The sequence below is a fragment of the Enterobacter sp. GER_MD16_1505_Eko_090 genome (assembly GCF_003331015.1).
Lineage (GTDB): Bacteria > Pseudomonadota > Gammaproteobacteria > Enterobacterales > Enterobacteriaceae > Enterobacter > Enterobacter roggenkampii.
Genome location: NZ_PUQF01000010.1, coordinates 113,516 through 198,881, shown reverse-complemented (window position 1 = coordinate 198,881; position 85,366 = coordinate 113,516). Strand labels below are relative to the sequence as shown.

Annotated in this window: 76 protein-coding genes (1 of these 76 only partly in view); 38 read left to right on the top strand and 38 right to left on the bottom strand. The window is 58.2% G+C overall.

From position 1 onward, the window contains the following. Positions 1–170: 170 nt before the first annotated feature. Entirely contained in the window at positions 171–677 is a 507-nt protein-coding gene (locus C6A40_RS13525; RefSeq protein WP_045333829.1) for a YbjP/YqhG family protein, read from the top strand. A 189-nt stretch (positions 678–866) separates the two neighbouring features. Next, positions 867–2,042, top strand: coding sequence for an MFS transporter AraJ (gene araJ / locus C6A40_RS13520; protein ID WP_023344205.1), 1,176 nt, complete (start codon positions 867–869; stop codon positions 2,040–2,042). Between the two features lie 6 nt (positions 2,043–2,048). Here the strand turns inward: araJ and C6A40_RS13515 are convergent, their stop codons facing one another. The 12 genes from C6A40_RS13515 to C6A40_RS13460 form a co-directional block, all read right to left on the bottom strand. Continuing rightward, positions 2,049–3,140 (bottom strand): alkylhydroperoxidase domain protein, encoded by a 1,092-nt coding sequence (locus C6A40_RS13515; protein WP_023327543.1) that lies wholly within the window; start codon positions 3,138–3,140, stop codon positions 2,049–2,051. A 10-nt stretch (positions 3,141–3,150) separates the two neighbouring features. Next, entirely contained in the window at positions 3,151–4,140 is a 990-nt protein-coding gene (locus tag C6A40_RS13510) for a putative FMN-dependent luciferase-like monooxygenase (protein ID WP_008501724.1), read from the bottom strand. Next, positions 4,137–5,744 carry a dipeptide ABC transporter ATP-binding protein gene (locus C6A40_RS13505; protein WP_045333828.1) on the bottom strand — a complete coding sequence of 536 codons (1,608 nt, stop codon included), beginning with the start codon at positions 5,742–5,744 and terminating at the stop codon, positions 4,137–4,139. Before C6A40_RS13505 ends, C6A40_RS13510 begins: the two co-directional genes overlap by 4 nt. Next, positions 5,741–6,592, bottom strand: a complete 852-nt coding sequence (locus tag C6A40_RS13500) for an ABC transporter permease (RefSeq protein WP_023344202.1) — start codon at positions 6,590–6,592, stop codon at positions 5,741–5,743. The genes C6A40_RS13505 and C6A40_RS13500 overlap by 4 nt, the downstream gene beginning before the upstream one ends. Further along, positions 6,589–7,533 carry an ABC transporter permease gene (locus C6A40_RS13495; RefSeq protein WP_045333825.1) on the bottom strand — a complete coding sequence of 315 codons (945 nt, stop codon included), beginning with the start codon at positions 7,531–7,533 and terminating at the stop codon, positions 6,589–6,591. The genes C6A40_RS13500 and C6A40_RS13495 overlap by 4 nt, the downstream gene beginning before the upstream one ends. A 10-nt stretch (positions 7,534–7,543) precedes the next feature. Continuing rightward, positions 7,544–9,163 carry a TIGR04028 family ABC transporter substrate-binding protein gene (locus C6A40_RS13490; protein ID WP_045333823.1) on the bottom strand — a complete coding sequence of 540 codons (1,620 nt, stop codon included), beginning with the start codon at positions 9,161–9,163 and terminating at the stop codon, positions 7,544–7,546. Positions 9,164–9,312: 149 nt separating this feature from the next. After that, positions 9,313–10,323: an alcohol dehydrogenase AdhP gene (gene adhP, locus C6A40_RS13485; RefSeq protein WP_008501719.1), complete on the bottom strand. Its 1,011-nt coding sequence runs from the start codon at positions 10,321–10,323 to the stop codon at positions 9,313–9,315. Positions 10,324–10,520: 197 nt separating this feature from the next. After that, complete coding sequence (locus C6A40_RS13480) at positions 10,521–12,230, bottom strand: ABC-F family ATP-binding cassette domain-containing protein (protein WP_045333821.1); 1,710 nt, start codon at positions 12,228–12,230, stop codon at positions 10,521–10,523. 769 nt (positions 12,231–12,999) lie between these two features. Next, complete coding sequence (locus C6A40_RS13475) at positions 13,000–14,697, bottom strand: NAD-dependent malic enzyme (RefSeq protein WP_008501715.1); 1,698 nt, start codon at positions 14,695–14,697, stop codon at positions 13,000–13,002. A 176-nt stretch (positions 14,698–14,873) separates the two neighbouring features. After that, the gene (sra, locus tag C6A40_RS13470) at positions 14,874–15,011 is read right to left on the bottom strand and encodes a stationary-phase-induced ribosome-associated protein (protein WP_008501714.1); all 138 of its coding nucleotides are present in this window, start codon (positions 15,009–15,011) and stop codon (positions 14,874–14,876) included. 95 nt (positions 15,012–15,106) lie between these two features. After that, positions 15,107–15,322, bottom strand: a complete 216-nt coding sequence (bdm, locus tag C6A40_RS13465; RefSeq protein ID WP_013096534.1) for a biofilm-dependent modulation protein — start codon at positions 15,320–15,322, stop codon at positions 15,107–15,109. Between the two features lie 232 nt (positions 15,323–15,554). Then, complete coding sequence (locus C6A40_RS13460) at positions 15,555–16,406, bottom strand: Vmh family MBL fold metallo-hydrolase (RefSeq protein ID WP_025911005.1); 852 nt, start codon at positions 16,404–16,406, stop codon at positions 15,555–15,557. A 110-nt stretch (positions 16,407–16,516) separates the two neighbouring features. Here C6A40_RS13460 and C6A40_RS13455 point away from each other — a divergent pair, with 110 nt between their 5' ends. Next, complete coding sequence (locus tag C6A40_RS13455; RefSeq protein ID WP_045333815.1) at positions 16,517–17,392, top strand: LysR family transcriptional regulator; 876 nt, start codon at positions 16,517–16,519, stop codon at positions 17,390–17,392. Between the two features lie 19 nt (positions 17,393–17,411). Here C6A40_RS13455 and C6A40_RS13450 read toward each other — a convergent pair whose 3' ends face one another. Then, positions 17,412–18,371 (bottom strand): hypothetical protein, encoded by a 960-nt coding sequence (locus C6A40_RS13450; protein WP_045333812.1) that lies wholly within the window; start codon positions 18,369–18,371, stop codon positions 17,412–17,414. A gap of 115 nt (positions 18,372–18,486) precedes the next feature. Between C6A40_RS13450 and C6A40_RS13445 the strand changes: the two genes are divergently transcribed. Then, positions 18,487–18,915: an OsmC family protein gene (locus C6A40_RS13445; RefSeq protein ID WP_008501708.1), complete on the top strand. Its 429-nt coding sequence runs from the start codon at positions 18,487–18,489 to the stop codon at positions 18,913–18,915. Positions 18,916–18,938: 23 nt separating this feature from the next. Here the strand turns inward: C6A40_RS13445 and C6A40_RS13440 are convergent, their stop codons facing one another. Next, positions 18,939–19,844 carry a LysR family transcriptional regulator gene (locus tag C6A40_RS13440; protein WP_045333811.1) on the bottom strand — a complete coding sequence of 302 codons (906 nt, stop codon included), beginning with the start codon at positions 19,842–19,844 and terminating at the stop codon, positions 18,939–18,941. 116 nt (positions 19,845–19,960) lie between these two features. On the opposite strand from C6A40_RS13440, the gene C6A40_RS13435 reads away from it, so the two are divergent. Beyond that, positions 19,961–20,710 carry an SDR family NAD(P)-dependent oxidoreductase gene (locus C6A40_RS13435; protein WP_008501706.1) on the top strand — a complete coding sequence of 250 codons (750 nt, stop codon included), beginning with the start codon at positions 19,961–19,963 and terminating at the stop codon, positions 20,708–20,710. Here the strand turns inward: C6A40_RS13435 and C6A40_RS13430 are convergent. From C6A40_RS13430 to C6A40_RS13400, 7 genes are read right to left on the bottom strand one after another with little or no spacing between them, the layout of a single operon-like run. Next, a complete protein-coding gene (locus C6A40_RS13430; protein ID WP_008501705.1) occupies positions 20,707–21,636 on the bottom strand; it encodes an oligopeptide/dipeptide ABC transporter ATP-binding protein in 930 nt (309 codons plus the stop codon). The genes C6A40_RS13435 and C6A40_RS13430 overlap by 4 nt on opposite strands. Then, positions 21,629–22,615, bottom strand: a complete 987-nt coding sequence (locus C6A40_RS13425; RefSeq protein ID WP_045333809.1) for an ABC transporter ATP-binding protein — start codon at positions 22,613–22,615, stop codon at positions 21,629–21,631. The genes C6A40_RS13430 and C6A40_RS13425 overlap by 8 nt, the downstream gene beginning before the upstream one ends. Continuing rightward, on the bottom strand, positions 22,615–23,508 hold the full coding sequence (ddpC, locus tag C6A40_RS13420; RefSeq protein ID WP_025911018.1) for a D,D-dipeptide ABC transporter permease: 894 nt from the start codon (positions 23,506–23,508) through the stop codon (positions 22,615–22,617). The genes C6A40_RS13425 and ddpC overlap by 1 nt, the downstream gene beginning before the upstream one ends. Further along, on the bottom strand, positions 23,505–24,527 hold the full coding sequence (locus C6A40_RS13415) for an ABC transporter permease (protein ID WP_023327529.1): 1,023 nt from the start codon (positions 24,525–24,527) through the stop codon (positions 23,505–23,507). The genes ddpC and C6A40_RS13415 overlap by 4 nt, the downstream gene beginning before the upstream one ends. A 22-nt stretch (positions 24,528–24,549) precedes the next feature. After that, entirely contained in the window at positions 24,550–26,082 is a 1,533-nt protein-coding gene (locus C6A40_RS13410; RefSeq protein ID WP_045333803.1) for an ABC transporter substrate-binding protein, read from the bottom strand. Positions 26,083–26,097: 15 nt separating this feature from the next. Further along, the gene (ddpX, locus tag C6A40_RS13405; protein WP_045333800.1) at positions 26,098–26,673 is read right to left on the bottom strand and encodes a D-alanyl-D-alanine dipeptidase; all 576 of its coding nucleotides are present in this window, start codon (positions 26,671–26,673) and stop codon (positions 26,098–26,100) included. A gap of 12 nt (positions 26,674–26,685) precedes the next feature. Beyond that, positions 26,686–27,540, bottom strand: coding sequence for a MurR/RpiR family transcriptional regulator (locus C6A40_RS13400; RefSeq protein ID WP_008501698.1), 855 nt, complete (start codon positions 27,538–27,540; stop codon positions 26,686–26,688). A gap of 266 nt (positions 27,541–27,806) precedes the next feature. Between C6A40_RS13400 and C6A40_RS13395 the strand changes: the two genes are divergently transcribed. The 17 genes from C6A40_RS13395 to dsbG all read left to right on the top strand — a co-directional run bounded on the left by C6A40_RS13395 (position 27,807) and on the right by dsbG (position 47,178). Next, positions 27,807–29,288: an alpha/beta hydrolase gene (locus C6A40_RS13395; protein WP_045333793.1), complete on the top strand. Its 1,482-nt coding sequence runs from the start codon at positions 27,807–27,809 to the stop codon at positions 29,286–29,288. Between the two features lie 95 nt (positions 29,289–29,383). Further along, positions 29,384–30,595 (top strand): diguanylate phosphodiesterase, encoded by a 1,212-nt coding sequence (locus tag C6A40_RS13390; protein ID WP_039025256.1) that lies wholly within the window; start codon positions 29,384–29,386, stop codon positions 30,593–30,595. Positions 30,596–30,683: 88 nt separating this feature from the next. Beyond that, positions 30,684–31,574 carry an aminoimidazole riboside kinase gene (locus C6A40_RS13385; RefSeq protein ID WP_032674834.1) on the top strand — a complete coding sequence of 297 codons (891 nt, stop codon included), beginning with the start codon at positions 30,684–30,686 and terminating at the stop codon, positions 31,572–31,574. A 172-nt stretch (positions 31,575–31,746) separates the two neighbouring features. Further along, complete coding sequence (locus C6A40_RS13380) at positions 31,747–33,264, top strand: carbohydrate porin (RefSeq protein WP_021240175.1); 1,518 nt, start codon at positions 31,747–31,749, stop codon at positions 33,262–33,264. A gap of 66 nt (positions 33,265–33,330) precedes the next feature. Beyond that, positions 33,331–34,701 carry a sucrose-specific PTS transporter subunit IIBC gene (locus C6A40_RS13375; RefSeq protein ID WP_023619263.1) on the top strand — a complete coding sequence of 457 codons (1,371 nt, stop codon included), beginning with the start codon at positions 33,331–33,333 and terminating at the stop codon, positions 34,699–34,701. Further along, entirely contained in the window at positions 34,701–36,107 is a 1,407-nt protein-coding gene (locus tag C6A40_RS13370; protein WP_045333791.1) for a sucrose-6-phosphate hydrolase, read from the top strand. The genes C6A40_RS13375 and C6A40_RS13370 overlap by 1 nt, the downstream gene beginning before the upstream one ends. A gap of 28 nt (positions 36,108–36,135) precedes the next feature. Beyond that, positions 36,136–37,152, top strand: coding sequence for a LacI family DNA-binding transcriptional regulator (locus C6A40_RS13365; RefSeq protein ID WP_045333787.1), 1,017 nt, complete (start codon positions 36,136–36,138; stop codon positions 37,150–37,152). A gap of 89 nt (positions 37,153–37,241) precedes the next feature. Beyond that, positions 37,242–38,792 carry a methyl-accepting chemotaxis protein gene (locus C6A40_RS13360; protein WP_045333784.1) on the top strand — a complete coding sequence of 517 codons (1,551 nt, stop codon included), beginning with the start codon at positions 37,242–37,244 and terminating at the stop codon, positions 38,790–38,792. Positions 38,793–38,904: 112 nt separating this feature from the next. Continuing rightward, a complete protein-coding gene (locus C6A40_RS13355; protein WP_045333780.1) occupies positions 38,905–40,467 on the top strand; it encodes an AAA family ATPase in 1,563 nt (520 codons plus the stop codon). After that, the gene (locus tag C6A40_RS13350; protein ID WP_045333779.1) at positions 40,467–41,510 is read left to right on the top strand and encodes a DUF4435 domain-containing protein; all 1,044 of its coding nucleotides are present in this window, start codon (positions 40,467–40,469) and stop codon (positions 41,508–41,510) included. The genes C6A40_RS13355 and C6A40_RS13350 overlap by 1 nt, the downstream gene beginning before the upstream one ends. A 337-nt stretch (positions 41,511–41,847) precedes the next feature. Then, on the top strand, positions 41,848–42,087 hold the full coding sequence (locus C6A40_RS13340) for a hypothetical protein (RefSeq protein WP_008501688.1): 240 nt from the start codon (positions 41,848–41,850) through the stop codon (positions 42,085–42,087). Positions 42,088–42,244: 157 nt separating this feature from the next. Continuing rightward, positions 42,245–42,664, top strand: coding sequence for a hypothetical protein (locus C6A40_RS13335; RefSeq protein ID WP_021240169.1), 420 nt, complete (start codon positions 42,245–42,247; stop codon positions 42,662–42,664). A 5-nt stretch (positions 42,665–42,669) separates the two neighbouring features. Continuing rightward, on the top strand, positions 42,670–43,230 hold the full coding sequence (locus C6A40_RS13330) for an RNA polymerase sigma factor (protein WP_044596471.1): 561 nt from the start codon (positions 42,670–42,672) through the stop codon (positions 43,228–43,230). Between the two features lie 87 nt (positions 43,231–43,317). Further along, positions 43,318–43,686, top strand: coding sequence for a hypothetical protein (locus C6A40_RS13325; protein ID WP_045333777.1), 369 nt, complete (start codon positions 43,318–43,320; stop codon positions 43,684–43,686). A 48-nt stretch (positions 43,687–43,734) separates the two neighbouring features. Further along, positions 43,735–45,759: a protein-disulfide reductase DsbD family protein gene (locus tag C6A40_RS13320; protein WP_045333776.1), complete on the top strand. Its 2,025-nt coding sequence runs from the start codon at positions 43,735–43,737 to the stop codon at positions 45,757–45,759. Positions 45,760–45,766: 7 nt separating this feature from the next. After that, complete coding sequence (locus C6A40_RS13315) at positions 45,767–46,378, top strand: DsbA family protein (RefSeq protein ID WP_045333774.1); 612 nt, start codon at positions 45,767–45,769, stop codon at positions 46,376–46,378. A 41-nt stretch (positions 46,379–46,419) separates the two neighbouring features. Continuing rightward, positions 46,420–47,178: a thiol:disulfide interchange protein DsbG gene (dsbG, locus tag C6A40_RS13310; RefSeq protein WP_045333773.1), complete on the top strand. Its 759-nt coding sequence runs from the start codon at positions 46,420–46,422 to the stop codon at positions 47,176–47,178. A 40-nt stretch (positions 47,179–47,218) separates the two neighbouring features. Here dsbG and C6A40_RS13305 read toward each other — a convergent pair whose 3' ends face one another. From C6A40_RS13305 to C6A40_RS13265, 9 genes are all read right to left on the bottom strand, one after another. Further along, positions 47,219–48,511: a glycoside hydrolase family 10 protein gene (locus tag C6A40_RS13305; protein WP_045333772.1), complete on the bottom strand. Its 1,293-nt coding sequence runs from the start codon at positions 48,509–48,511 to the stop codon at positions 47,219–47,221. 7 nt (positions 48,512–48,518) lie between these two features. After that, positions 48,519–48,806: a VF530 family protein gene (locus tag C6A40_RS13300; RefSeq protein ID WP_023292372.1), complete on the bottom strand. Its 288-nt coding sequence runs from the start codon at positions 48,804–48,806 to the stop codon at positions 48,519–48,521. A gap of 94 nt (positions 48,807–48,900) precedes the next feature. Then, positions 48,901–51,072, bottom strand: a complete 2,172-nt coding sequence (locus tag C6A40_RS13295; protein WP_165473212.1) for a glycoside hydrolase family 2 protein — start codon at positions 51,070–51,072, stop codon at positions 48,901–48,903. Then, positions 51,072–53,738 (bottom strand): hybrid sensor histidine kinase/response regulator, encoded by a 2,667-nt coding sequence (locus C6A40_RS13290; protein WP_058657394.1) that lies wholly within the window; start codon positions 53,736–53,738, stop codon positions 51,072–51,074. The genes C6A40_RS13295 and C6A40_RS13290 overlap by 1 nt, the downstream gene beginning before the upstream one ends. 10 nt (positions 53,739–53,748) lie before the next feature. Further along, positions 53,749–54,174 (bottom strand): globin, encoded by a 426-nt coding sequence (locus tag C6A40_RS13285; RefSeq protein WP_008501676.1) that lies wholly within the window; start codon positions 54,172–54,174, stop codon positions 53,749–53,751. After that, on the bottom strand, positions 54,171–55,565 hold the full coding sequence (locus tag C6A40_RS13280; protein WP_058657393.1) for a DUF3131 domain-containing protein: 1,395 nt from the start codon (positions 55,563–55,565) through the stop codon (positions 54,171–54,173). Before C6A40_RS13280 ends, C6A40_RS13285 begins: the two co-directional genes overlap by 4 nt. After that, the gene (locus C6A40_RS13275) at positions 55,550–57,097 is read right to left on the bottom strand and encodes a DUF3131 domain-containing protein (protein WP_045333764.1); all 1,548 of its coding nucleotides are present in this window, start codon (positions 57,095–57,097) and stop codon (positions 55,550–55,552) included. The genes C6A40_RS13280 and C6A40_RS13275 overlap by 16 nt, the downstream gene beginning before the upstream one ends. After that, entirely contained in the window at positions 57,094–58,413 is a 1,320-nt protein-coding gene (locus tag C6A40_RS13270) for a DUF3131 domain-containing protein (protein WP_023292377.1), read from the bottom strand. Before C6A40_RS13270 ends, C6A40_RS13275 begins: the two co-directional genes overlap by 4 nt. Further along, positions 58,410–60,227, bottom strand: a complete 1,818-nt coding sequence (locus C6A40_RS13265; protein WP_021240158.1) for a glycosyltransferase family 2 protein — start codon at positions 60,225–60,227, stop codon at positions 58,410–58,412. Before C6A40_RS13265 ends, C6A40_RS13270 begins: the two co-directional genes overlap by 4 nt. Positions 60,228–60,508: 281 nt before the next feature. Here C6A40_RS13265 and opgC point away from each other — a divergent pair, with 281 nt between their 5' ends. The 5 genes from opgC to C6A40_RS13240 are packed head-to-tail and all read left to right on the top strand — an operon-like array spanning position 60,509 to position 64,615. Then, positions 60,509–61,726 (top strand): OpgC domain-containing protein, encoded by a 1,218-nt coding sequence (opgC, locus tag C6A40_RS13260; protein WP_023327506.1) that lies wholly within the window; start codon positions 60,509–60,511, stop codon positions 61,724–61,726. Positions 61,727–61,737: 11 nt separating this feature from the next. Further along, positions 61,738–62,637 (top strand): hypothetical protein, encoded by a 900-nt coding sequence (locus tag C6A40_RS13255; protein WP_008501670.1) that lies wholly within the window; start codon positions 61,738–61,740, stop codon positions 62,635–62,637. 9 nt (positions 62,638–62,646) lie between these two features. After that, complete coding sequence (locus C6A40_RS13250) at positions 62,647–63,861, top strand: PP2C family protein-serine/threonine phosphatase (protein ID WP_023327505.1); 1,215 nt, start codon at positions 62,647–62,649, stop codon at positions 63,859–63,861. Next, complete coding sequence (locus C6A40_RS13245) at positions 63,851–64,189, top strand: STAS domain-containing protein (protein ID WP_023292380.1); 339 nt, start codon at positions 63,851–63,853, stop codon at positions 64,187–64,189. Before C6A40_RS13250 ends, C6A40_RS13245 begins: the two co-directional genes overlap by 11 nt. After that, positions 64,190–64,615, top strand: coding sequence for an ATP-binding protein (locus tag C6A40_RS13240; RefSeq protein ID WP_021240154.1), 426 nt, complete (start codon positions 64,190–64,192; stop codon positions 64,613–64,615). A gap of 25 nt (positions 64,616–64,640) precedes the next feature. Here the strand turns inward: C6A40_RS13240 and C6A40_RS13235 are convergent, their stop codons facing one another. Beyond that, positions 64,641–66,131 (bottom strand): UbiD family decarboxylase, encoded by a 1,491-nt coding sequence (locus C6A40_RS13235; RefSeq protein WP_045333762.1) that lies wholly within the window; start codon positions 66,129–66,131, stop codon positions 64,641–64,643. A gap of 113 nt (positions 66,132–66,244) precedes the next feature. Between C6A40_RS13235 and C6A40_RS13230 the strand changes: the two genes are divergently transcribed. Beyond that, on the top strand, positions 66,245–67,129 hold the full coding sequence (locus tag C6A40_RS13230) for a LysR substrate-binding domain-containing protein (RefSeq protein ID WP_008501665.1): 885 nt from the start codon (positions 66,245–66,247) through the stop codon (positions 67,127–67,129). On the opposite strand, the gene C6A40_RS13225 is transcribed toward C6A40_RS13230, so the two are convergent. The 4 genes from C6A40_RS13225 to C6A40_RS13210 form a co-directional block, all read right to left on the bottom strand. Continuing rightward, the gene (locus tag C6A40_RS13225; RefSeq protein ID WP_045333761.1) at positions 67,120–68,031 is read right to left on the bottom strand and encodes a LysR family transcriptional regulator; all 912 of its coding nucleotides are present in this window, start codon (positions 68,029–68,031) and stop codon (positions 67,120–67,122) included. The two genes, C6A40_RS13230 and C6A40_RS13225, sit on opposite strands and share 10 nt — an antisense overlap. A gap of 1 nt (position 68,032) precedes the next feature. Continuing rightward, complete coding sequence (locus C6A40_RS13220) at positions 68,033–69,019, bottom strand: MBL fold metallo-hydrolase (protein ID WP_058657391.1); 987 nt, start codon at positions 69,017–69,019, stop codon at positions 68,033–68,035. Positions 69,020–69,161: 142 nt separating this feature from the next. Then, positions 69,162–69,911, bottom strand: coding sequence for a 5'-nucleotidase, lipoprotein e(P4) family (locus tag C6A40_RS13215; RefSeq protein WP_205735878.1), 750 nt, complete (start codon positions 69,909–69,911; stop codon positions 69,162–69,164). A 99-nt stretch (positions 69,912–70,010) separates the two neighbouring features. Next, a complete protein-coding gene (locus C6A40_RS13210; protein WP_045333757.1) occupies positions 70,011–70,538 on the bottom strand; it encodes a GNAT family N-acetyltransferase in 528 nt (175 codons plus the stop codon). 132 nt (positions 70,539–70,670) lie between these two features. Between C6A40_RS13210 and treZ the strand changes: the two genes are divergently transcribed. The 3 genes from treZ to glgX are packed head-to-tail and all read left to right on the top strand — an operon-like array spanning position 70,671 to position 77,014. Next, positions 70,671–72,458: a malto-oligosyltrehalose trehalohydrolase gene (gene treZ, locus C6A40_RS13205; RefSeq protein WP_045333755.1), complete on the top strand. Its 1,788-nt coding sequence runs from the start codon at positions 70,671–70,673 to the stop codon at positions 72,456–72,458. After that, positions 72,455–74,923, top strand: a complete 2,469-nt coding sequence (treY, locus tag C6A40_RS13200) for a malto-oligosyltrehalose synthase (protein ID WP_045333753.1) — start codon at positions 72,455–72,457, stop codon at positions 74,921–74,923. The genes treZ and treY overlap by 4 nt, the downstream gene beginning before the upstream one ends. 15 nt (positions 74,924–74,938) lie before the next feature. Beyond that, positions 74,939–77,014, top strand: a complete 2,076-nt coding sequence (glgX, locus tag C6A40_RS13195; RefSeq protein ID WP_045333752.1) for a glycogen debranching protein GlgX — start codon at positions 74,939–74,941, stop codon at positions 77,012–77,014. Here the strand turns inward: glgX and C6A40_RS13190 are convergent, their stop codons facing one another. Then, positions 77,015–77,560, bottom strand: a complete 546-nt coding sequence (locus C6A40_RS13190) for a winged helix DNA-binding protein (RefSeq protein ID WP_021240146.1) — start codon at positions 77,558–77,560, stop codon at positions 77,015–77,017. It abuts the gene before it with no gap. A 200-nt stretch (positions 77,561–77,760) separates the two neighbouring features. On the opposite strand from C6A40_RS13190, the gene C6A40_RS13185 reads away from it, so the two are divergent. The 6 genes from C6A40_RS13185 to C6A40_RS13160 all read left to right on the top strand — a co-directional run bounded on the left by C6A40_RS13185 (position 77,761) and on the right by C6A40_RS13160 (position 81,789). Beyond that, complete coding sequence (locus C6A40_RS13185; protein ID WP_021240145.1) at positions 77,761–78,483, top strand: DUF969 domain-containing protein; 723 nt, start codon at positions 77,761–77,763, stop codon at positions 78,481–78,483. Then, complete coding sequence (locus C6A40_RS13180) at positions 78,480–79,466, top strand: DUF979 domain-containing protein (protein ID WP_021240144.1); 987 nt, start codon at positions 78,480–78,482, stop codon at positions 79,464–79,466. Before C6A40_RS13185 ends, C6A40_RS13180 begins: the two co-directional genes overlap by 4 nt. Before the next feature lie 9 nt (positions 79,467–79,475). Further along, positions 79,476–80,471 carry a DUF2891 domain-containing protein gene (locus C6A40_RS13175; protein ID WP_045333751.1) on the top strand — a complete coding sequence of 332 codons (996 nt, stop codon included), beginning with the start codon at positions 79,476–79,478 and terminating at the stop codon, positions 80,469–80,471. A gap of 228 nt (positions 80,472–80,699) precedes the next feature. Continuing rightward, positions 80,700–81,092 (top strand): polymorphic toxin type 44 domain-containing protein, encoded by a 393-nt coding sequence (locus C6A40_RS13170; protein ID WP_032623152.1) that lies wholly within the window; start codon positions 80,700–80,702, stop codon positions 81,090–81,092. Further along, entirely contained in the window at positions 81,070–81,504 is a 435-nt protein-coding gene (locus C6A40_RS13165) for a hypothetical protein (RefSeq protein ID WP_032623151.1), read from the top strand. Before C6A40_RS13170 ends, C6A40_RS13165 begins: the two co-directional genes overlap by 23 nt. A 21-nt stretch (positions 81,505–81,525) precedes the next feature. After that, positions 81,526–81,789: a hypothetical protein gene (locus tag C6A40_RS13160; RefSeq protein ID WP_039025325.1), complete on the top strand. Its 264-nt coding sequence runs from the start codon at positions 81,526–81,528 to the stop codon at positions 81,787–81,789. Positions 81,790–81,827: 38 nt separating this feature from the next. On the opposite strand, the gene C6A40_RS13155 is transcribed toward C6A40_RS13160, so the two are convergent. Continuing rightward, complete coding sequence (locus C6A40_RS13155) at positions 81,828–83,231, bottom strand: MFS transporter (RefSeq protein ID WP_045333746.1); 1,404 nt, start codon at positions 83,229–83,231, stop codon at positions 81,828–81,830. A 117-nt stretch (positions 83,232–83,348) separates the two neighbouring features. Here C6A40_RS13155 and C6A40_RS13150 point away from each other — a divergent pair, with 117 nt between their 5' ends. Continuing rightward, positions 83,349–84,254 carry a LysR family transcriptional regulator gene (locus C6A40_RS13150; RefSeq protein ID WP_045333744.1) on the top strand — a complete coding sequence of 302 codons (906 nt, stop codon included), beginning with the start codon at positions 83,349–83,351 and terminating at the stop codon, positions 84,252–84,254. 3 nt (positions 84,255–84,257) lie between these two features. Here the strand turns inward: C6A40_RS13150 and C6A40_RS13145 are convergent, their stop codons facing one another. Further along, positions 84,258–85,366, bottom strand: the 3' portion of a protein-coding gene (locus C6A40_RS13145; RefSeq protein WP_045333742.1) for a Cu(+)/Ag(+) sensor histidine kinase. Its footprint extends 346 nt past the window's final position; only the last 1,109 of its 1,455 coding nucleotides appear in the window; its start codon lies beyond the right edge, outside the window; its stop codon occupies positions 84,258–84,260.

The window sequence follows — 85,366 nt, the reverse complement described above, 5'->3', positions numbered from 1 at the left end:
GGCTTTATTGTAGGTGGGCCAGTTGGTGATTTTGAACTTTTGCTTTGCCACGGAACGGTCTGCGTTGTCGGGAAGATGCGTGATCTGATCCTTCAACTCAGCAAAAGTTCGATTTATTCAACAAAGCCCCGCAAAATGCAACCATCCTTTAAAATTTACAGGATGCATTGATGAAAAGGATATTATTATCATTCGTTATGTTGCTGGTGGGATGTAGTTCGGCTGCCAATCAAGAACGTAGCGCACAAGACGCTACCGAATCATTTTATAAATCCTATCTTTCCGTATTCGGCAGCGATGAAGCCAGGCCTTATCCTGCCGACGAACTGAGTAAATATGTTTCTGCTGATACGATTGCTCGCATTAATACCATTCAGGAAATCTCTGAACAAGAGTTAATAGAGTCTGACTATTTTACGTATACACAAGATTACTCCCGTGAATGGATACCTGCGTTACGAGTGGAAAACGCCAGACCATTTTTAAACGGTGAAGTAGTCCACGTCATTGAAGGGGCGGGTAACGGGAGAAGCATCCATCTTGAGGTATTTCTTCGTCGTGAAGATGATGCATGGAAAATCTACCGCGTTCGTGACGTAACGAACAATCACGAGCACCCAATTTTCAATGCTGGCGCGATTACACGCGCTAAAGCGGCGGCAGAAAGCACACCGTAAAGGCCAGACCTTAAACCCTTTAAAGCCCTGACGCCTGCCGGGGCTTTTTGTTTGCCAATCCCACCGCGTAGCAGTTGGAGAAAACCCCTGAATCAATGGATTAACCTGTCAGCCATCTGATTTGAACTGGCTCACCATACAAGATTATTCAATAATGCCCGCTGCGAGTGATTAACCCGTGGTTGAGGTATGAAAAAGACAATATTTTCGTTGGCGCTTGGCACATTTGGCCTGGGCATGGCTGAATTTGGCATCATGGGCGTGTTAACCGAGCTGGCGCATGACACCGGTATTTCGATTCCCTCCGCCGGGAATATGATCTCGTTTTATGCCTTCGGCGTGGTGATTGGCGCCCCGATTGTGGCGCTGTTCTCAGGCAAGTTCTCGTTAAAAACCACGCTGCTGTTTCTGGTGGCGATGTGCGCTGTTGGCAACGCCCTGTTTACGTTTTCTACGTCTTATTTCTGGCTGGCGCTGGGGCGCCTGATTTCCGGTTTCCCGCACGGCGCCATTTTCGGCGTCGGGGCGATAATCCTCTCCAAAATTGCGCCGCCGGGAAAAGTGACGGTCGCGGTGGCCGGGATGATCGCCGGAATGACCGTCGCCAACCTGGTGGGTGTGCCGCTCGGCACCTGGCTGGGGCACCAGTTCAGCTGGCGTTATACCTTTTTCCTGATAGCCCTGTTCGATGCGCTGGTGATCCTCTCGGTGCTGATCTGGGTGCCGGACATTCATGACAAATCAGAAATTAAACTGACCGAGCAGTTCCAGTTCCTGAAGAAACCGGAGCCCTGGCTGATTTTTGCCGCCACCATGTTTGGTAACGCCGGTGTGTTCGCGTGGTTCAGCTTCGTCAAACCGTTTATGGTCAACGTTTCTGGCTTTTCCGAAGGGATGATGACGATCATCATGATGCTGATGGGCCTTGGCATGGTGTTGGGCAATCTGTTGAGCGGCAAGCTCTCGGGGCGCTTTAGCCCGCTGCGCATTGCGGCGACTACCGACATGGTGATTGTCGCCTCGCTGCTGCTGCTTTTCGCCCTGGGCGAACTGAAAACGGCCTCGCTGGTGATGGGCTTTATCTGCTGCGCCGGGCTGTTCGCGCTCTCTGCACCGCTGCAAATCCTGCTTCTGCAAAATGCGAAGGGCGGTGAGATGCTGGGGGCGGCCGGAGGGCAGATGGCGTTTAATCTCGGCAGTGCGATCGGGGCGTACTTTGGCGGGATGATGATTACCCTCGGCTTTAGCTGGCGCTACGTCACGCTGCCTGCGGCGTTACTCTCGTTCTCGGCCATGAGTGCATTACTGATCTACGGTTACCTGCGGGCCAGGCAGGCTCAGGCTAACGCGCGTGCGCTAGCCTGATTGAAGTCAGGCAAGCCAGGGCTCGCCCAGGGTCAGCATCAGGCGGTTGGCCCAGGCGAAGAACGCGGCGGACTGCACCAGATCAAGCTGGGCTAAGGTGTCCAGCCCCTCTTTTTCCAGCGCGGCAAGGTGCAGCGGCGTGGCGGCCGGCGGCGTAACCGACAGCGCTGCCGCAAAATTAATCTCCGCCTGCCAGCGCGCAGACTGCCCCTCGCTCAGGGACTGTCCCGGACGCACGGCCAGCAGGGCCTCTACCGCCGCGTCATCCTTAGACAGCTGGCTGGCTTTCCGCGCATGGACAGATGCGCAGTAAATGCAGCCGTTGATTTTACTGGCGACCGTTGCCGCCAGCTCGCGCTCGGCGCGCGGCAACCCCCCCGGCGTATAAAAAATCCCTTTATCCGTTAGCGTGCGCTGTTCAAGCACCGGCAGGTTGCGCCCCAGCAGGCGGAAATAGTCGGAATCGGTGTGGCCAAACTTCGCCAGGATCGCAACCTCGTCATCACGAAAATCCGCCAGCGGTTTGGCGGCGATCCACGGCTCCCAGCCCAGCTCCTGCTGGGTGAAGGCGACGGGAGCCGCCTTTCCGGTGGCCGTGGTGGCGGTCGTGTGCCAGACGCCCGCCGCCACAGGCGCATCGCTTGTGGCGACGGGCCTGTCGTTCAGCAGCCGCAGCCCGGCAATCAGTCGGCTCTGGAAGCTGACAAAGGCGATAAGCTGCGCCAGCGTCACGATGCCTTCCTTGCTCCAACCCGCCTGGGTCAGCGCCCTTAACGATGTCGGCGTGGCTTCGACGGGGGAGAAGGTCAGCAGGCGCGCGAAATTCAGCGCCGGGGTCAGACGGTCTGAGGTCGGGTCTGCCAGGCCAAATCCCGCATAGTGCGCGGCCAGCGCCTCCGCGTTGTGCCACCTCGCAACTTTTGCCGCGACGGCGAAGCGCTCGTCCAGCGCAAAATCGCTATCCTGCTGGGTAAATAAGATTTCGTAGCTGCCCTGGGCGTGGCGCGTGGCGGCGTCCCGCGTGGCGCGCGCCTCTGCCAGAGGGGAACCGGGTTTGATTTCCGCCAGCTCGGCGAGAATGTCGTGACTTAATGACATAGGTGTCTCCTCAAAGGATGTGGGGGGCAATATGTTCGGCGATCAGTTCGATGGAGCGCAGCGTGTCTCGATGGGTGGGCTCGACCGAATGGACCTGGAATGAGATGTCCGTGGCGCGCCGGAGAACGGAATCGGCCTGCAGCGAACGCAGCACCGTCTCGGGCGAACCGATGTGGGCGTCGAACTGGCGACGAAAATCGGTGACGGTGTCACCTTTAACCGCGTGTCCGGCAGCGCGATGCTGCTGGGCCTGTCTGGTGAGACCCGGCGTCGCAACCTTCAGCGCATAGTCATCGCTGTCGGCGACGAATGCCGTACGGGAGGCCAGAATACGCGGTGCGATACCGGCGGGCAGGGCCTCAAGGTAGGCATCCACAATCGGGTTCTGGATCGCGTCGAGCGTGAGATCCAACTGGTCTGCCGGACGCGGCTGCGTGCGGGAGAGCATCAAACCGTGTCCGGCCCGCGCGGCGCGAACGGCGCCGTCGACGGAAAAGGTGGCAATCCAGATCCTGTCAGCCAGCTGTGGCGCTGGCGGGTAGAGGTGGTTATCCGGATGGGTGAGCGAATCCCCGCGCCAGGCGCTCTGGATCACATGCAAATGGTCAGCAAAGGCCGCGCCGCGCTGTTCAAACGTCAGTCCGAACGGCAGGAAAGAGGTCGGCGTGCCGCCCGAACCAAAACCGACTTCGAGACGTCCATCGGCGAGTAAATCCAGCACCGCCGCATCTTCCGCCACGCGCAGCGGGTTTTCCATCGGAAGGGTGATGATGGCCGTGCCCAGCCGGATGGTTTCGGTATGCGCCGCAACGTGGGCCAGAAACAGCAGCGGCGACGGCAGGCCGCCTTCACTTTCGTGGAAGTGGTGCTGGGCAATCCAGGCGCTGTCAAAACCGTGGCGTTCGGCGTGGCGGATCTGTTCTGTAGCCAGTCGATAGCGCTCTTTCGGCGTGGCGTCGTCAAGCAGGCGGGTGAAAAATCCCAGGCGTTTTCGCGTCATGCGAACTCCTCCGTAGCGGGTGAAAAATGGGGAATGGCGGCAATCAGCTCGCGGGTATAGTCGTTCTGCGGTGACGTGAATAAGGTTTCGACGTCACCGTGTTCGACCACCTGACCGCTGCGCAGCACCGTGACGCTGTGGGCGATCCGGCGAACGGTGGAGAGATCGTGCGTGATGAACAGGTAGGTTAATCCCAGCTGCTGCTGCAGCTGCTGAAGCAGAGCCAGGATCTGCGCCTGGACGGTGACGTCCAGCGCGGAGGTGGCTTCGTCCAGCACCAGAATGGTCGGCTCCAGAATCAGCGCCCGGGAGATGGCCACGCGCTGGCGCTGCCCGCCTGAAAGCTCTCTGGCGGTGCGGGTCAGGAGTTCGACGGGCAGGGCAACCCGCTGCGCCACGGTCTCCACCCGGGCCTTTCGCTCCGCCTTGGCGAGGCGAGAAAAGTTCTTCAGGGGCTCTTCGATGATCTCGAACAGCGTCTGACGCGGGTCGAGAGAGGCGAACGGGTTCTGGTAAACAAACTGGATCTTCTGGCGCAGCTGACGGCGGGCCTCGCGGCTGAGGTCGGTGGCATCGATATCGTCAATAATGACCTGCCCGCTGTCAGCCTGTTCAAAGCCCAGCAAAATACGGGCGAGGGTGGTTTTCCCGGAGCCGGATTCACCGACCAGCGCATGCGTGCTGCCGCGTCTGACGTCAAACGTCACCCGATCCAGCGCCTGAAGCTGATGACCTTTACCCAGCGAGAACCGTTTGCTGATGGCGCGGGCGCGAATGGCCGGTGACGCGAGCGGGAGACCGGCTACCGGGGCGATGGTCAGGCGCTGGCCCTGAAGATCGCTCAGCAGCTGACGGGTGTAGGCGTGCTGCGGCGTGCGGACGATATCGGCGGTGTCGCCATGCTCCTGAACCTCACCGTTGCGAAACACCAGCAGCCTGTCCGCGCGCTGGGCGGCCAGGGCCAGATCGTGGGTGACAAACAGAACGGCGGTGCCCGATTCCCGGCGCAGGATATCCAGCAGGTCGAGAATGCGTTTTTGCACCGTCACGTCCAGCGCGCTGGTGGGCTCATCGGCAATGATGACGTCCGGGCTCAGGGCAATGGCGATGGCAATCAGCACGCGCTGTTTCATCCCGCCGGAGAGCTGATGCGGATACTGCGTCATGCGCTGTTCGGGGTGGCTCAGGCCGACCTTTTTCAGCAGGGCGAGCACCTGCTCGTCGCGTTGGGCGTGAGTCACCTTCTGGTGCAGCTGAATAATTTCCCCGACCTGCGCGCCGATCGTCTTCACCGGATTGAGTGAATTACCCGGATCCTGCGGAACCAGGCTGATTCGCGCCCCGCGAAGGGTATCGAGTCGCTTCGCTGACCACCGGCTAATCTCCTCGCCGTTGAGCACGATTTTCCCCGCATCCCGACGGGCGTTATCCGCCAGCAGGCCGATGATCGCCTGCGCCGTGGTCGTTTTGCCGGAACCGGATTCGCCGACAAAGGCCAGCATTTCCCCCCGCTGAAGGGCGAAGCTGACGTTATGCACCACCTCGCGCCACCGGCGCGCGGTACGGTAGCTGATGGTCAGGTTTTCTACCGAGAGTACGGTCATTTCAGGCCTCCGCTGAACTGCTGGCTGATACGGTTGGTGGCCAGCACGACGGCGATGACGACCACGCCGGGGAAGGTGGTTAACCACCAGGCGGTAGAGAGATAGTTACGCCCTTCGGCGATCAATAAGCCCCATTCCGGAACGGGCGGCGGGGTGCCGTAGCCGAGAAAGCTCAGCGTGGACAGGGCCAGAATGGCCTGACCAAACTGCAGCGTGGCAAAGGCAAGGACGGCGGTTAAGGCGTTGGGCAGGATGTGTCGCCACAGCACCGCCAGGAACGTCCCGCCGCTGCCGAACGCCGCCTCGACATAATCCGTATGGCGGATGCGCACCACTTCACCGCGCGCGAGGCGGGCGAAGCTGGCAATGGAGGCCACGCCGACGGCAATGGCGGCGTTAACGGTGCCAAACCCGAGCAGAATAATGACCGTCAGCGAGAGCAGCAGAGACGGAATGGACAACAGCACGTCGACAAAACGCATCAGGAAAGACTCGACGCGTCCTGCGAACGCCCCGGCGATCACCCCCAGACCGGTGCCCACCACCAGCCCCATCGTGACGGCAGCGAGCGCCGCGCTCAGGGAGTGGGACGCACCGTACACAATACGGGTGTAAACATCGCGGCCAAGCTGATCGGTGCCGAGCCAGTGGCCCGCCTGCGGCGCCAGACGTTGCGCTCCGGCGATGCCCTCAATCGGGCTGTAGTGGGTTAACAGGCCGGGCGCCACGGCGGCAAAAACCGCGAGAATAATCACCGCCCACGCCAGCCACAGTCCCGGCTGCCATGCGACGCCCTGCCAGCCGGGAACGCGTTTTCGCGCCGCGGCAGCGTAATCGACCAGGCTCATGATGCACCTCCGGTAACGGTTTGCAGGCGGGGATCCAGCAGCGGCATCAGCAGGTCCACCAGCAGATTGATCAGCACAAAGCCGAGGGCGGAAATCATCACCACCGCCTGAAGCACGGCGATGTCCTGGTTATTTACCGCCTGCTGGGTCAGCTGCCCGAGCCCGCTGCGGCCAAAAACGGTTTCGGTGATCAGCGCTCCGGCAATGAGCTCGCCCAGCAGCAGCCCGGCAATATTGAGTACCGGCAGCAGGGCGTTGCCGGTGACGTGACGCCACAGGACGGCGGCTTCACTCAGCCCTTTGGCGCGGGCCACGGCGACAAACGGCTGCGTCGCCACCTGGTCCAGGCTGCGCATCAGGATTTGCGCCAGCGGGGCGGAGATCGGGATCGCGACGGTCACGATCGGCAGGATCAGCCCCTGCAGCGGCGTCGGGTTAATCACCGGTATCAGCCGCAGCTGGAAAGAAAAGAGCTGGATGAGGGCAATCCCCAGCCAGAACGTCGGTAAAGAGATAAACAGGACCGGCAGCGACTGCAGGGTATTACTCAGCCAGCGCAGACCCGGCAGGCGCGACGCAAAGGCCAGCGCAAACGCCAGCAGGACTGCGAGTACAAACGCGGGCAGGGCGAGGCTCAGGGTATCCGGCAGATTGCTGGCAATCAGCTCGCTGACCGGCACCCCGGCCTGTAACGAATAGCCGAAATCCCCGCGCAGCATCGCCAGCAGCGTGTGGCCGTATTGCTGCCACAACGGGCTGTCCGCACCGTAGGCCACGCGCATCTCCTCGATTTGCGCCGGGCTTAGGCCCAGGTCCGGGTTCTGAAATTTAATCAGCACCGCGTCGCCCGGCAGCACCTGGAGCAACACGAACGAGAGGGTAAAGGCGGCCCACAGCACCAGCAGCCCGTGCCCAAAGCGTTGAAGAAGTGCGTGGCGCATCGTCAGCTCCTCAGTGTTTCTCAAGCCACGCGCCGTAGAACGACGGGCGGCCGACCGCTTCAAAATTCACGCCTTTCAGCCATGGCGCACCGGCAAAGACCTGCGGCTCCTCGAAAATCGGAATGACGTAGGCGTTATCCAGCAGGTAGCGCTGGGCATCGCCGGTCAGCTGCAGGCGCTTTTGCGGATCGACCTCTGAGGAGATATTTACCAGCAGCGCATTCAGCTTGTCGTCACGGAAGCTTTTGACCTTGTCGCTGGAGCCGCCTTTTTGCAGCAGCGCGTCTCGGTTAGCGGGGTAGAACATGCTTTTCACCACGTCAGGATCGGCGCGGCCTACTTCGGAGACGGTTAACGGGGTTTTCAGCGGGTCAAGGTTATCCAGCGTGCGGCTGCCTGCGTCACCGGCTTTCACGCTCAGCGCCACGCCCACCTGTCGCCACTGCTGGGCAACCAGCTGCAGCACCTCTTTGTTTTGCGGCTGCGGCAGGGATTCATACACCGTTAGCGCCAGCCGCTGGCCGTCTTTGGCGCGGATCCCGTCGCTGCCCGCTTTCCAGCCCGCCTCGTCCAGCAGCTGGTTAGCTTTAGCCGGGTCAAAGGTCAATTTGTCGCTGAGATCGACAAAGCCAGCGGCGGAATCGGCAATCACCGACTTCGCCTGCGGATAGTTAGCCGAGAAGAGGGTCTCAACCACCTGTTTTGCATTGGTGGCATGCAGCAGCGCCTGGCGCACGCGAATATCGGAGACCAGCGGGTTATCCGGGCGGAAGCTGATGCTGTCGTTCACCCCGCGCGTTGGGGCAGCGTAGATCTTATAGCCCTGGTCTGTCGCCTGCTTTTCGTCATACGCCTGCACCTGGCGAATAAAGTCGGCCTGTCCGGCCAGCAGGGCGCCGACGCGCACGCTGTCTTCCTGAGTCACGATAAACTTGATGCCGTCCAGATTGGCTGGCCCCTGTTGCGCCAGATTTTTGGGCCCCCACTGGTAGTCCTTACGCGCTTCCAGCGTCACTTCACGCCCCAGCTTCTCGTCCTTCACCACAAACGGGCCGGAGCCGATGATATGCCGGGCGTCACCCAGCTCTTCAAAGTTGCGCTTCAGCGTGCTGAGCGAGACCAGGCCCGAGCCAATCGTGGCGGTGCCCTGCAGGAATCCCGGCGACGGTTTTTTGAAGTAGAACTTCACGGTCAGCGGGTCGACCACTTCGCTGCGATCGTAGTTATTGATCACTTCTGACACCGGCAGGCGCTGCGCCTTGTTACCTAAGCCGTAGGTATCAAAGTTTTTTGCTACGGCGTTGGCGTCGAGCGGCGTGCCGTCGGAGAAAGTGATCCCCGGGCGAATTTTAAAGGTGTATTCGGTTTTATCGGCGTTGGTGGTCCAGCTTTCCGCCACCCACGGTTCGACCTGCAGCGTCTTTGGGTTCTGCCAGGTCAGCTTGTCGGTGATTTGGTTCAGAATGCCGCCGTTCGGGTAGAAGCCGCCGGCGGGCGGATAGAGGTTGGTGTGCGCCTGTTGTTCCAGATAAATCAGCGTGCCGCCTTTGACCGGCGCATCAGCGGACCAGGCTGCGGTGGTCGTCAGAATCAGCGCCGTCAGCAGCGGCAGACGAAATGGGGTTTGCATGGTGAATTCCTTTGTTATCTTCTTGTTAGCGTCGGATTCATCATCGGGCGCGGGGGAAAACAAGGGAACAAAGGAATTAAGATAAGGATTGCCGGAAAATGGCTATAAAAAAACCGCCCCGGAGAGGAGCGGCGATGTACGGTGGGTGATTACGAACGCAGGTCAATCACCATACGGCCACGGATCTGGCCCTGTTCCATCTCTTTAAAGATGGCGTTGATGTCCTCAATAGGACGCATCGTCACTTTCGGCACCACTTTGCCCTCGGCCGCAAACTGGAAGGCCTCCTGCAGATCCTGACGGGTACCGACCAGCGAACCCACCACCTGAATGCCGTCCAGCACCAGACGCGGAATATCGAGGCTCATCGCTTCCGGCGGCAGGCCAACCGCGACCACGCGGCCACCGGCACGCACGGCATCTACCGCCGAGTTGAAGGCCGCTTTTGCGACGGCAGTGACGACTGCGGCATGCGCGCCGCCGGTTTTTTCCTGCACAATCTTAGCGGCATCTTCGCTGCGGGAGTTGATGGTTAAATCCGCACCCATGCTGGCCGCCAGCTTCAGCTGTTCGTCGTTCACGTCAAGGGCGATGACTTTGGCGTTAAAGACGTTTTTGGCGTACTGCAGCGCGAGGTTGCCCAGCCCGCCCAGACCGTAAATCGCGATCCACTGGCCCGGTTTAATACCCGACACCTTCACCGCTTTGTAGGTGGTCACGCCAGCGCAGGTAATGCTGCTGGCCGCCGCCGAATCCAGACCGTCCGGCACTTTTACCGCGTAATCCGCGGTGACGATGCACTCTTCCGCCATGCCGCCGTCGACGGAGTAACCGGCGTTTTTCACGTCACGGCACAGGGTTTCATTGCCGGAATTACAGTATTCGCAGTGGCCGCAGCCTTCAAAGAACCAGGCCACGCTTGCGCGGTCGCCGACTTTCAGGGACTTCACGCCAGGGCCGACTTCTTTCACGATACCAATTCCTTCATGGCCCAGGATAACCCCGGTCTTGTCGCCAAAATCACCGTTCTTCACGTGAAGATCGGTATGGCATACGCCACAGCACTCCATCTTCAGCAGGGCTTCCCCATGCTTAAGCGGGCGTAAGGTTTTTTCGGTGACGTTGACCTGGTGGTCCTGAGTGACAACAGCAGCCTTCATGTGTATCTCCTTGTTCATGATAAGAATCTGCATAGCAGGTGTAATACCCCTTAAGGATTAATACATTAGCCTGGTAATGCAAGGCTGCGGCAACATAATGTCATCATTTGATTCGATTTCAGATTAAGAATACGGCGATCCTCTAATAATTAAGGGGGGAAAATGCTGGCCCGGCGAGGCTCTTGCCGGGCGCAGACTTACAGCTGGGCTTCTATCTCCTCTATCTCTTTACGCCATTGTGCCTGGAGCTGCGGCTTTTGATGCTTCGGCTTGCGCGCCAGATCGTCTTCCAGCAGCGTTTCCAGCGCGATCAGCCGCTCAAGCAGATCGTCATGCGGCGAGGGGTGAACCGTCGCGGCGACAGCGGGCGCAGTGGCTGTCACCAGCCCCGCGCGTTCACGCAGCCGCTCAAACACCGCTTCTGCATCGTGCCATTTGCTCAGCGTACCGTCCTCAATCAGCCAGAAACGGTTGCAGCTTTGGCTAATTAACTGACGGTCATGGCTGACCAGCAGCACGCCGCCTTCGAACTGCTGAAGGGTGTGCGCCAGCGCCTCTTTGCCTTCCATGTCCAGGTGGTTGGTGGGCTCATCCAGCATCAGCAGGCTGTAGCGGGCAAGCGTCAGGCCCACGAACAGCAGGCGCGAGCGTTCGCCGCCGCTGAGCGTGCTGACTTTCTGCCCATGGCGGGACCACGGGAACCCGGCGCTGATGAGCGCCATTTTGCGGTTCTGCGGATCCGGTGCAAAAGGCTCCAGCGCGTCGAGCAGCGTGGCGTCATCCGGCAGCTGATGCAGCGTCTGGTCGTAGTAGCCCGGCGAGACGCGCGGATGGATTTTCAGCCCACTGTCCGCCGGTTCATCGGAAAAATGTCGCCAGATAAGCTTCATCAACGACGATTTACCGCAGCCGTTACGACCGACAATCGCCACGCGATCGCCGCTTTTCAGCCGCGCCGTTTCGATGTTAAACAGCGGCGGTAGCCCAGGCGCGGGCGGGACGCCGAGGTTTTCCATCTCCAGCAGACGGTCAGCCCGCAGCGCGTCGCCGCGCAGGGTTAACGTCCACGGGCTGCCCGCCGTGAGCGCGGTCTGGCTCTCTTTGAGCCGTTCGACCTGTTTTTCCATCTGTTTGGCTTTGCGGGCCAGGTCTTCGTTGTCGTAAACCTTGCCCCAGGTCGCCAGACGTTTGGCGCTGGCGGTCACGCGGTCGATCTCCTTTTGCTCCGCCTTGTGGCGCTGCGCGTCGGTCTCATCTTTGGCTTCCAGCGCCTGACGTGCCGCCGTGCAGGGAAGGGCAAAGTAGTGCAGCGTTTTATCGCGCAGGATCCAGCTGCCGTTGGTGACGGCATCCAGCAGCTGTCTGTCATGCGAGACCAGCACAAAGCTGCCCGACCAGTTCTGCAGGAAGTGTTCCAGCCAGAGCATGGTCGGCAGGTCAAGGTGGTTGCTGGGTTCATCCAACAGGAGCAGGTCCGGCTCGTGAATCAGCGCCCGGGCCAGCAGCAGGCGGGTGTGCTGCCCGCCGCTCAGCGTGGCGGAGTACAGCATCATATCCTGCGGCGTAAAGCCCATGCCTGCCAGCAGCGTTTCGGCTTTCCAGCGCAGGCTGTCCCGTTCCGCTACGGGCAGCTGGGCCAGGACGGCATCCAGCATGGTGAGCGGTAAAATAGCGTCCGGGAGATGTTGCTCCACGCGCGCCATCAGGCAATGCCCGGCCAGCGCTACCGTTCCGGCAGCAGGTGAATCCGTGCCGTCCAGCACCTTCAGCAGCGTACTTTTGCCGCAGCCGTTATCGCCCAGCAGGCCAATGCGGTCGCCTTTTTTCAGCGTAAAGGAGAGTGAGTCGAAGAGCGTGCCAAACGCCGTATCAACGCGTAAAGATTGTGCAGTGAGTAAAGTGCTCATTGTTGCTTACCCAAGAGTTACAGGCATGTTTATGCCTCGTCAAACATCGCTGACGATAACTCAGTAAGCCCGAGAGAAGGGATTTCAGGGGTTGGTGTCTTCGCTCAAGCCGAAGTTATCGCAGCACGATACCGATAACGCTTGAGCGGGTGCGATCACCAAATGTATGTGAAACATTGAAAATTTCACGATACAGCATAATTGGCCTCCTTATATATTCAGTGGGTTAATGGATGAAAGGAGTGTAGCGGGGGAAAAGGGGTTTGGCTAGGGGGGGGACGAATGTAATTCCCTCTCCTATGGGAGAGGGTTAGGGTGAGGGGAACATACGGCTCTGGTGGTCATTACGTTCACTTTATGTTCCTTGCTACTCTTTAGCGATGTGACCGGTGAACGTGCCAGGGTGGCTCAGTCGCCACCACCCTGGCGACCCGGGCTCCCGGCGGAAAATCGCCGCTTCGCGGTGCCCTCAGCTTATTCCTTCAGGCTATCGGGTCGGGCATGAGCCTGCATCCCTGCAGGCCACGCCCTCTCGGCGCATCCCTGCGCCTCGCCCCGGCCTTACGGAAACGCTTCGGCGATTTACAGCCGGACCAGGGCGTCGCTGTAAGTCATTCATTTTCCTGAAGCAACATTCATCGCATCCGGTAAAAATTACTGGGATTCCTGAGCCCACAGGGAGAGCCCCCGTAGGCCCGGTAAGCGAAGCGCCACCGGGCGATTGGGCCGCACCGCGTCTCCCACTGGGAGAGGGAACGGTCAAAGCGGATCAAATCGACGTACGGCGATAGCTGCGGTATTCAGGCTTCCAGAAGTTGTCGTCGATGGCCTGCTGCAGCGCGTCGGCAGAGGTTTTCACCGCCACGCCCTGCTGCTGCGCCATTTTACCCACTGCAAACGCGATAGCCCGCGACACCTTGTGAATGTCCTTCAGCTCAGGCAGAACCAGACCTTCGCCGTCGTTGACCAGCGGCGAGTGGCCCGCCAGGGTCTCGCTCGCCGACATCAGCATTTCGTCGGTGATGCGGGACGCGCCGGAGGCGATAACGCCCAAACCAATGCCCGGGAAGATATAGGAGTTGTTGCACTGGGCAATCGGATAGGTTTTATCCTTCCACACCACCGGATCGAACGGGCTGCCGGTGGCCACCAGCGCATTACCTTCGGTCCAGGCGATGATGTCCTGCGGCGTCGCCTCCACGCGGGACGTCGGGTTAGACAGCGGCATCACGATAGGGCGCTCGCAGTGCTTGTGCATCTCGCGAATAATCTCTTCAGTGAAGAGACCGGTTTGCCCGGAAACGCCGATCAGAATATCCGGCTTCACGTTGCGCACCACGTCCAGCAGGGAAAGGACTTCGTTGTCGGTATCCCAGTTTTTCAGGTTTTCGCGTTTCTGCACCAGCTTGGTCTGGAACGGCAGCAGGTTCGGCATGCCGTCGGTCAGCAGGCCGAAACGGTCCACCATAAAGACGCGGGAGCGGGCCAGCTCTTCGCTTAAGCCTTCGCGCTGGGTCTGGGCAATAATCTGCTCGGCGATACCGCAGCCCGCGGAGCCTGCTCCCAGGAAGACGATTTTCTGGTAGCTCAGCTGGCTTCCCGCCGCACGGCTGGCGGCGATGAGCGTACCCACCGTCACGGCCGCGGTGCCCTGGATATCGTCGTTAAAGGAGCAGATCTCATCGCGATAGCGGTTCAGCAGCGGCATCGCGTTTTTCTGCGCGAAGTCTTCGAACTGCAGCAGCACGTCCGGCCAGCGGTGCTTCACGGCCTGGATGAAGTCGTCGACAAACTGATAGTACTCGTCGTCGGTAATACGCGGATGGCGCCAGCCCATATAGAGCGGGTCGTTGAGCAGCTGCTGGTTGTTGGTGCCGACGTCCAGCACCACCGGCAGGGTATACGCCGGGCTGATCCCGCCGCAGGCGGTATACAGAGAAAGTTTACCGATAGGGATCCCCATCCCGCCGATGCCCTGGTCGCCGAGGCCGAGAATACGTTCGCCGTCGGTCACCACAATCACTTTGATATTGTGGTTAGGCACGTTCTGCAGAATATCGTCCATGTTGTGACGGTTCTGATAAGAGATGAATACCCCGCGGGAGCGACGGTAGATCTCGGAGAAACGCTCGCAGGCGGCACCCACCGTCGGGGTGTAGATCACCGGCATCATCTCTTCGAGATGGTTTTGCACCAGGCGATAGAAGAGGGTTTCGTTGGTGTCCTGAATGTTACGCAGGTAGATGTGTTTGTCGATTTCAGTTTTGAAACCCTGGTACTGGATCCACGCGCGCTCTGCCTGTTCTTCAATGGTTTCAACCACTTCAGGCAGTAAGCCCAGCAGGTTAAAGCTGCTGCGCTCTTCCATGCTGAAGGCGCTGCCTTTGTTGAGCAGGGGGAATTCGAGTAAAACCGGTCCGGCGTATGGGATGTATAAGGAACGATGTTTTTTCAGTTTGTTGTCCATGTCACTCACTCTTTTTTTGAAGATCCGTCCCTGACACTGCTGTTTGTCATCTTTCTGGCCTGTGCGATGGGGTGCGGTCCGGCGGTATTATAAAGGAGCTAAATATTAATTACCGCAACACATAAACAAAAACACCATCGGGATTACCGATGGTGTTCTGGATCTCAGTCTGGAACTTACTTGCCGGCGTGGCGTTTTCTGCCGGTGGCGTGAGTGACTTGGGTTTCGTGGTCGCCTTCAATCACCACTTTGCGCTGATTAGAAAGCTTGTAGTTCAGTCCCAGAATATGGCGTGCCTGACGGTTCGATTTCATATTAACTCCTCAATCCTGTTGATAGTTTTAAGGACCAGTTTGCTTACGCAAACGAAATGTAACCCCTTAGGTTGCAGATCCAGCTTAGCAGGTTTTTACAAGGGTGCGTTTTGCCCGCTGACGACGTAGTTAATGGTCTGCTGGTAGATGTCACTGAGGATGTCATTATCTGTGGATTCCACCCACTTGGTCAGTTCCATCAAAATGTCATCTTCAGTCACAGCACCGTGCTCGGCGTGAAGACCCTGTGCAATCGCGTTAACGAGTTCAGGTTGTGCTGCTGCGGTATTTGCCGGGTAATAAGTAAACATGCTGCCTCCGTGTCGTTGTCTGTTTAATGGTACGGCTCGCAAAAAATTTAATTCACAAACAGAATGGCAAATATTTTCCCGGTTGTGGCTCAGATTCATCTTAGAAATAAAAATGACATAAGTGTATGCTTTTGTGTGCTTTTGAAATGCGGGGGTAAATCGACGTGGCGCTGAGAGAATATTATGACGGTGCTCCTGCTATCTCGAAAAAATAGCAGGAGCACCGTTTAAATTACCACTTCATTTCGCCGGTATTCACCTTAGCGCTTAATTCCAGCGAGCTCTCTTCAGCCAGATTCGGATACTGTTTTTTCAGGGTGCTGATGACGCCCGCAGAATCTTTATGAACGGACAAGGCCTTTTCAAAGCGCTGGAGATAGTCACGGGTAAAATCAATCGCACCCGTCCCGGCTGGCGGGGTACCCAGATAGTGACCCGGGATCACGCGCTCGGGTTTGTGCGCCGCCATGTTCACCAGCGTTTCCTGCCACTGCTTACGGCTTTCCGCTGTCTGGGTGTCCGCCGTCCAGACGTGAATCCCCCAGGCTACGCCAGTGCCGCCGAGGATGGTCTTTGCGGACGGGATCCATACATAGGCCGCATAGCTGTCAGGCTGTTCGATGTCGATCTTCTCCCCGTCAACCATAAACGTGGTGGAGGCGAGCACCTGCGGGACGACCAGCTCCGTTGGCGCGCCGTCTTTCATCTGCGGACCCCAGAAGGCGAGCTTGGCGTCTTTGGTAGCCTTGATGTGATCAACCACGTGCTGCGTGGCCACCACTTTGGCGTTCGGGAAGGCTTTGACCAGCGGCTGCAGGCCAAAATAGAAATCCGGATCGCCGGAAGTGATCACAATCTTGTTCAGGGTCTTACCGCTTTGACGAATTTTCTCTACCAGCGCTTCGCCATCCTTCACGCTGAACTGCGCGTCAAACAGCACCGCCTCTTTCGGGCCGGAAACCAGCGTGGAGGAGACAGCGAAAATGCCTTTCTCCTGCGGGTTATAGGTATCAATGCTTAACGGCGCGGCAAAAGCAGCCGGCGTGAAAAGGGTGGAAAGCAGGGCAAGGTGAGTGAATTTCATGCTGTTGTCTCTGTTGTTCAGGAATGTCTCTATTGTACGGAAATTCGCATTTGCCAGAATTCCTGAAACAAGACATGCTTAGTTTCATAAATCGAGCAGATGGAGTTGATATGGATCGCGTGATTGCCGCTCAGGTTTACAACCGCATATGCGAGCTGGGAAGTTTGAGCGCGGCGGCCCGGGCGCTGGGTATTTCCCGCCCAATGGTGAGCCGCTACCTTGAGCAGATGGAGAAATGGGCGGGCACGCGGCTGGTAAACCGCTCCACGCGCAAGCTGACGCTGACCGCGGCAGGCGAAAAGGTGCTGCAAAAAACGCGAACGCTCTCGCAGATCTCGCAGGAAATTGAAGGCCAGTCGGAAAAAGATCTCCCGTCTGGCACCCTGCGGGTGGCCTGCGCGCACTTTACCGCCATGCACCTGATTGCGCCGGTCCTGCCCGGTCTGCTCTCGCGCTACCCGCAGCTGCGCATTGAGCTGGACGTGAACAACCACCCGGTCAGCCTGGTGGGAGAGCGCATTGACGTTGCCGTACGCATTACCGATAACCCTGAACCCGGCATGATTGCCCGTCGGCTGGGGGAGTGTCGCTCGGTCCTTTGCGCCTCGCCGGACTATCTGGCGCAGCACGGCACGCCCGGCAGCCCCGAAGAACTAGCCCGGCATAACTGCCTGCACTACAGCTTTTTTGCCGGGCAGTCCTGGCACTTCCTGACGCCGGAGGGCGAAAGCCTGAGCGTGGCCGTCAGCGGCAACCTGAGCGCCAGCATCTCTTCGCTGCTGATGGACGCGGCGGTTAAGCACTGCGGTATCGCCATGCTGCCGGAGCGTGAGGCGCGAACCGCGCTGGAGCAGGGATTACTGGTGCCGGTACTGGAGGCGCTGGAGCCGAAGCCGCTGGCCATCCATGGCATTTATCAGTCCCGGGAATACCAGCCTGCCGCGCTGCGGGCGTTCCTTGATGAGCTGGCCCGCTATCTGGCATGAGCGCGGCGTTTGCCGTCATTTACTTAGCCTTTAGCCAGGGGGAGGCCGTGCTCCAGAAAATAATATCCGCCCCGAGATAATTTTCCGCGAACCGATCAAATTCTGCTTTGGTGAAGGGCTTGCCGGTCTCTGGGTTCTTATAGGTCAGGGTCGGTTCCTGAACCGCCATGGCGATAAGCGACAGCGTCTGTTTATTTTTATGGAAGAAAGGATAGGCATTCTTCATATGCGCCTTGCGGTTGGGAACAATGTCCGGCCCACCGAGGCCGACACTGTTGGCGCTGGCATACGCAAAAAGACGCCCCATGTAGTTGTGGTCATTATCCCATTCGCACGGCCAGAAGTTCACGTATTGCACCACGTGTGATTTCTGAAAAGCCTTGCGCGCAAAGGCCAGGTTTTCCATTTCTCCCGCAAAATAGCTGTCGCAGGTAAATCCGGCGGGCGGATTTTTTTCGTCAAGATCGATGGCGGTTTCAGGCAGGTTTACGCCATATACCTCGCCATCAAAGCGTTTCGCGAGGGCGGCCAGCAGCGCCTGGTAGCGCTGGCGCACCGCGGGATCCCACTGACGCGCCACCCAGCCTGAACCGACTGGCTTCCCTTCGCCGGGGTTATCGAACTGCGGCGCAATCCCGCCTCCGTATTGCTTATCGTGCATCAGATAATCCGGCACGTAGCGCGCGTCCGCCTCAAAGAAACGGTCCTGAATCTGGATAAAAAGCTTTTTCCTGGCAGCCTTAAGACGCGCGAGATCCCGTTCAATGCGCGAGAAATCGTAGCGATCCTTCTCAGGCTCAAGCGCGCGCCAGTTGTAGACGATCTGTACGCCGCCGATATCGCTTCGCACAACGAGCGGGAACGCCGCGTCGAGCTCGCCGGAGCTGGTATAGATAAAGTTCTCGGGCGTTTTCGCCTGCAAAGACAACGACAGAGCGAGGGTAGCGATCGCAACGGCCATCCTGATTTTTAGCGCCATAGGTTTATCCTTTTTGTCGGTACAGCAGGTGTAAGTCCCGGAATTGTCTGTGTTCCAGGGGCAGTCAGATGCGTAGTCTATACTTAACCCTTTGTAAGCCAAAAGGAGAGCAAGAATGACTATTCATAAGCACGGTTCGGCACACTGGTCTGGCGACATTAAGCGCGGTAAAGGAACGGTTTCCACCGAGAGCGGCGTTCTCAATCAACAGCCTTATGGCTTTAATACCCGTTTTGAGGGTGAAAAGGGGACCAACCCCGAAGAGCTGATCGGCGCGGCACATGCGGCCTGCTTCTCGATGGCGCTGTCGCTGATGCTCGGCGAAGCGGGCTATACCGCCGACGCCATTGATACCACCGCGGATGTCTCCCTCGATAAAACGGACGGCGGTTTTGCCATCACCAAGGTTGCCCTGAAGAGCAAGGTGACCGTTCCCGGCATCGCCCCTCAGCAGTTCGACGGTATTATTCAGAAAGCCAAAGCGGGCTGTCCGGTTTCGCAGCTACTGAAAGCCGAAATTACGCTGGACTATACGCTTAACTAAGCCTCAGCCTGGCTGGCGCCCGGCTATCCCTTCAGCGCGGCGGGAAACACCTCCGCCAGCCAGGCAATAAACACCTTCAGACGGTGCGTCAGATGGCGGTTCTGCGGGTATACCACGTGAAACGGATAGGCGGCAGGGCGCCAGTCACTCAGGATCGGCGCCAGCGTTCCCGCCTGTAAATACGGCTTTGCCGAATACTCAAACGTCTGCACGATCCCCAATCCTGCCACGGCCGCCGCCAGGTGGGCATTACTTTCATTTATGCCGAGATAATGGGGGATATTGATTTCCATCGCCTCGCCATGCCGCCTGAAGCGAAAGGGAAACGCCCGCCCGGTGACGGGCGAGAGGTAGCTAATGAGCTTGTGGCCGTTGCACAGCTCCTGTGGATAGGCTGGAACGCCATGGTTTTTCAGGTAGCCCGGCGTCGCGCAGGTGACCATTTCGGCGTTACCAATATGGCGAGCGATAAGGGTCGAATCGTCCAGCGGGCCGCCGCGGATCACGCAGTCTACGTTACCGCTGATGAGATCGACCGGCCGGTCGGCCACGCCAAGGTCGATGCGGATATCCGGGTAGCGCCGCATAAAGTCCGGCAGCAGGGGGATGAGCACGTCCCGGGCGGTGGAGCCGCCCACGTCAACCCGCAAATGCCCTTTGGGCGTCGCGCGGGAAACGCGAAACGCGGTGTCGATATCTTCGATATCTATCAAGACCCTGAGCGCTTTTTCATAGTATTCCATCCCTTCCGGCGTCGCGACCACCCGGCGAGTCGTCCGGTGCAGGAGGCGTATCTCCAGATGCGTCTCAAGCGATTTCACCAGCTTGCTCAGCGTGGCGATCGGCATGTTCAGCGAGTCCGCCGCGCGGGTAAAGCTGCCGGTTTCCACCACCCGGGTAAAGGCGCGCATCGCCATGAGCTGATCCATGAGATTCCCTCTGATTATTTCTGTATGTGAATAGTCATTTTCATTTTTGCTGGTTTTTCACTAATCCCGCAAGGGCTAAAGTTTGTCCAACGCAAACCCAACAAAAGGTAAATGACATGAACACGACTCTCTCAGGAAAAATCGCACTGGTCACCGGCGGCAGCACCGGCATCGGTCTTGCCACGGCGCAGGAGCTGGCGGCACAGGGCGCGAAGGTGTACATCACCGGACGTCGTCAGGCCGAGCTGGACGCGGCGGTGGCTGAAATTGCTTCAACGGCAGTGGGCATTCGCGCTGACGTGTCAAAACTGGCGGACCTGGACGAGGTCTATGCCCGGATAGCCAAAGAAGAAGGCCGCCTCGATATTCTGTTCGCCAATGCGGGTGGCGGCGATATGCTGCCGCTGGGCGCGATTACCGAAGAGCAGTTTGACCGGATTTTCGGCACTAACGTCCGCGGGGTGCTGTTTACGGTACAGAAGGCGCTGCCGCTGCTCTCCGCCGGATCGTCGATTATTCTGACCGGCTCAACGGTGTCCATTAAGGGGACGGCAAACTTTAGCGTCTACAGCGCCAGCAAGGCCGCCGTGCGCAACTTTGCCCGCTCCTGGGCGCTGGATTTGCAGGGCCGTGGGATCCGCGTCAACGTGGTGAGCCCGGGCCCGATCAAAACGCCTGGCCTCGGCGACCTGGTGCCGGAAGAGCACCGCCAGGGGCTGTACGACGCGCTGGCCGCTCAGGTACCGCTCGGCCGTTTAGGCGCGCCGGGTGAGGTGGGTAAAGCGGTGGCGTTTCTGGCCTCCGATGCGGCCAGCTTTATTAACGCCACCGAGCTGTTCGTGGACGGCGGCATGGCGCAAATCTAACCCAGACTGCGCCAGCAGCGGACGTCACGGCCCTCGCGAGAGGGCTGTAACGGCTGAGGACGCTCGCACCCCTGCGCGGCCATCGGGCATCGGTCGCGGAAAAAACAGCCTTCGGGCAGACGGCGGTTGCCGGGAAGCTCCGTTTTGCGTAAGGCCAGCGTTTCATCCAGCGGCTCACCGGTGCGCGGAACCGAATCGAGCAGCAGGCGGGTGTAAGGATGGCGCGGCTCGCCAAGCACCTGCGCGGCGCTGCCCAGCTCCACAATCTGCCCAAGGTACATCACCGCCACGCGGTCGCTCATGTGCCGGACCACCGAGACGTTATGCGAGATCAACACGTAGGTCAGATTACGCTGCTGTTGAAGGGTCACCAGCAGGTTAAGGATCTGCGCCTGCACGGAAATATCCAGCGCGCTGGTGGGTTCATCGAGCACGATGATATCCGGATCGGACGAGAGCGCCCGGGCGATGGCGATGCGCTGGCGCTGCCCGCCGGAGAAGGCGTGCGGAAGCCGGTCGAGATATTCCGGGCGAATGCCCACCTGCAGCGCCAGGTTTTCAGCCAGCTGGCGGCGGTCGCGCTCGCTGCTGCGCTTTTGCACCCACACCGGCTCGGTGATGATTCGCCAGACCGGCAGGCGCGGGTCAAGCGAGGAGAGCGGATCCTGAAACACCATCTGCATGCCGCCCGCGTGGTGCGCCCGCTGGCAGGCGCCGGTGCTGGGCTTAAGCATGCCCATCAGCAGCTGGGCGAGCGTGCTTTTCCCACAGCCGGATTCCCCGACAATGCCAAGCGTTTCTCCCCGACGGATCTCAAGGTCGAGCCCGTTGAGCGCATGGACCCGTTCCGTCACGCGACCCAGCCAGTTTTTGCGCGCCGCAAAGTTCACGTGCACGCTATCCAGTTCCAGCAGTACATCAGACATGGGCTTTCTCCCGTTGTGGATACCAGCAGGCGGCCTGTTGGCCCTCTGCGCCAGTGGGCGCTAAGCGCGGCGTTTCGCTGCATTTCGCCCCGGCGGCAAAGCAGCGCTCGCGGAATGCGCATCCCTGTGGAAGCTGGCTGAGGTTGGGCACCGTGCCGGGGATGGCGGGAAGCGGGGCGCGCGGCTGGCCGTTTTCCGGCGCGCACTGCAGCAGACCAATAGAGTAGGGATGCACGGGCTGGTGGATCAGCGTTTGCGTGGTGCCGCTCTCGATCACGCTGCCCGCATACATTACATACACTCTGTCGCAGAGCTGTGACACCACGGCCATATCGTGGCTGATAAACAGCACCGAGGTGCCGCTGGCCCGCGCCTTGTGCTTCAGCAGGCGCAGCACCTGCAGCTGAACGGTGACGTCCAGCGCCGTGGTTGGTTCGTCGGCGACGATCAGCTCCGGCTCGCAGGAGAAGGCAAGGGCAATCATCACCCGCTGGCGCATGCCGCCGGAGAGTTCAAACGGATAGCGCGCCATGACCGCTTTCGCATCCGGGATTTGCATCTCTTCCAGCAGGGTAATCGCCTTCTGCTGCGCCTCACGCCGGGAAAGCGGTTGATGCTGGCGGATCACCTCTACCATCTGTTTGCCAATCCGCCGCGTCGGGTTGAGGGCGGTCATGGGCTCCTGAAAAATCATCGCGACCTTTCCGCCGCGCCACTGGCGAAGCTGTTTCTCGGACGCCGTCAGGACATTTTCGCCGAGTAATTTCACCTGACCATGATGAATGCGGTAGCTGCCTTCCGGCAGCAGACGCATGGCGAGCATGGCGGTCACGGATTTACCCGAACCGGATTCGCCCACCACGCCGACAATTTCACCCCTGCCGATCTCCAGCGAGACGTGGTTCAGCGCGTGGACCTCGCCGCGGAAAATCGGGAAGCTCAGATGCAGGTCTTCAATCTTGAGAACCGGATCGGTCATCACTGTTTACCTCCTGACTTCGGATCCAGCAGATCGCGGATGCCATCCCCAAACAGGTTAAAGCCCACGGCGGTAATCAAAATCGCCGCTCCGGGAAACGCGCAGTACCACCACTGGTCCAGAACGTAGTTACGGCCGACGGCCACCATCGCGCCCCATTCGGCGGTCGGCTGCTGCGCCCCCAGGCCAATAAACCCCAGCGTGGCGGCCATCAGGATGGCGCTGCCGATGTCCAGCGACGCCTGCACGATCAGCGGCGGCAGGGCGTTGCGCAGGATATGCCAGCTGATCACATGCCAGCGGGATGCGCCAAAGGTGCGGGCCGCCTGAACGTAGGTAAACTGGCGCACCACCAGGGTTTGCCCGCGCGCCAGGCGGACGTAAAACGGAATGCGGACAATCGCAATCGCCAGCATGGCGTTAAACAGGCTTGGCCCGAGCGCGGCGGCCAGCGCCATGGTCAGCACCAGGGAAGGTATCGAGAGCATAATGTCCATCACCCGCATGATGACGGCGTCGCCGCGCCCGCCCAGCACGCCGGACAGACAGCCCAGCAGCGAACCGATGCCGCCCGCAATTACCACCACCGCCAGCCCGGCGGTAATGGACTGCTGGCTGCCCGCCAGCACGCGGCTGAACAGATCGCGGCCCACCTCGTCGGTACCAAACCAGTGCTGCGCGGACGGCGCCTGCAGGCGCGCGGTCAGATCCAGCGCGTTCGGGTCGTGCGGCACGATCCACGGTGCGGCCACCATAATGAAAAGCATCACCAGCATTATGACGCCGCCAACGATCGTGAGCGGACTTTGGCGCAGCATCCAGAACAGCTTTGCCCAGTTGATGCGTTGTCTGGCGGTTTTCACCGGGACGGGCGTTTCCTGCGTTAACATCATTCGGCACCTCCGCGCCCGATTCGCGGGTCAATCCACAGGTAAAGCAGATCGACCACCAGATTAACCAGCACATAGGCCAGCGAAACGACGACCGCAAAGCCCATCACCGCGGGAAAATCGAGCGCCTGAATGGACGTCACCACCCAGGCGCCCATGCCCGGCCAGGCAAAGACGGTTTCGGTCAGCACGGCCCCGTACAGCAGGTCCCCCAGCGCCAGCCCGAGCACGGTAATCGACGGGATCATCGCATTCGGCAGGGCGTAGCGCAGGACGATGTACCAGCCGGGCAGGCCGCTGGCGCGGGCCGTGCGGATGTAGTCTTCGCTAAGCTGCTCCAGCATCGCGGAACGGACCTGACGCGCCACGATGCCGAGATGCACAAATGCCAGCGTCAGCGAGGGTAAAATCAGGTGCTGCAGCGCATTGAAAAAGACCTCTCCGTTGCCTTCCAGCAGCGCATCCAGCAGATAAAAGCCGGTGACATGGGCAGGTGGGTCGAGCCAGTCGTCCAGCCTGCCGCCGCCCGGCAGGATTTGCAGGTGCCCGTAGAACAGCACAATGACGCCCAGCCCAAGCCAGAAGGCCGGGGTGGAGATCCCGGTCATCGCCATCAAACGCACCAGGTGATCCAGCCAGCGGTTGCGGTACACCGCCGATAAAATTCCCAGCGGCACGCCGATGACCAGCGCCAGCAGGAGGGAACAAAAGGCCAGCTCCAGCGTGGCGGGGAAAAAGGCCTTCAGGTCTTCCGCAACCGGGCGTCCGGTACGGATGGAGGTGCCTAAATCACCGTGGGCCAGGGCGTCCACGTAGCGGCCAAACTGAACGTAGAGCGGCTGATCCAGCCCCAGCTGCTGGCGAATGTTCTGCACGATGTCGTCGCTGGCGCGGTCGCCGGCCAGCAGACGGGCCGGATCGCCGGGGATCAGATGTGAAATAATAAAAGTGATAATACAGACACCGGCCACCACCAGGAGTAACCCCCAGCAGCGCTGGCGCACGATGCTCCAGAACGTCATACACTTTCCCCCGGCGAAACGGTTACTTGCTCATGGTGGCGATGTTAAACACCTGCTCGAGCATCGGATTAAAGGTGAAGCCTTTGACCTCTTTGTTCATCGCCAGCTGGTAGTTCTTCTGGAACAGATAAACGTAGGCCGCCTCGTCGATGACCACCTTTTGCGCCTGCTGGTAATCTTTGGTGCGTTCCGCCTGGTCGGTGGTTTTCAGCGCGGCCTGCAGCAGGGAATCGACCTCTTTGTTCTCATAGAACGAACGGTTGCCCGGCAGACCTTTCTTGTCCGATTCGAACCAGTAGTTCATAAACATGTACGGGTCGGCAAAATCCGGGCTCCAGTTGCCGATGGCGATGTCGTAATCGCCTTTGCCGACGCGGTCTCGCATGGTGGCGTTGGCCAGTTTCTCCAGCTTGACGTTAATGCCGATCTTGCCGAGGCTGGCCTGAGTCGAAAGGGCGATAGGCTCCCAGTTTGGATCGTTGTCCGAGTAGAGGAAGGTCAGGCTGGCGGGCTTGTCTTTGACCTTCTCCAGGGCTGCTTTAGCTTTGGCTTCGTCGAAGCTGTACTGCATGGCCGTGGCGTCAAAGCCCCACATGCCTTCCGGGATCGGACCGCGCATCTGCTTGCCGTTGCCGCTCAGAATGCCTTTCACCATCCCCTCATAGTCCGTCGCCCAGGAGACCGCGCGGCGTAAATCCACCTGATTGAGCGGCGCTTTGCTGTTGTTGAGGTAGAGGTAGGTCACGCGCAGAGACGGGTATTCGGCGACGGCGACTTTGCCTTCCTGCTTCAGGGCCGCCAGCTGATCGACCGGCAGGGAGTCGGCAATGTCCAGATCGCCGCGGGAAAGCTGCAGACGGCGCGACGCGCTCTCACCGATAATTTTCACCGAGACGCGCTTGAAGTGCGGCTTGTCGCCCGACCAGTGCGGGTTTGGCACCAGCACCAGCTGCTGGCCTTTCTGCCAGCTCTTCAACATAAACGGCCCGGAGCCAGCGGTGTTTTGCGCCAGAAAGCCGCGCGCGTCGTCCGCGGCATTGGCCTTCAGCACCGTCGGGTTAATGATGGAGGCGCCGTCGTTCGCCAGGGTGTAGAGGAAAGGCGCGAACGGCTGGCTGAGGGTGAATTTCACCGTGTGCTCATCAACGGCCTCCACTTTCAGATCTTTCGGGAAGGCCTCAGACGGCCCCTGGCCGAGCTTCAGCAGGCGCTCAAAGGAGAGTTTGACCGCCTCGGCGGTGACCGGCGTGCCGTCGGAGAATTTGGCGTTATCCGCCAGGGTGAAGGTCCACTCTTTCTGGTCGTCGGAGGCTTTCCAGCCCGTCGACAGATCGCCTTCCACCTCGGTAGAGCCTGGCTTGTACTTGACCAGACGCTGGTAGGACGGATAGGTGACGGTCCAGTCGTTGTTATCAATGGTGATGGCCGGGTCGAGCGTTTGCGGGTCGGCGGCTTTACCGATTGCCAGCATGTCTTTCGGGACGGCAGCCAGCGCCAGCGGGGCGCTCAGGGCCAGCGTGGCGGCAATGACGGTCGAGAGAAGCGATGTTTTCATGGCAGTGCTCCAGGTTCAAAAAGAGGTGTGCGTCAGGGGAAAACAGGCAAAACGGTCATCAAGCAGCGGGTAGCTGGCGGCGTTCGGCAGTTCGAAGTGCCACCATTCGCTGCCGATCCCGACAAAACCGCCGCCGAACATGATGGCGTTCAACAGCAGACGGTTGCGCTGGGCGTGGGGCGGCACGGAAGGGTGATACGGATGCGAGCGGTCATGCATTTCGTCAAAACCGGCGCCCATATCCAGCACGACGTTATGCTCGTCCATCAGCGTGACGTCGATGGCCGTGCCGCGGCTGTGGTTAGAGCCAATCGCCACGTCGACCACATATTCCGGGTTCGGGCAGGCCTCCCACAGCTGGGCCTGCGCCTGCTGCGGGCGATAGGCGTCGTAGACCACCAGCTTCAGCCCGGCCAGCGTGGCAATGCTGATGGCTTTTGCCAGCGCGGTAGCAGCATCGGTATGCAGCAGGCACTGCGCCTCCCGATAGATCGGGCGGCCTGTGATGTTGTCGGCGGTGGCGTACTTCAGATCGATATGCAGCGTGGGGAACGTCTTCGCCACATCAATCAGTTCACTCTCTACGGGCATAGCTCCGCTCCTTTAGCGTTCGAATTGACCAAACTCTTGTTGTAATTGTCGGTTTACTGCCAGGCGCGCCGGGAGCGCATCACCCAGCGCTTCCACCACGCCCGACAGCAGCAGGTTGAACAGACAGCTCACGGGGGCAAGTGAATCCCAGAAATGACCGGTATCGGTTTTCACCTGCAGTAAATCCATCGGGTAATCCCGCGCCCACGGGCACCAGATGTCGGTGATTAAGGCCAGCGGAATGCCTTTCTCGCTCGCGACGCGGCAGTACTGGCGGGCCATCGTGGAGTAGGTGCGCGTATCGGTCAGCACGACATAAGGGTGCGCAAACCCGGAGTTAAGGGATTCCACCCAGCTGCCGGATGCACCCTCTGAATAGCTCACGCGCGGGCGGAGGTATTCAAGGTGGCTGAAGAAGGCGTTGGCGATCCCGCGCGTGGACTGGATCCCCAGCACAAAGACCGCGTCCGCGTGGGCCAGATGGTGCACCACCTGACGAAAAGCGTCCGTTTGCGCCAGCTGATACACCTGCGTGATGGCATCCACTTCCAGCGACAGGGCGTGCTGAAGGCGGTTGGGCAGGGGGCGCTGCTGCTGCCAGGAGTCGAGGCGCTCGTTCATGCCCCAGGGCTGATACGGATCGCGCAGGCTCTTTTTGGCATCTTCCAGGTTGCGATATCCCAGCTTGCGCAGGAAGCGTCCGACGGTGATCCCGCTGGTCCCGCTCGCCAGCCCGACGCTCTCCGCCGTTTCAAACGGGATTTGCGCGGCGTGCGCCAGCAGCCAGCTTCCGACCCGCTTTTCGCTGGGCGTGAGCTGGCTGAAGGTCGCCTCGATACGGCTTAACATCTCGGGTTTCGTCGTCATACCGCCTCGCTGTTAACAGGCTGTCAAAAGCTGAATATGTGTTACCGGGTTAACAGTGCATGACGCGTGCCATGTTCACAGAAGGGCGAAAACCCGCTGCGCAGTAAACTTCATGCAATATTTGGTTAACCAATGATCAACATTTGTGCAGCGTAGTTCACTTTTGGTGCACTGGCTGACCTGGCAGGGATGAATTTGGTGAATACGTCAGCCCGTTCACATTTTTGATAAGATAGAAATACAGTGAACATAAAAGGGATCCCGGCATGGCGAATTGGCCCTGGCGAGTCAGCGTGCGCCTGGTGGCGCTTGCAAAGAAAACAGGGATGGTCGTGGGGATCGTCCTGGTCGTCCTGCTGGCGGTGCGGGTCTATCTCTCGCAGCAGGGGCCGGAACTGCACCCGTGGCACACCTGGCGGGGAGATGAGATGTCCGTTCGCGAGCTGGATAACGCCGATTTTGCCGGGTACCTCGCCCGTGAAAAGGCGATTTTCACCGATCTGGATAACGCGGTGACGGCGAAAACAGCGGGCGAGGATCAAACTCCGTTAAACCGCTACTACCGCCAGAGCCTGGTGTGGCCCGGCCAGTTTGCCCCCGATGCCAACCGCTCCTTTGTGCTGATGCCAGCCGGGAAGCCGCGCGGCGCGGTGGTGCTGCTGCACGGCCTGACCGACTCGCCTTACAGCGTCAGGCACCTTGCCGTGAACTATCAGCAGCACGGCTTTGTGGCCGTGGTCCCGCGTCTTCCCGGACACGGCACCGCGCCCGGCGCGCTGACGGACGTGGACTGGGAAATGTGGCTGGCAGCGACGCGGCTTGCCGTGCGGGAAGCCACGCGTCTGACGGGGAATAACGTGCCGCTGCATCTGGTGGGCTACTCCAACGGCGGGGCGCTGGCGATGAAGTATGCCCTCGATGCGCTGGAAGACCCTGCGCTGCGTAAGCCTCAGCAGATGATCCTGCTCTCACCGATGATCGGCGTGACGTCCTTTGCGCGGTTCGCCGGATTCGCCGGGCTACCGGCGCTGCTGCCGCCGTTTGCCAAAGCGGCCTGGTTGAATATCTCCCCGGAATATAATCCGTATAAATACAACTCGTTCCCGGTGAACGCCGCTCGCCAGTCGTGGCTGCTGACAAAGGCCCTGCAGGAGCAGATTGGCCGTGAGGCGCGGGAAAACAGGCTGGCGAATTTGCCGCCGGTGCTGGCGTTCCAGTCGGTGATGGACTCCACGGTCAGTACCCGCGCGGTGGTCAGCGGCCTGTTTGACCAGCTTCCGGCAAACGGCAGCGAGCTGGTAGTGTTTGATATCAACCAGGCGGCGAGCTTCCGTCCACTCTTTAAACCGTCGTCCTGGACGGCCACCACGGCGCTGCTGCCGGTCGCGCAGCGGCGTTACGGTGTCACGATTATTACCAATGCCGGCGAGCACAGTTTCTCGACGGTGGCGAAAATCACGCCGGCAGGCAGCACGCAGGAGACGGTCGTGCCGCTTGCCCAGTCCTGGCCGCAGGATGTTTATTCCCTGTCGCACGTTGCGGTGCCGTTCCCGCCGGATGACGATCTCTATGGTCGTGAACCACGCGTGAAAAACCGATATGGCATCAGCCTGGGGACGATTGCGCTGTGGGGAGAAACGTCCGTACTGAGCGTCGGGAAAGAGGCGCTTATGCGGGTCACCTCGAACCCGTTCTACGACTATATGCAGGAGAGGATTAACAGCCGGATCGGGGACCAGAAAAAGTAATGTTCCCTTGTGGCGTGAATATGTTAGGTCGCATTGATTAAGTATGTTACATAGTAGCTTCAAGGCACCTCTCTTTATCACTGGAACCCCTTTTTGTGCTGACGACGCTGATCTACCGAAGCCACTTGAATTTATCCCGCCCGTCCACCGAACTGCGGGAGCTGGTGGAGCGCGCCAGGGGCCGCAACGTAAAACTGGACATTACCGGCGTCCTCCTTGCTAAAGGCAACGACGTTCTGCAGATCCTCGAAGGGTCGGAAGAGAGTGTGGTCAAACTGTTCCATAAAATCCGCGAGGACAAGCGGCACAGCGGGGTAGTAGAACTGCTGCGGGACTATGGTCCGCGCAGACGCTTCGAAAACGTCGGTATGCTGCTGTTCGACCTGCAAACGCAGTCGCCGAAAGAGGTGCTGCAGTCGGTGCTGCGCTACAGCAAGCTGGACAGCTATCTGACCTCCGACGATCGGGTGTTCAAATTTATTCAGACCTTTATAACCGGTAAACGTCCGGCCCCGTCGGGGGCACGCTACACCGCGGACAAATGGACGCTCTCGACCGAAGCGCTACCCTTTGGCGAACATCTGGGCCTGATTGCCGGACAAACCTGTCAGTTTGCGCTGCAGCCTATTGTCGAGCCCTCGGAAGGGAAAATCAGCTCCCTTGAGGCGCTTATCCGCGGCAACGACGGCGGCAGCCCGGAGCATTTCTTCAGCACCGTCGACCCGGACAACGTCTACGAAGTCGATCTCCAGACAAAAGCCTATGCCTTTGCGCTGGCGGAAAAGCTGGGCATTGGTAGCCATAAAATCGCGGTCAACCTGCTGCCCATGTCGCTGGTAAATGTCCCAGGCGCGGTGGAATTTCTGGTCGATCAGATTAAAAAACATGGCCTTCAGCCGGAGCAGGTGGTCATTGAAGTCACTGAAAACGAGATGATCTCCGGGCTCAACCAGTTTAACAGCGCCATCAAGCAGCTTCGCGGTGAGGGGATTGGCCTGGCGATCGATGATTTTGGCTCGGGCTATGCCGGGCTTTCGCTGCTGACCCGCTTCCAGCCGGATAAAATTAAAATCGACCGTGAGATTGTCAGCAACATCCACCTGAGCGGCCCCAAACAGGCGATTGTGCGCTCCATCATCAGCTGCTGCTCCGATCTTGAAATCACCCTGGTGGCCGAAGGCATTGAGAAAATTGAGGAGTGGTGCTGGCTCGAATCGGCCGGGATCCGCCGCTTTCAGGGATTCCTGTTTGCCCGGCCGCAGCTTAATGGCGTCGGCGATATCCACTGGCCGCATCTGGTGCGGTAAGCCAATTTTCCCTGCCGTTATTTCCCCTTTGCCCGGCCTGTGCTTAAATAGCTAAAACGGTTTAACATAGTTTAGCTACGAGGGTCACATGAAGAAAATCTGGGTACTTGGCGATGCGGTAGTGGATTTGCTGCCGGATGGAGAAGGTCGATTACTGCAGTGTCCCGGCGGCGCGCCGGCGAACGTCGCGGTCGGTATTGCCAGGCTGGGCGGCCAGAGCGCCTTTATCGGCAGGGTTGGCGACGATCCTTTCGGGCGCTTTATGGCGAAAACGCTCGCTGACGAGCGGGTTGACGTGACGTGGATGCGCCTTGACCCGGCGCACCGCACCTCAACGGTGGTGGTCGATCTCGACGACCACGGCGAGCGCTCGTTTACCTTCATGGTGCGCCCGAGCGCCGATCTGTTTCTCGAACCCGACGACCTGCCGACGTTCAGCGCCGGGGAGTGGCTGCACGTCTGCTCCATCGCCTTAAGCGCCGAGCCGAGCCGGACTGCGACGTTTCAGGCGATGGCCGCCATTCGTGAGGCGGGCGGTTACGTCAGCTTCGACCCCAATATTCGCCCGGACCTCTGGCCGGATGAGAACGCACTGCATGGCTGCCTGGAGCAGGCCCTGCAAAGCGCCGACGTGGTGAAACTTTCGGTAGAAGAGCTGGCCTTTTTCACCGGCAGCGCGGAGGTCAACGTTGGTCTGGAGGTGCTGATGCAGCGCTGCCCGGCGCGTCTGGTGCTGGTTACCCAGGGAAAAGCGGGCGTAACCGCGTGGCATGAAGGTAGCGTAAAACACTACCCGGCAACGCCTGTGCAGTGCGTCGATACGACCGGTGCGGGCGATGCCTTTGTGGCGGGGCTGCTCTACGGGCTGGCCGCCGGACAGGACCTGACGCCGGTTATCGCGCTCGCCCAGCGCTGCGGCGCGCTGGCCACCACCGCCAAAGGGGCGATGACCGCGTTGCCCTGGCAGCACGACCTGTAATTTCTCCTCTCCTGGCCGCCATCCGGCGGCCTGAATTGTCGCCTCGATCACACTTACTAAATCGGTTTAGCAAAAAAGATTGCCGATCCAAAATTCCCAGGTTTAGTATCAGCAGCCTAAACCGGTTTAGCAATTTAGCACGTTTAATGACTTCTTTTAGGGATGCGACAAAATGTATAAAAAACGCAGACTTGCCGTGATGATAGGCATGCTGGCCGGAAGTACCTCTGTTTTTGCCCAGACGGATATGTCCAGTATTGAAGCGCGTCTTGCCGCGATGGAGCAGCGCCTTCAGGACGCGGAAACGCGCGCGCAGGTGGCTGAGAAACGCGCCGCGGCAGCAGAACAAAAAACGCAGCAGCTGGTTGCCGCTCAGCAGCAGGCGCAAACGACGACCCAGGAGGTGGCGCAGCGCACCACCGCGCTGGAGAAAAAGGCGGATCAGACCGGCGGGTTTGAGTTCCACGGCTATGCCCGCTCTGGCCTGTTGATGAACGATGCCGCCTCAAGCAGCAAAAGCGGCCCTTACCTGACCCCAGCCGGTGAAACCGGCGGTGCGGTGGGGCGTTTGGGTAACGAAGCCGACACCTACGTCGAGCTGAACCTGGAGCACAAGCAAACCCTGGATAACGGGGCGACCACGCGCTTCAAGGCGATGCTGGCCGACGGTCAGAGAACCTATAACGACTGGTCAGCCGATACCAGCGATCTCAATATTCGTCAGGCCTTCGCGGAGCTGGGCAACCTGCCTGATTTTACCGGCGCGCTGAAGGGCAGCACCTTCTGGGCGGGTAAACGCTTCGACCGGGACAACTTTGATATCCACTGGCTGGATTCCGACGTGGTGTTCCTGGCCGGTACCGGCGGCGGCGTTTACGACGTGAAGTGGAACGATTCGCTGCGCAGCAACTTCTCCATTTACGGCCGCAACTTCGGCAGCGTGGAGCAGACCGACAACAACGTTCAGAACTATATCCTCAGCATGAACCACTTCGCTGGCCCGTTCCAGCTGATGGTGAGCGGGCTGCGGGCGAAGGATAACGACGACCGTAAAGACACTAACGGCGATCTGATTAAAACGGATGCCGCCAATCACGGCGTTCATGCCCTGGTAGGCTTGCACAATGAGAGCTTCTACGGCCTGCGTGAAGGGACCGCCAAAACGGCGCTGCTTTATGGTCACGGGCTGGGTGCGGAGGTAAAAAGCATCGGCTCCGACGGCGCGCTGCTGTCTGAGGCGGATACCTGGCGCTTCGCAAGTTACGGTGTCACGCCGATCGGCGGTGGCTGGAGCGTTGCGCCCGCCGTTCTGGCACAGAGCAGTAAAGATCGCTACGTCAAGGGCGATAGCTATGAGTGGGTAACGCTCAATACCCGCCTGATCAAAGAGGTCACCCAGAATTTCGCGCTGGCGTTTGAGGGAAGCTACCAGTACATGGATTTAAACCCGGAGGGCTATAAGGACCGCAACGCCGTGAACGGCAGTTTCTACAAGCTGACCTTTGCGCCGACGTTAAAAGCGAGCAAAATCGGCGATTTCTTCAGCCGTCCGGAACTGCGCCTGTTTGCCACCTGGATGGACTGGAGCAGCAAACTGGATAATTACGCCAGCGATGATGCCTTTGGCAGCAGCGGCTTCAACGCCGGCGGGGAATGGAACTTTGGGGTCCAGATGGAAACCTGGTTTTAACCCATCACGCTCCCGCCTGGCGGGAGCGTTTCGCACATCATAAAAAGAAGTCAGGCAGAGGTATCTATGGATTTTAATCAAATCGCCCGCGAGCTTATTCCGCTGCTCGGCGGCAAGGAAAACATCGCCAGCGCGGCGCACTGCGCAACGCGTCTTCGTCTGGTGCTGGTTGATGACGCGCTGGCGGATCAGCAGGCCATCGGCAAGGTCGACGGCGTAAAAGGCTGCTTCCGTAACGCCGGGCAGATGCAGGTGATTTTTGGCACGGGCGTGGTCAACAAGGTGTACGCCGCATTTATTCAGGCGGCGGGAATTAGCGAATCCAGCAAATCCGAAGCCGCGGATCTGGCGGCGCGCAAGCTGAACCCGTTCCAGCGTATTGCCCGCTTACTCTCCAACATCTTTGTGCCGATCATTCCCGCGATTGTGGCGTCCGGTCTGCTGATGGGTCTGCTCGGCATGGTGAAAACCTACGGCTGGGTCAATGCGGATAACGCCATCTACATCATGCTGGACATGTGCAGCTCGGCGGCGTTTATCATTCTGCCTATTCTGATTGGCTTCACCGCCGCGCGCGAATTTGGCGGTAACCCGTACCTCGGCGCGACGCTGGGCGGGATTCTGACCCACCCGGCGCTGACCAACGCCTGGGGCGTGGCGTCGGGCTTCCACACCATGAACTTCTTCGGCCTTGAGATCGCGATGATTGGCTATCAGGGTACGGTATTCCCGGTGCTGCTGGCCGTCTGGTTCATGAGCATCGTGGAAAAAAACCTGCGCCGCGCGATCCCGGATGCGTTAGACCTGATCCTGACGCCGTTCCTCACCGTGGTTATTTCCGGCTTTATCGCCTTGCTGATTATCGGCCCGGCGGGGCGCGCGCTGGGGGACGGTATCTCCTTTATTCTGAGCACGCTGATCGCCCACGCGGGCTGGCTTGCCGGGCTGCTGTTCGGGGGACTTTACTCGGTGATTGTGATCACCGGTATTCATCACAGCTTCCACGCGATTGAAGCCGGGCTGCTGGGGAATCCGTCGATTGGCGTTAACTTCCTGCTGCCGATCTGGGCCATGGCGAACGTGGCGCAGGGCGGTGCCTGCCTGGCGGTATGGTTCAAAACCAAAGATGCCAAAATCAAAGCCATTACCCTGCCGTCGGCGTTCTCTGCAATGCTGGGCATCACCGAAGCGGCCATTTTTGGTATCAACCTGCGCTTCGTTAAGCCGTTTATCGCCGCGCTGATTGGCGGTGCGGTGGGCGGGGCCTGGGTGGTCTCCGTGCACGTGTACATGACCGCCGTCGGGCTGACCGCGATTCCGGGGATGGCCATCGTGCAGGCCAGCTCGCTGCTGAACTATATTATCGGCATGGTGATTGCCTTCGGCGTGGCGTTTACCGTCTCACTGCTGCTGAAATATAAAACGGATTCTGAATAATGACGTTACCTTCCCGCTGGCCTGCGATCCTGCAGGCCGTTATGACAGGTCAGCCGCGGGCGCTGGCGGACAGCCATTATCCGCAATGGCACGCCGCGCCGGTGACGGGGCTGATGAACGACCCGAACGGGTTTATCTGGTTTGCTGGCCGCTATCACCTGTTCTATCAGTGGAACCCGCTGGACTGCGAGCACCGCTTTAAGTGCTGGGGGCACTGGAGTTCTGCGGACCTGGTGCACTGGCAGCATGAGCCGCTGGCGCTCATGCCCGACGAGGCGTATGACCGCAACGGCTGCTACTCCGGTAGCGCCGTCGATAACCAGGGCGTACTGACCCTGTGCTACACCGGCAACGTCAAGTTCGATGACGGCAGCCGCACCGCCTGGCAGTGCCTGGCCGTGGAACAGCCTGACGGAACCTTTACGAAGCTGGGGCCGGTGCTGGCGCTGCCGGAAGGCTACACCGGCCACGTGCGCGACCCGAAGGTGTGGCGGCACGACGGGGACTGGTACATGGTGCTCGGCGCGCAGGATGTGCAAAAGCGCGGCAAGGTGCTGCTGTTTAAATCAGCCGATTTGCACGCCTGGACATCCTGCGGGGAGATCGCCGGTCACGGGGTTAACGGCCTGTCGGACGCGGGCTATATGTGGGAGTGTCCGGACCTGTTTTCCCTCGACGGGACGCACGTCCTGATCTGCTGCCCGCAGGGGCTGGCGCGCGAGCCGCATCGCTACCTCAATACCTATCCGGCCACCTGGATGAGCGGGGCGTTTGACTATGCCCGCGCGACGTTCGAACACGGCGAGCTGCACGAGCTGGACGCGGGCTTTGAATTCTACGCCCCGCAAACCACGCTGGCGGAAGATGGACGCCGCATCCTGATTGGCTGGATGGGCGTACCGGACGGGGAAGAGATGCTTCAGCCCACGCGGGCGCACGGCTGGATGCACCAGATGACCTGCCCGCGAGAATTGCGCTTCCGCGACGGCAGGCTCTGGCAGACCCCGGCGCGAGAGCTGGCGGCGCTGCGTGAAGATGAGCAGCACTGGCAGGGGTGCGCCAGCGACGCGCCCGAACTGGACGCGACGCGTCTGGAGTTTGAGCTGAGCGCATCGCAGGTGAATGTCGATTTTGGCGGCGCGCTGCGCCTCACGCTCGATGAGCAGGGCGTGCGCCTGGAACGCGCGAGCCTGAAAACCGGTGAAACGCTAACCCGCTACTGGCAGGGCGACGTCCGTCATTTGCGCGTCCTGTGCGACCGCTCCAGCGTCGAAATCTTCATTAACCACGGCGAAGGGGTGATGAGCAGCCGCTATTTTCCTGACCATCCGGCCCGGGTGCGATTCGAAGGTGCGTCCGATATCACATTACGCTACTGGTCGCTGCGCGCCTGCATGATAGAATGAGGGTTTTGGCAGCCGGATCTAAGTCGTTGTGAGAAAAACAAAACGCGTCACCATTAAAGACATCGCGGAGCTGGCGGGGGTGTCAAAAGCCACCGCCAGCCTGGTCCTGAACGGTCGCAGCAAAGAGCTTCGCGTGGCGGAAGAGACGCGCGAGCGCGTGCTGGCAATTGCAAAAGAGCACCACTATCAGCCCAGCATTCACGCCAGGTCGCTGCGCGATAACCGCAGCCACACCATTGGTCTGGTGGTCCCGGAGATCACCAACTATGGTTTTGCCGTCTTTTCTCATGAGCTGGAAACGCTGTGCCGCGAGGCGGGCGTTCAGCTGCTGATCTCCTGCAGCGATGAAAACCCGGGGCAGGAGACGGTGGTGGTGAACAACATGGTGGCGCGTCAGGTGGACGGGCTGATTGTGGCCTCCAGCATGCTCAACGACGCGGACTACCATAAGCTGAGCGAGCAGCTGCCGGTGGTTCTGTTTGACCGTCACATCAACGACAGCGCGCTGCCGCTGGTGATCACCGATTCCATCACCCCGACGACCGAACTGGTGGCGGACATTGCGCGCCAGCATCCGGATGAATTCTACTTCCTCGGCGGCCAGCCCCGTTTATCCCCGACGCGCGATCGTCTTGAAGGCTTTAAGCAAGGGCTGCGTGATGCCGGCGTGGCGCTGCGCCCCGAGTGGATCATTCACGGCAACTATCACCCGAGCTCCGGTTACGAGATGTTTGCTGAACTCTGCGCCCGCCTGGGGCGTCCGCCGAAAGCGCTCTTCGCCGCCGCCTGCGGGCTGCTGGAAGGGGTGCTGCGCTATATGGGCCAGCATAACCTGCTGCAAAGCGATATCAGGTTAGCCAGTTTTGACGATCACTATCTCTACGATTCGCTGACGATCCCGGTGGATACCATCCGCCAGGATAATCGCCAGCTGGCGTGGCACTGCTTTGATTTGATTAGCAAACTGATCGAGGGCGAGACTCCGGAACCGTTGCAACGCAAGCTGGCGGCCACCCTGCAGCGGCGCTATAAGTCAGCGAAATAGCCCGGTTCGATACTTCAGTAACTTTAATTAATTTAAGTTTTGGAATGGCCGATAACCATAAGGAATAATTCTCCTTGAGGTATTGGTTTATGTCGTTGAAAAAGTCGTCCCTGATAGTCCTGTTCTCGCTGCTTTTCTTCTTTGTTGTCAGCACCGTCACCAGCGTTGGCATCATCATTAAAAGTAATAATTCCCTGGATAACGTCAACAAAGAGATCCAGGTTGTGCTGTCCATTATTGACCCCATCAACCACAGCCGTACGCTGCGCGTGCGGGTGATGGAGTATGTGAAGATGGTGGAAGCGGGCAACGCGGCGGACGACGCTGCAAAGCTTACCGCCGTGAAAGAGGCGCTGACCAAAGCGGACCACGCCTTTGCGGCCTTTATGGCGTCGCCGCGCCTGAGCGATGAAGCGTCGCTGGTCACTGCCTATCAGGACGCCTGGCAGAACTACCGCAACCAGGGGCTGGCGCCGCTGATCGATGCCGCCGAGGCGCACGATGTCGCCAAATTTAACGCGCTCATCCCGGAAGTCTCCCGCCTCGACCGCCAGTACGAGATCGTTCTCGACCAGGTGCTTTCCGTCCACCAGAAATACGCCAAAAGCCTGAACGAAGATGCGAGCAGTAGCTTCGTCTCCGGCCTGGCGATCGTTGCTGCTATCGCCAGCCTGTTTGTGGTGGTGATTATCGCCGTTAGCCTGCTGATGAAGCGCTTTGTCTTTGCGCCGATCAACCTGGCGCGCGAGCACTGCAGCCAGATTGCGGCAGGCAAGCTGGACATTCCGGTGCCGGTGAAGGGGAGTACAGGCAACGAAATCGACCATCTGATGGGCTCGATGGAGCAGATGCGACAGGCGCTGCTGGCGACCATCGCCCAGGTGCGCGATGCGAGTCATACCGTGACGCACGCCGCCCAGGAGATTGCCTCCGGGAATATCGACCTGGCGTCACGCACCGAGCAGCAGGCTTCGGCGTTAACCCAGACGGCGGCCAGCATGGAAGAGCTGAGCGCGACGGTGGCGAACAATACCGATAATGTGTATCAGGCCGGGAAGCTGGTGCAGGACGCGGTGAAAAATGCCCACACCGGTGAAGCGGTGACCCGTGAAGTGATCGACACGATGAATACCATCGCGGCGAACTCGAAGCGTATTGAAGACATCACCAGCGTGATTAACAGCATTGCCTTCCAGACCAACATCCTGGCGCTGAACGCGGCGGTTGAAGCGGCGCGCGCCGGTACGCAGGGACGCGGCTTTGCGGTCGTGGCCAGCGAAGTGCGCACTCTGGCGCAGAAAAGCGCGGTGGCGGCGAAAGACATCGAAAGCCTGATCGCGCAGTCGGTCTCCAGCGTGAAAAACGGTGCGGAGCTGGTCAGCCGCTCGGGCGAGGTGATTGACGCGATCATTTCGTCGGTGAATAAAGTGAATACGCTGATGGAGCAGATCTCCGTCGCCTCTGAAGAGCAGAGCCGCGGGATCGGCCAGGTCGGGCAGGCGGTGACCGAGATGGATGGCGTCACCCAGCAGAACGCCGCGCTGGTGCAGCAGTCCGCCGCGGCAGCGGCCTCGCTGGAAGAGCAGGCACAGCAGCTTTCGCGGAGTATTTCGAGTTTTAGTTTGCCGGTGCAGGCTTGATTTTTGGGAGCGGCTCCGTAGGGGGCCTCTTTCAAAGCTGGCGTAACTGGAAAACCATGCAAAATAATGATACTTTGAGTTTACATAATTCTTATTTTTGAAAAGGGCTTTTATGCAAGCACATTTGTTAGAAGAATTTTCTATATACGGGTTGAATGACGAGTCAGATGTACATCTAAAATTTATTGACAACCTAAAGGTAATCGTTTCAGAAAATGGCTTTGGCAAAACCACTATAATTAGCTTGCTTTATAGTTTCCTCAAGAACGATAAAAAGATAAATAAATTTAACTTTAAAAGTTTGAGCATTAAATTACAAGACCAGGAAGAGATTGTTTACCCAAAAGAAATAATAAAAATATTATTTGAAGATGATTTTCCTAGTGCTTTTAAGTTTATTGTAAGGCATCTAGATCAGAAAACTTTAAAGAACTATAACAGAAGATTGGACTTTCAATTAAGCAATCAATTTGTAATTAGCTTAATAATTTATTTTATTTGCAATCGTCATATTACATCTAAACTTGATAAAGTTGAAATGAGGCGATTGATGTTTAAGGATTTACATCTTGAAAGTGAAGATTTATTTCCGATTGTTTTGAATATTAAAAATCTTGTTGAATCTTATGGTTACTATTTTGATTTTGAAGGTTTTAAAGTTAATTTTGCTGATTTAAAAGAAGCAGTAACATTTATCTGTGAAGACTTATATGTTGACTCAAAGTTGACGTGGGACTTTCAGCCATTTTATGATAAGATGCAGATGTTACTCGTAAATGTCGGCCAATTTAGCAAGAAAGAATTTATATACCTTCCCACATATAGACTTGTTGAAAGCAACATCAGTTCTTTCAAAAAAGACGATGAAGATGATGAGGAATATCCATTTGGTGGGCTGAGTGAAGCCAAGGCATTCTTTAAAGATAATCCGCTTATCCAGTTTGGGGTTGACGATATAAAAGATACTTGGGCCATGCTTACTAACAGGATACGAAGTTCCACTACCCAAGATTTTTTAAAACTTTCTGGAGGATTATTAAAAAACATTATCAGTAATAAAAAGGTTAATGAGAAAAACATCTCAGAATTAATTGAAAGTAAAGATTCTATTCTCAAGATTTTATCTCGAATAGATTCAAAAACGATCGATGGTAAGGATAAAAAGAATCTATTAAGCATAATAGACCGAAGGGAGTTTAATCCAGCAAATAATAATAACTCTCTTTTCTATATCCTTGAAAATATGGTTACTATTTACAATAATCAAAAGCATATCGATGAGGCGATTGTTAAATATAAAAATGTTGTTAACGAATTTTTTAATGATAAGTCGGTAATATTCAACGAGATTACATCTGAAATATACGTTGAGAAAAAGAAAGGCAATAAAAGAATTGATATTGAAAATCTCTCCTCTGGCGAGAAGCAAATTTTATCATTATTCACAAAAATATATTTGGCAGAACTAGATGATTTAGACAGGAAATACTGGATATTCTTTGATGAACCTGAAATTTCTTTGTCTATAGAATGGCAGCAAATGTTGCTTCCAAAGATCATTGAGTCCAATCGCTGTGAGTTTATGATGGCTGCAACACACTCGCCATTTATTTTTAAAAATAATCTCAAATCTTATACTAGCGATTTGGCATTAGAAGTCATGGAGTTGCAATAATGACTAATTTTACTAATACTGGACGCGTCGGTTTGATGGAGGAAATGGCTGAGGATGAATCGGTTATTTTTCGAAGTTTTTTGCGTAAATTTAAAGAAGCAAAAGGTAAAATGATCTTTTTTTTTGAAGGAATAGATGACTTAGATTATTATTTTCCTATTTTTGAATCCAGTTTAGGACCTCATACGGAAAATTGGGTGAGCCTAGTTTGCTTTGGACGAAGTAATGTATTTCAATTAGTACATGATCTTAAGTGCCATACCTTGCAAGCTTATAAAGAAAGCTATCATTTTGGTTTCGTCGACAAGGATTACCATGAAGTTGAGGATAACATTTTTCCCGAAAAAATATATGTTACACCAACTTACTCTATCGAGAATTTCTATGTTTCAATGAAATTTTTCAAAAAGATCCTGCGACATAAATTTTATCTGGCTGAAAACGATTCAGAAAATGATGATTTTAATCTTATATGTGGAAACTTCACTTCCAGAAGACAGGAGTTTGTATCTCAGATTACAGAGTTAGATGCATTGTTGAGATGTAATAGAATAATGTATGAAGAAAATGACATTGTCTCTAAAATAAATGCAAGGGATATTAATTTAAATAATTTCATCCGCATTAGTTTGAATGATGTCTCGTTAAACACAGATGCCTTTACTATTCTTGGTAAATCAATTGAGGACTTTGAAAACAGCGCGTTGGAAAGTTCACGGCAGTATTATGAAGGAAAAGACACCTCCCAACTGGTTAAGGTTATTCGTGGAAAGTTTATGTTTTATTTCATGCACCAATATCTGTTTAGGTTGAAAGAGGATAATATAAAAAGAAACCCTTCATTTTTCCCTGATTCATACAGACTATCTCGCGCGCCCAGAGAAGAAAGACGAATTTTTACCAAGACAAGACTTTCATTAAATAAAGAGTCCCAAGATATACTTTCTGATTTATGTCAGTTTGCGGACGTACCAAGTTGTTTGACTGATTTTCTTTCACATATCCGGCGTGAGTGTAACGAGAATTTAGCTTTAGTTTCATAGCAACTTTATCGATGAGTGGAGGGGGCATTTCCTCCACTTTTTAATGTCAAACTGTTCTGGTTTTTTATATCTAATAATTGGCTATATAGTTACGATAATACTCGTCTGGCATCAAACATGCCCCGTAGCTAACCAGGCGCTGCGTTCCCTGTTTCACCTTTTCCAGAGTTGCCATATGATCTTCATGCATGTCTCTAAGCGAGTTTGTTAGTGCAATAGCTAACTGTTTATTCGACTGCATTTTCAGTTGCAAATAGTTTTGTGCCATTTTATATAACCTTGGAGTATCATTACCTTATTATCATTGATCATGTTTGATAGAGGGGCAACATCGAAAATGGGAAAGCGCAAGAGTGCTCTGGTTTATGTCCTGACCGTCATTATTTTTTTGCTTATTATCCCTGAGATCATTCTGCGTGTATGCACGTCCGAGCAACTTGGCCGTCTCAGCGACTTCACCAGTTTAGGTGGCTTGTTAAATCCACTATTATCCTTGCTCATCTTCCTGGCACTGTTGTCAATCATACTGGCCGTCATTGCTATTGCATTGGTTAAGCGTATTCTTCGTACGAGATGATTTGCTTTCGAGCGACTCATAGCACCCGCCAGCCGTTACCGCTATGAGTCCAAAACCGTCAGCACAAAAATTTTCATTCCCCCCAGCAATATTTCCCTCCCTCATCCGTCTACCTCATCACACGCCATAATCAGTTACGGTAAACGAGGTAAACACCATGAGAGATTTTGAACTGCACGGCAGAGGTCACGGGCGCGGATTTGGTCGCCACCGTATGGGCAAAGGTTTAATCATCGGCGCGGTGATTTTCATCGTGCTCGGCCTGCTGGTGATGTCCCTGTGGAACGCCTTGCTCCCGGCGATCCTGGGCGTGAAGGCCATCGGCTTCTGGCAGGCGCTGGGTATTCTGGTGCTGAGCCGCATTCTGTTTGGCGGGCTGGGGTTCCGCCCCGGGATGTTTGGCGCGCACCGCCGGATGCACGAGCGCTGGATGAACATGACGCCTGAGCAGCGCGAAGCGTTTATTCAGCAGCGCCGCGAAGGGTTTGGTCGCCACGGACGCGGTCACTGCGGCTGGCACGGTCATCGTGACGATAAGCGCGATGACGCTACGCCAAAAGCGCCGGACGCGGAGTGAGCGAGATGAAAGCCGGGGAGGCGGGCGGATCCATGCTGATTTCGGCCCTCAACGCCTGTCGCGCCCGGCTGAAAGCCTTCATTCGCGGACGGACGTCCGTGCGCGATGATGCCGACGACATTTTGCAGGAAGTGACGTATCAGCTGATGAAAGTGGAGCAGCCGGTCGAAAACGTTGCCGCCTGGCTGTTCCGCGCGGCGCGTAACGAGATGACCGACCGGGCGCGTAAGAAGCGCGAGGTGTCGCTCTCCGGCTATTTTACAGGCGAAGATGACGACGGTTATCCGGAAGACGAGCTGGCCGAAACCCTGTTCGGCGTACCGCACACGCCGGAGGAGGAGTACCTCAAGACGCTGCTGTGGGAAGAGCTGGGCCAGGCGCTGTCTGAACTCTCGCCGCCGCAGCGGGAGGTATTTGAAAAGACCGAGCTACACGGCTACAGCATTAAAATGCTGGCAGAGGAGACCGGCGCCAGCGAACAGGCGCTGTTATCCCGCAAGCACAAGGCGGTGCTGTTTCTCCGCACGCGGCTGCGGGACGTCTATGACGCGCTGACGGGCGAATAGCGGCGACAGACAAAACCTTACACTTCCGGCACTTGTAGATTCATCACTATCGTTTATGATCGGGGCGTCTTGTCACTCTGGAATGTTATGCGCAACCGTCAGCTCCTCGGAAAATGGCTTTTGATTATCACCTGTCTCGCGATGGCGCTTTGCCTCGTGCAGCGTGCGGTGATGCTCAACCATTTTTTACAGGGACTGGATCCGCAGATTTCGCTGAGTGCAGATGCCCCAACGCAAACCAGCACCGAGCAGTCCGGGCCATCGCCCTGTCAGCTAGGCGCTCACTCGCTTCTCTGCGCCCAGCCGCTGTTCTTCGACGGTGCGTTACCGGCCATTATTATCTTCTTCGCGCTGCTGCAGGTGTTTACGCAAGGGCGGGCACTGGCTCCCGCGGAACAGCCCGTTCAGGCACCGCCTCCCCGAATACACCTGAAAAACTGCGTTTTCCGTGAATGAAAAACATCGTCACCGCACGATAATTTTTCACTGTTCACGGAGTACAACATGGTTAACCTCTTCAGGGGATTCGTCTTCCTGTGGCTGTCCTGCATCGGCATTGTCCATGCGGCGGACACCGGCTGGCTGGTCTTCCCACAAAACGATCACGCCCGCATCCGCTTTCAGGCGGAGAGGGAGCAAACGCACATTAAGGGCCTGCTCACCGTTGAGCTAAAGCCCGGCTGGAAAACCTACTGGCGATCGCCGGGCGAGGGCGGCGTGGCCCCGAAAATCAGCTGGCCGGACGGCGTAACGGACAGCTGGTCCTGGCCGGTACCGTCGCGTTTCGATATCTCCGGCATGACCACGCAGGGCTATCACGATAAGGTCACTATCCCGATCGTTCTCGACGGGGTGAAGGGCGACACGCTCGACGGGACGCTGACGCTCTCTACGTGCAGCAACGTTTGTCTGCTGACGGACTACCCGATGCATCTCGATTTTACCCAGCCGGTGGATGAGGGCTTCCGCAGCGCCTTCGGGCAAGCGATGCGCGCCGTTCCGGGCTCATCAGGCGTGTCGTCGGATCTTTCCGCCTGGCTCTCTGGCGACAAGCTGGTGATTACCGGCACCACGGACGGGAAATGGGACAATCCGGGGATCTACTTTGACCCGCTGGAGGGCGATATTCTGCCCGGCGAGCCGGTTATTAAACATGACGGCACTGCGCTTCGGGTGACGGTGCCCGTGACCGACGAATGGGGAGACAAACCCGCCTCGCTGGCAGGCAAGAGGCTGTCGTTTGTGCTGACCAACGGCGAGCGGGCGCAGCAAACCACCATGACCGTTGGGACAACGCCCGAAGAGACCTCCGCACCGGACGGGACGGGAAAAATGGTGCTCTTTGCGCTATTAGGCGGGCTGATCCTCAACCTGATGCCCTGCGTGCTGCCGGTAATGGGCATGAAGCTTAACAGCATCCTGCAGGCGGGCTCGGACAGGCGTGCCATCCGGCTGCGCTTCCTCGCCACCAGCGCCGGGATCCTCACTTCCTTTATGCTGCTGGCCGGGATGGTCACCGCGCTGAAGCTGGCCGGAGCGTCGCTGGGGTGGGGCATTCAGTTCCAGAACCCGTGGTTTATTGGCCTGATGGTTGCCGTGACCTTCCTGTTTGCGCTGAACCTGTTTGGGGCGTTTGAAATGCTGCTCCCTTCTGCCGCCGCAGGACGGCTGGCGACGGCAGGGGGAGCGGGGATTGGCGGCAGCTTCTGCGAAGGGATGTTCGCCACGCTGCTGGCAACGCCGTGCTCCGCGCCGTTCCTCGGTACCGCGGTCGCCTTTGCCCTTGGCGCGCCGCTGCACGCCCTGTGGCTTATCTTCATGATGCTCGGCGTGGGCATGAGCCTGCCGTGGCTGTTCGTTGCCCTGGTGCCGAAAGCGGCCATGCTGCTGCCGAAACCCGGCCGCTGGATGAACACGCTCAGGGTCATCCTTGGCCTGATGATGCTGGCCTCCAGCCTCTGGCTGGCGACGCTGTTGAGCGTGCATCTGGGCGAGGCGGTCAGCCAGATCGTGATGCTGGCGCTGACTGCCGCTGCGCTGGTGCTGTTCGCGCTGAAGGGGCAAAAATCTTCGCTCTTGTTCTGGCTGGTGGTCATCGCGCTGTCGGCGTTCGGCGGGTATCAGCTGCGCGGTCTGCTTAACGCGCCGCCTGACGCTCCTGCACAAAGCGTTGCGCAGACTATCCCGTGGCAGCCGCTCAGTGAAGAGGCTATCGAGAACGCGCTGGCGCAGGGGAAACGGGTGTTTGTGGATATCTCCGCGGACTGGTGCGTGACGTGCAAAGTTAACGAGCACCGCGTACTCAGTCAGCCGGACGTGATTGCCGCGCTGCGCCAGCCGGACGTGGTGGCCCTGCGCGGGGACTGGAGCCAGCCGTCCGCGTTTATCGCGGATTTTCTGGCGAAGCGAAACCGCTACGCCATTCCGTTTAACGCGGTGTATGGCCCCGGCCTGCCTGATGGCGAGATCCTCTCGCCGCTGCTGGACAAGCGCACCCTGGTCACCACCCTGAACAACGCAAAAGGCTAACTGTGTCATGAAAAAATTCCTTATTACGCTTCTGCTCCTGCTGGCCCCGCTTCAGGTATTCGCCGCGCAGCCGCTGACGCCGGACCAGGAGCAGCGCGCGCAAAAGACGATCGCTGATTTCCTGTTTAACGATCCGAACTCCCCGCGCATCGGCGCGAAAAACCCAAAGCTCACCCTGGTGGTGTTTACCGACTACAACTGCCCGTACTGTAAAAAATTCGATCCGTACCTGGAGATGATTGTCGAAAAACATCCGGACGTGGCGGTGGTGTTTAAGTTTTTACCTTTCCGCTCGGAAAGTTCGCTGACCGCCGCACGAGACGCGTTAACCGTCTGGCGTGCGCATCCTGAGCAGTTTATGAAGCTAAACCACACCCTGATGGCGAAAAAGGGGTACCACGATGACGCCAGCATTCAGGAGGCGCAAAAGCGGGCGGGCGTCAGCGTGACGACGCCGGACGAGGAGAGTTTTCTGACGATCAGGCGCAGCCTCATTGTGGCGGAAAAAATGGGGATCCAGGGCACGCCCGCCACGCTTATCGGCGAGGGGCTGCTTCCCGGCTGGGTGCCGTTCGAACAATTCGACGAAATGGTCAGTGAAGCACTGAAAAACCGCTAACCTGAAGGGGGCGTAATGCCCCCGATAAACCGGAGAGGGAAATGAAAAAATTACTGTTACTTTCGGCGCTGGCGACGTCAGGGCTGGTACAGGCGGCTGAAGCCATACCGGATGTGGTGAAGCACTTCAGCGAGCAGCAGAACATCAAAATCATCAAGAAGCTGGATGCGCCGGGCGGGGCGCCAGCCTGGCTGGGGCAGTATCAGGATATGGGCGTGACGCTCTTTTTAACTCCGGACGGCAAGCACGTCATTTCGGGCTATCTGTACGATGACAAAGGAAAGAACCTCAGCGAGGGCTACTTCCAGAAAGAGATCTACGCCCCGATGGGACGCGAGATGTGGAAAAACCTCAACGCGGCGCATCCCCTGAAGGAAGGGGCCGATAGCGCCCCGCGCAAGGTCTTTGTCTTTGCCGATCCGTTCTGTCCGTACTGCAAGCAGTTCTGGTCCGAGGCGCAGCCGTGGGTGAAGGCCGGTAAGGTGCAGCTCAATACGCTGCTGGTGGCGTTCCTCAACCCCAACAGCGGACGCAACGCCGCCGCCATTCTGAATGCGAAAGATCCGGTTGCGGCCTGGCGCGAATACGAGCTCTCCGGCGGCAAAAAACTGCCCAAGCCTGAAGGCGAGGCTTCCCGCGAAACGGTAGCGATACTGCAGAAGCACCAGGCGCTGATGGACAGCCTGGGCGCTAACGCCACGCCGGCTATTTATTATCTGAATGCGGAAAACGAGCTGCAGCAGGTGGTGGGGATGCCGGATGCACAGCAGCTCGAGGCGATGTTCGGGCCGAAGCCGTAAAAAAAACAGGCAGAAACGGGCGTTTCTGCCTGATCGTGACTTAGCTACCCCAGCGTCCCCGGAGGTAGTTTACCGCCTGCTGGGTCTGCGGCTGGTTCAGGTAATCTTCCCGGAACAGGATGGTGCCGTTGACGTTGGGAAGCGAATCGTTGAGATCGAGCTGCTTTTTCAACTCCGGCACGCCGCCCTGAACCGTCCAGTCCGGCTCTTTTTTCGACGGCTCGCCAACCTTGTAGAACGCAATGCCGATATACAGGCGAGTGTGGGTCGGCTTCACCACGTCGGCCCACCATCTGGTCAGCACGTCGTAGCGCGCGGCATCCCGGGAGAAGGGCCAGTAAATCTGCGGCGCGATGTAGTCCAGCAGGCCCTGCTGCACCCACTGACGCGTATCGGCGTAGGATTCATCATAGGCCGCGGCGCCGCGGGTGTCGGAGCCTGCCGGGTCAAAGGAGCGGTTGCGCCACACGCCCGCCGGGCTGACGCCAAACTCCACGTTGGGTTTTGTCTGCTTGATCGCGCGGGAGACCTGGACAATCAGCTGCTGCGTGTTGTGTCTTCGCCAGTCGGCTTTTGAGGCAAACCCCTGGCCGTACTGCCGCCAGCTCTGCGCGTCATTGAGCGCGGATCCCGGCGATTCGGCATAGAAGTAATCATCAAACTGCACGCCGTCTACCGGGTAGTTCGCCACCACTTCGGTCACCACTTTGGTTATCCAGTCGCGCACCTCCGGAATGCCCGGGTCGAGCACAAAGCGGTCACCCGAGATGCGGACCCATTCCGGATGCTGGACATAAACGCTGGACGGCGTCTGGTATGACGTCCGGTTCAGGGCGGCGATGGTGGACGGTTTGGTGTTGGTCGACACGCGATAGGGGTTAAACCAGGCATGGACCTTCATGCCGCGCTTGTGCGCTTCATCGAGCATAAACTGCAGCGGATCGTACCCCGGATACTCACCGATGTTGCCGGTCAGCGTATCTGACCACGGTAAAATTTTGGATGACCAGAGCGCCGTGCTGTCCGGCTTCACCTGAAAAAATACCGTGTTGATGCCGAGCTGCTTAAGGTTGTCGAGCTTTGCGATCAGCGCCTGCTTTTGCATCGCGATACGCTGGTCCGCGCTGCGGCCATTCACCGAGGCCACCGGCGGCCAGTCGAGACGCGAGACGGTCGCCAGCCAGATGCCGCGCATCGGGGCGTTTGCCTGCGGCGTCGGTTTACTGACGGTGGGAAGAGGGGTAACCAGTGATTTGGGTGGTTTTGAGGAGCAGCTTACAAGTAAAAGCGCGCAGGCAGCCAGCGCACCAATCCGTTTTACGTGTCGCGTCATTTGCGTATTAGCTCTTGATAATCCGACTGTTAGCCCAGGGATTAAAGGCGGGCGCCGCCTGCTCTGTATTTCCCTCATCGCTGAGAGAGTCCAGATACAGGGCTTCAACCTCCGCGCGCGCCCACGGGGTGCGGCGCAGAAATTTCAGGCTCGATTTAACGCTGGGGTCTTTTCTGAAACAGTTAATTTTGATGCGGTCACCCAACTCGCTCCAGCCATATTTCGCCACCAGGGCGTTGACCATCATCTCCAGCGTTACGCCATGCAAAGGATCTTTGGAAATATGTGCAGTCATAGGCGTCCGGATGTCTCGATTTTTAGGGGATTGGGGTAAACGCTGAAAGGGTACAAGAAAGCAGGGGAAGCGGCAATTTTCCTTTTCCCCTCGCTTACTTTATGACGGACTCCGTGCGCTGATTTTCGCCGACAATTTTTCCCGCGCTGTTTTCAATCGTAAACCGAATCGACACGTCGTCCTGGCCCACGGGCGTGGCCGTGACCGCTTTTACCATCGTTCCCGAGTCTGCTGCGATCGTCATCGTCGTCGTGCCATTTGCCAGCACCTTATCGCGCTGGGTGATGCGCCAGATCAGACGGCATTCGCGGCACGGTTTCCAGGTGTCGTTGATGGCCCACAGACGCACGGTCGCCGCCGCCCCGGATTGCCACTGCGCCGTCACGGGTTCAATGGACGGCAAAACAGGCTGGTAGGCGCGCTGGAGCGCGTAAAACCCGGCTTTAGGCTTACGCAGGTAGTCCACCACGCCCCAGTTGATGGAGGGCCAGGTTTCTACAAACATGAAGTGGAACAGGGCCGTCACCGGCTGGTAGCGCTGTCGACGGTAGCTCTCTGCCGCCGTGGCCACCAGCTGCGACTGGTACGCCTGAGTATTGCGGATCATCGCCTGAATGTTGTCCCCACGCGAAATACCGGCAAACTTAAAGGTCTGGAAGGGCTGAAAATTATGGTATTTCCAGACGGTCCAGCCGGGATCGTCAGCGGCGGTCGTTTTGGGCCAGAGCGACGCCGCCGGGATGATGGTTTTTAGCGTCGATAAGCGGGGAAGCGCCTGCGCGCCGAACTCGGTGATGATCCCCGTTTTGGCCGGAGCAAGCAGGTCGCGTACGGTACCAAAGTACCAGCCCGCCCAGTAATGCTCCTCAACGGCGGAGAAGCGGTGCACGATGCGTGAGGTATCTTCGGCAAGCGTATCCGCCACCTTTTGCGTGAGCTCGCGATTCAGATCTTTATTCCAGTCCGGGAAGCGTTTTTCCATCCACGGCGAGTTCCACGGCGGTTCGTTATGCCCGCCCCAGACGATGATGGCGGGGGAATTGCCAAACTGTTCGATCATCTCCCGCGTCTGTCGAACCGCATTTTCCGTGAAAGCCGCACTGTTGTTGTAGCCCCACTGCAGCGGAACATCCTGCCAGATCATCATGCCCATCTCATCGGCCACGTCATACAACGCACGTCCTGCAACGTGTCCGTGCACGCGTATGGCGTTGGCATTCATGGCTTCCACCAGACGAAGATCGCGACGGTATTTTTCTCGCGTCATGGTGCTGAGCCAGGGGGAACCGATGTAATTACTGCCCTTAATGAAAAGGCGTTTGTCGTTAATGAGCCAGCCCTTATTGTCGGGCTGCTCGACGATCTTGCGCAGCCCGGTGCGGGTGACCGCCGTATCCATCAGGCCGTTTTCATCCCGCAATGCCACGCGAATGGTATACAGGTGGGGTTTTCCGGTACCGACGGGCCACCACAGTTTTGCCTTCGGCATGGGCAGCGTCAGCTGCACGGAATGGGCGCCGCTTTCGAGGGTAACCGGAAAATCAGCCTGATAGCGCTTGCCGCTGAAATTGGCGGGCGTGGCGGTGAGCCGTACGGTCGCCGGGCCCGGATCGAGCGCGCGATAGCGAATCTCTGCCTTTAACGCCGGGCGAGTCAGCCCCTGCGTCCAGTCGGGCCGCAGGATGGTCTCATCAAGGGTAGCGCCCCGGCTAAGATGCAGCCTCACCGGCGCCCAGATGCCGCCTGAGTTAGCGTCCTGTCCTTGCGGCGACCAGGCCCCACCGGGACGCGTGTCATGCTGGTTAAGGATCCCCTTCATGAGCGTTTTATGCAGCGGCCAGACTTTAGTGGGATCTTCGTAAGGGCTGTCGACCCTGACCACGAGCTGGTTGTGACGTTGTAACGCTGAGCGGGCATCCAGCGAAAAGCGCTGAAAATAGCCCTCATGCTTGCCCAGCGGCTGGCCGTTCAGCGTCACCTCTGCAAGATAATCGACGCCGTCAAACACCAGAGTACTCATTACGTCGGGGGGCTGCACGGGCAGGGAAAACGCGTGCTTATACCACAGCGCGCCCTGGTGATCGTACCCGGCGCTGTACCAGTTGGCAGGAACCTGAAGCGGGCGCCAGCCTGATGCGGCGGGATGTGCGCTGTCATTGGCATCCTGAACCTGCCATTCTCCTGCCAGAGACCAGCTGACCGGCACGGAGTTCGCCACCGTGTGGGTGGTCAACAGGGCAAAGAGCAGCGCGCAGTTGCGAGTCATCATGCGTTTACCCCGCGTGCGGTGAGCCACGCCATCAGGCGCAGCGATTCCTGGCGAAGGTTGTCATTCAGGGCCGCAAGCTGTTGCCCATCCAGCGCATGCGCGTCGCTTTCCAGCACCTGAAGCTGCTGTGCGAGCGTGCTGAAGTCCAGGGTGACGGCTTCTCCGCGCAGCTTGTGGGCCGCGCGGCGCAGTGCCTCGCGGTCGTTGCTGTCGATCGCCTGGGTAATGGTTTTGATTGCTTCATTTAGCCCTTCGCCAAACAGGGCCAGCAGCTCCTGCACCAGGGCGGGATCGTCAGCGCACTGCTTCAGCAGGCGTACTTCATCCGGAAAGTCGGAGAAATCTTCATGGCGCTGGAGTACGCGAGCAATCTCTTCAGCGAGACGCTCCTGGCTGATGGGTTTGGCAATGTAGCCGTCGAAACCCATGTTAAGACAGCGCTCTTTGTCCCCCTGCATGGCGTGTGCGGTCATGGCGACGGTGGGCTGAGCCGGGCCGGGGCGGGACCGTTCTTCTTCACGCAGCAGGCGAATTGCGGTTTCTCCGTCCATCTCTGGCATCTGAAGGTCGATCAGCAAAACGTCCCACGTATCCTCGCGCCAACGTTCCAGCAGCGCGACGCCATTATCGACGATCTGACAGGTGTGGCCGAGGCGCTCGAGCAGGCGCGCGGCGACCTTCTGGTTGACCAGATTATCTTCAGCCAGCAGGATCCGCAGTCCCGTAGCCCCTGGCGAGGCGACAGGCGCGGGGATGCTTTCACCCACGAGCGCCGGCGAACGTTCAAACGCGGCGGCAATCGCCTGATGTAATTCATCCTGGGCGATAGGCTTATGCAGATAGGTCTTGATCCCGATCCGCTTCAGCATATTGATATCAAAATGTCGGCTCATGGAGCTCAGCATAATGATATGGCTCTCAGCAACCTGCGGCAGAACTGAAAGCTCAAGGGCCAGCGACACGCCGTCCATATCCGGCATCTGCGCGTCCAGCAGGATCAGCGGCCAAGCCGTTCCCGTTTTAACCCGGTTGATGGCCTCGCTGGCGTTGTTAACGCAGGTGGGTTTCAGCCCCATCTGGCTGAGCATCGCTGCCAGCAGCCGCAGGTTGGTCGCGTTATCATCAACCACCAGCACGGGTTCCCCGTTAAAGCGCTGGCTATGTGGGCGCTCTCCGGGCGCAAGGGTCTGCGCCGCCAGCGGCAGCGAGAACGAAAATTCGCTGCCTTTTCCCGGCTCGCTGGAGACCGTTAATTCGCCCCCCATCGCAGCAACCAGTCTCGCAGAGATGGTTAGCCCGAGCCCCGTACCGCCATAGCGGCGGGTGGTTGAGTTGTCCGCCTGGCTGAAGGCTTCAAAAATAGCCTTCTGCTTATCTGCCGGTATGCCAATGCCGCTGTCGCGCACGCGAAAACGCCATCTGTCCGCGCTATCGTCGGGCTCAACAATCAGGATCACTTCTCCCTGATGGGTAAACTTCAGCGCGTTACCCAGCAGATTGGTCAGGATCTGGCGCAGACGCGCGCCGTCGACCAGCAGCACGTCGGGAACGTCGGGCGCAATATCGACCAGCAGCTCAATGCCTTTTTCGCTCGCCCCCGGCATGTGGGGGCGAATAAGCGACTGAATGAAGGGGCGGACCGGGACGGGCTCCGCCTCCAGCTCCACTTTGCCGGCTTCAATCCGGGAAAAGTCGAGAATGTCGTTGATGATATGCAGCAGAGACTGGGCAGAACTCATCACCAGCGTCAGGTAATCGCGCTGATCGGCACTGAGAGAGGTATCGAGGCACAGCTGGGTCATGCCGATAATCCCGTTCATGGGGGTGCGAATTTCATGGCTCATATTCGCCAGGAACGCGCTTTTTGCCTCATTGGCTTTTTGTGCCTCAATGGCCGAGGCGAACGCCTGAATTTCAGCCTCCTTGCGGCGCGTAATATCCTGCAGCGTGCCAATCACGCGCTCGGCGTTTCCCTCAATGGAGAGCGTGACCACCTGGCCGGAGAGCAGCATCCAGCGCAGACCTTCGGTAGGGTGATGCACGCGAATTTCACATTCAAAGACCGGACGATGATCCTGCTTCGACGCGTGCAGCGCCTTGCGCAGCGCAGCGCGATCGTTCTCGTGGACCTGATTGAGCAGAAAACGCACCGGATATCGCCACTGGGTGCGCGACTGGCCCAGCATGGCCAGCAGGGTATCGTTGACCTGGAGCGTGTCGCCAGACACCTGCCAGTCCCAGATCCCGATATGGATGGATTCTGCCGTCAGCAGAAAATCGTCATGCAGCTGATGACGCGCCCGCTGTGCTTCATCCAGCTCCGTGACATCGCTGTGCAGGCTGACAATGCCGCCGTCCGCAAGGCGCTGGTGCTGGACGAAGATCCGCCGCTGGCCTGCCTGCCGCACTTCGCAGTGTTTATCCTGCCGACAGTTGCGCACGATCGACTCGCGCAGCGTCTGGCGAAGGCCTGGGTCGACGTTGTAAACGGCGTCGATAAAGCGTTCCGCCAGCGCCTCAAGTGTCGTTCCCACCTTCAGCCATGGGGTAATGACCGGATAAAAAAGGGCCACGTTGTGATTCCAGGCCTGCAGGCGTTCCTCGGCGTCATAAATCATGACGGCGGCCGGCAGCGCGTTAAGATCGTACGTGAATGCGCTCATCGTGATCCTCCTACGCGCGGTAGTGCAGTTCTGCCTGTCGGCGCAGGTATTCCAGCCCGGGCGCGATCGCCATGGCCCAGGCCGTCAGGATCTCATCGTCGCACTGCGGATCGCGCAGGCTCACGGTGTTCAACATCGCTTCGCGCCACAGGGCGAAAAAACGCGGGGGCAGGTGGAGACCGTCGTCACTTTGCTCCCGCGCCAGGCGCTCGAGAAAATCAGGCACGATTAACGCGCCGTCTACCGCAAGCATGGCGAAGAAACTCTTAAACAGAGTCTGCTGACCCTCGCTATCCGGCAGGCGAGAAAAATGCTGCTCCGTCTCGGGTGACATATGGACGAAGGCGTCATAGAACGTCTGAAAAAACGCCGTTTTATCATTATCCGGAAAGACGCGGTTCAGACTGGATTCAAACAGATCGCGGTAAAATTTCACGGCGTCCTCCTTACGGCATTTTCGCCCGGTAGACAGTGCCCGACGGGCGTATAGTCATCTGCCACACGGCGCGTAAAGTAGCTCTCTTTTTTAGCCCGGCGGGCGTCAAACAGGGGGCCCGCGTTGTGTTTAAAGAACAGGGCTTCCAGCACCGTGGCATTGGTGGAAAGGGTGAGCGCAGCGTTAGTATCGCCCGTGGCTTCCTGGCGGCCTTCGTACCAGCCTTTTTGCGGATCGTTAAGATGCTTTGTCACCGCCATCAGCATGTCGGTGTACGGGGTGTCCCACAGGGCCCACAGGGCAAAGACCGCTTTGGTCGATACCTGCGCGAAACGGGTGTAGTCCCGGCCATCGTCACCGACAGAGTTCCAGGCATAGCCATTTCCCCAGACCGTATCCTGGATATGCCAGGGCGCCTGAGAGAGCGAGAAATCTGCCCTGGCCGTCAGGATCTTATCAGTCTCCCAGCGGCTCTTCTGGCTCAGCCAGACGTTTTCGGCCTGCTTGCGCAGGTGCTTTTGCCGATCGGCCGCAACGCCTTCGGGCTCCCAGCCAAACTCCAGGCCCGGCAGCATATAGGGAAGGGTGGTGATCAGGGAGGGCTGCCACGTGGTGCGCGGATCCCGGGCATCAACGGCCAGACGCCGCTGGGCGATGATGACGTGGTGCGCCGGGGGCGTAAACGCTTTCTCCGGGGAAAACCCCCACAGCTGAAACGCCGTTGCGGCATATTCGCTCTCGCCCAGGCGCAGCTCCTCGCGCACCACCGGCTGGCCGTTTTGCAGGGAAGATGACCACAGTTCGCCTTCACGATCGATGACCGGGCAGAAATTCCAGCGCAGGATGATTTTATCGAGGTATTCGCTGTACTGCGGTTCCCGCTCTGCGGTGAGGCGCAGGGCGAGCATCAGACGCGCCATATCGCGCGCGGACCAGCCATTTTTAACGGGCTTGCCGCTAAAGTCGATCGGCGTCGCCGTCTGGCTTGAATAGAGTCGCCCGGGCGTCCGGGCCTCGGTCAGCATCAGGCGGTTGAGGGTGCCCATCAGCCGCGTCAGGCGAGCGTCATACTCGGCCTCCTCAATCAGCCCCAGCTCTTTGGCCGCCAGCAGGGCGATAAGCGTATCGCCCATTTGCCAGAGCGTGACGCGGGGCTGTTTGTCGCTGCCGTTGACCAGCCCGGTTTGCGGCTGGGTATTATTGACGAAATAGCGCCAGGCGATCGCCGCCCACGTCTGCTCTTCCGGCGTCAGGGCGGCAATGCGCGCGCTGGAGTGCCAGCCGCCACTGATGAGCCAGCGCCAGCCTGCGCCCTGATGGGCAAACAGCGCAAAGACGATCGCGCCTGCAAGGAGTAATCCCGCAAGCCCTCTGGCTATGGTTTTAAGCATTGCGCAGTCACCGGAGGCAGTTTAACGGGCTCGTCCACGCTGCATGACGCGCACTGACAGGCCTGGCAGGCGGGTTTGGTGCGCTGCGTGACGCCGGTCCGGTCGCACCAGCTTTTTACGGCCGGGGTGCTGGCAAGGAACGGGCGGCTGCGCAGCGCGTTGTTCTCTTCAAACTGATCGAGCAGCTTTCGATCCCACAGAGACGGGGCAAAATCCTTGCTCTTCGGGTTGTCGGTGTTGAAGGCCAGCAGTTTTCCCTCTTTTTTGAACAACAGGGCCTCCAGCATGATGCCGTTATTGTTCGCGGTGAACTCTTTGATCGGGCCGTCGCCGTTTTCATACAGCCCTTCGTAGTAGCCTTTTCCCTCTTCGTTGGCATTCTCAATGGTGTTCAGCAGGCGGTCGGTATAGGGGGAGTTCCACAGCACCCACATGCCCAGCGCCGCCTTCAGCGAAATCGCGGCAGCGTTAGGGACGAACTGGCCTTTATCGGTAATGGTGTTCCAGTTGTACCCGTCGCTGAAGACGGTGTCATAGACGAAGTAAGGGGCCTTATCGAGCTGGTGCTCGGAGCGCGCGGTCAGGACGCCGGTAATGGTATAGCGGTTCTCCTGAGCCTGATAAACGCGGTCGGCAAAGTTTTTCATCCACGTCAGGGAGTAGTCGCGCGGGGCGTTATCCCGGTCGGTCGGTTTATCAAAGCCGAACTCCAGCCCGTAGAGCAGGTAGGATTCCGTCACCACGTAGTTATGCTGCGACGTGTTGCGCGGGTCGCGCGTATCGTACGGGACTAGCACGCAGTAGATCTCGGCCAGCTCGTAAGGCTGCGGACGGCTGGCTTTGCAGGTATTAAACCCCCACAGCTGGAAACCGGCCGCGCCGTACTCTTCATAGCCCAGTCGACCTTCCTGAACGTACTTCGGCTGGCCGTTCTCCAGATAGGCCCCGTACAGCGTGCCGCAGGGGTCGATCGCGTGGCTGAAATCCCAGCCGAGCACCACGTTATCAATGCTGTTGCCGTATTCCGGGTAACGCTCCTTGATGATTTTCAGCCAGACCAGCATTCGCCCGATATCCAGCGCCGAGAAGCCAATTTCGCCGGGCTTGTTGGTGTAGTCCACCTTCTGGCCGCTGATGGTGTTATAGGCCTTGTTGGGCAGCTCGTTGCGGAACAGCACCAGGGTGTTTAACGTGGCGAGAAACTTCAGCATCCGGCGGTCAAATTCCGCTTTATCAATGATCCCCAGCTCGCGCGCCGCCGTCAGGGCGGCCAGATAAGAGGCGCTGTCCCACATGGTGGTGGAGGGATATTTGTTGACCGCATTCACCAGGCCCGTCGTGGGCTGATAGTTGGTGACGAAATACTGCCAGGCGTTTTTGGCGATGGTCATCTCTCGGGCCGTCAGCTCGCCGCTGCGCGGGGAGTAACCTGATGCAGGCAGCTCGGTGTCCGCACGCACGGTCGATAGCGCCAGCCAGCAGATCGTTATTCCCGTGAACAGGTGGAAAAGGATCGGGGATCGTGGCTTCATGGCGTTGCTCCTGCTGAGGGGGAAGTGTAGAGGCAGGCCAGACAAAGCATCTGGCCATGCGCGATGTAAGACAGACTTTCCAGCACAATGGCATTGGTATCGGCGTCCACGACGGCATTGACGCTGTTGTTGAGATTTAACCCGCGCTGCCAGCCTTTACCCGGCACCTGAAGCGGCAGAACCTGCTGGCGCAGCGCTTCGCTCCAGCTGTTGCGGAACAGGGCATACCAGGCAAACGCGGTGCGGGTGGAGGTCATCGCCACTTTCTCCGGCACCTCGTCGCGCAGGTTGCGCGCCTGTACCGGCTGCCTGTCCGGCAGATCGTTAACGTAATCCGGCGCGGGTTCGGCATAATCCGTGCTGACGGGGGGTTTTGGCGCGCGCAGGCCGTGGCGCCGCTGCTGGATCTGCATAATCCGCCACGCAATTTCAGCGCTCTGCGCATCAAAGCCCAGTTCAAGACCGGTTAACAGATAGGGGAGACTGATCAGCGAGGTTTGCTTGCCCCAGGGCGTGCGAAGCCCTTCATCGGGCACCATTACGCCATCCAGATCGATCATCTTTTGCCCTTCAGGCGGGTTGGTCACCGCGAGTCCTGCCGCGCTGTCAATCAGGCGCAGCGTATGGCTGGCATAGAGACGGTAGCCAAAAGTGTCCCGCTGTTCATCGTCGGCCAGCGTCCAGTGGTGGAGCGGCACCGCAGCCTGGCTTTGGGTGTTATTTTCAATCAGCGCCGCGGTGCGCCACACGCTCAACAAATCGCGGATGGCCGCCGCGTGCTGGGGATAGCGCCACAGCAGGGTCTGTAATGCCGTCAGCAGCCGGCTCAGACCGATTGCGGAGGCGTCAGGTTTGCCCAGGATCTTGAGCGTGTCCGCATGGTAATAGGCGGCGGGGAGACCTTTGTCATTGAGCGGCAGTTGCCCCAGCGTGAACACGGCGGTGCTGACCCTCTCGTCAAACTCATCGGCGGATATGATATTGAGCTGCTCTGCGGCAGCGGTCGCAAAGAGGTAGCTTCCCACGCTCCAGAGGCTCAGCCAGGGTTCACCGTCGCTGGCGTTCGCCAGCCCGTTTGGCTGGGTATTATTCACGTAGTATTGCCAGGCGACCCGCGCCCAGATGGCTTCGTCATAGGTCAGCGCCCGTGTTGTGGGCAGCGGCGGGAAGTCTTTACTGAGCGCGATGCCGCCGCTGCTTTCCACGCGCGTGGGCATCTGTTTCTCCACCCAGACCACAATGGCAAAGCCGATCAGGAAGCCGAGCAAAATGGTGAGGTAGCTGCGCGCGGGCAGCAGGGCATCACGTATCCTCATTGAGTGACCTCGTCCTCTTCAGCGGGCGTCCACATGGCCGCGAAAATCAGCGGCAGCATGGCGGCGATGTTCACCCCTCCCCAGAAAATATTGATGACGTAGCCGGAGGGGTCGTCCACCTGTCCACGCGCCACCTGGATACCGCCCCAGATAAGCCCCGCGAGGGTCAGCACCACGATGGCAATCTGCGGCTTCACCAGGTAGAGAAAACGGCCCGTCTGCCGCTCTTTTGGCGTGACGTGAAATTTGATCTGTTCGCCCCGCAGCACCGTATTGAGCGCGCGCAGGTTCATGGAAAAGAAGGAGAGGTAAGAGGCCCTGCCGTCCCAGGCCGAGATCCCCCAGGTGCCGAACATAAACGCCAGTTCAGAGAAGATAAAAAAGGGGAGAAAGTGGAGATAGAACGGCGTCGACCAGGCGGACACCGGCGGAATGCCGGTAAACAGATAGATAATGGGCGAAATCAAAAACACCGTGTTCCACACGCAGGCCATGTAAGACCAGAAGGTGGTGGCATACATCAGCGTCTGGGGGAGTGAAAGCCTGAAGCGGCGACGGCTGAAGATGTTGTCATGAAACAAAATATCCAGCGAACCGGCGGCGTACTTAAAGCGCTGGATCATCCAGGTGAGCATATCCTGCGGAGAGAGCATCTTCGACTCAACCCGCGGATGCATAACCGAGCGCCAGCGCCGTGCGGCGTCACCGTGCAGCAGCACCGAGGTGTAAATATCTTCCGAGACGTGGAATTTGTAGGGGGTAAGCTCGGTGTCAAACGCCACGTGCGGACGCATTGCATTCTGCAGCGCGTCCCGGGTCTCCTCATCGCGAATGTCGCGCGTATGACGATGGATCTCCTCTTCGACGGACCAGACATAGCTTCTTAGCGCGGCCTGCATGACCGCCTCGCGACGGTGAATGGACGCTGCGCCGCAGCAGAAAGCCGCGTTCGCCCAGTTGCGCCGCCGCAGGATCACGTCATAGAACATGCGCGGATCGTTAAAAAACGGGTCGCGGCCAATCGTGATCGGGCCAACACACTTTTGAATCAGCCAGCCCAGACCGTAGCCCACTTTTCCGGCTTTTCGCTGGCCCCAGCGCGACAGGTTTTCTCCTTCCGGAAGATCGAAGAACCACTGCGGCGTCTGTACCCAGGCCACGTCCGGATCGCGAAAATAGCCCAGCGTATGGCTGAGCAGGGTGGGAAATACCCGGGTGTCGGCGTCGCAGATAACAATGAAATCGCCGTCGGTTTGCTCAAGGCCGTTTCGCAGGTTGCCGGCCTTAAAGCCGATGTTGGTCTGGCGAGTGATATAGTTAACGCCTTCCTCTTCGCAAACGGCTTTCATCTCCGGGCGGCGGCCGTCATCAAGCACGTGGATGCGGTAGTCAATCGGGAACGGGTACGCCATCTTCAGGGCGTCGCGAATGGACAGCCTGACCAGCTCGGTGTCTTCGGAGTAGGTGGCAATGAACAGATCCACCTTGACGGGACGGGGCTCTACGGCCTCCTCAGGCGACAGGCATTCGTTAATTTCGCCGGGCGGCGGACTCTGAGGAGGATCCTGTTCTTTCCACAAATTGATGGTAAACAGCACGGTGCCAATCCACGCCAGGGTTTCGGCGAGGACCAGCGGAATGGCATACCATAATGCGTCAGTATTCAGGGAGGCGGTCCAGCGCCAGTAAATATAATTGGCACCCAGAATAAGCGCCGCGACCGCTAACACCTGCCAGGTGAACATGACCCAGCGCGGTGTTGTTAACGGTTCCGGAGGACGACGATGTTCAAAACGGGAAAAATAAAAATCCATAGTTCCGGCGTTCCTGATTCCGTGAAAATGCAGACCCATTCTGCTGCGCAGACAGTTGCCCAAAAGCGAAAGAAAATAGCGATTAAACAAGATTTAAGATAAGTGTAGAACGCCGAATAAAAGTGTCCAGCCACGTTTTTATTAATATTTAGCGGTGGTTAATTCAGCTTAAATTCTGCTTAATGATGTTTCATCGGCCGTCGATAAATTGCGGTTACTATTCCTTTAGGCTATCTACTTTATTTAGACCTTAATTTTCGTTTTCAGGCAAAGGACACCCTATGAGCCATGTTGCGCCGTCGGTAGCGCAAGAAGATGACGCTAAATCAACAGCATGGCGGTATGCCGTTGCAGGTGCCAGGGACCTGAGAATCGACTTTATGCGCGGCATTGCCCTCGTCATGATGGTCGTGGCGCATACGGAGGTGATGTCGGTATTTAATATATTCTCCTGGGAGCGTTTTGGGTTAACAACCGGTGCAGAAGGTTTTGTTATTCTCTCGGGGTTTATGCTTGGCATGCTGAACCGCGCGCGTCTGCAAAAAGTGGTTTTGCTCACGGTTTCCTGGGGGCTTTATCTTAGGGCATGGAAAATATATCGTGTAAATATCATTATCATAGTGTCGTTTATTCTTCTGGCCTATATCCCACATATTAACGTTTTCGAGGTCACCCATTTTACCGACCGTTTTTCGGGTGAAAGCTGGTCGCTTTATCCGGTTACGCCGCAAATAAAAGAGACCTGGTTCAACATTATCCTCTATTTGCAGATTGGCCCCCATCAGACGCAAATTCTGGGGCTGTATATCTTTTTGCTGCTACTCAGCCCGCTATTTTTGGGGATGCTACAGAAAGGAAAAGTCTGGTGGCTGCTGGGGCTGTCGCTGCTGGTGTACAGCCTGTGGCAGCGCTGGCCGCTTCGGCTGACGCCGTCGGAATTCGAATTTGCCTTCCCGCTGCTCGCCTGGCAGTTCATCTTTGTGCTGGGCATGGCCAGCGGCTGGTATAAAGCCGAACTGCTCTCTTTCGCCCGGACGCCTCCGGGGAAAGGGGTGGTAGTGGCGCTGGTCATGGTGTCGCTGGTGCTGGGATTTGTCGCCCAGAACCATACCAACCCGTTTATGCCGCCCGCGCTGCTGATGCACGTCATCCCGCCTGACAGCTTCAATTCGTTTTATCACACCTGGGCGGCGAAGAACGGGCTGGGCCCGGTGAGGGTGTTAAACGATATTGCCCTGATGGTCACCGTCTACCTGGTGCTGACGTATTGCTGGACGCCGCTCAATCGCCTGCTGGGATGGTTCCTGATCCCGCTCGGCCAGCACTCGCTTTATACCTTTATTTTGCATGTGTACGTGGTGCTGCTGGTGAGCCAGTTCATCACCTTCGACTTATGGCGACATGCCTGGATAGAGAACACGTTAGTGCATGCGGCGGCACTGGGTATTTTGTGGCTGATGGCAAAATACGACGTCGGCGCACGCTGGATACCTAACTAAGGATGGCGGTTATGCGCGAAAAATGGCTTCTGGCGGGCGTGCTGCTCGCCGCGATCCCCGCCGCAGAGGCGGCGAAAAGCAGTGAAAATGAATCCCTGCGCGATAAGAACGGTGAACCTGTTCAGGCTGGCGTCTTTACCAGCCGCTGGGGGCGCCTGTTCTCGGGTAACGACAAGAAATTCTCAGGTGCGCTGAGCTTTAGCTCGGGACTGAAAGAGCAGTGGATGAGCATTCCTAACAGTTCAGACACCGCCACGGAAAAGAAAAAGATTAACCAGACGCTGAATCTCAGCCTTCAGTATTCCCCCTACAGCTTCTGGTTTGCCAACATTACGTCCCGACTGCCGGTCAGAGACACCAGCCGCTACACCGCCGATTTTCGCTACAGCTTCGGCTACGATGACTGGCACGCCAACACCGTCAGTCTGGTTTACAGCAACTACGGCGATAACCATTTCTGGACATCGGGCAGCCGACGACACACCTATTTCGAACAGGGCGCCTTCACGCTGGCCTACAAGTTTTCGCTACCGAAACCGGTCGAAAACACGCTCCTGATTAATAAAGGGGATTCCATCATTTGCCAGGTCGGGTACAGCTGGGTGCCGCGCTACTACGACCTCAGCAGCGATGACATCCGCAAAAATAAAAACGTCATGCTCGGCGGCTGCGGCTACACCTTCAAACAACATTTCTTCGTTCGCGCGACGGCATTCTGGTTCCCGGACAGCAGCCAGCAGCAGCCCTGGAACGGCGATTACAGCTACAGCTTCGGTTATGCCGGCTATACGCCGGGTTCGTTCTCCATCCAGTACGCGAACTATGCGGGAACGCGCTATCCGGGGCACGGCAACGGGAATGCAAAATTCAGGGAAGGGACCGTGAGCCTCATCTGGTTCTTACCGCTTTAGGAGGGATGTATGTCGGCGCTGCACGTGTTAATCGTTGAAGATTCGCTGATTTATCGTCGGTTACTCTCCCGGATGCTCACCCAGTGGGGGTATATCGTGAGCGAGGCGGAAAATGGCGTCGCCGCGCTGGAAATACTGTCCAGCCAGCCGATCAGCATGGTGATAAGCGACTGGGACATGCCGGAAATGGACGGACTCACGCTCTGTCAGACCATCCGCAACCGTCAGTTTGGCCACTACGTCTATGTCATTCTGCTCACGGCACGCGAAAATGCCGGGGATTTAACGCAGGGCTTTGATGCCGGAGCCGATGATTTTTTAAGCAAGCCGGTCGAGCAGGATGAACTGCGGGCGCGTCTGCACGCCGGGGTCCGTATTTTAACGCTGGAAGCGACCCTCGCGGCGCACAACAAACGCCTGAGTGAAGCGTTGCATCAGATTGAACAGGATCTTGAACTCGCGGCGCGCGTTCAGCACTCCGTGCTGCCTTCGCACCGCTTACGCTTTGGGAACTACTTTTCCGACTGGCTTTTCTTGCCGTCTGCGTGGGTCTCAGGCGATGTGTTCAATATTTTTCCACTCGATTCTCACATTGGGTTCTATTGCGTGGATGTGTCCGGTCACGGCGTGGGGGCCGCGATGATGTCCCTCGCGGTGGCGCGTCAGTTCTTACATGGCCGGGTGGTAGACCGTTTTTTGTTTACCGATCAGGGCGGCATTCAGTCGCCTGCGGAGGTGATCGGAATCCTGAACAGCCGCTTTTGCAGTGAAGAGAGCGACATTACCAGCTATTTCACCATTATCTACGGGGTGATCGATCCCGAGAGCGGACGAGGGGTGTTGTGTCAGGCCGGGCATCCTACTCCCGTCATTGTGAACGCAGACAGCGCCGTCACGTCCGTGGGCAATGGCGGCCCGCCGGTGGGGCTGATGCCTGACCTCAGCTGGGAGGACGTCGCGTTTACCCTCAATCCGGGGGATCGTTTATGCTTATTCAGTGACGGTATTACGGAGTGTGAGAACGTCAGCGGCGAGCAGTTTGGCCCGCAGCGTCTCGAACGCTGGCTTCATGACCATGCGCGACTTCCGGTTGACCAGCTCCTGGCGCGGTTCGGTGACCACCTGACCGGCTGGCGCAACGCAAATCGTGATGAACCGACCGCCTTAACCGATGACGTTTCACTGCTCGTGATCGAGCGTCAGGGAGAACAGAATGATTATTAACACTGAACGACTACCGCATGCCAACATTCTCACGCCCGCAGTCCGGCGGCTGGATGCCTCCGTTGCCGCGACGTTTAAAGCGTCCGTGACGGAAGAAATTGGCGACGATCGCAAGGCTTTGATTGTCGACTTCAGCAAAGTGGATTTTATCGACAGCAGCGGGCTGGGAATGCTGGTGTCGTTGTTTAAGCTGATGAACGGGAAAGGCGACATGGCGCTGTGCTCCCTCAACCCTGGGATCATGAACATGTTCACCCTGACCCGCATGGACCGCATATTCCGCATCTATCCGGACAAAAGCAGCGCGCTTGCGCAGCTGGGGCAGTAGATGCAGACGCCGGTGCAGGCAGAATTTCCGGCGGTGCTCGGTTCCCTGACGCCGCTGGCCGGCTGGCTGGAAGCGCGGCTGAGCGCGCTTCCCGTAGATGACGAGTGGCGTTTCGCGCTCGATCTCGCCGTCTGTGAGGTGGCGACGAATATCATCCGCCACGCGCTGCATGAGGATGCCTCGCGCACATTCAGCGTACGCTTCGATATCCGCGACAGCGACGTCTGCATTGTTTTTACCGACGCGGGCGACGCGTTCCCGCTGGCGCGGCTTGAGGCCGCCAGGCGAGACCGTTTTTGTGAAATCTCGCCGCTGCTGGAGAGCGGCAGGGGGCTGATGCTCATTTTGCTGAGCGTCGATCGTTTCTCGGTGGAGCGAGCGGCGGGTGAAAATATTGCCACGCTTGAAAAGAAAATCAGCGTATGACCTGCGGGCCATACGCGTGCTGTTTCTATTTCGTGTTGTCAGCAAACAGCTCTGGCGCCCACGGGCGTGGGTCAACCGCCATAAACGGCGCCCGTTCGAAGCGGTCCTTCAGCGCCCACGGCACCGTGCAGTCGAAGATCGTCTTGCAGGAAATGCCGTTGCCGCGAATCGAGGTGCTGTAATCCGGCGATTGGGACGGATCCAGTTGGTGGCCGCGGATCCCAGGAATATTGGTGATGCTCACATCGCCCTGCATGCGGGTGGTCATCGCCCACAGGATGTCGTCGCTGTCGAAGATATCCACGTCTTCGTCGACCAGAATAATGTTCTTCAGCTCCGAATAGGTGGCTAAGGCGATAAGCGCCGCCTGGCCCTGACGTCCTTCGTCTGACGGCTGGCGTTTTTTCACCTGCAATATCCCGAGGAACTTGCCGCCGCCCGCGGTATGGGCATAGACGTTTTGCAGGAAGCCCGGAATAGCCTCCTCTACGGCATTGCGGATGCTGGCCTCGGTCGGCAGTCCGGCCAGCGTGGTATGTTCTTCCCCTGGTCCCACCAGCGTCTGCAGGATCGCGTGGTTTCGCATGGTCACGGCTTTCACTTTGATCACCGGCAGGGAGGGATTCGCCTCGCCGCAGTAGCCCGGGAACTCCGGCATCGCGTGGCCGGTATTGGTGTGCTGATCCTCTCTCACGCGCACGCCCGGCAGCAGTTCACCTTCGATGATGATCTCCGCCCGCGCGATGGCTTTCTCTTTGACCGCCACGCCCTGTACCAGCTCAACCGGCTGCTGGCGCAGCGCCCCGGCGACGCCCAGCTCGTTGTAGCCAAACGGCGTGGTAGGGGCCTCAAAGCACGCGCCGATGTAGATGGCGGGGTCGAGACCCATGTTGATCGTCACCGGCAGCGGTTTTCCTGCCTCCTCCGCTTTTTTGCGGAAGACTTCGATATGGCGCCCGGCGGCAAGGAACATGGAAAGCTCGTCGCGCTCCTGAACGCAGAGGCGGTGGATGGTGACATCCGTCAGCGAGCTGTCTTCCGGATCGCTTGCCAGCACCAGCCCCAGACAGAAGAACGGACCCGCATCAATCGGCGTGTTGGTTGGGGCCGGCAGCAACTTGCGAAGGTCGAAGTCAGGATCGTCAGCGTAGAAGACCTGCTCCTGGCAGGGGGCCTGCGAGGCCGGAACGACAACCGGCGCAACCGGCTTTTTCACCGCCTGGCCGACGTGTTTTGCCAGTTCAGAGGGCTCGCAGCCCAGAAGGAGCGCCGCGCGCTCGCGGCTGGCGTGCATGCCCACCAGGATGCGGGAGTGCGGATAGCCCTTCACGCTGTTGAACATCATCGCCGGGCCCGTGCGGGTCGGACGTTTGACCGTGCCGCCTGCGCCAATATGGCGGTAGACGCCTGCCAGCTCCGCGTTGGGGTCGACCGGACGATCGGTTTCAATGTACTGCCCTTCGTGGCGCTGCAGTAAGGCGATGGCGCTGCGGAGATCGTTAATCTGGTTTTCCATATTTTCCTCCCTCGGTTGAATACCTCCATTTTTATGGCAATGACCAATAGCATCAATTGCATCATTACTGTTAAATTGATAAGTAAATTCATATCAATTCAGGAGGTCGTCTCGTGCAGTTTCGCCAGATGCGCCACTTCATCGTCGTGGCCGAAGAGCTCCATATGCACCGGGCCGCCGAGCGTCTGAACATGGCGCAGCCGGCGCTGAGCCAGCAGATAAAGGCCCTGGAAGAACGCTTAGGCGTCACGCTTTTCAGCCGGGCGAACCGCCGCTTGACCCTGACGCCCGCGGGCGAAGCATTTCTCGTGAAAGCCCGGCTTGCCATCTCGCTGACCGAACAGGCGGTGCTGGACGCCAGACAAACGGCACGGGGCGAGCAGGGTGTGTTAAACCTCGGGTGCGTGTCGAGCGCGATGTTTGACGGCAGGCTGCCCGCTGCGCTGCGCCAGATGCACAGCCGCTGGCCCGCCATTACCATGTCGCTGATGACGGGAAACGTGCAGACGCTCTACGCCGCCGTGCAGAGCAACCAGCTGGATGTGGCCATCATCCGCGCGCCGCTGCCGTCGCTGCCGGACGATCTGCAAAGCCGCCCGTTCGCCTCGGAGAAAACGGTGCTGGCGCTGTATCGTCAGCATCCGCTGGCCGGGTCCGCCGCGCTGACGCTTTCGTCGGTGAAAGACGAAAAATGGATCTCCCTGCGCGACCCGGAGGGAATGGGGCTGGAGCAGTACTTCTATGACGCCTGCAGCGGGGCGGGCTTTCAGCCGGACGTGGTGCAAAACGCGACCGACGTGCCCACGGTCATCAGCCTGGTTTCGGCAGGGTTTGGGCTGGCGCTGCTTCCCGCGTCGGCAAAGGCGGTGAGCGTCGAGAACGTCGTCTACGTGGACATCCTCGACCGGCTGCGGGAGAGCGAACTCACCCTGGTTTGCCACCGGATTATACGCTCAGAAGTGCTTAAAAAGTTTCTGGTTACCCTCGATCACACCTGACGTCCGGCGGCCCGCAGGAGCTGCTCGCGCAGCCAGGCATTCGCCGGATCCTGGCTGTTTTTCGGGTGCCAGTACATGTTGATGGTAATCGGCTGGAGCGGCAGCGGCGGTGGAAAAATATCCAGCGTGCTGGCGAACCGTCGCAGCATCCGTTCCGGCAGGGTACAGACCAGGTCGGTACCGGCAACCAGCGGCGGCGCCATGGCGTAGCTCTGGGTGGACATGGCGACGTGTCGCTGATAGCCCAGCCCGGCAAGAGTTTGGTCGACAAATCCAGTAAACGGATCTCCCACTGACGACACCACCAGATGGGAAAGCGCGCAGTAGCTTTCCAGATCTAACGCACCCGTTCCGCGCGGATGGCCTTTACGCTGGGCGGTGGCAAACGCGTCGTCGAGGAGTTTGCGCCTCACCCAGCCGTCATGAGCGCCCGCGCTCACGCCGATGTAGAGATCCACATCGCCGTTCTCCAGCTGCTGCGGCAGGTCAGCCATCTCGGGCAGGGCGAAGCGCAGGCGAATACCGGGAGCATCGGTACCCACCTGGTTAAGCAGCGCGGTGCCGAGCATCAGCGCCGGGTTTTCATGCAGCGCGATGACAAATGTCCGGCTGCTGGTTTGCGCGTCAAACGCGGTGGGCGCAAACATCGCGCTGATGCCGCGCAGCACGCCTGTCACCTGCGGCCTGAGCGCTTCCGCGCGCGGCGTGGGTAACACCCCGCGTCCATGCGGGGAGGGGATAAACAGCGGTTCGCCAAACAGCGTGCGCAGACGCGCGAGACGAGCGGATAACGCGGGCTGGCTGATGCCCAGCCGCGCGGCCGCATGGGTGATGTTCCTGTCCTGAAGCAGGGCGTCCAGCGTCAGGAGCAGGTCTATGTCCATGTCAGATATCCGCGTCATCTTATTTCGCGCTGCTGGCGTCCCGGTTGGTATAGGTCACAGGGATCCAGGCATAGCCGCCTTTCTCGCCTTTCGTCACATAGCCGATGCCCGGGAAAGGCAGATGGGGCGCGGCAATGAGGTCTTTATTTTTCACAAAGTCAGCGAACGCATGCTCGCGTACGCTTGCCGCTTTGTTCTCATCTTCATCGTAGGTGATGGTCACCGCAGGCTGCGGGAACTGGACCGCCGCGGCGTGAATGATGTCGCCGACAAAGGTGATCTTCTCGCCTTTGCTTGTCAGGGTGTAGAAGGCTGAACCCGGCGTGTGTCCGGGATGAACCGTGCCGGTAAGCCCCGGAAGAATCTCCGATGTGCCGCTAAACGGCACCACTTTCCCCGCGTCAAGGTAGGGTTTTAAGGTCTTCTGCGCGACGTCGAAGTAGTTCTTGCCGTAGCCGGTTTTCTTCTGATTGTCGTCGTTAAAGAAAAAGTCGATGTCCGGTTTGCCAACGAAAACGCGCGCGTTGCTGAACACCACCTTGCCGTCTTTCACCAGGCCGCCCGCATGATCGGAGTGGGCGTGGGTCAGCAGGACTTCAGTGATGTCCTCGGGTTTTATTCCCTGCGTAGCGAGGCTCTCAACCAGACGTCCGCCGGTATCAGGACCAAAGAGCTGGCCCGAGCCGGTATCCACCAGGATTTTATGTCCGGGTATCGCAATCAGAAACGCGTTGATGGAGACCTCAGCCGGGTTGGTCTGAAAGTTTTTCGCGAGCAGCGCATCAATGTTTTGCGGCGTTGTCCGGCGCAGCAGCTTGTGCAGATCCTGCGCGACGGTCCCGTCGGTAAACGAGGTGACAAGCACGTCGCCGACCTGCACGCTGTAACCGCCCGCCGGTTGTTTAACGACGTGCTGCGGCGTTTCTGCAGAGGCCTGGAGCGCAGGGTAGAAAAGCAGTGAACTGGAAATCAGCGTGGAAAGAGCAAGTTTTTTCACGGTAAGCATACGAGTCTCCTTTGAAAGTGCTCATCTTACTGCTCCGTAAAATTATAAGAACCTGCCCAGAAATGATAGGACCTATAAACGGGATGGATAGGAAACCGAAGGGCCGGGAAGGCGCGCGATAGCTTTCCCGGCCCGTAAGACATTATTTTTTCAGCGGCGCGTTCCAGCTGTCCGGCGTGGCTTTGGACCATGAGCCATAAGCGGCATTAGGCAGCACAATCCAGTCGTTGCCGAAGTGTTCCGCGCTGGCCTCAACCAGATCACGCTGCTGTTCGCTCGGCTTTTTGTTTTTAAACTGCACGGCGAAATCCGGCAGGCTGTCGCCGAACAGCATCACGATCTGCTGCTTTTTGAGGATGCTCTGACGGCGCTCTTCCTTGCTGACCGTATCCAGCAGCACGCTTTCGTCAGATACCTGCGGCAGGCCGAGAGCGTTTAACGTCTTCAGCGTGTCGGCTTTGTTTTCCTGCATACGATCCGAGACATAGTAGATGCGGACCTTGCTTTGATTCACGTGGTCAAGAAACGCTTTCGCCCCCGGAATTAAGCCGGGTTTTCCCTGTTTCTCCCAGTCGCTCCAGGTGTCCCATTTCGTATAGTCGTGACACTGCTCCATGTCGCGCACAAGCAGAGGGGTGTTATCCAGTACCGTTTCATCCAGGTCCATTACCACGGCGTAATTTTCGGGCGTTTTCAGATCCTTTAACTTTTCGTTAAAACGCTCGGTGGCAAACCGATAGGTTTGCAGCTGAAGGGCCATAATCTCTGCCGATTTCTGCTGATAGCGCAGCGCCATTTCGTACGCTTTCGGTTCACACAGGTCGTGCTCCGCGGCCGTCGCCGCTGCCGCTGCACTCAAAACCGGTAATGCCAGCAGTAATGCCTTAGCCATTGAATTCACACTTCTTTCCTCAACACCGTGGTTAAAATCCCGAAAGCGTAATGAAATTCAGTGACAGAAATATGACCGTGATGTGGCAATGTGTTTCCGCTAGACCAGCATGTAATACCAGAACAGAGCGACCTCGTCTTTTTCCGGTAGGGCGTTGTAGTGATAACGATCGTATCCGCCCAGGGTAAATCCATAGTGACGGTAAAACAGGCAGGCAGAGACGTTCACATTTTGTGTTTCAAGCCGTAATCCCGGCGCGTTTACGCTGCGGGCCCACACGTGCGCGGCGGCCATTAATTTATGCGCGGCGCCGGTTCTGCGTTTGGTGCGCTCAACGGCAATATAATCCACTGAAATAAATTTATTCCAGCCGACTGACGCGGTAATAAATCCGGCTATTTCACCGTCGTCCGTTTCCGCGACAAGAAATATGGCGTCCGGATTAACGCAGTGATTTTCAAGCGTTTGAATGTCGAGTTCGTAGGTTTTTATCCACGGCTCTGCCACGGCTTCAATATGCAAATCACAGTGGATAAACGGCTCCCGGGCAATGTGGCTAATGGTGAAAGAAAAGTCACAGCATTCAAGGCGTGCGAAGTCGGTATTGAGTCCTTTTCGAATCTGCATAGTATTCCCGTTAGTGAGTTATTTCATAAAGAATAGACGAAGCGGTTAAATCCGCTGAGCTCACGCACTTTTAATCCTGAACTAAGCTTGTACTTCGTTCCGCGTAAAATGTGGGTCATTCGAGGACAATGAATGGAATTCAGGACATTTCAAAAGCAGTGGGGTGCTGAGTTTATTTCCGATGACGTTGTACGTTTTCGCGTCTGGGCAGAAGGACAGAAAGAACTTACGCTACGTCTTGCCGCCACCGACGTGCCGATGACGGCAACCGGCGACGGATGGTTTCAGGCGGACGTCCCCGGCGTCAGGCACGGTGCAGAATATCAGTTTGTTCTTCAGGACGGCACGGCGGTGCCCGATCCCGCCTCGCGGGCGCAAAAGGGCGACGTTAACGGCCCCTCGGTCGTGATCGATCCCCGACGTTACCAGCCGGTCAACCGCGACTGGGCAGGGCGGCCGTGGGAAGAGACGATCATTTACGAACTGCACATCGGCACGTTTACCCCGGAGGGCACCTTCCGGGCGGCGATCGACAAGCTGCCGTATCTGGCGGAGCTGGGGATTACCCAGCTTGAAGTCATGCCCGTCTCCCAGTTTGGCGGTTCCCGCGGCTGGGGGTACGACGGGGTGCTGCTGTATGCCCCGCACTCTGCGTACGGCACGCCGGAGGATTTCCACGCGTTTATCGACGCCGCGCACGGGCTGGGGCTTTCCGTGGTGCTGGATATCGTGCTCAACCACTTCGGCCCGGAGGGGAACTATCTGCCTCTGCTGTCGCCCGCGTTTTTCGATGCACAGCGGATGACGCCCTGGGGCAACGGCATCGCTTACGAGCGCGAGCCGGTGAGGCAGTACATCACCGACGCACCGCTCTACTGGCTGACGGAGTACCGTCTGGACGGCCTGCGCTTTGATGCCATCGACCAGATTAAAGACAGCTCCGGGACGCACATTCTCGAGGAGATTGCCGCAAAAATTCGCGAGGCGATCCCGCACCGGCACGTTCACCTGACCACGGAAGACAGCCGCAACGTGATTTTTCTGCATCCGCGCGATGAACAGGGCCACACGCCGCTGTTTACCGGCGAGTGGAACGATGATTTTCACAACGCTGCCCACGTGTTTGCCACCGGTGAGACGCACGCCTACTACCAGGACTTTGCCTTTGAGCCGGAGAAAAAGTTCGCCCGGGCGCTGGCGGAAGGCTTTGTCTACCAGGGCGAGATTTCTCTGCAAACCGGCGAATCCCGCGGCGTGGAGTGCCGCACGCAGCCGCCGCAGTTCTTCGTCGATTTCATCCAAAACCACGATCAGACCGGCAATCGCGCCCAGGGCGAACGGCTTATCTCCCTGGCGGGTGCCGACAAGACGCGGGTGCTGCTTGCCGCGCTGCTGCTTTCCCCCCATATCCCGCTGCTGTTTATGGGCGAGGAGTTTGGTGAAACGCATCCGTTCCTGTTCTTCACCGATTTTCACGGCGAACTGGCAAAGGCGGTGCGGGAAGGGCGCGCGAAAGAGTTTAGCGGCCATGCCGGGCACGATGAAACCGTCCCGGACCCGAACGACGTGAACACGTTTATCCGCTCAAAGCTCGACTGGAACAAAATCGCCACCGACGAGGGCAAAACGTGGCTGCGCTATACGCGCCATCTGTTGACGCTGCGCCATCGCTATATCGTTCCGCTTCTGCATCCGGGCGGCGCCGTTGAGGGCCGTGTGCTCAAGACCGCGCCCGGCATGGTGGCGGTGAGCTGGCGCTTCCCGTCAGGCACGCTTTCTCTGGCGCTGAATATTGGAACGAAGCCCGTCGACCTGCCCGCGCTCGCGGGGGAGACGCGCTTCGCCTGGCCGGAGGTCAACGACGTTTTACCCCCGAACGGTATTGTCGTTCGCTTTGCTGATGGAGAAGCATCGTTATGATCCCTTCCGCCACGTACCGTATTCAGTTCCGTAACGGCATGACCTTCGACCGCGTTGTGGCGCTGGTGCCGTATATGAAGGACCTCGGCATCAGCCACCTTTACGCGTCGCCCGTGTTCACTGCCACGACGGGGTCTACCCACGGCTATGACGTGACCAACCCGAATGAAATCGACCCCGCGATTGGCGGACGAGAAGGCTTTGACCGCATGGCCGCGGCGCTTAAGCAGGCCGGTATGGGGCTGATTCTGGATATCGTCCCTAACCATATGTCCACCTCGCTGGAAAACCTCTGGTGGCGTGACGTGATTGAATATGGCCAGCAAAGCCGCTATTTCCGCTATTTTGATATCGACGGGTCGAGGCCGCTGACGCTGCCGTTTCTTGGCGATACCTTTGAGGCGGAGCTGGAGAAGGGTGCCATCACCTTGAAACGTGACCCTGTCACGAAAAAGGCCGCCCTGGTCTACTATGACGCCGAGTATCCGCTCAACCCGGGCACGTACAGCGAGGAGAAAAGCATTGCAGAACTGCACGAGGCGCAAAGCTGGCGGCTGATGTCCTGGCGGGAGGCGCCGAAGCAGCTCTCGTGGCGGCGCTTCTTTGAGATCACCGGGCTGGTCGGCGTCCGGGTTGAAGATGATGCGGTCTTCGACGATACGCACCGGCTGATCCTTGAGCTGGTCCACGCGGGCGTGGTGGACGGCCTGCGCATTGACCATGTCGACGGTCTGGCGGATCCGCTGGGTTATTTGCAGAAGCTGCGGCAGGCCGCCGGGCCCGACTGCTACATCACGGTCGAAAAGATTCTCGCCAAAGGGGAACAGCTCCCCGCTGACTGGCCGGTATCCGGCACCACCGGCTACGAGTTTATCGCCTCGCTGGCGGAGGTGCTGGTCGATGATGATAGCCTGTCGCGCCTGGAGACAATCCACGACGAAACGCTCGGCGTGACGGTCGATCGCCACGCGGAGCTGCGCGATGCCAAAGGCCTGATGACCGATCGCAATTTCGAGGGTGAATTCACCACGCTGCTAAACCTTGCTGAGGATCTGGCCCGCCGCAATGAGGTTGCGCTGCCGCGCGAGGATATCCGCCACGCGCTGCGCGAGCTGCTTATTGCGTTTCCGGTCTACCGCACCTACGGCACTCGCGAGGGGTTAACCCCGCCGGACGTGACGCTGCTCAACCGCGTGGTTGCCAGCGTGGAGACGTCTGAAGCCGCGCTCAGCCTGCTCGTGCGCATTCTTACCGGCGACCTGCCGGACGCATGCCGCGAGAGCGCCGCGCTGTTCAGGACCCGCTTCCAGCAGCTGACCGGGCCGCTGATGGCGAAGTCCGTTGAAGACACGCTGTTCTTTCGCCACAACCTTGAGCTTGCGCTCAATGAAGTGGGGGCCGACCCGACGCCGCGCGCGTTTTCCTTATCCCGCTTCCACCAGGAGATGCGCATTCGTCTGGCCCGTCAGCCCGACGCGCTGCTGGGCACCTCCACGCACGATACCAAGCGCGGGGAAGATGCCCGGGCGCGCCTTTACACCCTGACGGAAGCCCCGGAACGCTGGGGGGAAAATCTGGCCCGCTGGCGGCAGATGAACCAGACCCAGGTGCGTTTTCTCAATGACGGTACCGCGCCGAACGCCGCCGATACGTGGATGATCTACCAGGCGCTGGCGGGCGTCTGGCCCGCCACGCTGTCACCGGACGACGCTGAAGGGCTTAAAGCACTCGAAACGCGGTTCCTCGGCTTCCTCGAAAAAGCGCTGCGCGAGGCGAAACAGCGTACCGACTGGATTGACAGCAACGAGAGCTATGAGAGCGTGGTGTTGAGCTACGCGCGGCACCTGCTTTCGCCGGACAACACCCTGTTCCTGCACGATTTCAGCGAGGCGATGCAGCCCTTTATTCGCGCCGGGCTGATGAACAGCCTCAGCCAGACGGCGATCAAGCTGACGGCGCCCGGCGTGCCGGATATCTATCAGGGCAGCGAGGCGCTTAACTTCAGCCTGGTCGACCCGGATAACCGACGCGAGCCGGACTTTCCGGCCCTGGTGCAACACCTCAGCGCGGCGGATGCCGGGGTGTTTGACAACCCGGCCTGCTGGCGGGACGGACGGGTCAAACAGTTTGTTACCGCCACGCTGCTGCGGCTTCGACCGCACTACGACGCGCTTTTCCGCTACGGCGACTGGCTGCCGCTTAAGGTCACCGGCGAGCGGGAGGAGAACCTGATTGTTTATGCGCGCGTTAAGGACGAGGAGGCGCTGATTGTCGCCGTGCCGCGTCTGGTTTTTGGCATCACGGATAATCATCAGCTGTGGGTCAATACCACGGTGGCGATACCCGACGAACTGGCCGGGAAGCGCTATCGGGATCTGTTCAGCGGTGAGAGCCGCATTCTGCAAAAGACGCTGGATTTAACGTCAGAAAAGGGATGTGTACTGGTTCTGCTTACCTGCGAATAATCGTGGAGAACGAAAATGGCAAAGGATACAACGTTTGAAATTCGGGCCGGTCATGGCCAGCAGTTGGGGGCGAATTATGACGGGAAGGGCGTTAACTTCGCGCTGTTCTCCGCGCACGCTGAACGAGTGGAGCTCTGTCTGTTTGACCCATCCGGGAAAACGGAAATCGCCCGGCTGGAGCTGCCGGAGTATACCCATGAGATCTGGCACGGCTATGTGCCTGACCTGAAGCCGGGCGCGCTGTACGGCTATCGCGTCTACGGCCCCTACGACCCGGAAAATGGTCATCGCTTTAACCCGCATAAGCTGCTCATCGACCCTTACGCTCGCGAACTGGTGGGTGACATCGACTGGAACGACGCCCATTTCGGCTATGCGCTGGGGCATGACGAGCTGGATTTGAGCTTTGATACCCGCGACAGCGCGCCGTTTACGCCGAAATGCAGGGTTATCGACCCGAACGCCTTTGACTGGCAGGACAACAACCGGCCGAACGTCCCCTGGCCGCATACCGTTGTCTATGAGAGCCACGTGAAGGGGTTTACCCAGATGAACCCGGCCATACCGCCCGAGCTGCGCGGCACGTTTGAGGGGATGGGGCACAAAGCCTCGGTCGACTATATCAAAAGCCTGGGCATTACCTCGGTGGAGCTGCTGCCGGTTCACTGGTTCCCGGACGACCAGCACCTGCTCGACCGCGGCCTGAAGAACTTCTGGGGCTATAACACGCTGGGCTTTTTTGCTCCGGCGTCGCGCTACTACGGCCCGGCAGGGATCCAGGGCTTTCGCGATATGGTGCGCGCCTATCATGACGCGGGCATCGAGGTCATTCTGGACGTGGTGTACAACCACACGGCGGAAGGGAACGAGCTTGGCCCGACGCTCTCGTTTAAGGGGATTGACAACTACAGCTATTACCGCACGCTGCCCGACCAGCACCGGTACTACATAAACGACACCGGGACGGGAAACACGGTCAACACCTCGCACCCGCGCGTGTTGCAGATGGTGATGGATTCCCTGCGCTACTGGGCGGAATCAATGCACATAGACGGTTTTCGTTTCGACCTCGGGACGATCCTGGGCCGCGAGCCCGAAGGGTTTGACCCGCGCGGCGGTTTCTTCGACGCCATGACCCAGGATCCGGTCTTATCCCGACAGAAGCTGATTGGTGAACCCTGGGATATCGGCCCCGGCGGCTATCAGGTGGGCGGATTCCCGCCGGGCTGGGGGGAGTGGAACGACAAATACCGCGACACCGTTCGCGAGTACTGGAAGGGGGACAACGTCTCCACGGACTTTGCCGCGCGGCTTCTCGGCTCCGGCGATCTGTACGATCTGCGTGGGCGTCGCCCGTGGGCCAGCGTCAACTTTATCACCGCCCACGACGGCTTTACGCTGAATGACCTGGTGTCGTACAACGAGAAGCACAACGCCGACAACGGCGAGGACAATAACGACGGGCATAACGATAACCGCTCGTACAACTACGGCGAGGAAGGGCCAACCGAGAACCCGGATATTATTGCTACCCGCGAACGGCAGAAGCGTAATTTCCTGACCACGCTGCTGTTCTCCCACGGCACGCCGATGCTGCTGGCGGGGGACGAGTTTGGCCGCACGCAGAAGGGGAACAACAACGGCTACTGCCAGGACAGTGAGATCTCGTGGATCGACTGGAAGGGGCTCTCCGAAAACGACGCCGCGCTGCGCGAGTTTACCCGTCGTCTCATTGCCCTTCGCGCGCAACAGCCGCTGCTGCGCCGTGAAAGCTGGCGTGACGGGCTGGAGATCCGCTGGTTCAATGCCGGAGGCGGTCCGCAGCAGGCCGAGCAGTGGGATGAAGGCTCAACGCTCGGGGTCTCCATCAGCAGGCCGGATCTTCAGCAGGAGGACGGCATCTGGCACGACGTGCTGATGCTGTTCAATCCGTTTGAAGGCACCGTGCCGTTCCAGATCCCGCAGTTTGGCGAAGGGGGATGGGTGCTGGAGCTGTCTACGGCGGATGATGCCGCCACCGGGACAGCGATCACCGAAACCGTTGAGTACGCGCTTGCCGGACGGAGCATTACGCTGTTCCGCCGTCCTTAGTTACAGTGACGCCGCCGCCCGTGCGGCGGTGTCATACAGGGAGGAGATCGTGCGTAACAGCTGCGCGGTCTCGCCAATCGACTTCCCGGCAATGCCGCTCTCCGCGTGGATCGCAATCAGACACGCCTCCCGCACGTCCCGGTATTTCATGCACAGCGCTTTCCCTTCCTCCGTTGTAGAGAAAAAGAGCTCTTTTCCCGCTTTCTCGCTCGTCACGTAGCCCGCTTTGACCAGCTTTTTCAGCGCATAGGTCACCACGTGGGTGTCTTCCACGTTGAGGACGAAGCAGATATCGGCCAGCTTTTTTTTGCGGTCTCGGTGGTTGACGTGATGCAGCAGCGAAACGTCAAAGGCGCCCATATCGGGCTCGCCGGCAGCCGTCATGCAGCGCACCATCCATTTGTTAAAGGCGTTGCCGGTCATGATCAGCGCATATTCCAGCTCTGATAACTCCGCGCAGCGCTCGGATACCAGATGGCGGGAAGAGACGATCCGGCCCTCGTTGATATCGTCGCGATCGGGTGAAGCACTCTTTTCTGAGGTCATAACGTTCCTTAGCCAGAAATGTAAACTCATCGATAAAATAAGAACATTTTATTGATAATTTGTTTACATGTTTTTGAGGTTCAGATATAGCTTTTTAGCGCAGGTTTTGCGAAGCCTGCCAACAAAACACAACATCGCTCGCCGCAAATTAAAAAAATAGCCGTCGGCGCGCAACGCTCACTTTCGATAGGGTAAACGTTATGGACGGTACTACGCTGCTGCCGCTGATCGGGATACCGATCGTGGTTATTGGTTTTGCACTGCGCTTCAACCCGCTGCTGGTGGTCGTGGTGGCGGGGCTGGCGACGGGTCTGCTGGTCGGGATGGATTTCGGGATGCTGCTGGAGACCTTTGGCGAGAAGTTCGTCAATAGCCGATCGCTGGCCACCTTTATCCTGATCCTGCCCGTGATTGGTCTGCTGGAATATTACGGGCTTAAGGAGCGCGCCCAGGCCTGGGTGGCGAAGATCGCCAGCGCCACCTCGGCGCGTATTCTGATGCTTTACTTTGTCGCCCGTGAAGGCACCGCCGCGCTGGGACTGATGTCGCTGGGCGGCCATGCCCAGACGGTGCGCCCGCTGCTGGCACCGATGGCCGAAGGGGCGGCGCTGAACGAATACGGCGAACTGCCGCAGCATATTCGCGACAAAATCAAAGCCCACGCCGCCGCGTGCGACAACATCGCGGTCTTCTTTGGGGAAGATATCTTTATTGCCTTCGGGGCGGTGCTGCTGATCGACGCGTTCCTGAAAGAGAACGGTATTCCGGGCATTGAACCGCTGCATATCGGCCTGTGGGCCATTCCCACCGCCATTGCGGCATTAATTATTCATATGACGCGCCTGCTGCGCCTCGATGCGAGCATCCGTCGCGACGTGATGGCCTGGCGGGCAGAGCAGGGTACGCAGGAGGCCGCGCAATGATGACGCTTATCACCATTAACCGCGTGTACTACCTGATCGGCTTTGTCGTAATGCTGCTGGTTGTCATGACCCTGCGCGATCGCGCCAACCCGAAGCGCTTTACCACCGCGCTGTTCTGGTTCTTGTTTGGCGGGATCTTCCTGTTCGGCGATCTGATGGTTCAGGAGCTGGGGAAATCGCTGGCGTACCGGATTATCGGCGGCGGCGTTATCGTTATCGCGCTGCTGGCGGGGTTTGGCCTCGTCGGGAAAGGGCACTATAAAATGTCCACCGAGGAGGAGCGCGTCGCATCGTCAAATCGGCTTAAAAACTGGCTGTTCCTGCCGGCGCTGATGATCCCGGTGGTGACGGTGCTGGGCACGTTATTCCTGAAGGGCGTTTCGGTCGGCGGCGTGTTTCTGCTCGATCAGAAACAGCTCACCCTGGCGGCGCTGTGCGTGGCCTGCGTCGCGGCGATCCTCACCGGCTGGTGGCTGACCAAAGGCACGCCGCTCCATGCCGTTCGTCAGTCCCGTCGTCTTGTCGATACCATCGGCTGGGCGGTGATCCTGCCGCAGATGCTGGCCATGCTCGGCGGCGTGTTCGTGGTGGCCAACACGGGTGACTCGGTGCAGAAGGTGGTGAGCCTGTTTGTGAACCCGGATAACCGCTTCATGCTGGTGGTGATTTACTGCGTGGGGATGGCGCTGTTTACCATGATTATGGGGAATGCGTTTGCGGCCTTCCCGGTGCTTAGCGCGGGGATCGCCTTGCCGTTTCTGATCAACGTGCATCACGGCAACCCGGCGCCGCTGCTGGCAATTGGCATGTACGCAGGCTACTGCGGCACGCTGATGACGCCGATGGCCGCGAACTTCAATATCGTTCCCGCCGCGCTGCTGGAGCTGAAAGACAAATATCAGGTGATCAAGATCCAGATCCCGACCGCGTTAACCCTGCTGGTGGTGAACGTGTTCTTAATGTACTTCCTCGTGTTTCGCTAAGGAGCTGTCATGGAATTAACGCAACATCAGGCCGACGCGTTTGCCCGCATGCCTTTGACCTATTTGCGCCAGGAATACCCGAACCACATCATGCACCTGCTGAATGATGATGGTGACGTGCTGCCGCCGCGCGAGCTGCATCCCATTTTCTACGGCTGTTTTGACTGGCACTCGGCGGTGCACGGCTACTGGCTGCTGCTGCGCTGCGTGCGCCTCTATCCAGAATTACCGTGCCGGGACGCGATCGTCGCGCTTTTTGACGAGCACCTGACCGAAGAGAACGTGGCGAAGGAGCTGGCCTATTTTACCGCGCCGTTCCGCGCCTCGTTTGAGCGGCCGTATGGCTACGGCTGGCTGCTGGCGCTGGCCCAGGAGCTGAAACAGTCGTCGCTGCCGCAGGCCGCAGGCTGGTACCAGACGCTGGAGCCGTTAACCCAGGACATTCGCAACCGGCTGGTGGATTACCTCGGCAAGCTCACCTATCCGATCCGCGTCGGGACGCACTACAACACCGCGTTTTCCCTCGCGCTGGCGCTGGATTATGGTCGCGCAGTGGGCGACAAGGCGCTTGAGCAGGCAATTCTGGCGGCGGCTGAGCGGTTTTATCTCGCCGACACGCGCTATCCGGCTCATTATGAGCCCGGCGGAGACGAGTATATTTCCGGCGCGCTGACGGAGGCGCTGCTGATGAGCAAGGTGTCGGAAGACTTCCCGGCCTGGTTTGACGCGTTTCTGCCGGAGGTGGGCGCCGTTACGGCACTGATGAACCCGGCGGAAGTGAGCGATCGTACCGACCCGAAAATTGCCCATCTGGACGGGTTAAACCTTAGCCGCGCGTGGTGTATGAAGCACATAGCTAAAGCGCTTCCTGCCAGCCACCCGGCGCAACCGGCATTGCGCGAGGCGGTGACGAAACATCTGGCCGCCAGCGTCGGGCATGTTGTTGGCAGCCACTACAGCGGCGGGCACTGGCTGGCGAGCTTTGCGCTGCTGGCGCTGGAGTAAACAAACGCGCCGTCTTTCTTGCCGGGTGGCGCTGCGCTTACCCGGCCTACATTGTGCAACGCTTGCCTGGAGGCCGCGCAGGGCGCAGCCTACATTTCTTTGATTTTTAATGCGATTAATACCTTAGTCGGATATTTTTCCGTCATTTCTCTGGAAACAGATATCTTTTTTACCATCGCAAAAGTGTACGATACGCGGCCACATACCCACAGTGGATGGATGGTTAATATGGCTGTTATACCTTTGTTGCCTAAAGAAGGAATCGCACTTGTGTTGGCAAACATGAGGATTGCAAGAGCGCATGGTATGAGTAGAAACATGGCTATCCCTACGACCTATCTTTGGTTTTATCAAAAAGTAAGAAATAAGGGGCCGTGGGATTACAAGCAAGGACACCCGGAGTTAGCAAATTTTGGGAACTTCAATTATGGTTCGGCTGGCTATGCTGCCGGGATACCCTCAGAAACGCTACTGATGGGTGCTGGATGGGCGCAGGAAAGAGCTAAAACCTCCAAAAAGAAATGGGGGCACTGGTATCAAAAACCGCCTTATGGGGATGATCCTCACGATCAGTTTTGGATAAGGCAAGGTATAGAATATGCAAAGAAATACGGTTATTAAACGGCTTCATTGCTTACTCACAACGATTCTATTGCTCGTTGTTTGTGGGTTTCTGACATATCAATACTCTTTTAACGCACCTTCTCACGATAGTTTTGTCAGCAAACAGAAACTCTCTGATTCCGTCACACTGTACATAACTAAGTATGATGATGGAGGCGCTACGGTGTCGGATGTTTACCGCTTCTATTTAGATAAAGACAACAGCGGGAACATTATGAAAGCCCTTGAAGATCGGTCACCATTCCTTGAAGCCAATACAAGCAATGTTACTGCTTCAGCTTATGGGAACACGGTAAATGTAAAAATCACCGGCAAGGTTTATTCATTCACTAATTCTGATCTGTTCTATGCAGATGGTGTAGCGATCATGCCTGTAATTAACCTCATAGCCAATGGAATAAGAGATTAATTAACATAAGGAGTTATAGAAATGGCTGTACCAGTACACCTCTTTTTGAAAGACGATGGCGGAGCAATGATCCGTGGCGGTTCTGATGTTGCAGACCGTGAAGGAAGTATAGAGCTCAGAGATCTGATTCATAACCTGAGCATTCCAACAGATGATGATACAAGAGATTGTCCCGGTACTGGTCACATGGAAAATGTATCTTTGCGATATGCAAAAATCACATGGAAAATTCTGGACGGAAATATTCAGTACACTGATGCGTGGAACGAACGCCCTGCAGCGTAGGCGTAAAAACGAGCAGCGCCGAGAGGCGCTGCAACAATTTACGCGGATGCCCGAACCGCAGGGCGCAGCCTGCTCAGGCTAAATACCACCGAACCCGTCGAGGCGATGACGGCTAACCACAGTGCAACCTGGATAGCATGTTGATGGTCCCATCCTGCCGCCGCTCCCAGCAGAACCCCCACCACGGCGGCGCCGAGACACTGGCCGAATGTTCTGACGATCGACAACACGCCGGAGGCATAGCTGGCATGTTCCCGCGCCACGTTAGCGAGCATTTCCCGATTATTGGGACTCTGGAAGCAGCCAAATCCCATCCCGCAGACCAGACTGCGCAGGCAGATATTCCACACGGAAGGATTCTCCGGCAACGTGGCCAGCAGGACCAGCCCGCCGACAAAAACCATCAGCCCGAGGGTCGAGATGAGCGGCGCGGAGATCGTATCCGCCCAGCGACCCGCGTGCGGCGCGATCAGCACGATGCCAATCGGCCATGGGGTAAACAGCAGCGCCGACACCACCGGGCTGTAGCCATACACGCTCTGAAACAGGAACGGCAGCGCGACAAACGTGATCCCCTGGCTGACAAACGAGGCCAGCGAGGTCAGCGCGGCGAGGGTGAAGCGCCCGTTTTTGAACATCACCGGCGGCAGTAACGGATGTTGCGCGCGCCGAATCCGCCAGGTAAAGGCGAGGGCGCTAACCAGCACGAGAACGCTCCAGCAGACGGCCTGCAGACTAACGTGTTGCGCCACGTGCTGAAGGCTGTCGGCCAGCATGATCGCGGAACCTAACAGGACGGCGGAGAGCACGGCACCCGGTGCATCAAAGGGCGGTCTGTCAGCAACCGATTCCCGCGGCAAGGCTCGCCACGCCAGCAGCAGGGCGATGCTGCCCGGAATGAGGTTAATGGCGAACAGCCATTGCCAGCTCAGTGCGTCCAGTATTGTTCCGCCGAGTACCGGGGCGATCGCCGTGCTGGAGGCGATAAGCAGGGCGTGCAGCCCCAGAATGCGGCCCAGCAGTCGGCCCGGAAAAACGGACCGCAGGATCGCCGGAGCAATACTCAGGGTCGCCGCCCCGCCGATGCCCTGCAGAATTCGCATCCCGGTTAATATTTCCGGCGTTGTTGCCAGCGCGCAGCCGAGCGAGGTGAGCGTAAAGGTGGCAAGCCCGCTCAGAAAGACCGGGCGATAGCCCACGCGGGCCGCCAGCGCGGCGAAAATAGCCAGCGTCATCGCCGCTGACAGCAGATAACCGTTAGCGAACCAGACCGCAACGTTCGCGGGGACCTGCATCGTTCTAGCCATGGAGGGGAGCGCGATGTTGATCATGGTGCCGTCAAAGACGCCCATCAACGTGGTGGTCATGACGGCGGCCAGGACCCGGGCGCGTTCATGCCCGGGTAAACCTTCATCGCCGGGCTGGTTGGTAAATAGCGTCATCGTCGTTACTCCGGATAAGAATAGTGATGACGAAACTATAATCATGCGCTATACAGGGCGGAAGACGCAGCATTTGCACTTAATCGTTGCATATAACGCCTTATCTGAGGAGCCATCGTGTCCGATCCTGACTTTAACCTTCTGGTTGCGCTCGACGTTTTGCTGGCCGAAGCCAGCGTGGCGGGCGCGGCGCGACGTTTAAACCTGAGCACCTCCGCCATGAGCCGCACCCTGAGCCGGCTGCGGGAGGTGACCGGCGATCCTATTCTGGTGCGGGCCGGGCGTCATATGGTGCTGACGCCCTGGGCCGAAGCCACCCGGGACCGCGCCAGAAGCGCCGTGCACGAGGCGAGGGCGGTGCTGCAACCCTCCACCGACACGCTGAAGGTGGAAAGCCTCGAACGGCTGTTCACTATTCGGGCCAACGACGGTTTTGTCGTGGCGTTTGGACCCATGCTCATAGCCGCGGTGGCGAGCGTTGCGCCCGGGGTCTGCATCCGCTTCGCTCCCAAACCTGAAAAAACGTCGCGCTATTTACGGGAGGGGCTTGTCGACCTGGAGATCGGCGTGCAGAGCAACATGGGGCCTGAAATACGGCTGCAAAGGCTCTTTCAGGATCGGTTTGTTGGCGCGGTGCGCAAGGGACATCCGCTGTCTTCACAGCCTGAGGTCAGCCTTGACGATTATGTTGCCTGGGGCCATGTGGTGGCGTCGCCTGATGGGGCGTTACACGGGTCTGTGGACGACGCGCTGGCGGAGCGGGGGATGAAACGAAAGATCGCCAGCGTGGTGCCTGGATTCCCGACGGCGTTATCCGTAGCGCTGGCCTCCGACCTGATTGCTATGGTACCGGCGTTGTACCTCCTTAATCAGGCGATGACCGAGCGCGTGCACGTCTTTGAACTGCCCTTTAAGACCCGCACTATTACGGTATCCCAGATGTGGCATCCGCGCATGGAACGGGATCCGGCGCATCGCTGGCTCAGGGAAAAGGTCCTTGAAGTGTGCCGCGCGGTTTGCTGACGCTCAGAGCACTTTCCCCGGCACGGTGAGGATGAAGCGCGTCGACACCGCATCCGATTCCACGCGGACTTTTCCGTGGTGCGCGGTGACGATGGACTTCACGATGGCAAGCCCAATCCCGCTGCCTTCGCCCTTACGCTGCCTGGACGGATCGACGCGATAAAAACGGTCAAACAGCTTTGGCAGATGCGCCTGTGGGATCGGCGTGCCGGGGTTTTCTGTCACCAGCTCAACGTCGTTATCCCGTTTTCTGATGGAGACCGTTACCGTTTTCCCTTCCGGCGTATAGCGCAGGGCGTTGGAGAGCAGATTATTGATTGCTCTTCTGAACATCTGCGGATCGCCTTCTATCAGGCAGGGCATCCCGTTAAATTTCAGCGAGACGTGGCGTTCTTCCGCCCAGGCTTCGAAGAAATCGAAGACTTTCATCACCTCGGCGCTTAAATCAAACATCACCCGATCCGGGATGAGCTGATTATTATCCGCCTGCGCCAGGAAGAGCATGTCGCTGACCATGCGGGTCATCCGGTTGTACTCTTCCAGGCTGGAGTAGAGGACATCTTCCAGCTCTTTCTGGGAGCGGTTCTGGCTCAACGCGATTTCCGTTTGCGTCACCAGGTTGGTGATGGGCGTCCTGATTTCATGCGCGATGTCGGCGGAAAAATTCGCCTGCCGGGTAAAGACATCTTCAATTTTCCCAATCATATGGTTGAAGGAGATCACCAGCTGTTCCAGCTCAACGGGCACGCGGGACGGCTCCAGTCGCGCATCCAGATTTTCGGAGGTGATATTTTTAATGGCGGTGCTGACGTTACGCAAGGGCAAGTGTCCCTGGCGCACCGCGATACGAATCACCAGCACAATCAGCAGGCTGATCGCCGCGGCAATGGCAAAAAGATTCTTCTTCAGCGCCTCAAGGTAGTGGAGATGAAAATTAATCGAGAGCCCGATCAGCATGACGTAGTCCTGGGTTTTGCCCTGCAGCGTTGCCCTGCCTGAGGAGGCGATAATCCGGTACGTTTCCATTTTCATGTCGGACCCGGCATGCATAGGCTTGACCGGGTCTTCTACCGTCCAGAGAAACACATCCTGTGCCTGACGGTGTTCGCTAA

What these genes read in the sequence shown, in the direction of transcription:
- C6A40_RS13395 (WP_045333793.1), top strand. Translation starts at nt 27,807, where the DNA reads ATGGCGAATTGGCCCTGGCGAGTCAGCGTGCGCCTGGTGGCGCTTGCA.
- C6A40_RS13440 (WP_045333811.1), bottom strand. Translation starts at nt 19,844, where the DNA reads ATGGATCAGCTCATGGCGATGCGCGCCTTTACCCGGGTGGTGGAAACC.
- C6A40_RS13375 (WP_023619263.1), top strand. Translation starts at nt 33,331, where the DNA reads ATGGATTTTAATCAAATCGCCCGCGAGCTTATTCCGCTGCTCGGCGGC.
- C6A40_RS13155 (WP_045333746.1), bottom strand. Translation starts at nt 83,231, where the DNA reads ATGACGCTATTTACCAACCAGCCCGGCGATGAAGGTTTACCCGGGCAT.
- C6A40_RS13180 (WP_021240144.1), top strand. Translation starts at nt 78,480, where the DNA reads ATGATGACGCTTATCACCATTAACCGCGTGTACTACCTGATCGGCTTT.
- C6A40_RS13495 (WP_045333825.1), bottom strand. Translation starts at nt 7,533, where the DNA reads ATGCGCCACGCACTTCTTCAACGCTTTGGGCACGGGCTGCTGGTGCTG.
- glgX (WP_045333752.1), top strand. Translation starts at nt 74,939, where the DNA reads ATGGCAAAGGATACAACGTTTGAAATTCGGGCCGGTCATGGCCAGCAG.
- C6A40_RS13385 (WP_032674834.1), top strand. Translation starts at nt 30,684, where the DNA reads ATGAAGAAAATCTGGGTACTTGGCGATGCGGTAGTGGATTTGCTGCCG.
- C6A40_RS13330 (WP_044596471.1), top strand. Translation starts at nt 42,670, where the DNA reads ATGAAAGCCGGGGAGGCGGGCGGATCCATGCTGATTTCGGCCCTCAAC.
- C6A40_RS13275 (WP_045333764.1), bottom strand. Translation starts at nt 57,097, where the DNA reads ATGAAGCCACGATCCCCGATCCTTTTCCACCTGTTCACGGGAATAACG.
- C6A40_RS13160 (WP_039025325.1), top strand. Translation starts at nt 81,526, where the DNA reads ATGGCTGTACCAGTACACCTCTTTTTGAAAGACGATGGCGGAGCAATG.
- C6A40_RS13245 (WP_023292380.1), top strand. Translation starts at nt 63,851, where the DNA reads ATGATTATTAACACTGAACGACTACCGCATGCCAACATTCTCACGCCC.
- opgC (WP_023327506.1), top strand. Translation starts at nt 60,509, where the DNA reads ATGAGCCATGTTGCGCCGTCGGTAGCGCAAGAAGATGACGCTAAATCA.
- dsbG (WP_045333773.1), top strand. Translation starts at nt 46,420, where the DNA reads ATGAAAAAATTACTGTTACTTTCGGCGCTGGCGACGTCAGGGCTGGTA.
- C6A40_RS13370 (WP_045333791.1), top strand. Translation starts at nt 34,701, where the DNA reads ATGACGTTACCTTCCCGCTGGCCTGCGATCCTGCAGGCCGTTATGACA.
- C6A40_RS13340 (WP_008501688.1), top strand. Translation starts at nt 41,848, where the DNA reads ATGGGAAAGCGCAAGAGTGCTCTGGTTTATGTCCTGACCGTCATTATT.
- C6A40_RS13175 (WP_045333751.1), top strand. Translation starts at nt 79,476, where the DNA reads ATGGAATTAACGCAACATCAGGCCGACGCGTTTGCCCGCATGCCTTTG.
- C6A40_RS13445 (WP_008501708.1), top strand. Translation starts at nt 18,487, where the DNA reads ATGACTATTCATAAGCACGGTTCGGCACACTGGTCTGGCGACATTAAG.
- C6A40_RS13325 (WP_045333777.1), top strand. Translation starts at nt 43,318, where the DNA reads ATGCGCAACCGTCAGCTCCTCGGAAAATGGCTTTTGATTATCACCTGT.
- C6A40_RS13235 (WP_045333762.1), bottom strand. Translation starts at nt 66,131, where the DNA reads ATGGAAAACCAGATTAACGATCTCCGCAGCGCCATCGCCTTACTGCAG.
- treZ (WP_045333755.1), top strand. Translation starts at nt 70,671, where the DNA reads ATGGAATTCAGGACATTTCAAAAGCAGTGGGGTGCTGAGTTTATTTCC.
- C6A40_RS13380 (WP_021240175.1), top strand. Translation starts at nt 31,747, where the DNA reads ATGTATAAAAAACGCAGACTTGCCGTGATGATAGGCATGCTGGCCGGA.
- bdm (WP_013096534.1), bottom strand. Translation starts at nt 15,322, where the DNA reads ATGTTTACTTATTACCCGGCAAATACCGCAGCAGCACAACCTGAACTC.
- C6A40_RS13190 (WP_021240146.1), bottom strand. Translation starts at nt 77,560, where the DNA reads ATGACCTCAGAAAAGAGTGCTTCACCCGATCGCGACGATATCAACGAG.
- C6A40_RS13225 (WP_045333761.1), bottom strand. Translation starts at nt 68,031, where the DNA reads ATGACGCGGATATCTGACATGGACATAGACCTGCTCCTGACGCTGGAC.
- C6A40_RS13480 (WP_045333821.1), bottom strand. Translation starts at nt 12,230, where the DNA reads ATGAGCACTTTACTCACTGCACAATCTTTACGCGTTGATACGGCGTTT.
- C6A40_RS13410 (WP_045333803.1), bottom strand. Translation starts at nt 26,082, where the DNA reads ATGAAAACATCGCTTCTCTCGACCGTCATTGCCGCCACGCTGGCCCTG.
- C6A40_RS13500 (WP_023344202.1), bottom strand. Translation starts at nt 6,592, where the DNA reads ATGAGCCTGGTCGATTACGCTGCCGCGGCGCGAAAACGCGTTCCCGGC.
- C6A40_RS13255 (WP_008501670.1), top strand. Translation starts at nt 61,738, where the DNA reads ATGCGCGAAAAATGGCTTCTGGCGGGCGTGCTGCTCGCCGCGATCCCC.
- C6A40_RS13185 (WP_021240145.1), top strand. Translation starts at nt 77,761, where the DNA reads ATGGACGGTACTACGCTGCTGCCGCTGATCGGGATACCGATCGTGGTT.
- C6A40_RS13290 (WP_058657394.1), bottom strand. Translation starts at nt 53,738, where the DNA reads ATGAGCGCATTCACGTACGATCTTAACGCGCTGCCGGCCGCCGTCATG.
- C6A40_RS13355 (WP_045333780.1), top strand. Translation starts at nt 38,905, where the DNA reads ATGCAAGCACATTTGTTAGAAGAATTTTCTATATACGGGTTGAATGAC.
- C6A40_RS13240 (WP_021240154.1), top strand. Translation starts at nt 64,190, where the DNA reads ATGCAGACGCCGGTGCAGGCAGAATTTCCGGCGGTGCTCGGTTCCCTG.
- C6A40_RS13460 (WP_025911005.1), bottom strand. Translation starts at nt 16,406, where the DNA reads ATGAAATTCACTCACCTTGCCCTGCTTTCCACCCTTTTCACGCCGGCT.
- C6A40_RS13505 (WP_045333828.1), bottom strand. Translation starts at nt 5,744, where the DNA reads ATGACCGTACTCTCGGTAGAAAACCTGACCATCAGCTACCGTACCGCG.
- C6A40_RS13430 (WP_008501705.1), bottom strand. Translation starts at nt 21,636, where the DNA reads ATGTCTGATGTACTGCTGGAACTGGATAGCGTGCACGTGAACTTTGCG.
- C6A40_RS13305 (WP_045333772.1), bottom strand. Translation starts at nt 48,511, where the DNA reads ATGACGCGACACGTAAAACGGATTGGTGCGCTGGCTGCCTGCGCGCTT.
- C6A40_RS13350 (WP_045333779.1), top strand. Translation starts at nt 40,467, where the DNA reads ATGACTAATTTTACTAATACTGGACGCGTCGGTTTGATGGAGGAAATG.
- C6A40_RS13450 (WP_045333812.1), bottom strand. Translation starts at nt 18,371, where the DNA reads ATGGCGCTAAAAATCAGGATGGCCGTTGCGATCGCTACCCTCGCTCTG.
- C6A40_RS13475 (WP_008501715.1), bottom strand. Translation starts at nt 14,697, where the DNA reads ATGGACAACAAACTGAAAAAACATCGTTCCTTATACATCCCATACGCC.
- C6A40_RS13320 (WP_045333776.1), top strand. Translation starts at nt 43,735, where the DNA reads ATGGTTAACCTCTTCAGGGGATTCGTCTTCCTGTGGCTGTCCTGCATC.
- sra (WP_008501714.1), bottom strand. Translation starts at nt 15,011, where the DNA reads ATGAAATCGAACCGTCAGGCACGCCATATTCTGGGACTGAACTACAAG.
- C6A40_RS13400 (WP_008501698.1), bottom strand. Translation starts at nt 27,540, where the DNA reads ATGACGACGAAACCCGAGATGTTAAGCCGTATCGAGGCGACCTTCAGC.
- C6A40_RS13215 (WP_205735878.1), bottom strand. Translation starts at nt 69,911, where the DNA reads ATGGCTAAGGCATTACTGCTGGCATTACCGGTTTTGAGTGCAGCGGCA.
- C6A40_RS13455 (WP_045333815.1), top strand. Translation starts at nt 16,517, where the DNA reads ATGGATCGCGTGATTGCCGCTCAGGTTTACAACCGCATATGCGAGCTG.
- C6A40_RS13490 (WP_045333823.1), bottom strand. Translation starts at nt 9,163, where the DNA reads ATGCAAACCCCATTTCGTCTGCCGCTGCTGACGGCGCTGATTCTGACG.
- C6A40_RS13170 (WP_032623152.1), top strand. Translation starts at nt 80,700, where the DNA reads ATGGCTGTTATACCTTTGTTGCCTAAAGAAGGAATCGCACTTGTGTTG.
- C6A40_RS13360 (WP_045333784.1), top strand. Translation starts at nt 37,242, where the DNA reads ATGTCGTTGAAAAAGTCGTCCCTGATAGTCCTGTTCTCGCTGCTTTTC.
- C6A40_RS13525 (WP_045333829.1), top strand. Translation starts at nt 171, where the DNA reads ATGAAAAGGATATTATTATCATTCGTTATGTTGCTGGTGGGATGTAGT.
- C6A40_RS13335 (WP_021240169.1), top strand. Translation starts at nt 42,245, where the DNA reads ATGAGAGATTTTGAACTGCACGGCAGAGGTCACGGGCGCGGATTTGGT.
- C6A40_RS13295 (WP_165473212.1), bottom strand. Translation starts at nt 51,072, where the DNA reads ATGACTCGCAACTGCGCGCTGCTCTTTGCCCTGTTGACCACCCACACG.
- C6A40_RS13315 (WP_045333774.1), top strand. Translation starts at nt 45,767, where the DNA reads ATGAAAAAATTCCTTATTACGCTTCTGCTCCTGCTGGCCCCGCTTCAG.
- C6A40_RS13415 (WP_023327529.1), bottom strand. Translation starts at nt 24,527, where the DNA reads ATGACGTTCTGGAGCATCGTGCGCCAGCGCTGCTGGGGGTTACTCCTG.
- ddpC (WP_025911018.1), bottom strand. Translation starts at nt 23,508, where the DNA reads ATGATGTTAACGCAGGAAACGCCCGTCCCGGTGAAAACCGCCAGACAA.
- ddpX (WP_045333800.1), bottom strand. Translation starts at nt 26,673, where the DNA reads ATGCCCGTAGAGAGTGAACTGATTGATGTGGCGAAGACGTTCCCCACG.
- C6A40_RS13165 (WP_032623151.1), top strand. Translation starts at nt 81,070, where the DNA reads ATGCAAAGAAATACGGTTATTAAACGGCTTCATTGCTTACTCACAACG.
- adhP (WP_008501719.1), bottom strand. Translation starts at nt 10,323, where the DNA reads ATGAAGGCTGCTGTTGTCACTCAGGACCACCAGGTCAACGTCACCGAA.
- C6A40_RS13220 (WP_058657391.1), bottom strand. Translation starts at nt 69,019, where the DNA reads ATGCTTACCGTGAAAAAACTTGCTCTTTCCACGCTGATTTCCAGTTCA.
- C6A40_RS13280 (WP_058657393.1), bottom strand. Translation starts at nt 55,565, where the DNA reads ATGCTTAAAACCATAGCCAGAGGGCTTGCGGGATTACTCCTTGCAGGC.
- C6A40_RS13300 (WP_023292372.1), bottom strand. Translation starts at nt 48,806, where the DNA reads ATGACTGCACATATTTCCAAAGATCCTTTGCATGGCGTAACGCTGGAG.
- C6A40_RS13265 (WP_021240158.1), bottom strand. Translation starts at nt 60,227, where the DNA reads ATGGATTTTTATTTTTCCCGTTTTGAACATCGTCGTCCTCCGGAACCG.
- C6A40_RS13515 (WP_023327543.1), bottom strand. Translation starts at nt 3,140, where the DNA reads ATGTCATTAAGTCACGACATTCTCGCCGAGCTGGCGGAAATCAAACCC.
- C6A40_RS13510 (WP_008501724.1), bottom strand. Translation starts at nt 4,140, where the DNA reads ATGACGCGAAAACGCCTGGGATTTTTCACCCGCCTGCTTGACGACGCC.
- C6A40_RS13270 (WP_023292377.1), bottom strand. Translation starts at nt 58,413, where the DNA reads ATGAGGATACGTGATGCCCTGCTGCCCGCGCGCAGCTACCTCACCATT.
- treY (WP_045333753.1), top strand. Translation starts at nt 72,455, where the DNA reads ATGATCCCTTCCGCCACGTACCGTATTCAGTTCCGTAACGGCATGACC.
- C6A40_RS13210 (WP_045333757.1), bottom strand. Translation starts at nt 70,538, where the DNA reads ATGCAGATTCGAAAAGGACTCAATACCGACTTCGCACGCCTTGAATGC.
- C6A40_RS13250 (WP_023327505.1), top strand. Translation starts at nt 62,647, where the DNA reads ATGTCGGCGCTGCACGTGTTAATCGTTGAAGATTCGCTGATTTATCGT.
- C6A40_RS13425 (WP_045333809.1), bottom strand. Translation starts at nt 22,615, where the DNA reads ATGACCGATCCGGTTCTCAAGATTGAAGACCTGCATCTGAGCTTCCCG.
- C6A40_RS13435 (WP_008501706.1), top strand. Translation starts at nt 19,961, where the DNA reads ATGAACACGACTCTCTCAGGAAAAATCGCACTGGTCACCGGCGGCAGC.
- araJ (WP_023344205.1), top strand. Translation starts at nt 867, where the DNA reads ATGAAAAAGACAATATTTTCGTTGGCGCTTGGCACATTTGGCCTGGGC.